The sequence below is a fragment of the Anditalea andensis genome, assembly GCF_000714815.1.
Lineage (GTDB): Bacteria > Bacteroidota > Bacteroidia > Cytophagales > Cyclobacteriaceae > Anditalea > Anditalea andensis.
Genome location: NZ_JMIH01000024.1, coordinates 288,358 through 403,700, shown reverse-complemented (window position 1 = coordinate 403,700; position 115,343 = coordinate 288,358). Strand labels below are relative to the sequence as shown.

Here is a 115,343-nt window from a genome sequence, read left to right as displayed (position 1 = left end):
TCAGTACGAAGCCTATCACCTAATCTTACAAGCCTATCAAAACACTTCTGATCTTCCAGCCGACCTACTGATACCAGAGTAAAGGTTTTTTTCTGAACCTCAAATTCCTCTCCCTTTTCCATAATTTCGGGTAATGGAATCAAATTATTCTGAACAAACTGGGGAATACCATTAACTTTAAATTTTTCATTAAAAGCACGCTGAGAATCCTTGCTCACGAATACTATCTTATCAAACTGTTTATAATACCAGGTTTCCTCGTTAGATGTTTTGAAATACTGCTTGGTATAATGGTTATTGACCAAATCTATATGTACCCAAGCTATACGCTTTGCATTCCCCTTATTTTTCCACGCCAGGTACTTTGTAGAAAGTCCTTCCATAAAAGCAATTTCCACATCATATTTCTCTTTAAAGAGAAAGTTATAATATAACTTGGGGATAAAATCTAATTTGAATTTTTGAGGCCATTGAAAAATCACTTTATTATATAACCTTAGCTTAAATTTTCCCTTTGGATAAAGAGCCCGAACCTTTACCTCTACGGGTAGATCGGAAAGATAAACCCCTACTGGGAATATTAAACCCAGCTCTACTTCATATTTGTTATAATCAAATCGCTTAAGAATATCCAACAAAACTTTTTCGGCACCCCCGCCACGGAGTGTACTCATCATAAAAAATATTTTCTTTTTATTTCCAGTCATTTGATAAATATTAAAAATGAGATAGTATTATGCTTTTAATAATTTTAAAATCTTTCCTTTAAACACATCCATCGAATATTTAAAACTTAAATACTCTAATGTACCCATCACGCTTTGAGCCTTTTTGGTAGCTTTATTGTCAAAAACTTTAAGTGCTAATGCATATTTAAATCTAAACAGATAGTATTTGTTCCAAAAACCAAACTTATAAAATGGCACATGGGGAATGATTAGCTGCTTATGTATCTCTACCAGTGAATGGGTGGATACAGGACTGTATAATGCCGTCTTAGAAAAGGATACACCAAAATTCACCCTATAATAAGTAGTAACTTTGGGTAGAAAATAAATCCTGTAATCCATCTGGGTAAGTTTAAGCCATAATGGTAAATCCTGGATAAAGAACCTGTCGTCATAGCCCCCCACCTCAATGATCGTCTTACGGTGCAAAAATGTAACGGGCGCTGCATTAAAACTATCTACCAAGAAATATTCATATTGCTTTTTAGCTGGTAAATCAAAGAATTTATAATGTCTGGGATAAGGATATTCTTGGGAAACATGATCTTCGTTATCTATCTGATTTACAAATGTTCTCATCTTTGAAAAGACGACTTTGCAATTCGGGTTATGAGAAACAAATTCTATGTTTGATTTTAAGCAATCATCAGCTAAAATATCATCTCCATCAATAAATTTTAACCATTCCCTAGAAGCTACTTTTAACCCTCTGTTATAATTGGCAGCTATCCCTCTTTTTTCATTTCCTGGATTACTTATGATTTTGTATGGATTTTTATCAGGATCCAGATTTTGCTTGCACCATTCAGTAACTATTTTTACTGTATTATCCTGAGAGCCATCATCTGCTATGATTAATTCATAATCCGTAAAAGTCTGCCTCTTGACACTTTCTAATGTAGGAATGATTACATTTTCTAAATTATAAGCTACTACTATTACCGAAATCATTGTTATTTGGTTTTGCCTATTAAATCTCCTGAAGAGAAACCATATTTTTAAAAATATTAGATTGCTGAGTCAGGTCATAAAAATTACCTATTCCTTTTACATACCCTTTCTGTAAAAGGACGATTTTGTCCGCATTCTTGATAGTAGATAGTCTATGTGCAACGATCAGGATGGTATATCTACCTTTTAGAGCATCTATATTTTTCTGAATGGCTTTTTCTGTCTCTGAATCCAGGGCAGATGTAGCTTCGTCCATTATTAAAATTTCAATATCCTTATACAATTCTCTAGCTATGGATAATCGCTGTTTTTGCCCCCCACTCACCATAATACCATTACTACCTAGTTCAGCATTTTCTTTTTCTTCCAATTCCCGGACAAATTCTGATATGGATGCTTTTTCTAATGCATCCCAAAATTTTGCTTTATTTTCTGGTGTAGGTTCATCCCAGAAGGTAATGTTATTAAACACTGTATCATCAAAAATCACGGGTTCCTGAGTAATATACCCTATTTTTTGAGAAAAAACCCTCATATCCAAGGAACTTCTGTCTACGTCATCTATGAAAATTTTGCCTTCGTCCGGGTTCATAAGACCTGTCAATACATTTACAAGAGTTGTTTTGCCGCTACCGCTTTCTCCCACAAATGCTATAGTTTCATTCTTGTTTAATTTAAGATTGATATCCTTTAAGATGGCGGTGTTACCATAGTTAAAACTCATGTTTTCTAATGTAATGGCATTCCTAAAGGTAAAATCCTTTACAGGTCCAAATTTTTCTTCACTCTTGGAAAGCTCACGCATAAATGAAGTCATATTTTCCAAAGATCCTGAAGTAGATATAAACTGGTTCCAACTGTTCTGTAATCCCATAATATAGGACAACGCCCTATAAAAAAACAACAAACTCAAAATGATAACACCCATAGAGGTTTCGAAAAAATTCACCTGTACGAGTATCACTACCGCCACGACTGTCACTACTAGGGGTTCTCTTGATCCACTTAAAATAGCACTCAATTTTCCCATTCTAATACCGATATCTTCCACGGTACGAATATTTTGTTTTAACTTATTCCCAAATCTGTATATTAAACCGGTAGCTTTTAAATATTTAAAAAATGCTACTTTCTGAATCAGTAGTCCCTGGTAAACATGAGCGCCTGCAGTGAGCTCCCTAGACAGTTTTTTGGTCAGTTTATAAATCTTACTGTAGATAAAATTAGTCAATGCGCCACCTAAAAGCACAAAAAATGCAAACTGTGCATTAGCAAAAAATGCCATTGCTGAATATACTACTACCATAATAAAAGACTGTATGGTATTAAAATAGTAAGTATATGCCTGCATTACTCTTGACACCTCGCCACTAAAGGTATTTTGAATCCGGCCAGTATCTGTTTGGACAAAGGATTTATATTTGAAATTGGACAGACGGTCGATATTATCAAACCTCATTTTGGTGACAAAGTATTTTTTAAGGAATACTGAGTAATAAGAAGAACCAAAATAGAAGATACCTTTCAGGCAGAAAAAGAAAATCAGCATAAATAATACTGCATTGATCCCGGTTCCAAGCCCTATCCATTCCATAAAATCAACCAAAAAGCCCATTCCGCCCATATCATCCGAAGAGGCCTGGCCATCTGTAGATTCTAATAAAGGCAAAAACATGGCTATACCAAAGCCATCCAATACACCTACTGTAAGGCTTAGGCCCAGTGCGATGAATAATCTATGGCGTAAATGAACATAGAAATAAGCAAAGGACGAAAAATATTTGATGATGAATTTTTTGATTAGATCAAGCATGATTGCTGGTAGTGATAGTAATTATTTTGTCTTAAACTATTTCTGTACTGACCGTATCAGAAGTAAGCATAGATATAGCTTTTATGATTTTATTAATATTGATAGAGACATCATCCTGGGTATTCATGTGCAGAGTATTGATCCCCAACTGCTCATAATATTCAGCCTTACTGGCATAATGATCCATAGATTTTTGCAGAAAGGCTACTGTTTTTCTTTCATCAGGTACTACAGCCCTTATATTATCTCTTTCTCTTTTAAGAATATTTTCCCGAAGTTGTGAAGGGTCACAAAAACAATGAACAATTAGATCTGCATCTACGTATTTGACTATGGACCTATCTTTTTTCACAAAAGGAGCATGCTGAGCAATAGACTCATCCATTAATACTGCTAAACTATCATCCGGATATAAAGATAGGTTCAAGCCATCTATTATCTGACGGAACAATCCAGCGATATAATAATATTTATTCAAGGTATTCCTATCAGACGAAATAGATTCATTCATTCTATCAGAAAGCCAATCGTTAATCAAAGGATAAGTATTAAAAAATTCAGTATCTCTTTTGGCATTTATTCTATTGGCAATTTCATTACTAATATCCTGGTCGGGAAAGAGTTTTATAAAAGTTGCAGCCAACTTATAAATTTTACTGTAACGTTTAGCATTTAGCTGAGCGACTAAATTTAGGCCTCTATTTCGAGATACAAATTTTTGATCTCCCTGGTATTTGAGCACTTCATCTATGATAAATGATTTACCAGTACCGGGAGATCCTAAAAAGTCTATTCTAAACATGTTTTTTTATAGTAATAAATTAATCCATTTGGTTTAAAACCTTATGGCCCGCATTAATCAAATCAATGTTTCTCTTAAACAAAACCACATCTGCCTGTACCATCTCTTCAATTAATTTAGGAAGATCATATTTAGGTACCCATTGTAATTTTTCTTTGGCCTTAGTAGGATCACCTATCAATAGATCTACTTCTGTAGGACGGAAATAAGCTGGATCGACCTTTACTAAGACATCTCCTATGGCTGCCTTTATAGGATTATCACCCAAAATTGATTTTGCTTTATCCGAATCAATTGAATCTAGAATACAAACCTCATCCAAGCCTTCGCCTTCGAACCTAACAGTAAACCCAACTTCTAAAAATGCCAGTTTTATAAAATCCCTAACGCTGGTAGTGACTCCAGTAGCGATAACATAATCCTCTGCTTTTTCCTGCTGAAGAATCCTCCACATGGCTTCTACATAATCTTTTGCATGGCCCCAGTCTCTTTTGGCATCCATATTACCCATGTAAAACTGATCCTGAAGGCCTAAGGCAATCTTAGCTACAGCACGAGTGATTTTTCTGGTCACAAAAGTTTCCCCTCTCAATGGAGATTCATGATTGAAAAGTATTCCATTACAAGCATACATATTATATGCTTCTCTGTAATTAACAGTGATCCAATAGCCATACAATTTAGCTACCGCATAGGGGGATCGGGGATAAAAAGGAGTAGTTTCTGACTGCGGAACTGCCTGGACCAGCCCATATAGTTCGGAAGTACTCGCCTGATAAATCTTAGTCTTTTTTTCCAAACCTAAAAGCCGTACCGCTTCCAAAATTCTTAATGTACCTATCCCATCTGCATTAGCAGTATATTCAGGAGTGTCAAAACTAACCTTGACATGGCTCATAGCAGCTAAATTATATATTTCATCAGGCTGTACCTTTTGAATAATGCCGGTCAGGTTCATGGAATCAGTCAAGTCTCCATAGTGTAAGATTAGTTTAGGATCTACTTCATGGGGATCTTGGTAGAGATGGTCTATTCTATCCGTATTGAGTAGAGATGATCTTCTTTTAATACCATGTACTGTATATCCTTTTTCCAGTAAAAGTTCAGCTAGATACGCTCCATCCTGACCGGTAATTCCTGTGATAAGTGCGGTTTTCATTCTTTAGTTTTAATAATTGCCCAAAAGCAGATGTATAAAATTGTAATATGATATTTTAATATCGATGCGGTGAAAGGCTAATAACCATTAGATTTTAACATTTTTCACGCTCTTTTCATTATCCAAAAACCATTGATAAGTTTGGCTAATACCATGCTCTAGAGAAATTTCATAATTCCATCCTGCTTGAGCTAACCTGGATACATCCATCAATTTCCTAGGTGTACCATCAGGTTTGGTATGGTCCCATTGAATAGTTCCTTCATGACCTACTATACGCTGGATAGTTGCGGCCAAATCCATAATGGAGAGATCTTCCCCACTTCCAACATTGTACAAATGATCCTCAAGCTTATTTTCCATAGCAAATACCACAGCTTTGGCCATGTCATCTACATGTAGAAATTCTCTTTTTGGTGTACCTGAACCCCATAAGACTACTTCGCTATGGTTATTTACCTTGGCTTCATGAAACTTACGGATCATTGCAGGTAATACATGAGAGGTATTTAAATCAAAATTGTCATGCGTACCATATAAATTGGTAGGCATCAAAGATACGAAATCCTTACCATATTGCTTTCTTATGGCTTCACAGGCTTTCACTCCTGAAATTTTAGCTATGGCATACCATTCATTGGTAGGCTCCAATTGCCCAGTTAAAAGGTATTCTTCTTTTAGAGGTTGAGGTGCCAGTTTAGGATATATGCAAGAGCTTCCCAAAAATATAAACTTTTTCACTTCATGCTCGTGGGCGCAGTTGATAAGATTATTCTGGATAAGCATATTATCCATAATAAATTGGTATGGATAAGAATTATTGGCCAGGATACCCCCTACTTTTGCAGCAGCATCTATAACAATATCAAGTTTCTCTTCTTCAAAAAAGCTAGATACCTCTCGCTGGTTTCTTAAATCAAGTTCGTTACTGGATTTCCCTATAAGATTAGTATATCCTAAGTTTTCCAAAAGTCGCCATATAGCTCCTCCTACCATACCCTTATGTCCAGCAATATATATTTTAGCGTTTAAATTTTTCATCTTTGATAAATAAATGGTATTTTAAATCTGATTTAAGAAAAATATAATCAAAATTATTAAATTATCTGTTATGATAGAAATCTATTATATTAAAAGATCATTATTATAATAAGTTAAAGTGATGATTTTAAAGCATATAATTTTTTATTCCCTTTTCCTTCTTTTTATATTAGATCAACTTGGACACAGCTTCGCCACGTAAGTCACATTGACATTTTCAATTATTAAATAATTATAGTTTATTCTAATTAATATTATATAAAACAGTACGAAAAGGATATACTTTTCATGTCACTTGGAAAAACCAAATGTTAAAATGCACAAAATTGTAGGAAACGATGGGTACATCGTCTCCCAGTTTTATTAAATTTTTACAGGTGAGGTTGCTTTTTTAGATGATTTGTCTTCTATCTCATCTCCATAATAGCCATAAGCATAGCCAGCCTTCACATCTTCAGAGTCATTATAAACTACATATAATGATTTAAAGCCAGTTTTACCCAGGATTTCTTTACTAGCCTCCAAGGCAGCCAAGCTGGTTTGATTCTGTCTGGTTACGAATAAGCCCACATCGGACATACCCATTATATCTAAGGTTTCAGAAACTACTCCCACAGGTGGGGTATCTAAAATAACAATGTCAAATTGTTCTTTTAAGGATGCGATAAATGTCTTAAACTTATTGGTAAGTATTAATTCTGCAGGGTTTGGAGGAATAGGCCCTGCTAATACTAAATGTAAATTATCATATTCTGTTTTGACCACTACTTCATCAAAGCTCTTTTGCCCGATAAGATAAGAAGTAAGACCTACTTTATTATCATAATCAAATGAGGTATGTAATTTTGGTTTTCTTAAATCCAGGCCGACCAAAACTGTCTTCTTGCCACTAAGTGCAAATATGGATGCTAGATTGATAGAGGTGAAAGTCTTACCATCCTGAGGCTGCGCCGATGTCACAAAGATGGTTTTCATACTTTGATCCGGAAATAAATACTTAAAATTTGCCCGTATGGACCTATAGGATTCCGTAACATGGGACTTAGGGAAATTATAAACAGCCAGATCCCCATACACTTTGCTTTTTGGTACATTTCCTATCACCGGCAGATCCAGGTATCGTTTTACATCACTCTGACTTTCTACATTCTTTCTAAAGAAGTCCTTTAAGAAAATGAATAACCCAGGTAATAAAAACCCTACCAATACACCAATCATCAGGTTGTTATCTTTCTTAGGAAATACGGAACCTACCACACGGGGTTCATCTAATATGTTATTTTGGGGACGTGTGGCTGCTTTTGAAATAGCAGATTCGGCCCTTCTTTGAAGTAGATAATTATAAATACCCTCATTGATGGTAAACTTTCTCTGGATAGATAGTAACCTTCTCTCAGTAGCAGGAAGTGCATTTACTTCTTGATTTATTCTACCGATCCTACTATCGAGCTCTCTTACCTGATTTCTGGTGTTGATCAGTAGCTGGCGAAGATTTTCATCTAAAGACCTCAGCATGATTCTAAAAGCCTCTTCTTGCCTGATCAGTTCTGGATTTGCTCTTGTCAGGGATAACCGCATAGATGAAAGTTTCCCCTGCTGTTCCAGCACCCGGCTTACCAACTGGTTCAATACCGGCTCAGATACCCCGGCTAAAGACGGTACCATAAGTTCCTCATATCGCTCCTCGTTTACATATGCTGCTAGGGTTTCATAGTACCGGAGACTGATTTCCAATATGGCTTTTTGTTCTTCTAAATCAGCTAATCTTCCGTAAATGGAAGCACCTTCGCTACTTAAATTAAAAATCTGGTTGCTTGTCCTGTAATTTTCGAGACGGTTTTCAATAAAATTGAGGGAATCGGTGATCCCATCCAGTTGCGAATCTATGAAATGTACGATATTTTCGGCCGTTTCATTTGCAGCAAGGAGTTCTTCTTCAAGATACTGGTTCATCAAAGCGTTCAAGTAAGTAGTGGCACGGGCCTTAGATGTGCTTTCCATAGATAGCTTAAGTATCGTACTCCAATTAGCAGGAACTTCATAAAGCACCGCCCCTACATAGCTTTTCACCAATTCTTCAGTAGGTTTAAAAGTAACATTGAGCTCTCCTCTGAATGATGGGTCAATAATGTTCAATGTAATAACTCCTAAAGCAGTTTGCTGGGCCGGACCTTCTTTTAATTTGACATTCAGCTCTCCTGTATTTGAGGAATAGGTATTTGTGACCGGGTTATAGATCTGATAAGTTTTACCACTTGCATTAATTTCCACGCCCTGATCGGTTACGGATAATAACATTTCTTTATTCGCAACAAATGGTTTATTGATATCTAAGGTCAGGCTTATTGGTGATTTCCCATAGAGATCCTGTACATGTCCCAAGATATTTTTTTCAGATATGTTCACATGGAAATCCAAATTGGCCAAGGTCCTCCTATGAAGCCCATATGAAGAGAGGATTCCGACTTCGTTTTCTAGGTTTGTACCTTTTTGAGGAACCAGGTTTTCGAAAAGCACAGATCCTACAGCCTGCCCATAATCAGCCGCCAATATGGTAGATTCTACTTTATACCGACTGTATAAAACACCGTTATAAGCATAGGCTATGGCAAATCCAATACCAGCAAAAATGATAAAAAGATACCACTTGGCCAGTAATTTTTGCAGCAAAGACTTAAAGTCATAGCCTGCTGAATCATCTCCAAATGGGTTGGAGTTGCTGTTTGTATTTTGGTTATTACTCATATTTTTTTCTAATTAATAAACAGTGCATATACAAATATACCTGCAGATAATAATGTCATTAATAATTGGAAACTTTGAACCCCCGTTTCACCTGTTCCCAATTCTCTGGCCCTGATAGGTTCAGCATAGAGCTGGTCATTTGGTTGGATAAAATAAAAAGGGGATTTGATAATATTACGATCCCTTAGATTTACCCTATGTAGTCTGGTTCCATCAGGATATTGTCTAAGTATCATGATTTCATCTCTTTTGGCATATATAGTAAGATCTCCAGAATTAGCTATAGCTTCAAAGATAGTCAATCTGTTCTGCAGCACTACATGTTTTCCCACCCCTCTGAATTCTCCAAAGGTAGCATATCTAATACCGCCCAATTTCACCTGAACAAATAACTCTTCCTGAAAGTATTTCATCAAGTTGAGTTGAACCTGTTCTTTGATTTCATCTATATTTTTACCGTCCACGTGCAGTTTGCCTACAAAGGGTAATTCAATCTCTCCATCTTTATTGACAGTATAACCTGTCATATAATAAATATCGCCGCCTCCGCCGCCCATACCCATCATTCTACCCCCTGCTCCACCTGCTCCTGCCCTACCACCACCAGTGGCCATGGCAAATATTTCGTTTACTTCCGGATTTAACGACCTTACCTGAACATCAATAATATCGTCTTTCTGTATCCTGTATACAGGTACATCATAGGTAATAAGTGTTTCTTCCTCTATACGTGGCGTACCAGGAAGATTTTGTAAATACATAATTTTTCTATTGGAAATACACCCAGATGCAAACACCATGAGAAATACCACACCTAAAGCATTGAATAAAAATCTTTTCATAAAATTATTAGACTATTGAATTAATGACGCAAGTTATAAATAATTATTTACATATACAATAATGCATTTCAAATATATATTTTTGAAGATCAATTCACATCCACCTTCTTTGTTTTTTATTCTAAACAATATATTTAGTTAAACTTCCCAAGTACCCTATCTCTCATAGTAAATGATGTATTTCTCGCCGGATATTATTCCTTTATATCCTAAAAGCGACGTATACGCAACATTAATAATTCGAAGGAAAGACATGGTTCTAAAGATAGGTATATAATGGTGGAGTACATTTATGAGGAAAACATTACTTTAAGAGATTTGTATTTTATATCTCTTTTTTTGTCAGAAAAAGTATACAAAAGGCTATTTAACATCATTTTAGATTCAGATTCGCTTGATAGTTTGGAGAGTGGCAAACAACTATTTTGCCAATTTTTATATTATCTCTCATAAAGGATGTAAAGCCTGGTAAAGATTTCTGATTTCCTGCTATTTAAATGGGTTAATATAGTATTTACTCCCATTTAAATTTAAGCGTTTTAGACCCAAAAGTCAGATAGACGATATATGAAAGAGGCTATTATCATTATTTAAAAAAATAATTAGCGGATAATGCAAGGATCTTTTTGCAGAGTTCATAATGAAATTTAATTTAGAGCTTGCAAAAATAGAGGATTAATAGTTAATAATGAATTAATTAACAAAACAAATTAGAATTTTCCTAGTTTCTCCTTACTTTATCCCTTTCATAAGTTTCCATATGCCGGGTTTTCTTAGTTTCATATATATCGGCAATGGTTATTAGTATACCAGTCTCTTCCACAGCCCCAAATTCATTGTTCATAGAAGTGCCGAAAGTTTTCATGGTAGAAGATAAATTCATATAGGTATTGATCAGGGGAGGTATGTTTTCACCCAGGGATCTTATCCTGCTGTTTAGTATTTTATAGCCTTCTTTGTATGTTAGCCCTTTGAATATGCCCCCAAAAGTGCTGGGGTTATGGTGATAAGACAAAGGATGTATAGGAGATACCAAATTTTCCGGATCTGGGAAATAGGTATTCATAAAATAAAGGAGTAGATCTCTCCCTTCGCGGTTATAGTGAGGGTACATGGTAACTTTTCCAAATAGGTACTCGATATCTGGATTCATCATCACTACAGCTCCGAGTCCATCCCAGAGGTTATCCAGTGAAAATAATCCTTTCCTGTTATCCTGGCTGGGCTGGTACTTGGGCTGAACAAATGATCTTCCCAATTCTATGGTGGTGGGCAGGTACTCCTCCCTGAACTTTTCAGAAAAATCAAAAAGATGGGCTGTTGACAGATTTATCTGTCCGTGGTGGTTTGTTCCTGCATGAGAACATTTAATAAGCCTATAACCAGCTATGATCTCTTCATCCTCAGCATTCCAGGCAATAAGTTGGTCATAACAGTTTTCGTTAATATCGTTTTCATCGATATCCATCGGCATTCCTGTACCTCCTCCTGCTTTTCTAAAAGTGAGCTCCCGCAATCTGCCTATCTCTTTTAAAACGTTTGGGGCATTGTGGTGATTTATCAAATAAATTTCATTGTTACCATTATTGGTATACCTAAGGAATCTGTCCTCAGACAATTCCCTTTTAATCAAATCTCTATCTATAGGTAATATTATATCTTGCATAAAGTTACTTTTCTGAAGCCATATCATACACCAGCTCCTTCATATATTCTGCCCATTCCTTTTCGCTTTTAGATTTGTCAAAACGGTCTGGATATACAGGTTTACCTACATGTATGGTAATCTTTTTACCCCGCTGTTTAAACATTTCATCAGCTAAATAAAACATTTCTATGTTGGCCTGTATGCCTATTTTTTTTCTAAACCTGGCCAAGTTGTAGAAAAAACCTGAATTTCTTCCTTCAATAAAAACAGGCACTATAATTTTGTTATATTTTTTGGCTTTACTAATAAAGCTCTTTTTCCATTCCAAATCTTTGATTCCACCAGAAAGTTTTCTTGAAACCAGACCCGCTGGAAATACCAAAAGAGCATCACTTCCTGCATAAGCTGCATCTATAGCTGCTATTCCGCCTCTTCCATGACCTCCATGCTTATTTATAGGCACAAAAAGCTCATCAAAGTTTTTAATATTGGTCAAAAGATCATTTACCAAAAATTTTATGTCTTTTCTATATTTACCTAATGCATACATAAAAGCTATTCCATCTAATCCGCCCAAGGGATGGTTTGCCGCAAAAATGACACCTGACTCCATATTGATGTTTTCAGAACCTTTTAAAGTAACCTCTACTCCAAAATCTTCTATGAGGGCAGAAACGAAGTCTAAACCATGCAGGTGACCATGTTTCCTCATGATATCATTGATGTCAGATTCATGGACTATTCTTTTGATATATTTTAATAAAAGACGGGGCATCCATTTCAATAAGGTTGGATTCTTGTCCTGTACAATCTTTTCTATATCTATAAATTTCTCCTGCATTTTCACTTTTACACTATACTATTTTATCTTCAGTTCCCCAATAAAATTCTGATTTACAGCCTTATGATGCTATAGATTATTCCAAAGGTTTCTAATTTTAGGATTATTATTGAAATCACATTCTTTAAAATTACAAAAAAAACTTTAATTGAAAGGAAATATAAAAAACTCAATGATCATTTCATCAGAATATATTTTTGCCAACGGGCGGATAAAATCCGGGCTGTTATCTCTCCGAAAGGTCTTGCTGTTATCTGGGCATCCCTCTGTATGATGTTTGTGTCCAGGTCGTCCCCATCTAAAATAATGCTCTGTAATACATATAATAGCAGGAATTTATGGTCTAATCTTCATCTATGGTTAAAGAGGCGTTTACTACAGTGGATGTCATAAAATATCCCAATACATCCCCCCCACCTGATATAACTTTTATATTCGAAGTAGGATTCTGTGGTGGGGGACTGAATAATCCTCCATCATTGAAAAGTAACCCCACAAGTTCATTTAAATAATCAAAGGCATCTCTATTCAACCTATACAACTCCAGCCTAACCCGATCATTTTTTTTGAAAGCATAACCGTTCAATTCAAAACCCCTATTCAGTATTTCTGTCCCAAATTCATCATCAAATAGAAAATAATCATTTCTTCTATTCAATAAGGTATCATTTCTCACTATTCGGATTCTATAGTTATTATCTGAAGTAAACGGTATGTCTCCATATATAGTCAGATAATACCCTTCCTCCCTAAATGGTCTTTCCTCTCTAAAATCTACTGCTATGCTATCTAATCTTGGAGGATGTAATGTGATCCCAACTGATTGGTAATGACAGGTATCATAAATTACATTTAATTGATAGCTGTTTCCAGGGCGTGCCACCCGGTTATTGATAGGCAAATAAGTCTGCGCTTGGGGCAAATATTGAAAATTAAATTTTTCTCCTGTATTTTGGTTTAAAATATATACTTCTGCATCAGTAACGATTTCAGCCTGCTCTGAATCGTAATATCCTTTACTCCTGGATACAGATACCTGATTTAAACCAGAGACATCTGTCCATATGGCTTCAATCACTACAGTAGATGGATTCTCTTTAAGCTCTAAAAACACTTCTTCTTGGCATGATACCAAAGGGAGCAATGCTATGATGATCAGGTATAGAAATTTTTCTTTCATTTAGAACTCAAAATTATAAGTGATAGAGGGTAGAAAGGTAAACAGGTAAGTTTTTACCACCCCAGGCCTACGAGTAACTATTGGCTGCTCAGGAGTTGGGGTAAAATTTATTTCTTCGTTGAGAATTTCTGTAAATTGATATGAAAATGGATTTTTTCTGCCATATATATTATATATGCTAAAATTCCAGCTGCCTCTCCACTTTCTACCTGCATCTGGTCGTTTATAGGTAACAGATGCATCTGCTCGGTGATAATCAGGAAACCTGTCTTCATTCCTCATAGGGCCATATAGTGGGACCCGCTGGGTATCTATATCATACACCCCTATGGGAAATGTCACTGCCTGTCCTGTAGTATATACAAATGTGAATGAGGTAGACCATACTGAATTAATCTGATGGTTTAAGACCAACGAAAGATCATGAGGTCTATCAAACCGAGGATTGAATGGCAGCCCCATACTAATCCCTTCTATCTGCCTATAAGTACGGGAATAGGTATATCCGAGCCATCCAGTGGTTTTACCTATATTTTTTCGTAACAAAAATTCCAGACCATACGCCCAGCCGCGCCCTGTGCGTATCTCCGTTTCAATATTATCAGTAAATATGATATTGGCCCCTTGCCTAAGATCTATGATATTATTGAAATCTTTATAATAGGATTCAATGCTGACCTCCCACATATTATTGCTTAAATTTTGAAAAAGGCCTATGGAATATTGGTCACTTCTGATCGGGCTGATATGGGGTCCTGCTGGCACCCATCTGTCAATAGGTAGTCCGGCAGAACTATTGGTGGCCACCTGTATATATTGGAAATTCCTATTATAAGCTGCTTTAAAAGACAGACTAGGACTAATCATGTACCTTAATGCTACTCTTGGTTCTAACCCATTATAGAATTTCATATTGGCAAAACTACTATATGTGATGGTATCAGTAATCGACTCGTTGCTTTGGGGAACACCACTTTCGTATATGTAACTTACGCCTTTGCCTACTTGATTATAAAGTCCTAACCGCAGACCTGCTTCTATGCTCAGCCCCTCACTGATATCGTATAGGGAAGAAATATAAAAATTATTCTGAATCCCATTCCTAGGGTTCGTTTCTATTGTAGATATAGCACTTCCTGGATCAGGCAATAAACTGATGGGTGCAAACCCATAATACTGTCCATGATAACCTGCATTGATTTTCCATTTGTCATTAGGTAGAAACATCAAGTCCACTTTTCCTCCTGTTTCCGCTAACTTATTGTCCCAAACAAATCCATTTTCTTCATCACTAAATGAAACTTCATAGTTATATTGGCTGTAATATAGATTTACATCCAAAAATAATATATCGCTGATACTTCGCTTCCAAACTCCAGAATTTACCCAATTACTCCAACCAAACCCAAAAAGCTCTGATAATCCTAGATAATCCGAACCGTAATAACTTGATATGGTGATTTTATCCTTTTCTGTAGGCCTGAACATTAACTTGCCGCTTAAATCATAAAAATGTAAAGCATTATTTCGGATATTGGGATCATTGGCCAGCCCTAAAAAGATATCAGCATAAGTCCGTCTACCAGAGATGACAAATGAGGACTTATCCGAAAAAAGTGGCCCATCCACCGTCAGCCTAGAACTGATAGTACCTATCCCTCCCTCTCCTCTTATACTTTGGGTATTCCCCTCCTTAAGAGATACATCTACTAGTGAAGATAATCTACCTCCATATTGAGCGGGAATGTTTCCTCTATATAACTCCACATTTTCTAATGCATCGGGATTAAATACAGAAAAAAAACCAAAAAAATGTGAGGGATTATATACCGGAGCACCATCTATTTGAATCAAATTCTGATCAGAAGACCCTCCTCTTACAAACAACCCTGTAGTACCTTCTCCTGCTGTCTGAATACCTGGCAGAAGCTGTAATGATCTCAGCAGGTCTACTTCTCCAAATAGTGCAGGAATGTTTTTTATGGTAGATATTGGAAGAATAGATTTACCCATTTCCATTCCCCTCACGTTTTCGTCGGCCCTCCTTTCAGTTACCACCACCTCTTCCAGTGATCTTTCCTCAGGCCTGAGTAAAATGCGTAAAGAACCTAGATTATCGGTTTCTGTAATGGTTTGGGAAATTTTTTCAAAACCAATATAAGTAATTATCAAGGTGGCGGGCAAAGTCACTTGAGGAACTGAAAAGAGGCCATCTACATTGCTGATGTCTCCTTTCTGCGGATCCATTTCCCAATAAACATTTGCTCCAGGAAGCGGCACATTGGTCCCGGCCTCTAGGATAATGCCTTTAACTGTAAGACTATTTTCCTGAGCATAAACACTTATACATAGAAATGAGAATAAAGAAATGGTAAGCAGGAAAAACTTCATTTATGACTCAATGAGAATTAAGACTAATTGGTGGTGGAAATTGATCCCCCTTTCAAAACTTGGTACAAAAGAATTGGTTTAATAGCACATGCGCAAATTTTAAGAAAAATTAAAACTTTCTGTTTATTAATAATTAATCCGCCCCTATGTCGTTTTCACTAAAAATAGCTAATTTCAGGCCATGATTTGGGCATATCCTAGTATTAACTCATTAATAATATTGTCGGCGGTCTTTTCGCTGCTATACGCTATCTACCTATACAGGTTTTGGAGGATCAACAGAAAACTGGAAGTCCAAAAAAACCGACTGTTCATAAAGTTGTCCCTTAGGACCATTTATTTCATTCTATTCCTTATAGCTTTTGCCGGTCCATCTATAGGCAGCAGTATGAAAGAGATAAAACAGGAAGGGAAAGATATTTTTATAGCCATTGATCTTTCACAATCCATGAATGCGGAAGACATAAAGCCATCTAGACTCCAAAGAGTAAAATTAGAACTAAAGAGACTAGTGAAAAATTTCAGTTCGGACCGGGTGGGTATTATCATATTTTCTTCCGAGGCTTTTATCCAGTGTCCATTGACTTTTGACCAAAACGTGCTTCAGTTGCATATAGATGGTCTAAGCACCCATTTAGTGCCAAACTATGGTACAGATATAGCTGCCCCCCTGGAACTGGCGCAGAGTAAATTCCTCCAAGAGGAATCCGGAGAACCTAAATCCAAATCCATTATTCTGATTAGTGATGGAGAAGATTTTGGCGAAAATTTAGCACCTGTATTATCAGACTTAAGTGCTAACGGCATCCGGATATTCAGTCTAGGCGTAGGTACAGAAGAAGGGGCTTCCATTCCCCAGGGCAACTCTGTGATTATGGATAAAAGGACAGGTACACCCGCTATTACAAGATTGGATGCGTCAAATTTAAAAACAGTAGCTACCCGCACTGATGGACAATATTTTGAACTAAGTGACCGGATCGTAGAAATACCTGATCTCATCGCTGCAATAGAAAGAGTGGAAGGTACTGTAATGGGGTCTAGGATGGTAGAAGCTTCTGCCAATAAGTATTTCTATTTCCTACTGGCAGGACTGGGGCTCGCACTACTAGATATGATCCTTCCAGTACGTACTATTTCTATGTAAAAAAAGATCACCTTTATTAAAGAATTGGTTACATGACTCAAGTTTATAGCATAGTATTTTTACTGATAATGTTCATACCAGCCTCCTGGCAAAGGATAGCCAATAAAAACAGCGCTATAGAAAGTGCAGAAAAAGCCTATAAATCCTCTGATTTTGAAAATTCTATAAGAGGGCACCTGTTGTTGATCAGCGATTATGACCTGAATACTGCTGAAGTTAACTTTAATTTAGGTTTAAGTTACCAGCTCAATGGTCAGGAGGATGAAGCCCAGCGAACTTTTGGGGAATTGGTCAGTTCAGCTGGAACCAATATAAGTTCTTATGCAGCTAATCAAAGTGGAACCATATCAGCAAGGGAGGAAAAGTATGATGCAGCCCTACAATCCTTTAGAGCTGCACTCATCAAAAACCCTGACAATGAAGCCGCACGGTATAATTATGAAATGCTGGCACGATGGCTGGAAAAAAACAAAGATCAACAAGAACAGGATCAGCAGGAACAGGATGATGACCAGTTACAACCTTCCAATTATGCCAAACGTATGAAGGCACAGGCCGATCAAATGGTGGACCGGTTTAATTTTAGTGAAGCACTTAATATCATGAACAGGGCTTTGGAGATAGATGAAACTGTTTCCTATTACCAGGAGTTTATCAATAACTTAACTGACGTGAATGAAATATCCAGCAATTAAAATACTCTTCTTCAGCTTTTACTTTCTAATTTTAGGAAGTACGCATACCCTAATGGCCCAAAATGCCGAAAATTATTTTAACAATGCTGCAAAACAGTATGTTAATAATGATAAGGCTGCTACCGGACAAACATTAGCGGAGGGCCTTTCCAAATATCCCAATGACCAAAAATTAAGAGCCTTATTGGACAAACTCCAAAAAGAAGAAGAAGAAGAAGAAAAACAGCAAAATCAAGATCAGCAGTCTCAGGACAAAGATCAACAGCAGGAATCCCAGGATCAGAAAAAAGGGGAAGGAGAAGAACAAACGCAGGATGAATCCGATGTGGATCCTGATAAAACTGACGAGCAGAGAGGAGAAAAATCCCAACAAGAACAACCATCAGAGGAACTTTCGGACCAAAAAAGTGACTTAAGTGAGAGAGAAAAGTCCATGCAGCAGATGAAAGAGCGGCTACAGGAAATGAACATCACACCTGAACAGGCAGCCCAGATCCTAGATGCTATGAATAATGCTGAACTCAGGCATATCCAACAAAACCGTAGAATTCCGACCAAAAAACCTGAAAGAGGGGCACCAGATTGGTAAACCATACATTTTTAACACTTATTAAACATAAACCCAAATGAAGGAAGTATATATAATAGCCGCAGCAAGAACACCCATCGGAAGTTTCGGTGGTAAACTCAGCTCCCTTACTGCTGTTGAATTAGGCAGTATTGCTATAAAAGGAGCTTTAGCCAAAGCTCAGGTGGATGCCAAACATGTCCAGGAAGTCATCATGGGCAATGTATTATCCGCTAACCTTGGCCAGGCACCTGCTAGACAGGCGTCTATAGGAGCAGGTATAGGTTACAATGTCCCATGTACCACGGTAAATAAAGTCTGTGCTTCAGGCATGAAAGCGGTCATGTTTGCCGCACAGAGCATCATGATCGGTCAGAACGATGTAGTCGTAGCGGGGGGAATGGAAAGCATGTCCAATGTCCCATATTATGTCCCAAAAGCCAGGTTTGGATATAAATATGGAAATGCCTCTCTTATAGATGGCCTTGCCCATGACGGTCTTCATGAGGTATACAATAATTTTGCGATGGGAAACTGTGCAGACCATACAGCACGCAAAATGAATATCTCACGTGAAGCACAGGATGAATTTGCTATACAGTCATATAACAGGAGCGCTGAGGCTTGGAAGAACGGGGCTTTCAAAGACGAAGTAATCCCTGTAGAAATCAAAGGAAAAAAAGGAGATTCTATCATCGTGGATGAAGATGAGGAGTATAAGAATGTCATGTTTGATAAGATCCCCTCATTAAGGCCTGTTTTTGATAAGGAAGGCAGTGTGACTGCGGCCAACGCCTCTACCATGAATGATGGTGCTTCTGCTCTGATATTGGTCAGTAAAGAAAAAGCTGAAGAGCTGGGATTAAAACCTATAGCTAAAATACTCGGATTTGCAGACGCAGCCCAAGATCCCATCTGGTTCACTACAGCCCCTGCATTAGCTATACCAAAAGCAATCAAGCACGCTGGACTAACAGCTGACAATATAGATTTTTATGAAATAAATGAAGCTTTTGCTGCTGTAGCTTTGGCCAATCAAAAAGAACTAAATCTGTCTTCAGAAAAATTAAACGTATATGGAGGTGCAGTGGCCTTAGGCCATCCGCTCGGAGCTTCAGGTGCCAGAATCATCACTACGTTAAATTCGGTGCTTCATCAGCAAAACGGAAAAATCGGTGTAGCCGGTATCTGTAACGGAGGCGGTGGCGCTTCAGCCATAGTGATAGAAAAAATGTAATAAGCAGCAATCCGGAACTTTCCGGATTGCTATTTTCTTATTGCATCAAACTTATTATAATTATGCGTGTACAATTTCTTATTTTCACTTTATCCCTGATAGCTTTATCCTCATATGGTCAGCAATCGGTGAAAACTTATTATGACCCCGGTAAAACGCAGATAAAAGAAGTATATGTAACTGTAAATAATCTTCCTGAAGGAAATTATACGCTATATTATGATGATGGAAGCCTGGCGCAAAAAGGAATTTTCACAAAGGGTAATAAAGAAGGAATTTTTGTAGATTATTATCCTTATACTAAAGATACTTTAAGGGTAACTACTTATAGAGAAAATAAAAAGGAAGGTGAAAGCATCTCTTACCATCCCAATGGTAGGGTTTCTCAAATAGCATTTTATACCAATGACATCATAGAGGGAAAGGTAGATTCCTTTTACGAATCGGGGGAATTGCGCACATCAACATTTTTCAGTAATAACCTGCCAAACGGAAAAAGCACTTCCTATTATGAAGATGGACAAATAGAGCAGGAGACCATCTATGAAAACGGAATCCTACAGGGAACCTTGACATCCTATTTTGATAATGGTGTAATAGAAGAAGTTGCCCATTACAAAAATGGAGAACTTGAGGGGAATATGGTGAATTATTACCCCACTGGATCTATTTCTTCATCCATTCAATATAAATCCGGTGTTAAAGACGGCAACTTTATTACTTATTTTCCTTCTGGTAGTATAGAAAAAGAAGGGAAATATCGCCGGGGACTTCCTAATGGTACTTTCATAGAATATCATGAAGATGGAAGAGTTGCCAGAAAATCAGTTTTTAACAAAGGAATAATTAAAGGAGATGCCATTACATTATATCCTTCAGGAGAAAAAATGGAAACCATTTCCCATGATAAAAATGGCAGACCTACATTGAAAACTACTTTCTACCCATCGGGAAAATTAATGTCCGAAATAGCTTATAGGTCAGGCGTGCCTCATGGCACCCAGACTACCTATCACGAAAATGGGATGGTCATTGAAGAAGTTACCTTTATCAACGGAAAGCGGGAAGGTCTTTCCCAAAGGCTAAACCTGAACGGTACAGTCATTATAGAAAGAAGATTTGTCAACGGCAGGCAGACAGGGGAGGAAAAAGAATTCTATGATGACGGGAAAATAAAAAGCATCACTCTATATACAGCAGACTGGAAAGAAGGTAAACACCAATCATTCCACCCCAACGGAAAACTGGCTGTAGAAGGCCAGTTCGGTGCCAATAAAAAAACAGGAACTTGGAAATTCTATGACCATAATGGAACACTATCCGGTGAAGAAAATTTTACGAAAGAATAAATATTATCAAAATAAAAACATATTGTATCCAGTTTCGCTAAGCTTTTTATAATTTTGTTTTGGTTGATATTTTTACCTTATTTAGGAACGGGATTTGTCAGGCCAGTCAAATTATAAATTAATCCAAATATATATTTTAGATGATAACTTCGATAAAAGAAACGGAATTTACTTTTCCAGGGCAAATAGGGTTTTATAAAGGAAAAGTAAGGGATGTTTATATTTTTGAGGACAAGATAGCCATGGTGGCCACAGACAGGATATCTGCTTTTGATGTGGTCCTTCCAAAACCAATCCCGTATAAAGGGCAGGTGCTCAACCAGATTGCAGCCAAGTTTTTAGCTGCCACCAAAGAAATTGTTCCCAACTGGGTTATAGACACTCCTCATCCCAATGTCACCATAGGAAAAAGGTGTGAGCCTTTTAAGGTCGAAATGGTCATTAGGGGTTATCTAGCAGGGCATGCCTGGAGAGAATATAATCAAGGAAAACGGGAAATATGTGGGGTATTACTCCCTAATGGACTTAAAGAAAATGATAAACTTCCTGAACCGATCATCACCCCCACCACTAAAGCTGACCAGGGCCATGATGAAGATATATCAAGGGAAGAAATAATCAACAGCAGGATAGTAAGTGAAGAAATTTATTTAAATCTGGAAAAACACACCCGTGCACTCTTTGAAAAAGGCACACAACTGGCTTTAGACAAAGGCCTAATCTTAGTAGACACTAAATACGAATTTGGAATGTATCATGGAGAAATACACCTCATCGACGAGATACACACCCCTGATTCATCACGTTATTTTTATGAAAAAGATTACGACCGTAACCAACAGGCAGGAATCCCACAAAAACAGCTCTCTAAAGAATTTGTAAGACAATGGCTTATTGCCCATGACTTCCAAGGCAGAGAAGGTGAGCAAATCCCAGAAATGACTGACAGCATCATAGACGATATATCCAAAAGATATATTGAGTTATATGAAAAAATTACCGGAGATACATTTCAGGAAATTGTAACTGTGAATCTTTCAGAGGACATCGAAAAGGCTATCCTTCAAACATTATAAACAAAAAGAGTTTAAAAATCATTATTTATCAGGACGTGTACATCTCAGGATAATGCACGCTATACTTACAAACCAATTTATATGAAATATTCAGTTGATAAAAAAGAGCAATACGTAATATTTACCCCTCATGAAGAAAAGCTTGACTCATCGCTGAGTCCTGTTCTTAAATCAGAACTTTTGACCGTTCACGCAGAAGGCTATAGAAACCTTATATTGGACATGAGCGAAGTTAAGTATGCAGATTCAAGTGGGTTAAGTGCTCTTCTGGTAGGAAACCGTACCTTTAATGAAGACGGAGGAATTTTTGTGATTTCATCGCCTCAAGAACATGTGACAAAACTTATCAAAATATCCATGCTGGATAAAGTATTAAATGTAGTAGATACGCACGAAGAAGCTGCAGAAGCTATATTCATCCATGAAATAAAAAACAACACGGATGAAGACGGAGAAGAAGAGGAAGAAATATAAATATTTTGGATTTTAGCGTCACCATTTTAGGATCAAATTCCGCAGCACCTGCTCATAACAGAAACCAGACGAGCCAGCTAGTTAATATAGGAAAATCTTCCATATTGGTAGATTGCGGAGAAGGTGCGCAAATCCAGTTAAGAAAATTTGGTATCAAAACGGGCAATCTGGATTATATCCTCATTTCTCATTTGCATGGAGATCACTACCTTGGATTAATGGGAGTGATCTCTACTTTTCATTTAAATAAGCGATCTAAACCGCTCACTATATATGGGCCAAAAGGATTAGATGAAATCATCACCATACAATTAAAGTACGGAAACTTAAAGCTCAACTTTCCTCTTCATTTTGTACAGACTGATCCATACCATAAAACATTGATCATAGACGAGAAATCATTTAAGATTTTCAGTTTTCCAACTAAACATAGAATCGCCTGCACAGGTTTTATCATTAGAGAAAAGCCTAAGCCCAGAAATCTGGTAAAAGATGAACTTCTAAAGCACAACATAGGAATAGAAGCTATAAATACCCTTAAAAGCGGTAAAAATGTCTTGGACCCTATCACCCATCAAGTGATTTATTCTTTGGAGAAATTTACTTATCCACCTCTGCCAGAGCGTACGTATGCTTACAGTGCAGATACTATTTATGATAGAGATCTGATAAATTATTTTACAGGTGCAGATCTTCTCTATCATGAATCCACCTTTATGGAAAAAGAAGCTGAAAGAGCTACGGAGACTTTTCACAGTACAGCTGCTCAGGCAGCTACCATAGCCAAAGAATCGGGTGTAAAAAAACTATTGCTCGGTCATTTTTCCATTAGGTATAAGGAACTGGATGAAATGCTTATAGAAGCCCGGGAGATATTTCCAAATGCAGAACTTAGTATAGAAGGTAAAACATTTTATATAGAAGAATGGCTTTAAAGGATCGGTCTGAAGATCAGATATTTCAGGCAAAAAAAACAAACCTATTTATCATCTTATCCGGAATTTTTCTGACCAATGCTATTTTGGCGGAAATCATAGGAGTTAAAATTTTCTCAGGAGAAAATACAGTAGGCCTAGAACCTGCCAACTGGACATTTTTGGGAGATTACAGGTTGGATTTTAATTTAACCGCAGGAGCTGTCATATGGCCTATCGTATTTCTTACCACTGACATCATCAATGAATATTATGGTAAATCTGGTGTTAAAAAGATTAGTTATATCACTGCCTTTTTTATAACCTATATATTTTTAGTGATAACAGTAGTCACCGGACTACCACCTGCACAGTTTTGGCTGGATGTCAATCAGACCGATGATGTAGGCAATCCATTCAATATAAATTATGCCTTTAACACCATATTCAGACAGGGGCTTGGTATCATAGCAGGTTCATTGATTGCATTTCTTTTTGGCCAGCTAGTAGACGTTTTTGTGTTCCAAAAACTCAGAAAACTTACCGGGTCTAAGATGATATGGCTAAGGGCTACCGGATCCACAGTAGTGGCCCAGTTTTTTGATTCATTCATAGTGCTTATAGTGGCCTTCTACCTATTTGGAAACTGGAGTTGGGAACAAGTAATCTCGGTCGGTTTGATCAATTACATATATAAATTTGTGGTAGCTATAATGATGACTCCACTACTCTATTTAGGACATAGTTTGATAGACAAATACTTAGGAAAACCGGGTGCAGACCGGATGACGGCAGACGCCTCAGTTGACACGTCTTTCTTCTAGATTTTTTGCAGCAAATCTTTCAGCTATAGCCGACCCCATTAAGAGCTGCAGAGAATGGTATATCATCAAAGGCAAAAGCACTATGCCAAATATTAAAGGATCTGGAAATAGTACCTTTCCCATCACAGCGCCCTGAACCAATGATTTCTTGGAACCACAGAAAAGTACAGTAATGGTATCTGCCTGAACGAAACCCATCCATTTTGATATTCCCCACATAATACCCATTATCAATATGAACAAACCTGCCATCGCTGCACTCATATATATAAAATCTGCTAAACTGTTTCCTTGGAACATATCTTTGGCAAATGACTCCGCGAAGGCCGTGAATACAATTAATAAAATAATCGCCTGATCAAAATTCTTCAGCTTTTTTTGGTTCTTTGCTACCAGATCCCCTAGCTTTTTATGAAATAAAAAACCAAGTGTTACAGGTAAGAGGATCTGTATACCCAATTTTATCACTGTAGAGGTCAAATCTATGCCCGCATCCGCTACATCCATAAACACACCCATCCATAGCGGTGTAATCAGGATACCTATCAAACTAGAAATGCTGGCATTAAAAATGGCTGCAGGCATATTACCACCAGCTATCGACACCATCACTACTGAAGATGAAACTGTAGAAGGAAGTGCTGCCAGATAGAATACTCCTATCCACATGTAAGAGTTACCTGCCCCTGACAAATAATGGATGGTCAATATCAAAAAAGGAAAAATCACGAAGGTACTTCCCTGGATTAAAAGATGGAGTTTATAGTTTGACAATCCTGCTTTAAGCTGGGCAGGACTAAGCTTTACCCCATAAAAAAAGAAAATAAAAAAAACGCCAATATCGGTGATTTCGCCCCATGGAAGTAACCCTTCCTCTTCACCCAAATATGGGAATAAATAGGCCAATAACACCATTAATATCAGTGCAAAGAAAAACCCATTAATCCCTACTTTTGCTAAGTTTGCTTTTATATTTCCCATGTGGACCTTCTAAAATTATCACAGATCACCGCAGTGGCTATAGCCACATTCAGAGATTCAGCAAGTCCTATCTGCGGAATGGTGATTTTATGTGTTATATAAGGAATAAGTTCTCGGGATATTCCCTTAGATTCATTCCCCATCAGGATAATCCCATTTTTAGACAGCTGCGAACGGTAAATATTATCGCCATCTAAAAATGCTCCATAGACCGGAGCCTTTACCGTACGAAGATATGGTCCTAAGTCCGTATAGAACAAAGCTACACGGGTAAAAGACCCCATACTGCTGTTCAGTACTTTAGGATTATACAGGTCCGCACATTGTTCTGACAGTATAAGCTTTTTTATCCCATACCAATCCGCCACCCTGATGATTGTTCCCAGATTACCGGGATCACGTACATCGTCTAAGGCAAGGGCCAATTCGTCTGGGTTCAAACGAAACACCGCATTTTCTTTGATTTTCGCTACAGCTATCGCAGCCTCATTGGTCTGAAATGTTCCAATGGCTCCAAGCTGATTAGGACTTACTTCATATTTCTCAGCACCGCATCTTTTGATCAGGCTCCACTGTTCACTTTTAAAAGTTTCCGTAAAAAGGAGATGGGTGATTTCATAATCCGAATTCAATAATTCCGTTACATTTTTGGCTCCTTCTACAAAAAAAGCGTTTTCCTGTCTACGGAATTTTTTCTGTTGCAAGGATTTAATAAACTTAACCGTATTTTTGCTGAGCATTAGGGAAAGAGAATACTGTGAATAATTTCAAATATATAAACTTTATAATAGTTCTGCTTTTATTTTCTGCCTGTAGTTTATCTAAAGGGCTAAAAGAGAACCAATATCTGGTTTATGATGTAGATGTCAGGGGGGTGGATAAAGCTGATGCTGAAGCCATAAGAAACCTGATTTCCCAAAAACCCAATACAAGGGTACCGATAGTTAATTTTGCCCCAGGCGTATTTCTCCATGACATCGGCAGCATCACATATGACAGTTCAAAAATAGCAGAAAGGAAAGCAGCACTTGAAGCAGAAAGGGAAATCCTAGAACAGCGTTTGATAGATAATCCAGGCCAAAGAAAAGAAAGAAGAAGGTATATTAAAACCAATTCACTAATATCCAGTCTGGAAAGAAATTTGGAATATGGTAATTGGTTCATGAGGACCGGGAACCAGAGGGTTGTATATGATAGTTTAAAAAAAATTGAATCCGAGAAGCAGATTGGCTTCTATCTGGTAAACAACGGCTTTTTTGATGCTCAAGTAGCGGCCGCAACCACTACTTCAGGCAAAAAAGCATATATTACTTATAACATTGTAGAAAATGATCCTTATCTGATAGATACCGCTTACACCCGATCAGATGATCCAAATATTTACCAGATTCTCAATATCAGGCAGGGAAGTTCAAATATATTACCAAATACCAGATATATTCAAGCTAACCTTTCCAGAGAAAGACAATGGGTGGAAGACATACTTAGGGAAAACGGATATTATACCTTTTCTAAATCATACATAGAATATAATGTATATAAAGATACCGTAGATAAAAAAGTAACCGTAGAGCAGCTGATCAGAAAACCTATTTATGCTGATCAGCATAGGGTATATACCATAGATTCGGTATCCTTCACTATCTCTAGTCCCAATGAGGTAATTTTGGACAGAGAACTTTCTTCTAGGTTTGACGAAAAAACATTTGTTTTTTACAGAGGCAATTATTCAGAGAAAATCATAAATTCCCGGATATTTATAAATCAGGGAGATCATTACAATCGGCGTGATATATTGGAAACCCAGAGGCAACTTGCAAATCTGGATATATTCCGATTTGTCAATATTGGATTTGACACTTTGGGCAATACCATACAGGCGCACATAACCACGAGTCCTAGTCAGAAATATCAGGTGATCAATCAACTTGGGGCAAGTGTTACTGAACAGCTCCCAGGACCTTTTTTCAGCCATTCTTTAAGGAACAGAAATTTCTTTGGTGGACTTGAAATATTTGAACTCAATTTCAGAGCAGGACTGGAAGGTGTGGCATCTGCTACAGCAGAGGGTGGTGTATACCGAAGCCGGGAACTGAACACTTCTGTATCGATTCTTTTTCCCCAGTTTATATTTCCTTTTAATACCTGGGCCCTGAATCAGTTTGGCAGGTATAACCCCCGTACCCGAGCCCTTTTGGGGTATAATTATGTCAATAGACCAGAGTATACCAGAGAAGCCCTAAACACCATTCTTTCTTATAACTGGGCTACCAGGGATTTAAGGCAACAGTTTACATTGAATTTCTTAGATGCCAACTTTATACGCTCATCTCTTAATCCTTCTTTTCAGGAAAGACTAGAGGAACTTCAAAACCAGGGTAACAATCTTATCAATTCATTTCTATCATCTTATGTGAGCAGTATTTCAGGCCAGGCCATCATCAATTTCAATGAATATGGTTTGTTCAGAAAAAGAAATGCCTCCTTATTACGGCTTTTTGTAGAAAGTGGAGGTACTTCTTATAATTTTGTCCGACCAGCGTTTTTTGAAGAGCGAACGCTGGCATACTTCCAGTTTCTCAAGTTTCAGGCAGACTGGAGGAGGTATATCCCTCTAGGTAATGTAAGTACATTTGCCTATCGTACCAATCTGGGACTGGCCCAGCCATATGGGATCAGTGATGGTGTGCTTCCGTATGAAAAGTACTTCTTTGCCGGCGGCAGTACCAGTAACCGTGCCTGGCAGCCAAGAAGACTTGGCCCAGGATCATTTACACCTATCACAAGAGAGGATGGCACATTTGATTACCGATTTGAACAGCCTGGAGAAATTGTATTTGAAACCATGTTTGAATATAGAAGAAAGTTATTCAGCTATTTTGATGGAGCATTCTTTGTAGATGCAGGTAATATTTGGACTTTCCTCCCCGATCCGACCAGAGAAGGGGCTAATTTTAGGTTTGACCGTTTCTACAAAGAAATTGCTGTGGGTACTGGATTGGGGTTAAGGATGGATTTTGACTTTCTCGTATTAAGATTAGATATGGGAGTAAAGGCATACGATCCTGCCAGAGAAGAGGGTGAACGTTTTGTTCTAGACCGCCTGAATTTCAGAAGACCTTTAGGAGACCCGGGACAGGCTGTTTTTAATATCGGGATAGGATATCCGTTCTGATGAACCACGAAATGAATATTGATATATGCAAATAACAAAAGAGCGAATCGCTGAAGATTTTAAAAAAATACAAGACCATATCTGTTCAGAATTGGAAAAGGAAGATGGCCTGGCCGTTTTTAAGGAAGATCCATGGACCAGACCAGAAGGTGGTGGAGGCCGTACCCGTATCATTCAAAAAGGTAGAGTTATAGAAAAGGGAGGAGTGGCATTTTCAGCTGTCGAAGGCCCTACACCGGCAAAAATACTACAAAAACTCCAGCTGGATAATGCAGATTTTTTTGCTACAGGGGTATCAATAGTCATACATCCTATCAATCCGATGGTGCCTATCATACATATGAACATCCGCTATTTTGAAATGTCCAATGGTACCTACTGGTTTGGAGGGGGGATAGACCTTACCCCGCACTATGTAAATGTAGAAGATGCCAAATATTTTCATCAGCAGCTTAAAGCGGTATGCGATGATTACCATCCCGCTTACTATGACAAATTTAAAACATGGGCTGATGACTATTTTTATATCAAACACCGTCAAGAAACAAGAGGGATTGGAGGAATATTTTTTGATAGATTAGTAGCTGATGATTCTATTTCATTTGCCCAACTGTTTGAATTTGTAAAAGCTGTAGGTGAAGCTTTTCCCAAAATTTACCGCCACTTTATGGCCAAAAATTCCTCTTTACCCTATAACGTAGACCATCAAAAATGGCAGGCACTCCGAAGAGGTAGGTATGTAGAATTTAACCTTGTATGGGATGCAGGGACCAAATTTGGGCTGGACACCAATGGAAGAACAGAAAGTATCCTCATGAGCATGCCACCCCTAGCGCAGTGGGAATATAACCACACCCCTGGCCCAGGCTCCGAAGAGGCCTTAACACTGGAGCATTTAAAAAAAGAAATTGACTGGATTAATTACTGATGTTGGATAAGCTAATCGAATGGGACGAGCGATTGTTCCTTCATTTAAATGCATACGGAATAGATTGGCTGGACCCGATCATGTTTGCCATCACAGGGACTGCTATCTGGATCCCGATGTATCTTTTTATCATTTATCTTACATTTAAAGCATATGGTAAAGCATCAATCTGGATACTGGTGGGTATAGGTTTAGCCATTTTATTAGCAGACCAGGGCACTTCTGGACTTATGAAACCTTATTTTGGTAGGTTAAGGCCATGCCATGATACTCGGTGGGAAGGACAGATTTTAAACTATAGGTACTGTGGTGGACTATATGGATTTGCATCCTCACATGCTTCCAATGCATTTGCGGTAGCGACCTATTTTTGCCTGGTCTTTTATAAAAAAATAAGGGGTTTTGGATGGTTATTTCTATGGGCGGCTATTTTTTCGTACACGCGCATTTATTTAGGAGTTCATTATCCTGGAGACGTGCTTATAGGAGCTTTAGTCGGAATTTTATCTGCATTGATAGGTTTTTACCTCGCTATTTATTTAAAAAATAAAATCAACCCAAAACTATATCCAAATTAAAAAGGAAACAAAGGATTATTCCGCATAGAAATACATAGGGAGGCAGTCAAAATCTGTTGATGGTCTCAATTACTTTGAAAACATCTTCCTGAGAAATTAAAGGGCTTATCGGAAGGCTTAATACCTCATTGTGTATGACTTCGGTTTTAGGAAAATTCAGGTGGTTCATTTGTTTATATGCCTCCTGTTTATGTGGAGGTATAGGATAATGGATCTGCGTCTGGATGTCATGGCTGTATAAATATGACTGTAATCTATCTCTTTCCTCCGACCTTATTACAAATAGGTGCCATACATGACCTAGCATACTCATCCCATAAACACTCACCTTGGGTAAAATGATATGCATATTTTTTATATTATGAATATAAGATTTTGCTATAATCCCCCTTTTCTTATTATCCTCATCCAGCCGAGCTAATTTCACCCTTAATACAGCTGCCTGCAGTTCATCTAATCTAGAATTTATCCCCTGATATCGGTTTACATTTTTCTGTATGCTCCCATAATTGGCCAGAGTCCTAATGGTATCTGCGAGTAGGTGGTCATTAGTAGTGACCGCTCCCCCATCCCCCATCGCACCTAAATTTTTACTGGGATAAAAACTATGGGCTGCGGCATGGCCTATGGCTCCAGTACGGATATCCCCATATAAGCCGCCTACGGCCTGAGCATTATCTTCTATCAAAATGAGACCATATTTCCCGATTAATCCTGCTATATGTTCATGCATGGCTACTTGGCCATATAGATGCACTATCATGATCGCTCTGGTCTTTTTAGAGATCTTACGCTCTATTTCCAAAGGATCGATATTATAGGATAACATTTCAGGTTCTACAGGCACGGGTATTAATCCGCTACTGGATATGGCCAAAAATGTAGCTATACAGGTATTGGCAGGCACTATGATTTCATCTCCTGTCCGCATGGCTCCTATCTGTATATAAGCCAAAAAAATCAACTTTAACGCATCCAAACCACTGCCTACAGCCACCGTATGTGTACAGCCTATATACTGACTGAACGCTTTCTCAAAAGCTGTTACTTCCTTTCCCAATAAATACCAGCCTGAATCCATCACACGCCTCAAGGCTTGGGATAATTGGGGTTCAAAACTTTTGTTTATGGCCTCTAGGTCTAAAAACTTAACCATATCCTTTGATGATCCTTTGGATATATTTACCGAGTATGTCAAATTCTAAATTTACTTTATCTCCTACCCTAAGTTGATGAAAGTTAGTATGCTCATATGTGTAAGGAATAATGGCTACTGAAAATCCGCCATCATGGGAATTAAAGCAGGTGAGGCTAGTCCCGTTTATAGTAATGGATCCCTTTTCTACTGTTATATTACCTAAAGAAGTATCAAAAGAAAAATCAAAAATCCAGCTGCCTGCTTCTTCGGTTATATTGTCCACCCACCCTACCTGATCCACATGGCCCTGTACAATGTGTCCGTCAAAGCGGCCGCTGGCCGGCATGCACCTTTCCACATTTACCTTCTTGCCCTCATGCCATTCCCCTAAATTAGTTTTTTTTAGGGTTTCATCCACAGCGGTAACCCTATATTGATCTCCTTCAATATGGACCACCGTAAGACATACACCATTGTGAGCGACTGACTGATCTATGCGTAGCTGAGAAGTGATGGCAGAATAGAGGTCAAAATGTACGTTATTTCCCTCATGAGTAACTTTTTTCACCTCTCCTAATGTTTCTATTATTCCTGTAAACATATTTATGTGTTCAAATTTTTATACCTTTAACATAACTCTTTAATCCTGTTACGTACAAAAGAATTCAAATTAAGCCATTTTATTCATGTAACTTTAGGGAATTAAAAATAAAAAAAGATTAATTTTTATCACAAATGCTTAAACTGGAAGACAGTTACCGTCATAAAGGACAACGAAGGGAACTGGTAAATGTGATCCGAAAAAAAGGAATTAAAAATGAGGCTGTCCTGAATGCCATTAACGCCATCCCCCGTCACTTCTTCTTTGACAGTGCCCTGCATTCACATGCTTATGAAGACAAAGCCTTTCCAATAGGAGAAGGTCAAACGATTAGCCAGCCTTATACGGTAGCCTTTCAAACCGAACTTCTCGAGGTCAACAAAGGGGACAAAATATTGGAAATCGGTACCGGATCAGGATACCAAGCGGCAGTCTTATACCTACTGGAAGCCCAGGTGCATACCATTGAATTCCAGCCAAAGCTATATGAACGGACTAAAAAGTTTTTACCTAGGATCGGCGTAAAGGTAAAATTTTACTTAGGAGATGGGTCTAAAGGACTTCCACAAAAAGCGCCATACGATAAAATAATCGTAACTGCAGGTGCGCCTGTAATACCAAATGACCTATTAAAGCAGCTGAAGGTAAATGGAATCCTAGTCATCCCTGTAGGAAACAGGGTTTCCCAAAAAATGATGAAGCTTACTAAAATTTCAGAAACCAAAATCCTTCAGGAAGAATATGATAATTTTGCATTCGTTCCTTTACTAGGAACAGGAGGATGGAGATAATCAAAATTTAATTTTGTACTTGCATTATATTAAATATTGCGGTAAAATAAAATTTTATTAATTTTGATATATAAATAGATAATATGCCTAAGAAAAAAATAGTAAAGGATTCAGAAGTAATTATGACCGAACTGGTCTTACCAAATGATACCAACCCTTTGAACAACCTCATGGGAGGTAGATTGATGCACTGGATGGACATAGTGGCGGCCATAGCTGCTCAGAAACATTCTAATCGGATCGTAGTGACAGCAGCGGCTGACAGTATATCTTTTCAGCATCCTATAGCATTGGGCAATGTGGTAACCCTTAAAGCGCGGGTCACGAGGGCATTTAATTCTTCTATGGAAGTTTTCATAGATGTAACTGCTGAAGATATACCTGCCAACAAGAAAATCAAAACACACCGTGCTTTCTTTACTTTTGTGGCAGTGGACCAAAATGGCAGACCAATAGAAGTGCCTGAAGTAGAGCCTAGCAATCCTGAAGAACAGGAACTATATGATGGCGCATTAAGACGAAGACAACTCAGGTTGGTATTGGCGAAAAGGATGAACCCACATGATGCCGTAGAACTTAAGTCTATATTTAACCTGGTAGACCCCCAGGAAGAAAAGAAATAAGATTGATAATGATAGACAGAAAATCCAATGCGTAAAACTGATAAAAATGATTGCATTGGTTACATTTTATGAGCAATTTAGCTGAATGGAAAATATGAATCTTGATAACCTGAGCCTATTTCTTACTGATGACCTTGTGGTGATTAGAGATGAAATGGCCCAGTTTCAATTAGCCCAAAGATTCAAAAACAATAACCTATTGGCTGTTAATGATAATGATTCTCAGGGTATAGATATAAGTAAAGAAGCAGGTACTTCCCAGCCCGATATAAATGAAATCATTGCCTCCTTAGCCGGTGGATATGAGAAGGGAATTGTCATTATATATGAAGGAGCTACTCTGGAAAAGGACGTTCAGGAATTCTTGATGAAAATCCTTGGTGCTGTCAATTGTTCACTCAAAGATATTCTTCTTATTGGAGCAGATCAATTTGAAAATATGGATGCGTCAGTACTGGAGCTGCTCAATCCTCAAAAGGTTATAATATTTGGCCTGGTCCATCACCCGGTAATGCAGTATAAAGTGGATCTGTATAAGATACGGGATGTAGGTTTCGAGGTACTCTTTGCCAATGATCTGATAGAAATTTCCATGAATGTACCTCTTAAAAAATTATTATGGACAAGTCTTCAAAACCTGTTCCATATCAATAAATAATGATCATGTCAACCATCGAAGAAAAAACACTACAGAGATTCAGAATCATCAGTATAGCAGAAGGAATTTCCTTTCTTGTCCTCTTGTTTATAGCAATGCCATTAAAATATACTATGGACATGCCATTAGCCGTAACATATGTAGGCTGGGCACATGGTGCTTTATTTGTGCTATATATTTACATCATCTTCCCTACCAGCAGAAAATTAAAATGGGGCTATATGAAAACATTTTGGGGATTGATAGTATCAGTACTTCCGTTTGGGCCATTTTTATTTGACCGTAAACTAAAACAGGAACAGAGAGCACTCCATAAAAGCCAGATCAAACCCTAATCATATGGCCCTGATCAGTAAAAAGAAGATAATCTATCCTATCAATGATACTCTTAGAAACTATCTGAAAAATTACGGCAGGGAAGTAGATATCCCTATACATTATAAAGAATTACTGCGCTATACTAATTCTATAGCCCTCTATGATTCTAAAAACAATGATACTCTATGGGAAACAGTATTTTTTGATGAGTCGGACCGCTCTGAAATCCACTATAATATTAAAAAAATCTATGCGCTCCTGAAGGCAGACGGGGACATGGGGGTAATGAGGCATTTGTATGTAGACCGTGTAGACCTTTGCGTCTACGGCAATACTCAGCCCTTTAGGATAAGAATAGTGAATAAAATAAATGATAATTTTGACTATTTTTATATAAAGCATGCTGATGCCAGTAGAGTGTATGGTTTGGAACTCGAACACCTATTATCACCTAATAGGATAAATTATCTGGTCTATAATGACACCCTGATAGAAGAACATATTGCGGGGATACCTGGGGAAATGTTTATGAGGCAATACATTCACGAAGGCTTGCTGAACCCTATACGCCTGGCCAAAGAGTTCGTTAAATTTAATGAAAGGTGCTTTGTGAGGTTATTGGGTGACATGCATTCCAGCAATTTTGTCATCGATGTAACACCAGATTTTGAAGAAATCCATTATAGGATAAGGGCCATTGATTTTGACCAACAATCCTATGAAGGCAAAAAGAGCATCTATCTTCCCCAATATTTCAAACAGAACAATGCATTGATCCAATTGGGTATTACCCATATCACTTCAGAATCTATGGTTCAATATCAAAAAGAAGAAAGAGCATTGATCTCCAACCGCCTTAAATCTTCACCTAAAGAAATCGCTGATATATTGAGGTGTATGGAAAATGACATCATTTCCACAGATGAAAACATTAATGCATTAAAAAACAGTCTGGCCATACATTATCAAAATCAGGATTTTTTACACTGTAAAAACATGGGTAATATACTGCGTATGAACCTACACCATGCAATAGCTAAATAGCATTATCAGCCGCCAAAATTATCTGATAAACATTAGGAGAGTATATGGGTTCATATCATGTCATAAATGCTATATCTGGCATAATTTATGGATAATAACAAATAACCAATATTAATAATTTTTACTCCTTAACCACCTGACACTATGTTTAAATTAGCCGATAATGAAATAAAATTTCTCTATAACAGTGAAAAAATTGGAGATAGAGAATCATATGCCTATATATCTGCAGCTCATGAGCATGTAATTAATGAACTGGATATAGCTAAAAATGATTTAACCCCCACTCAGATCTCTGAGTTGGCCCAAAAATTAGATGTAAGGATTATCGACCTTTTCGATAAAAAATCCGAATACTTTAAAAACAATATAGAGGGAAATGACCTCGAAGAGCAGGATTTATTGACTATTTTAATTCGAGAAAAATCTGCACTTAAAACTCCTATCGCTATCACTAAAGAAGGAGCTAAGGTGCTGGATAGCTCTTCAGAAACCATCAACATAGACATGATTTTTACAAAAAATCCACCTACTGATGATATTAAAGAATAAACCAAAAACATATAACAAAAATGAATAAGACTGATAAAAGAGTATTTAAAAAACTAGGTTACAAAGAAGAAGAGTCTGAAAAAATCGTTGAATCCTTAAATAAATTACTGGCCAATTATCATGTACATTATCAAAAATTGAGAAATTTTCATTGGAATGTAACCGGTGGCGATTTCTTTGATTTACATGATAAATTTGAAGAACTATACAATGAAGCTTTGGCCAATATAGATCTGGTAGCAGAGAGGATCAGGGTATTTGGAATGACTCCATATAGTTTAATTACTGATTACCTTCAGCATTCAGACATCAAGGAAGTGGGTACTACCCTGTCTTCTTCAGAGATGGTGGATGAAGTACTTAGGGATTTTGAAGTTTTGGCAGAAAATATGAACGACTGTGCCGAAAAAGTAGCAGACTTAGGTGACTCTGCCACTGAGGATATGCTGATTGCATTTATTAAGAGTATTGAACTGCATCACTGGATGCTTACTTCTTTTCAAAAATAAATATAAAACCTCCCAAATCTGGGAGGTTTTTTAATATATATTACAGATATCCTCACTTCTTTTTAAACAGCTTAGCAAGCGTTTTTCCCAAATCATCCAGCTTTTCTATATTATTTATCAGCGGATTAAATAAGGTACCTCCTACGTCAGCAAGCGATCCCCTATTATTTATATCTGACTGCATAGGATACACCAGTATATAATTATTTACTATAAAATATTTATCCAAATATTTCGGCATTTTGCCCATTACGTCATTGTAAGACAAACCAGATTTCCTGCTCATAATTATAATAAGGGCATCATTGGTTTTCATGTCTCTTGAAAGTATCAAAAAATCCTCCCAATCGTTGAATTCGACAAAATCTGCATCGATAGTATGTTTCTTATTTATATCTTTAATATAAGCCAAGGTATCAGGTGAAGCATAAAACACCAACTTGGCGCCCGTATTTCTGCCGATGTTCCAAGCCCTCAGCAGCCAGAACGGGAAACCAATTTCCTTTTCGGCATTTTCAGGGACTATAATAAGGTGCCTCTGAACTGTATTTATAGGCTGTATATTTCTATAAATCATCGTAGTGGCATTGCACCTGTTTAATATACCTTCGGTAAGCTGTCCCAAAAAAGAATCCGATATCCCCTGCTGTCTATGAAGTCCTAGAATAATATCAGACACTTTATTTTCTTTCACCACATTGGTGATCCCATTTACTATATTAGAATCATACCGAACCAGTTCGGTAAGGATATTATCCGTGGCTGCTGCCAGCACACTGGCTTTTTCTAGGACTTTTCTCGCATTTTTTTCCAATTGGTCATCAGTGGAATCCGAAGGCACTATATTTAGCGCTAACAAACTGTTTTTGGCAGCCTGAGATTTAACAGTCACACCCAAATTAATCAGTTCTTCTATACTTTCAGGATGATTGATAGGTATCAGGATTTTTTCCTTGGGTTCGGTATCTTCAGCATCTTCTTTTACATTGCCTTCCGTCTCCTCAAGTGCCAGTCTAGTGGCTCCTCTCTGTGCGACAAAGGAAGCTACAGTGCAGGTAACCAGTATCATTAATATAGTACCGTTAAGGACTGAATCATTTAATAACCGAATAGGATCACCATCTGGTCCCTCTCCCAAAATTATATTATATCCTACTAGAACTGCAGCAAGTGTGGCTGCAGCCTGGGCATTGCTCAAACCAAAAATAAGATCTCTCTGTGCTGAACTGAATTTAAATGACTTCTGGGTGATAAATGCAGCAAGATATTTTGAAAAAGTAGCCACTACAGTCATGGTAACTGCTACTATGATGGTCTGAAGATCACTGAAAAAAACTCGGTAATCTATCAGCATACCTACACCTATTAGAAAAAATGGTATAAATAGCGCATTTCCAACAAATTCTATTCTATTCATTAAAGGAGACGTATGGGGAATCAACCTATTCAAGGCCAATCCTGCTAAGAACGCTCCTATGATACCTTCTATACCAGCTATTTCTGCCAAAAGAGCACCTAAAAACACAAGTCCTAAAACAAATATATACTGGCTAATATTATCTTCATTCCTTTTAAAAAACCACCTTGCCACCAGTGGAAACAATAAAGTAACAATAAGGGCAAAAATAATTATAGAAATGCTCAATCTGATCCAAAATTCATTATTGAGCTCTCCGGTGGCCATACCAGCTACTACCGCCAGCACCAATAGAGCCAATGTATCAGTGATCATAGTACCACCTACAGTAATATTGACAGCCTTATTTTTAGCTACCCCCAGCTTACTTATCAACGGATAAGCAATCAATGTATGCGAAGCAAACATACTGGCCAGCAATACTGATGTCATCACCGTAAAACCTAATATATATACTCCACTTAAAATACCCAGCGCCATGGGGATCATAAAGGTATATAGTCCAAATATTATACTTTTGGAACTGTTTTTCTTAAAATCTGCCAGATCAATCTCCAGTCCGGCAAGAAACATTATATATAACAACCCTACCATTCCGAAAAGTTGAATACTGCTATCCCTTTCCAGTAAGTTAAATCCATTTGGGCCAATGATCGCACCGGCTATGATAAGGCCTATAAGCTGGGGTATACGCAGCTTATTTAATACTAAAGGGGCAAACAGTATTATAAATAAAAGAATAGCAAAAATGATAATCGGGCTACTCAGGGGCAAGGAAAAGTTTAAATCACTTAACAGAATCATACGATATGGTAGAAAGGTGGTTGACTTTTAAAACTGCAAAATACGATCAAATACGCTAACCTGCTAATAAAATGTAATGTTACAGGACAGATTCGTAAAAACGAAAAGCTCTGAAAATAAATTCCAGAGCCTTTCTTATAAAACGTATTTAATTTATTTTTAATAGTATCTCACATCACATTCAGGATTTGCTTTTTTAAAGTTATCAACCTGTCTTTTGTTTATTCTGGTATTAAAACATTTTAACTGCTCCAAATTGGATAAGTTTAAAATTGGTTTCAGTGATCTTGAGTTGGTATTAGCTATATCCAAATTTCTAAGGTCATATAAATTCTCTAAACCGTTCAATCTCTTTATATTAGTTCCTGATAAATTTAGCAAACTCAGTCTAGTAAGCGAAGATAATGGCCTGAGATCTTCTACGCCAGTATTGGACAAGTCCAATTCCTGTAGATCAGAAAGATTGGCTAAAGGGGTGACGGACATAATCGGTGCCTGTGTTATACTTAGCTTTTCAAGGCTTTCCAATAAGGCTATAGCACTAATATCCTGTAACGGCACATCACTTATTTCTACCTCTTTAAGATTGACAAAAGTGACTAGAGGTTCTAAATCTGTAATATTTATACCTTTCAACTTGATACTTCTACTGGATGTTGCCTTGTGCAGCTCTCTGGTATCCGGTTGGTCACTTAATTTATACTGAGAGGTAAATACATCCTTCCAGGTAGTATCTAGCTGGTTCCACCATCCTTTTAATGCTTCTGTCCTATATACGACATTAGCAGCCGGAATGATATTTAACAGATTCTGTACTTCCCATTTTGGCACTTCAGTACCGTCCATATCCAGGTAAACCAAATTAACCAGATAAGTCAGTGGCTTAATGTTCTTTATGGGCGTGTTTTTTAAATGTACTATCTCCAGGGATGTGAGGTTTTCAAGAGATTCTACATTCGTCACAGCGGTATTATTTGCATAGAGCTTTTCAAGTGTCCTCAATTCGCTTAAAGGACTTAAATCTTGAATTTTGCTATCGCTGATATTTAATTCTTCTATTTTCTTAAATTTGATTACAGGCCTAAGACTTGATATATTACTGTTTGATAAATCCAAGGACTCACTACCTACTAATATGGCCAATTCTTCCGAGTTAGGCGTTCCTGAAGACAAACTTTTATAGTTTTTATTAAGCACTTCTCTCCAGCCATCTGGTAGCGTATTCCACCAAGTCTGAAGGTTCTCAACGTTATGTATCAATAAGACCTTTCTGTTTTTCCTTGTAAAATCATCTGCTACCTGCTCGGGTATACTGGTCCTGTCTGCATATATCCTTTGTAAAGAGGGGTTATTGTTCAGTGGCTGCAGCGTGCTTACTTCTGTCTGGTTAATACTAACTGTCTTTAAAGATTCCAGGCTTTGAAGAGGGCTGAGATCAGTAATGTTGGTTTCGTCCAAACTGATAAACTCAAGTTTTTTCAGTTCTGAGATATGATCATAGTTAGTTAAATAGTTTCCGGAAAGATCTAATCTTTTTAGATTATGAAGTTCTTTTATGCTTTGAAGGTTATTAAATCCGCTTTCAGCCAAATCAAGTTCTTCTAGATTGGTTAGATCTTTCAATACACCAAACCCACGTATGGGTGCATTGGCAACTTTAAATACTTTAAGGTTCTTTAAACCTCCTAATTCGTCGATATTGAACACTTTGGTACCTGACAAATCAAGGTGGTTCAGGGTTTCAGAATACTTTAGGAACTGAATATCTTCTGTAGGTGTATTGGAAATATCCAAATAGGATAAATACGTCACATGACTGATCGGGCTTAGGTCGGCGATATTAGTATTACTGATATTGATATACTTCAAATCCCGAAGAGCCTGTATTGGAGAAAGGTCTTGAATAAGTCTTTTTCCTCCAAGGTTAAGGCTGTCTATGGCGCTCATTCTGCTGATCATATCAATATCCACAGAATCTCTACTATCTAAACTAAATTTCTCTTCAAAATAAGACCTCCATTCATAAGATAAGGTTTCCCACCATTCTGTAAGTTCTTTATCCCTACTTAACTTGGTGGTATACATACTGGCTATCTTTAGGTCATTTGACTTTGGATCCAGGTTGATTTCTATAAACCTTGGCTTTATATTTTGGATTTTTTCACCTTCTATACCTACTCCTGATAGTGTTCTGTCTATGGATACTAGAAATGAAAGTTCTCCATTGTCTCTCAGAAAGGGTTTAGTCTCTTTAACTTTAAAACTGAAATTAGCATCTCTAAAGAAGAAATCTACATCTTTGAGATAAGCCGTCACATCTTTATTGGTGATTACCTTACGGTCTAAGAGCAGATCATCCTCCACCTGTACTTTTCCATCTCTGAATATTTTGACATAGCTTTCCCTGATGATGACATCTTTGTCTCGTGCCGAAGTTTCTTTACTTCCTACCGTATTAAGGAAATATTCCAAAAATTTCACCTGATCTTCCGCTTTCTGCGAAAAGTCTTTTACTTCTTGTTTGGAATAAGAGCCCAATTCCTGAGCTTGTGCCAAAGTAAGGGTCAACCAAAAGGCAACAATCAGGTTTAAATATCTATTTTTGATCATAAATGTATTTTAAGACAGCTTCACGGTCCCCTTCGTTTAATTTAACCAAATTAGAAATGAGCCAGCCGGTATTGAAACCAGGCCTATTAAACTGGGCTAATTCAAAGTACCAGTTATCAATCTGAAAGAAGTGAAATTTTAGATCGGTGACATTTTCGAATTTAAAATTTCCCCTTTTTATTTCATAAAGAAATAAGGTGAGATAATCTGGTTCATAATCAGTAGCAGTGTATGATTCAGGTTTTGGATTCTCCTGAAAAGCCTTTCGAAGATTCATAAAATCAAGTTCATGGCTTAACGGATGAAGGAATTGCTTTTTAGTACCTGTGTCTTTATCAAAATAGGCTTTGAAAGGATCGAAAGAAACTTTGTCTATCACCCATTCATATCCCAATCCTTCAGGCTGAAGTTTCATAAATAAGGTTACATTTTCCTTCTTACCTCTATAAGTAAAGACCGTATTAACCTCAGCAAACCAATTTTGGCCATGAAAATTAAGAAACTGAGGATTATCTTCAGCTATTACATCAGAAGTAAAAGCTACTTTTAATTCCCGGGCTATACCTGAGGTCTCATTATCAAATAGGATATTGATAAAGCTCTTTCGAAGATCCCTATCTCTATATTGTGTATCGGTATCATAATACCTCTTCTTGCCATCTTGGCTTTCTTCGGCATTAAACCTTCTAAAAAATTGATTAACTTGTTTAGTGGATGCGGCAAATTTACCATCATCCGCAGGTGACCCTGGGCTATATAAACCTTGCCCAGGAGTCAACTGAATGGATGAAATTATTAATAGTATTAATAATGTTATTTTTCTCATGCGGAAGTTTCAGTCACTCTGATATCACCTAGCATTACGTCCCAGAATTCGATCGTTCTACCCGCTACCTGGGTAGATTTTCTTTCTACGTATATGGTGATATCTTTCTTTGTAGTATCTCTATAATTTAAACCTGCTTCTTGGGAGGTACCTTCGAATCTTTGATATACGGTCACTACACCTACATATCGGCCATCAGGCTGTCTTTCAAGATCACTGATGTAGTGTATATCATACCAGCTGATGTTTACCCGGTCATAGTTAAGTGCCATCAATCTTTCAAAATACCTACGTACTTTGTAATAAGCTACATCTCTGGTATTCACTGATGATACGCCCATTTCTGCAGCTGGTGCAAATAGCTCTTCAGCTCTATCCATTACCCTGTTAGCTTCAGAAAACTGGGTTTCCTTGCTACCGATAATACTTATATATTTACTTAAATCTTTAACTTTTTCTAAAGCCAAAGAATCTATGGCTTGCTTTCTCTGTGGACTGATATCGGCCGTCTGAGCTACCGATACGGCAGCGGTCAGGAAAAACATCAAAAGGAATGAAGGAAAATATTTTTTCATGATTTTTAAATTTTCAATAAAGGTTGGATAATTATCGTCTTCTGCGAAGTTCAAGTTCAGTCACTCTTCCACTACCGTCCACCCTAACATCGCTGATAAAATTAAGGTTCTTTTGAGTATCTTTCAGATAATTCAAGTATTTCTGGATGTCAGTAGGTTCATCATAATCTTTCATACCATTTTCTTCATGGATGACGATCAATACAGGCGTATTTTGATTAGAGAATAAACCCAACGCTTCTTGGATGGTAGCATTGGCACTCTGTACATTGGATGCATTGGCAATAGACGAAAAATAACCTTCCAACCTACTAACTGCTACTTCTTCAGCGCTGGGCTGTGCAGGTGCTGCTGGAGCAGGAGCTGGCTGTTCTACTGGGGCTGGCTCAGGTGCCGCTTCAGTAACTCTTTTTTTACTTTTACATGCACCCATGGCTAATAGGCAAAACAATGCTAACGTCAGTAGCTTGCTCAGTGGTGATTTGGCAGTTCTTTTTTTCATTTTTTGTTGAGGAATTGTTTGTGTTTTTTTGTTGCTTCCCTTCTTTACAAAAAGCATTCCAGTAAATAAGTTAAGGCTTATCATTGGGATGTTGATCTGAAAAGGCGGAGGAAATAAATAGTATTTATTTTTCGGTACAAACATGCAAGGAATTACATTAGAAAAAAAGGTGTGGACATAAATATTTTCTACCTTTTTAACATATTTTAAGTTTGGGCATAGTATCCTGATATTTAATGGAAAAAGCCTCTTATTTTTAGATAAGAGGCTTTTTCTTTAGATCTTAATTTAAACTTTAATCCAGTAACTCTCGCAACTTATCCTCCAGTCTGGATCCTCTTAAATCCTTTGCCAAAATATCTCCTTCTGGGCCTATTAGATAAGTGGCTGGTATAGCATTGATCTGGTAAGTTTCCGCAGCTGCAGAATTAAAATATTGCAGATCTGAAACCTGAGTCCACACCAGACCATCTTCCTCAATCCCTCTGATCCAAGCCTCTTTGGTCCGATCTAAAGAAACACCAAATACTTCAAACCCTTTATCCTTATAGGCATTATATAGCCTTACCACATTCGGGTTCTCTTCTCTACAAGGTTTGCACCAAGCCGCCCAAAAATCAATCAGCACATATTTTCCTCTCAGATCAGATAGATTTATGGTCTCACCCTCTGGGTTTGGCAAAGATATCTCTGGCGCAGGCTGACCAATAGACAAAGCTCTCATCTCATCGAGTTGCTGTTTTACTGTAATGATGGACTTTGTATTAGGATACCTATCATCAAGGACAGTCATGAGACTATCTAAAAACTGAAAATCATTCCTGGGATTTAACATCCCTATAGCAGCCAAAGAGGCGAAACTACCATCCATGTCCTCAATTACGGCCTTAACCTTTCCTGAATGCCCACTTTCCAGTCCCATCGCTCTTTCTTGGATATCTTTAATTTTATCCTGATCCTTATTATTCATGGCTTCATAATATTCAGAATTCAACTGGTTGATTTCATCCTGATATTCTGCCGCCAGCTGGTCTATTTTTTTCAGTTGATCAGTATCTTTCGAACCAGTAATAGTAGGCTGACTATCCTTCTTGAAGTTATATTTAACCTTAATATCTTCATCATAAAGCGCCAACCTTATCTGGATTTGATTCATCAGGCTCAAGTCAAAAAATCCCGGACCTTCCAATGATAATGAATATTCAAATTTACCATCATTTCCAACCTGGATGGTATCTATCACTTCTGTAGCATTTTCTTTATACCGTGATAGTATTACATACCCTTCAGGCTGGTTATCGAGGTCACCTTTAATTAGTACATTTCCATCAAAACCTCTCTCCTGTTGGGCACAGGCTACAGCCATTCCGCCTATAAAAACCAGGCTTATCCAAATCGTACTTTTTATCATTCTCATTATATTCATTCTAATCCCCTAATAATTCTGTTAATATTTTACTGGCCACTTTTGGATCAGCTTTACCTTGTGATTTTTTCATCACCTGACCCATAAACATACCTAGAAGCCCTTTTTTACCTGATTTGTATTCTTCTACTTTTGCTGCATTTTCTGCTATCACACTTTCTATGATAGGTTTGATAGATCCTTCATCACTTTCCTGGATGAGGTTTAAGTCTTGGGCAATCTGATATGGACGTTTATGTTTATCCCGCAGCAGTTCCGGATATATTTTTTGAGATGCTACAGAAAAGTTGACTTTGCCATCATCTATCAAGGCTATAAGTTCAGCCACCTGTTCAGGCTTTATTGGGAAATCAGAAATATGAAGAGTTAGTTCATTTAGGTAGGATTTCACCGGGCCCATCATCCAGTTGGATGCTGCCTTATAATTATCAGTTTTAGTACATAATTCTTCAAAAAAGAGCGCTATTTCTTTTGAATCCGTCAATACGCCTGCATCATAATCCGGCAATCCATACTGGTTCACAAATTTATCAAACAGTTCTCTGGGAAGCGCGGGCATTTCTGATTTGACAGCCTGAAGCCACTCTTCAGACACCACCACCGGACTCAAATCAGGCTCCGGAAAATACCTGTAATCATTTAAGTTTTCTTTGCTTCTCAAACTGGAAGTAGTACCGGTAGGCCCATCAAAATTTCTGGTTTCACTATCGATCTCAATCCCATCCTCCATCATCTGAACCTGCCGTTCAAATTCATGTTCAATAGCCCTTACCACATTACGGAATGAGTTCATATTTTTGACCTCGACCTTTTTTCCCAACTCGGTATCTCCTTTTTTTCTGATCGAGATATTGGCATCACATCGTAAGGAACCTTCTTCCATATTGCCGTCACAGATATCTAAATACCTGACCAGTTTTTTGATCTCTACCAGAAATGCATAAGCTTCTTCGGAAGATCTCAGATCCGGTTCTGACACGATCTCTATCAATGGTACACCTGCCCTGTTAAAATCCACTAAAGTATCTACCTCTCCGGCCAGGTGCATAGATTTCCCTGCATCTTCTTCCATATGGATCCTGGTAAGTGCTATGGACTTCTGTTCTCCATTGATAAAAATAGGCACATGTCCTCCCACACAGATAGGTCCTTTATCCTGGGTGATCTGATAACCTTTAGGCAGATCTGGGTAAAAATAATTCTTCCGGGCAAATATGTTATGTCTGGTGATCTCTCCGTTGCACGCAATCCCCATTTTGATGGCATATTCCACAGCCATCTTATTTACTTTTGGCAGAGTACCGGGGTGGCCTAGGGTTATCACCGAGACATTTGTATTGGGCATATTGCCATATTCCGTCGAATCAGCATTATACATTTTACTCACTGTCAGTAGTTGGGCATGGACCTCTAAGCCTATTACCAATTCATATTTTTCCTTTATATCTTCTGATAACATGTTTATCCTATATCTTAAATTAAATCTATTTTATCAAAAATGGTCGAGATAATCCCCGAAAGCAAATCAATTTACGACAAATATGTATTATAAGTTCGAAAACATAGTTTTGGCTTTTTCAATTACCAATGGAAGACCTGCGGCATTTTTACCACCTGCTGTGGCAAAAAACGCCTGTCCTCCACCACCACCCTGTATTTCTTTGGCAAGCTCTCTCACTATATCGCCCGCATTAAGATCCCTGGACTTCACTACATGTTCATCTATCATTACAGCAATCTGAGGCTTGTTTTCAATAGTAGCCGCTAGCACTAATAAGACATTGGACACCTCATTACGGATCTCATAGGCCAATTTTTTCATGCCTTCCGCTGAAGGAAGGTTTACCTGAGCCAAAATCATATGAATATCTCCTACCTGTACTGCAGACCTGATCAAGTCATCTTTTATAGACCCAGCTTTCTGAAGATGCAGGGCTTCAATTTCTTTTTTCAGTTCGTTCTTTTCTGATATTATCGCTTCCAAGGATTTTTTAAGGTCTCGCGGGTTTTTCAATATATCCGAAATCTCTTTGATAAGGTAAAGCTGTTCATTAATATAATTTTCGGCAACAGATGCAGTAATAGCCTCTATTCTCCTTACACCAGAAGCGATACTTCCTTCCGAAACTATTTTGAACAAACCTATTTTCCCGGTAGATGCCACATGGGTACCTCCACATAACTCTATGGAATAATCCCTGTCAAAAGCTATCACCCTTACAAATTCGCCATATTTCTCTCCAAATAGAGCCGTAGCACCCATTTGCTGTGCTTCTCCTATAGGCACATTCCTCCTTTCCTCCAGAGGAATATTTTCTCGTATCTTTTGATTTACGAGCTGTTCCACTTTAGACAGCTCCTCATCCGTCACTTTAGCAAAATGGGAAAAATCAAACCTTAAAAGCCGCTCAGTAACCAAAGATCCTTTTTGCTGTACATGATCTCCCAATACTTCCTTAAGTGCTGCCTGTAAGAGGTGCGTAGCCGTATGGTTATTCATGATATACTCACGGCGGCTTTTATCTACTTCTGCTTTAAATACTGCAGTAGGATCCACAGGAAGTTTATCCACCAAATGGATGGTAAGATCATTTTCTTTCTTAGTATCCGTTACTCTGATCCGTTCTTTATAGCTGACCAATAATCCCTGGTCTCCAATCTGTCCTCCACTTTCTGCATAAAACGGCGTACTGTCCAGCACTACCTGGTACCAGGTCCCTTTTTTATCCTTTACTTCCCTATATCGAATGATCGATGCCTGGGTTTCTAAATGATCATATCCCAAAAACTCTACACCACGGTCCTCCCCTACCATAACCCAATCCCCGGTTTCCTGCTCTGCAGCAGATCTAGACCTTGATTTTTGCTTGTCCATCTCTGAAGCAAAACCCACTTCATCTATGGATAATCCATTTTCCCTGGCTATCAACGAGGTCAGGTCCAACGGAAAGCCATAGGTATCGTAAAGCTCAAAGGCTGTTTTTCCATCAATTATATTTTCGCCTGTATATTGAAGCTGCTGCCTGATCTGCTCCAGCTTCTTGAGTCCATTTTCCAAAGTCTTCAAAAAAGATGCTTCCTCTTCGTAAATAACCTTGGCAATAAATTCCTGCTGCGCATCGATTTCAGGGAACATTTCACCAAAATTCTCTGCCAACAATGGTAATAGTTCATATAAAAACGGCTGTTGGAAATCCAGAAATGTATATCCGTACCTTACCGCTCTTCTTAAAATCCTGCGGATAACATATCCAGCTTTATTATTGGATGGAAGTTGGCCGTCAGCAATGGTAAAGGATATGGCCCGGATATGGTCTACTATTACCCTAAAAGCAATATCTGTCTTTTCATCATCACCATATTTTTTGGATGATTTTATTTCCAAGGCATGGATAAAAGGCAAAAACACATCTGTGTCATAATTTGAGGATTTTTTTTGGATGGCCCTAACCAGCCTTTCGAATCCCATGCCTGTATCCACATGTGTAGCAGGTAACCTGTTAAGCGAGCCATCCGCTTGCCTATTAAACTGCATAAAGACTAAATTCCAAATTTCAATAACCTGGGGGTGATCTTCATTCACGAGAGATTTGCCAGATACCTGCCGAATTTCATCATCTGTCCTAAGATCTATATGGATTTCTGAACAAGGACCACAGGGGCCTGTTTCTCCCATCTCCCAAAAGTTATCTTTTTTGGACCCGAAGATTATTTTTTCTTCAGATACGATTTTGCTCCATAAATTATAGGCTTCGCTATCTTTGTCCAGTCCATCTGCTTCATCTCCACCAAAAACACTTACATATAACCTATCTTCTGGAAGGTGATATACTTCAGTGAGTAATTCCCATGCCCATTCTATGGCTTCTTTCTTGAAATAATCACCAAATGACCAATTGCCCAGCATCTCAAACATGGTGTGGTGATAGGTATCCACCCCCACTTCTTCCAAATCATTATGTTTTCCTGAAACTCTTAGACATTTCTGACTGTTAGCTACCCTATTCACCTTTGGCACCTCGTTTCCGAGAAAATAATCCTTAAATTGATTCATGCCCGCATTAGTAAACATGAGTGTAGGGTCATTCTTGACTACTATGGGAGAAGATGGTACAAAATGATGTTGCTTGGATTTAAAAAACGTTATAAATGTATTTCTGATTTCTTTAGCTTGCATATACTTGAATTAATAGCATTATTCGGATGAAAGAATTGATCTTTATACCATAGTGTCCAGATCGCACGTTATATCTCCAGCTATGGTAGATAAGGCTACAAAATTATAAGAATTACCAATGAATTAATAATGAGTAGAATAAAATATTACTATGATCCAAAAAGTTGTAAATATGAACGCTATACCCGTAGTACATGGGATGTAACCATTAGTATACTTGGTCTCATATCATTATCTTCCATTATGGCCATCGCCGGAGTGATGATATTTCATCATTATTTTGACAGCCCCAAAGAACTTAGTCTTAAGAATGAAAACAAGGAGCTAATGCTTTATTATAAGCTTTTGGAGGAAGAAGTGAATACCATTGACGAAATGGTAGCTGACCTGCAGGAGCGGGATGATAATTTATACCGTGTGATTTTTGAATCTGAACCTATTCCCAGCACGGTAAGAAAGGCTGGATTTGGCGGAAATGAAAGGTATAAAAACATCATACAAAAAGGCCTTAAAAAAGAAAAAATGATTCTTTCTGTCATGGAAAAAGTGGATCAGTTAAAAAGAAAACTCTATGTACAATCAGTTTCTTATGATGAGCTATCTGAAACTGCCCTGAATAAAGAAGAATATTGGGCATCCATACCGGCCATTCAGCCTATCCATAATGAAGAACTTAATAACCTGGCATCCGGATTTGGGATACGGCTGCATCCTATATTAAAAGTAAGGAAGATGCATACTGGTATAGATTTCTCTGCCCCTAAAGGCACTCCAATTTACGCTACAGGGGATGGTGTTATAGATCTGATACAAACAGAATTTGGAGGTTATGGTAAAAACATAATCATCGACCATGGCTTTGGGTTTACTACCAGATATGCGCATATGAATGACTTTAATGTAAAAAAAGGTCAAAAGGTCAAAAGAGGGGATTGCATAGGATATGTAGGGAACACAGGAAGCTCTACAGCCCCACACGTACATTATGAAATAATCAAGGATGGTGTACATGTCAACCCCGTCCATTATTTCTTTAAGGATCTTGATCCTTTAGAATATGACCGTATTCTGGAACTTGCATCCAAAGAAAATCAATCCTTATCCTAAAGTAAAAATATATCTATTATAATCTATAATGGCACTGAAAATGTTATAATAATTCACATCATATATTCAGTTACTATTCGCAGCTTTGATTATGTCTATAAATTTATAGGGTCCTTCGCAGTAATTAATTGCGGAGGATTTTATTTTATGATCTTGCGAATAAAATCTTAAATATATAATTGCTATTTTTGGAAGTTAACAGTTTTCAGGTGCCGTATAAAGAAAAAGACATAGAGAAAAAATATTATTCCATCGGTGAAGTAGCGTCTATTTTCAAAGTAGCCACTTCATTAATTCGGTATTGGGAAGGGGAATTTGATATCATCAAGCCTAAAAAGGATAAAAAAGGCAACAGAAGATTTACCAAAGAAGATATAGAAAAGCTTGGCCTTATATATCATCTGGTAAAAGAAAAAGGATACACCCTTCAGGGAGCTCAGGAAATATTAAAAAATGACCTACACCAGGTAAATGATAAAGCTGCCATGATTGACAGGCTGCACAAGATTAAAAACTTTTTGATAGAAATTAGGGACAATCTAAATGTCAAACAGAACCAAGGATAACCTGATATACAGCATAGCACTGAGCCTGATACCCAAAGTAGGGCCTTCGGTCTATAAAAATATCATCAGTTACAGTGGATCAGCTGAAAACTTCTTCAATTTACCTATAGGTAAAGCCGGAAAAATCCCAAAGATAGGCCCTAAGCTACTTGAAGCTATAAAAAACAAGTCTGCCTATATCAAACAAGCAGAAAAATTAATAGAGGAAGCGGTGAAGAAAGATGTAAACATTCTTTCCTATCAAGATCCCAATTTTCCTATCCGACTTAAATCTTACGAAGATTCACCTGTCATATTATTTACAAAAGGCAACGTAGATTTAAATCCGAGCAGGTCTGTTGGCATAGTGGGAACCCGCAATGCCACCGCTTATGGTAAAAGCATCACCCGCCAGATCATAGAAGATCTTTCTCCTTATAAACCTACCATCATCAGTGGGCTGGCATATGGCATTGACATAGAAGCACACAGAGCTGCCCTTCATCAGGACCTGCCCACAGTCGCCATTCTAGGTTCACCAGTAGATGTAATATATCCTGCTATGCATAAAAGCACCAGTGACGCTATGATGAAGGCAGGTGGGGTGGTAAGTGAGTTTAAGCTGGGAAGTGAAATGGTGCCAGGTAATTTCCCTCAAAGAAACAGGGTGATCGCATCCCTGTCAGATGCCCTTATAGTAGTAGAAGCAGCTATAAAAGGTGGAGCACTCATTACTGCTGAAATAGCCTTTAGTTACAATAAAGAGGTATTTGCTGTGCCGGGTAATCTGCAATCTCCATACAGTGAAGGCTGTAACAGTCTCATACGTCGAATGAAAGCAAACATATATATGGGAAGCAGGGACCTTGAGGAAGCACTCTCATGGTCCAAGGAACATGAAAAACCTACCCCTCAGAAGCTGGATCGACGATTAGATGAGTTTGACGAAAATCTAAAACCTGTCATAAAGGCTTTTATTGATAACCAGGTCCAACAGATAGATGACCTTTCCTGGAAAACTCAGATTCCCATATCTACACTGGCATCTATTCTACTGCAACTTGAATTTCAGGGGATAATAAAATCCCTCCCGGGTAAGAAATATCAGCTGATTTTATAAGGACAGCTTTTAGTACACAAAGCATATAGTATAAAAGCCAATCCTCATTTTCATGTACTGTATCATTTAGAATTAAGCGATATAAAGCTCAATAATATTTTATGGAAAAATCACCTGTGCCAGTTTCATGGCTTCTTTCAATTCTTCTTCTTTGATAGTAAGGCTGTATCCCTTATTCTGCAGTACCTTAATCATTTTTTCTGTAGCAATATTACCTACCAGCTTATCATCTGCCATAGGGCAGCCTCCGTATCCTCTCAGCGCCCCATCAAACCTTTTACACCCACCCAAAAGTCCTGCTTCTATTTTATCATTTATCGTATCAGGAGTACTATGAAAGTGGGCACCGAATTCTATATGCGGATAATTAGATATATTGGTTTCAAATACACTTTTAATAATACCTGGATCAGCCACTCCTATAGTGTCAGAAAATGAAATGACCTTAATGCCGATTTCATCCAGTTTATCTACAAATTCAGCTACCAATCCAGCAGAAAACGCTTCTCCATAGGGATTGCCAAAACCCATGCTGATATAGATCACTAAAGTGCGGCCTTTGATTTCGCAAAGATTATGGATTTCAGCTACATCTTCCAGGGCATTCGCTATGGACTTATTGGTGTTTCTTTGCTGAAATACCTCAGAGAGGGATAGTGGGTAACCAAGATAATCTATTTCCTCAAAATTCAGGGCATCATTTGCTCCCCTTTGGTTAGCTATTATGGCCAGTAACTTAGTGTCGGTAGCAAACAGATCCAATAGCTCCAGCACCTGAGCTGTATCTCTCATTTGAGGCATTGACTTTGGACTGACAAAACTCCCAAAATCTATGGTATCAAAACCAACTTCCAATAACTGGTTAATATAAGCAGCTTTTATAGCGGTGTCTATAAAATCCGGCATCCCCTGCATGGCATCCCGTGGGCATTCTATAATTTTCATATTGGCAAAGATTGGTGTTTCCAATAGACAAGGTAATCAATAATATAGAAAAGAGGAACTGCCCCATCCTTTCTATATGAGCTATTATTACCCAGAGAGGTTTAAAATACTGCTTTTGCTATTTTATAAGTGGCATCGGCTTTACTCATAGTGTAATAATGAAGACAAGGCAATCCGTTAGCTACCAGTTCCTTGCTCTGCTGTATGGCCCATTCTATGCCTACTTGTTTTACTGCTTCATTGGTAGCGCATTTTTCCAGTTCATCTAAAAGATCATCGGGCATATCGAGGAAAAATGTCCTAGGGAGATTTACTATCTGCCCTAAGGTAGTAATAGGCTTTAACCCTGGAATAATGGGCACATTAATTCCAGCTGCACGGACATTCTCTACATATTGAAAAAACTTTTTATTGTCAAAAAACATCTGTGTAACGATATATTCTGCTCCCGCTTCCACTTTTGCTTTCAAATGCTTTAAATCAAATTTCATACTTGGGGCTTCAAAATGTTTTTCGGGATAACCTGCCACGCCTACACAAAAATCTGTCTGAAACCCCACCTCAGTCTCCTCATGTAAATAGTGACCTTTATTCATGCCTATAATTTGCTTAACCAGGTCACCGCTGTAATGATGACCATCTGGTTCCGGCACAAATTTGCCATCGGATTTTGGAGCGTCACCTCTTAGTGCCAACACATTCTGTACACCTATAAAATTAAGGTCTATCAGGGCATTTTCAGTTTCCTCTTTGGTAAATCCGCCACATAGCAGATGAGGGACTGCCTCTACGTGAAACCTGTTCATAATAGCGGCACAAATACCTACTGTTCCAGGTCTCTTTTTGGTACTCACCTTTTCCAGTAATCCGTTTGGATGCTTTTTATAAATAAATTCCTCTCGATGATACGTTACATCCACAAATGGAGGATTAAATTCCATCAGAGGAGATATTCCTTCCATGAGATGTTTGATACTCTGGCCTTTCAGAGGAGGCAAAATTTCGAAAGAAAAAAGCGGTTTTTCCGCATGGTTCAAATATTCTGTGATTTTCATCTGATTATAATGGATTTTTTTAAGGCAGGATAAAAACGTGCATAAGGTTTAAACATCCCAGTGCGAAGTTTCCTTTATGCTTGAGTTCATCTGATTAAAATTGTGTTTCAAAATTTATAACTTGTGCCTTACCGGAGGCAAGGATGGATTCTCGCATAAGGATGATCATATTCAGTGAAAGTTTTATTAATGATAGATTTCATCTGTTTATAATTTGTTTTTCAAAGGTCATAACTTGTCCCGTCCCGAAGGTCGCGATGGTATCTCTCCTGTTTAAAATCATCCCCATTTGTGACGCTCAACGTCATCCTCGATTTTATCTTATTGGATTACTGGAGTTTTGGTTGGTGTATAGGCTAAATTAGGGGATAGCCACCTTTCTGCCTGTTCTTTGGACACCCTTTTTCGCTTGGCATAATCTTCTACCTGGTCTTCTCCTATCTTGCCTAGCCCAAAGTATTTACTTTCTGGATGGCCGAAATAGAATCCGCTTACAGAAGAGGTAGGTAGCATGGCATAACTTTCAGTAAGTTCCATATCTGCGTCTTCAGCCCTTAACAGTTTGAATATTGTAACCTTCTCGGAGTGTTCCGGACAAGCCGGGTATCCGGGTGCGGGACGGATTCCTTTATAAGCCTCCCTGATCAGTTCATCATTGGCTAGCTTTTCATCGGGACTATAGCCCCAAAACTCTTTTCTCACTTTAGTATGTAAATATTCCGCACCCGCTTCTGCCAATCGATCTGCCAATGCTTTTAACATAATATCATTATAATCATCACCAACATCCTGAAACTCTCGCAGCTTGTTTTCAATGCCCAGCCCCGCTGTGACGGCAAAAGCCCCCAGATAGTCTTTTTCTTTTGGGTGGATATAATCGACCAGAGATCGATTGGGCACATTGTTTCCCTTTTTGCCCTGTTGTCTCAGAAAATGGAAAGTGTATTCCGTCGGCATACCATCCCCATTCAAGATATGGACATCCTCTCCATCCCGCAGCACCGGGTATATACCCAGCACAGCTTTGGCTTTAATCCATTTATGCGCTATTATTTGATCCAACATTCGGTTGGCATCATTGTATAATTTGGTAGCTTCCCCTCCTACTATTTTATCTTCTAAAATCTTAGGATATTTTCCTGTGAGCATCCATGTACTGAAGAAAGGCGTCCAATCTATATATTCCCGCAATAAAGCAAGGTCCAGGTCTTCTATTACCTGCCTTCCCTCCACATTTGGTTTGATAGGAGTATAATTAGTCCAATCTAAATCAGCTGGATTTTTCTTCGCATCCGCATAGGCTACCATTTGTTTCACCTGTTGCTTTGCTTCATGTCCTTCCCTTAATGCCTGATACGTCTCCTTTATTTTCTGTTTGTAACTATCCCTGGTCTCTTCACTGATGGACTCCCCTGCTATAGGAACCGATTTTGAAGCATCCTGCACATGCATGACGATACCACTATAAACAGGGTCTATTTTTACAGCTGTATGGATGCGAGAAGTAGTAGCACCACCGATCAATAGCGGAATCTGCAATCCATTTTTCTGCATTTCTTCTGCCACATAGACCATTTCATCGAGTGAAGGGGTGATTAGCCCGCTCAGACCTATGATATCCACCTGATTTTTTATGGCTTCATCTATGATTTTTTGGGCATCTACCATTACCCCCAGATCAATGATCTGGTAACTGTTACAGGCAAGTACCACTCCTACTATATTTTTACCTATATCATGAACATCTCCTTTGACAGTAGCCAATAAGATTTTCTTGATTTTACTCTGGCTTTCGTTATAGTTTAAATCTCCGGCTTTGGGCATAAACGGCTCCAGATAGGCTACTGCTTTTTTCATCACCCTAGCTGATTTGACCACCTGGGGCAAAAACATTTTTCCTTCACCAAATAAATCTCCCACTACATTCATCCCATCCATCAATGGGCCCTCGATTACTTTAAGCGGACTATTATATTTCTGCCGTGCTTCCTCTGTATCATCTATGATAAAGTCTATAATACCTTTTACCAGGGCATGTTCTATTCTTTTCTCTACAGGATCAGAACGCCAGGCTTCATTTATGACTTCTTTTTTACCTTTTGATTTTACAGTTTCGGCAAATTCCAGCATTCGCTCAGTGGCATCCTCTCTCCTATCAAAAAGAACATCTTCCACCCGCTCCAGAAGATCTTTAGGAATATCATCATACACTTCCAGCATGGTGGGGTTTACTATCCCCATATCCATCCCATGTTTGATGGCATGATATAAAAAAGAAGCATGCATGGCTTCTCTGACAGGATTATTTCCTCTAAACGAAAAACTCACATTACTCACCCCTCCACTGATCTTGGCCCCGGGCAGATTTTGTTTTATCCATGTAGTGGCATTGAAAAAATCAATTGCGTTTTTCCTATGCTCATCCATACCGGTGGCTACTGGAAAGATATTGGGATCAAATATGATGTCTCCTTTATTAAAACCTATTTTTTGGGTAAGCAGATCATAGCTTCTCTTGCATATATCTATACGTCTCTGATAAGTATCTGCCTGACCTTTTTCATCAAAAGCCATCACCACTACGGCTGCACCAAATCTTTTGATGATACGGGCCTGAGACAAAAATTCTTCTTCTCCATTTTTAAGACTAATGGAATTGACTATGCCTTTACCCTGGATGCATTTAAGGCCTGCCAGGATTATTTTCCACTTAGAGCTGTCGATCATAATGGGTATCCGACTGATCTCTGGTTCTGAAGCTATCAGGTTTAAATATTTAACCATCGCCGCTTCTCCATCAAGCATACCTTCATCCATGCAGACATCCAGGATCTGTGCCCCCCCCCTTACCTGGTCTAGAGCTACCTCTAAGGCCTCATCGAATTTCCCATCCAATATCAGCTTGGCAAACTTCTTGGAACCAGTGACATTGGTCCTTTCTCCAATATTCACAAAATTTATCTCCGGGGTGATGACCAGGGGTTCAAGCCCGGACAATTTTAATGTATGGTTTCCTTGTATCATTCCTCTATCAAATCTTTCTCTACGTACAATTTTCTGGGCGAATATTTTTCAGCAACCTTAGCTAAGGCCCTAATATGATCTGGAGTAGTCCCGCAGCATCCACCTAACACGTTGATCAGCCCTTCTTTCAAAAAGACCTCTACCTGACTTGCCATTTCCATGTCATCCTGATCATACTGTCCAAATTCATTAGGAAGGCCTGCATTAGGATAGGCACTGATATAAAATGGTGCTTTTTCCGAAAGTACTTTTAAATAAGGCCTTAGTTCTTTGGCTCCAAGAGCACAGTTAAGTCCGATGCTCAATAAGGGAGCATGAGACAAAGAGATCAGAAAAGCCTCTGTAGTCTGGCCTGATAGTGTTCGACCAGAAGCATCTGTGATGGTACCACTTATCATGATCGGGATACCTCCCTCCTCAGGAGCCAGGGGAAGCCCCCTTTCTTCATACACCTCCAATATAGCATAGATAGCTGCCTTTGCATTTAAGGTGTCAAATATGGTCTCTACTAGGAGTATATCTACACCTCCGTCCAGAAGGCCTTTTACCTGCTCTCTATAAGCCTCTGCCAACTGGTCAAAAGTAATGGCCCTAAACCCAGGGTCATTTACATCTGGAGATATGGATGCTGTCCTGTTGGTAGGCCCTATAGCACCGGCTATAAAACGGGGCTTGTCGGGGTTCTTTTGAGAATAGGCCATCGCCACCTTTTTAGCAATTTGGGCTGAGGCAATATTCAGTTCATAGGCCAGTCCAGCTAAATCATAATCTTCCTGCGCTATACTGGTACTACTGAAGGTATTAGTTTCTACAATATCAGCTCCAGCGTCAAAATAGGCGGCGTGGATCTGTTCGATTATATCAGGTCTGCTCAATGAAAGCAGGTCGTTGTTACCTTTAAGTGATTTGGGATGGTCTTTCAGGCTAGCGGTCCTGAAGTCTGCTTCTGTAAGTTTATGACGCTGTATCATAGTGCCCATGGCACCATCTAGAATCATAATCTTTTTCTTAAAAGTCTGCAGTAATAATGCTGTTCGGTTATTCATATAGGCTTGATTTTTTTAATCAATGGCTTATACGAGCATGAACCGATCTAAAAATTTAAATATTTAAAGCGGCTCATCTTTTTTCGGCTTTTCCGAAATGGGAGTTAGCACCTTGTAATAATTCAGGTTGCTAAGACGTCATAGGGCCCTTCCCTCGGTCTTTCTCGATAAGCAATTGTAAATTTAATCAATAAACTTGATATTAAACTACATTTCTACCAAGTTTCACAAGAATTAATGATTTATGGCCTGATTCCCAATCCAAATTGGATATATGGTCCAGCTATGTATTTTCTCATCCCTAAGTCTGCCAGGCGGTAACCCCCTACGGGCATCTCATATCCTGCAAAGATACTATAGATCAGATCAGTGGAATGATTTTGGCTTAAAGGCATGGCATATGCTACATATACTTCGGGTTTGATTATAAATCCCCAGGTGGTCAAATAGCCGTCATGATCTGGCTCTTCAAATAATAAAGGAAGATCAGGTTTACTATCGTCAAGTAAAGTATACCGAAGATTACCATATCCCACACCACCCAGCACGCCCATCTCTACGTTTTTCAGGTCATAAAGCTTTCTGCCTATATTACCATAGAGACGAAAACTATTAAGAGAATGGGTCTTTTGCTCATTGGCATCATTTGACATGGCAAGGTTATAAATATCTATGCCATATAAAAAACCCCTGTTTTCCCCCAATATCTTTAGACCCAGATTTGATGGTCTCCCCGATAAGGTATTATAGCCGAATGCATTTAAAAAATTATTGAACTGTTCGGGACGGGTATAATGGAGTCCATACAGTACATGCACGCCCAAAGAAGCATCCCTATAGAAAAAATTATGATCAGGTAGGGAGATCCCTGCACCCAATCTTAAGAAAGGTCCACTTTGAATATTATCAAAAGACATTCCTTTTTGGTTCCAGGAATCTTCGAATGGACTGAAAGAATATCCAAATTTAGCTATGATCTCTAAAGATTCTTCCATTACAGGTAGATCTATATCGTAACCTAACTGAAACCCGATTTCAGTTAAAAAACCTCCCAAATATCTGCTCCCCCTGTGGATATCATTTTGACGAAGAATAAATCCTGATGCTGGCTGGTTAAAAAAATCAGACAATGATGCTGGGTCTTCAGATTGGAGCATTTGAAAATTCATATAGCCTACCCCTAAGGACATATAATGTATCAAATGAAACTTTCCTTCCTCTGTAAATGAATACCCTACATTCAAATAAACCCGCGAAGATCTATATTCAATATCATAATCCCTGAAAACCGAACGTGGGCCACTGTTATGGTATGCTTCAAATCCTAATACAAAATCATTAAAACGGTGCTGATACCCAAGCCCTATATTGGAATATCCTCTTCTTAGTTCACCTATACCTTTGTTTTCCAGCATTTGATTAAACTCCCTGACATTGGCACCAGTAGTCCCGGAGATTAAATGTAAGCTGCTGCGCTGAGACCTTTGTGATTGTGCATGTATATTTATAGTTAGTAAACAGCAGATAAAAAAAAGACCTATACCCTTCATCGAAATTAGAATTTAACCATAAAAATAAGTTTAATCTTTAAAATAACATGAAGCAATAGGCATATTAAATACGAATATATTTAATAATTCTTGCATAAAGGTTATCCGGGTTAAAAGGTTTGGGTATATAATCATCCATTCCTACCTCCTCCAATTGGTCTTTGACATCAATAAGAGAGGAAGCCGTCAGAGCTATGATGGGCACATTTTTTTTAGATTCATCATGGTAACTTCGGATAAACCTGGCTACTTCAAACCCATCCATTTCAGGCATTTGGAGATCGAGTAATATCAGGTTAAAACGCTGCGCTTTAAATAGTTCAAGCGCCTCTAGGCCATCATTGGCAAAAGCTACATTTCCTACGTCCCATTTATTTAAAAATTTTCTGATCATGATCTGGTTTACCAGATTATCCTCAGCTACCAGGATGTTGGCATGAGCTAGGTTTTTAATAGCACTACCTCCATAATCCTTATTTTGAATAGATCGCTGTATGTATTTGCCAAACTTGATATCAAACATGAATAGCGTCCCATGGCCTTTCCTAGACTGAACCTTAATAGTAGAGTCAAATAGTTCAATCAGTTTTTTTACAATGGCCAGGCCTAACCCTGTACCTCCGAATTTCCTGGTCGTCTCAGTACTTGCCTGTGTAAAGGCTTCGAATATCAGGTCTTTCTTATCCTCTGCGATACCTATACCTGTATCTTCAAAAATAAACCTGACAATAATGTTATCGGCGGTTTCCCCTACATTGCTTAGACATATTTTCACATGACCCTTTTCGGTAAATTTTATGGCATTTGATAAAAGGTTATTGATAATCTGTCCCAATCTCACTGGATCACCATTGATTACTTCAGGAAGTTTTTTATCTATTTCTGTAAATATCTCTAGTGATTTTTCTCTCGCCTGAAATGTATGGGAATGAATGATCCTGTTCAGTACATTTCTAGGTTCAAAATCCACATGCTCCAGTTCTATCTTACCTGATTCTATTTTACTGTAATCGAGTATATCATTGATCAATCCCAAAAGATTCTCAGCAGAAAACTGAAGTGTCTTAAGGTTTTCCAACTGGTCCTTTCTGGGTTCATCTTCTAATAAGAGATGTGCCATCCCTATGACCGCATTCATAGGCGTCCTTATCTCATGACTCATGATAGACAGAAATTGTGATTTCACCATAGAAGCCTGCTCAGCTCTCTCTTTGGCATGATACAGTTCATTCTGTGCTTCTTTTAGTTTGGATATATCTCGGGCTATGCCAGTATAGTATTTGAAATTTCCCAGATGATCTTTGATCACTTTACCATTGGAGCTGAATATTTTATATTCTCCATTTTTATGGACCAATCTAAACTCCAAGTATTGGTTCTTGACAAAAAAAGCTTCCTTTTTATCTATATTGGATGTGAATACCTCGGTATCTTCGGGATGGAGAAAGTCCGTTATTTTCACACTGGTGACTTCATGGGGTTCATATCCCAGAAACTGTTTTACATTAGGAGAAATATAAGTGAGTTCCATATCCGAACCCAAAGAAAATATGATTTCTGTAGATTCCTCTACCAGGTTTCTATATTTTTCTTCACTTCGCTGCAGATCTTGCTTTATACTAAATTCTTCAGTGATATCTCTGATGATCCCTAGTATGTACTCTATTTCTCCTTTATAAATGATAGGTTTAGCTATAAGTTCATAATCTCTGTTAAGAAAATGTAGGATTTTTTGAACTGTTCTTCTTTTATTCAAAGCATTTTCTACCACCAGTTCTATCTGTTCCAACTGAGGGGTTTTAACCTCATATATAGTTTTACCTTCGAAAAAACCCGATTCCATACCCCAAAATTTAAAATTGGGTCCTTCCGCTACTATATATTTTAGGTTCTTATCTATCAAAAAAACGTTGGTATTGGGGATGTTGGAAGCCAATACACGGTATCTCTTTTCATTTTGCTCTATTTCAAGCCTGTGTTTTTTACGTTCTGTTACATCTTGAAATAAGCCTTCGTGCAATAAAATATGACCATTTTTATCCAGTATTTCCCGGGTTCTGTCCTCTACCCACCTGTACTCCCCTGCATAAGTCCGAAACCTATACTCTCCCGAAAAAGCCGGAACACCGGCATCAGTGGTTTTATTGATATGATATTCCAACATGGACTTGGCATCCTCAGGATGTATGAAATCCAGTATACTTACTTTGTTATTGATAATATCCTGGGCATTGTAACCAAATAAACTTATATTATCTGTAATAAACTTGATTTGAAAATCATTATTGGGATCTAGGGTAAACAATACTGCAGGGCTGTTCTCTATGATTAGACGTGATTTTTTAGCTATATCCTCACTGCTTTTCTGAAATGAAAGGTCTTTTGCCAAAAAAGAAAACCCAATTACATTCCCTTCATCATCTTTGAAAGGCTTGGAAGATAATTCATGAGGCAATAAATGTCGACTTTTGGTTTCGATTTCCACTTCACCTATCCAAGATCCATAATTTTTAATCTTCTCTATGATATCTTCCAACCTGATATTGTTTGGAAAATTAATGCTTACCAACTGGTCAAAGGTCGTGACATTGACCTTGTAATCCGAAGCACAATATCCATTGATAGCCGATTGATTCATATAGATAATCCTCATCGAGGTATCTGTGACAAATATCGCATCATTTACCTGTGCCAATATCTGAGACTGAAGCAACAGATGATGTTCAGCATCTTTTTTTGAGGTAATATCCCGGCAATAACCATATACCTCCAACTGAGAGTTACTGCTATTTTCCTTTACCTGTATGCTATATGTAATATACTTATGCTCGCCTTTCTTGGTGATGATGGAAAACTCTCCACTGGAGGATTTCCTGTTTTTTAAAGAACTTTTGACGTTAGCATTTATTTGGGACCTTTCTTTAGAAGATATCTGCTTATAAAATTCTGTAATTTTAGAATGGTCTAGGGCTTCATCCAGATCAAAAATCTTATTCAACCCTTTAGAAAAATATAAGCGTTTCTTTGTATTGCTAAACCTCCAAGAACCAGATTTGGCCAGCAACTCAGTGGAAGCCAATAGATTTTCATTTCTTTCGAGTTTAATCTTTATTGCCTTATTTATAAAATTTCCTGCAAAAACATCTCCAAGCTGCCTGAGTACATATTCATCTTTTGCATGCCAGTCCCTTGTTTCCCGGACAGCATCAAGTCCGAAAAATCCAATTAGCTGATGCTCCGAAAACATGGGTATAACCATGAGGGATTTTATTCCCTGCTGTTTATATATTTCCCTCTCATATCCATACTGCTCATCTAAATGTTCTATATCTGGAATTACGGTGATATCCCTTCTAAGTAAGCCCTGAATCATCAATTCTTCTTCAGAATAAGGCACATCTTTCAAAAAGCCAATTTGGGGATTAATACCGCTGGCAGTCCATTCATATACATTTTCCAAGGTCTTGAGGTCCTGATGTACTAAAAAAATATAAGACCTGTCTGCTTTCTCAAATTCACCGATTAATTTCAGTGATTCATTAAATACTTGATCTATAGACTTAACATCGGCATTGACAAATTTAGTAGAGATCCTGTTGATCAGTTGCTCCAATTCATAACGTTTCTTTAAAGATTTTTCGGATTTTTTAATAGCGGTAATATCCCTGGCACTGAACAACATCCCTTTTATTTCAGGATCATTCAAGAGGTTTTTACCGTAACTTTCTACAAATAATTTTCTTCCGTCCTTAGTTTTGATCCAAAAATCTACTTCTATTTCTTTTTCAGGATCATTAAAGGAAGAAAAATCCCCTTTTTCTAAAACGATTATTCCGTTTTCTATCAAACTTTTATAAGAAACACCCAAAATTTCATCAAGGCCATACCCGAGTGTTTTGACAGTAGATGGACTTGCGTATCTAAACATCCCCTGTTCATCTAATATGGCCACCATATCATGGCTGTTTCTTAAGATGCTGTGTACAAGGTTTATTTCACTATTGCCCCTTACCTCTTCTGTATAGTATGCATTGTCATGAAGGATGTCACTATACGAAAGTTGCTTTCTTCCCTTGGCCATGCACAGGCGATCCTTTCCATCATTTGGTACAGCTATAAAATGCCATTTATAATGTTGCACCCTGTTCAGATCCCGGCCAATAACTACATTTTTTGTCAGCTCTTGGCCCCTGAAAAATTGGTCTAATGTTCCAGTGACATATTTATCTTCAAAATAATCCCTCCAGGAAGTGGGGATTTCAGATGTGTTTTCTTTGAAATACCTGTTAAAGTATATGATTTCTTCTTGGTTAAATATAAACAAAGGATCATTGATTTCATCAAAAAATGAAGTGATTTCTATTCCAAGAAAAATTTTATTCTCCACAACAATATCAGTTTAGAACGTAAATATAGCTTAAGTACAAAGGATGATGCGATTATTATTTAAAATAATTTTATCCCATTTATGTAATATTATGTACGTTAATAATTCATTTATTATAATTTAAGCTTTATATTATTTTTACTAAAATGACACCAATGATCAAGAAAACAAAATTAAATTTAATCATAACGTTCTTTCTTTGCTCTTCTTTGGCAATTGCTCAAGAAAAAAGACCTGTTCAAATCAGTGATTTGACCAAAATAGTTACCACCTCCTCTCATAAAATCACACCCGACGGAAAAAAAATAATATATGTAAAAAATTTTACAGAAAAAGAAAAAGAGGGAAAATACAACTATAAAAATCAGGTTTGGATAGGAGATATAGATAATAGTGAAACCCACCGACCTATTACCAGTTCCGAACACAGTACTAGCAGTGCTGAACTTTCTCCCGACGGCAAGCACATAGCATTTGTTAGAAGTCATGAAAATAAACCCCAGATTCACCTCTTATCCCTAAATGGCGGAGAGGCACAGCGACTAACAGATCATAAATATGGGGCTACATCCCCTATCTGGTCCCCAGATGGTAAAAAAATCCTATATACCAGTACAATGCCCATATGGGCCATTGCTGGCAAACCTTCCTGGGAATACGAAAGACCCGGACGTGAATATGGGGATGAGCCTCACTACAAAGCCATCAAAGACGGTGCTCAAAAAGAAGAAATCAAACCGGATCCAGATGGGAACCTCAAAGAACTCCGAGCCTACTTAGCTAAAAATTCAGCAGACAATGATCCTAAAGTGATCAATAGACTCAATTTCCTTGGTGAAAAAAATTTATCTCCAGAACTTAATTTCACTCATCTGTCTATTATAGATATCGAAACTAAAGCATCGACAGAGATTACATCAGGCTTCCAAAATTTTTTTAACGCCACCTGGGCCCCAGACGGCAGCTATATACTTGCATCATCTGTGGCTTTTCAGAACCATCCTGATGAAACCAATTATACCGATATCTGGAAAATCCATCCTGGAAACAAAACTTCTGAACTGGTGCTTCATATAGAGGAACACCGGGTAGGAAACCCCCAGTTTTCACCTGACGGCAAAAGGGTCCTGATTTCCGGACAGAATATAGAAGAACCTAGCTATAACCAGAACATGCTGGGTGTAATGAAGCCAGACGGAACAGATTTTATGTGGATCACCGCGGATCTGGATAGAAGTGTATATTCCGGTACCTGGTCAGAAGACAGTAAATATGTATACTATACCGCCCCTAATTTGGGAGGATTCTCATTATTTCGTACTCAGGTATCCAATTTGAAGACACAGCCTTTGATCGAAGGCCCGGTAGGTGTCAGAGATTTTGATATACAGGCATCCAAAATAGTATACGCCTTAACTACAATAGAGAATCCAAGCGAGATATATACCTCAGACATCATGGGCAGAAACGCCAGACAGCTTACCACCTATAACGAAAGCTGGATATCTGAACGTTTGATCTCTAAACCAACTGCCCATCAAATAAGCAATGATGGTTTTGAAGTGGATTATTGGGTTATGGAACCAGTACATCGGATAGATGGAACACAATATCCCACTATTGTCAATATGCACGGAGGACCATCTGCCATGTGGGGCCCAGGAGAAATATCCATGTGGCATGAGTTTCAAGTGATGGCGGGCAAAGGGTATGGAGTGGTATATGGCAATCCCCGCGGATCAGGGGGATATGGCAAAACATTTCAAAAAGGTAATTTCCAGAATTGGGGTGATGGACCCGCCAGTGATGTATTGAATGCGCTCGAAAACGCTCAGTCCAGGTATGAATGGATTGATGGAGACCAGCTCTTTCTAACAGGCGGTTCCTATGCCGGCTATTTGACTGCCTGGATCGTAGGCCACGATCATCGGTTTAAAGCTGCCTTTTCCCAAAGAGGGGTATATGAACTGACCTTCTTCCTAGGAGAGGGGAATGCATGGAGACTTGTACCAAATCATTTTGGGTATCCATGGGAAGACGGCGTAAAAGAGATTATGGATTATAACTCTCCCCAAACATACGTAGCAAATATCCAAACGCCATTATTGATAAAGCATGGAGATGTGGATTATAGAACTGGTGTAAGACAGTCTGAACTCCTTTACAAAAGTTTGAAAATATTGGGCAAGCCTGTAGAATATGTCAGGTATCCAGATGAAGGACATGAGATGTCCAGATCCGGAGCGGTGCATAGAAGAATAGACCGGATAGGAAGGATTATTGAGTTTTTTGAAAGATATGTTCAACATCCTTAAAAACCACCTAGACGTGGATTATAAATAAGAAATTAAGGGAAGAGGTAAAAATAACATATTACTTCTTCCCTCTTTTTTAACTTTATACTTCTACCGTCCCTTTAATCACATTCCCAAATCTGTTATTTAGGAGAAGGGATATGAAACTTTATAATTATTGGATTTTCATCTAATTCAAATTTTGTGTATTCAAGATCTTTGAGCAAAGGATGATTTTCGACTGATTTACCTTTATTTTTGAGTTCGTTATACACCGTGGGAAATATATAACCATAAAAATACTTTGAATCAGCAGTTATTATCTTGACATTTATCTTTTCTTTTGCTCCACCTTTAGATATGATATTTTTCTTATTTGAATCGAATAGTAAATGGCGGCCCAGGCCATTTCTAAAACAGTTAAAGTAGATATATCCGCCTGTTTCCCGGATATTGGTAATATTTTTATAGTATTCAGAATAGATAAATTCAATTTCACTACCTAGAATGGGAGATAGATTAAAATCTCCATCCACAGGTATAGGATAAAAATTTTCATCCAGCGCAACTCCGTACTGATAAGGCAAGAAATACTCTATATCATCACCACTTTTTTTGATCAAATGATATCTATTGAACTCAGGTATTTTAATGAGATCCAACCTTTGGTTAGCAGGGATAGGCGTCCACAAATAATATATAGAATCTATGCTTATAAAATTTTCACAGTTAATATCATCTTCTATATCTATCAATGAAACTGTTTTTATATAGTTAAAATATTTAAACTGTAAACCTGTATTTTCCGATATTCTAAAATTTCTATCTTTTCAGATTGAAAATTTATACGAACATCGAGCATTTGCAAATACTCTTCGGGACCTGGTCCATGCTTATCAAAAAGCGCTATATTTTCTCCCGATTCATTAAACTGTATGACTCTTTTGGATTTGGTATCTATCACATAATAATATCCCCCCATCAGGTCATACTTCCATTTTATTCAGTGAAGCGCTCAGTGATTTTTCATCCGTCTGTAGATTAATTATTTTATAAACTATTAAGTCTGAGGGCCATTCAAAGGACCCGCTCTCGTCCACATCTATATGATAAATATCCATCTCTTAATGTAAAATGGATGATTGATTCGAATTAGACCCGCAGGAGATGATAAATAAATACCCTTAAACTGATTAGGTGATTTTGAAAATTTGTAAAAAAAATTAATTTTAAATTACAAAATATCATATAAATAAAGCCTATATGAAATCATCCTATAGGCTTAATTAAATTTTAACAATATCCAGGAACACATCCGCAAATTAGTATAACTACTATTTCATCATCAGCATATCTAAATAATGACCATGAATTATTTTAATGCCGTTACATCCATCAGAAGGTGCGATGGATTGGGCCTTGGTTTCCATCCCAACCATAATTAATCCTGTTAACAATAATACCACTAGCCCAATCTATAATTACTTTAAAAATCTTTTCCATATTGAATAATTTTAGCTATATAAAAATATATATATTAATTAAAATTTTTCAAAAAAAATATTTAACTATAAGGTATATTAAGGCGTTATTAGGACTTAAATTAATTAAACCTTTTAAATATTAAAGCTACTGCATCAAATTGACCTACCATTAGTTATTGACAACTTAAATCTACTCATTTCGAATCTATTTTAACCCATCTTTTACCTTCTCCAAAGTAGCTTTCTTAATCACATCATCCTTCATTACCACTATAGGGCCTGTTTTACAGAAATCCATGCACTTGGTTTTCACCAATCTATAATGTCCTTTATAGCCATTTTCGCGCATTAGATTTTTTATATCGCTTACCAGTCCTTTACAGCCATTGTCTTTACAATCTGATCCTGTACATACAAATATGAATTTCCGGTATTCGGCCATAAGAATTAATTAGTAGATACTAGCTGTAACAAGAGTCCGCACAAATAAGCTCCATAAGTACCCACTGCATAACCTAACACGGCTAATAATACCCCCACAGGAGCCAAGGAAGGGTTAAAGGCAGAAGCCACGATGGGAGCAGAAGCAGCACCCCCGACATTGGCCTGTGATCCCACTGCTACGAAGAAGAAGGGTGCCTTGATAAAATAGGCTACTATAAGCATAATCATGATATGCATCAGCATCCATACCATGCCTACCAGAAAAAGGGTAGGATTATCGAAAACAGCCATCAGATCCATCTGCATCCCTATGGTGGCCACAAGTACGTATAAAAGTACTGATCCCAAACGAGACGCTCCTGCTCCCTCTAGATTCCTGGCTTTAGTAAAAGAAAGAATCAATCCTCCGGTAGTAGCTACAATCACTATCCAAAAAAACGTCTTATCCAGAGAATACTGCTTTAATACGGGGTAATTCTCTCCTATAAAAGGTGCTAAATTATCCGCCACTAAATGGGCAAAACCAGTAATGGCAAAGCCAATTCCGAATATTTTCATCGTATCGGCCATTGTGGGGATTTTCATAATCCCCGCCCTGTATTTCTCTACTTTATCCTGTAGCTCATGTATCGAAGAGCTATCTGCTTTAAACAGTTTATCTATTACTTCAGGCTTAGCTGCCCAATATAATAGCACAGCCATCCAAACATTGGCTACCAATACATCCACGGCGATCATCTGGCTGAACAGCGCAGGACTGGCCCCAAAGGTCTCCAACATCGCTGCCTGATTGGCTCCCCCGCCTATCCAACTACCCGCTATGGTAGCTAAACCTCTCCATACCTCATCAGGTCCAGCTCCCCCTACTACTTCAGGAGCAAAGGTAGATATGATCAAAACGGCCAGGGGACCTCCTAATACTATCCCTAAAGTTCCTGCCAAAAACATGATAAGTGCTTTGGGTCCAAGTTTTAATATACCCTTAAAATCTATACTCAATGTCAATAGGACCAACGAGGTAGGCAATAAATACTGCGAGGCCATGGAATATAGCCTACTGTACTCACCCGATATCAAACCAAATGAATTTAGCAAAGCAGGAATAAAATAACAGAGTAAAATAGAAGGAACTACTCTGTAAAATTTGGTCCAGAATATAGACTTACTGGCAGAAGTTGAAAAAACAAGAGCCAATATGGCCAATAATATTCCTAAAACAACGGCGTCATTTGTAATCAAGGGGGTATGTTCTTGCATATTAATCTGATTAGATCACATAATTACTCTAAATGGGCCTAAAGCACAAGCCATTGAGATAAAAGGTTAGAGTGGGTATTTAAATCCTTTCCCAGATCGTCATTAATTCACTAAGCATCATGGCAGTAGCACCCCACACAATTTCCTGGTCTATATCAAAGTATGGGACATCCATTTTAGGAACATTTCGGGCTTCCATCATTTTGCGCTTTCTGATATTTTTATCTATCAGGTAGCTAAAGTCACACTCTATGATCCGTGTGACCTCCCGTGGATCTGGCTGAAAATCAGGGATTTCTTCCATAAACCCAAGGTAAGGTGATACCAAAAAATTACTGGGTTCAATAAATAAATCTGAAAGTTCACCAAATACCTGAATTTTAGATTTATCTATCCCAATTTCTTCCTCTGTTTCACGTATCGCAGTATACTCCAGACCGGGATCGCTTTCTTCCCATTTACCTCCGGGAAATGAAACCTGCCCGCTGTGAGCACCTGTATATACCGGCCTTTTGATAAAAGGGACAGCACTTCCTCCCTCTCTTGGGTAAAATAATATCAAAACAGCGCCTTTCCTAGCCCCATCCTTTTTCTCATATGAAAACCGGGCATGGTCAAGCGGCCTGGGAGCCATGATCAACTGACCTTCTTTTCCCGGAAGAGGCTGTTGCAGATTTCTTTCCAGCCTTTTAATAACATCGGCTAATTTCATTCATTAAAAGAAAGGTTCGTCATTTTTTTCCGAAGATAGCTTTCAGGTTTATATTCCGAGGTTTCAAATGGATTTTTGTATTGAATATAGACGTTTTTATCCGGGATCACCAACCAAAGTTTAGGTGTGAATTTTTCATCATCCTGAAAATGGCCTGCTACCAATAAGTGTTCTCCTGTAATCCATACAGCATCTTCAAACACTCCTGCAGGTCCTATAAAAAGTAACCTCTCCTTCATACCATTAGACCTGAAATAAGAAACTTCTCCGTCAGGGTTAAGGTCTACTTTACCTGCAGAGTCTATCTCTACTTTATAATCATATATGTCTATGACCCCTCTGTCTTCCGGGTGCAAGATTTGGTATTTCTTAAGAGGATACCCACTTCCCATGCTATTTTCTTCAGGAAGTTCCAGTGGTTCATACTGGACTTCCTGCTCTATTTCAAAACCGGTTTTAGTGAACTCCCTTCCCTGCATTTCCCAGTGGTCTATCCATTGGGGAAGTTTCTGAATGCCCATCTGCATGATCTGCATCTGTGAGGGAGAATTATCAGTCACTTCCTCAACAGTACCGGCTTCTGGATCTGCTCCACAGGCTGACAATAGGTATAGACTAATAAGCAACACATTTAAATATTTCCTATTCGAATGAATCATAGACTTTTAGATATATCAGCATCTATTAAAGTGCTGAAAATACGAAAAAAGCTTAGTAGATTATATTATCATTTGTTTTTTTCTGGAAATCATTTTTCATAATAAACCAATAAAAATGCTTTTTGAGATAACTTTAGAACGAAAAGGACTATTTCATAAATGATAAAACAGCCCTATACCAGAATCAAAAAAAATTGTCACATCAATCATATTACCAATTATTCACCGGCTTTATAGTAAAAATAACTTATGATAAATTTACTTTGACGAGATAAAAAAAGGTCCGAACATCGTCCTGACCTTTTTTGATTTCTATCAAACCTATTAAACCTATTGTCATTTATCCAATCGATTGAATAACTGGGCAGAAAGGTAAAGATTATTTCTTTAAGCTCAAACAATCGATTGCAAAGAATTTTATCTCTTTATAAAATGAGTAAAAATTTCAAATCAAAATCAGCACAAAATGCCTATTTGATATTAGTATTTAGACTATAAAAACACATAACAAAATCCAAAAGGTGTCTTAATATCAACCACTTAAACACATGTGATTATATAAGTACTATTTATTTGATACCCCCTTTTCCGCATTGCTCTATAATACTATATATTGCAAAAAATTATTGGCATGGACACCACACAGCTGAAGCAAACAGTAAATCTGATATTGGAGGGCTATATTACTTACATTGATCAATTCAATGCTTTGACAGGCCTGGCACCTAAGCTTTTCAGAGACCGGGACTGGGACAGTGTTCAAAACAACCACCGCCAAAGGTTACGGCTTTATAAAGATGTAGTAAATGATACCGTATTTAAATGTAAGACTACCCTAGGAGAAATGGTCTATAGCCACAATGCGTGGCATAAGATAAAAAAAGAATTTTCTAAACAGGTCTGTAATAGAAAGGACATAGAACTGGCCGAATCTTTTTTTAACAGCACCATCAGAAAGACGATCCGCCAGTTTTCTGTAGACGATTCGTTAATGTTTGTTCACGAGGGGTATACTGCATGTGAATTACATTCAAATGACAACCTCTTTTATAACTATCCTGCCACATGGGGTTTGCAGAAAATCATCAGGCAGATTATAGATGATTTTGATTTTAATGTCCCTTATTATGAAAAAGAAAAAGACATACAGTTCTTGGTACAGTCTGTCCGTAAAGTGATTCTCAGCAGGTATACAGCTACTGAGGAAACCACTACCCAGGTGATAAAAAGCGTGTTTTATCGTAACAAAGCAGCTTACCTTATAGGGAGAACTTATTTGGGTGGTAAGTGGATGCCCTTTATCATTCCATTTATGCATGATGAGATGGGTATCTATGTAGACACATTGATATTTGACCCCAATTTGATGAGTGCGATATTCAGTTATACCAGATCCTATTTTATGGTGCAGACAGACATTCCTGCACAGGTAGTGGCTTTTCTGAATTCAGTGATCACACATAAACGGGTCTATGAACTATACAATGCCATAGGGTTCAATAAGCATGGCAAGACTGAGTTTTACCGTGACTATCTGGACCATCTTAATCAGAGTAAAGACCAATTTGTTGCTGCAGAAGGGATTAAAGGTATGGTAATGACTGTATTTACTTTACCTTCTTACAATATTGTATTTAAAATGATAAAAGATCATTTTGAGCCACCAAAAAATATGACCAAAGCGGAAGTAAAAGAAAAATACAAACTCGTATCTCTTCACGACCGGGTAGGTAGAATGGCGGATACGCATGAATTTGAAAACTTTCTTTTTCCTCTCAATAGAATCCACCCTGATCTATTAAAAGAATTAAAGCATTATTGTAATTCACTATTGGTCTTTACAGAAAAACATCTTCTAATAAAGCATCTTTATACGGAAAGGAGACTGATCCCGCTGAACTTGTACCTGGAAAGGTGTACTTTCGAAGAAGCCAAAATTGCTGTAGAAGAATACGGTGAAGCAATTATCCAGCTGGCAAAAGCCAATATTTTTCCTGGAGACATGATGACCAAAAATTTTGGGGTGACACGTCAGCAAAGGGTCATCTTCTATGACTATGACGAAATAGAATTTATTACAGATATGAATTTTCGGGAAAAACCAAAAGCGGAGACATATGAACAAATATACGCTTCCCAACCTTGGTATGATATAGCCAAAAATGATGTATTTCCAGAAGATTTCAAAAAATTTATGATAGGCCGAAAAGACGTGAAAACTTACTTTCAGGAATATCATAAAGATCTATTTGACCCATCATTTTGGCAGAGCATTCAGGCCAAAATCAAAGGCGGCCAATTAATCCACGCCTTTCCATATCCACAGGCGATGCGTTTCAGGCCAGATAAGGAAGGCTAACCTCAGGCATTTCTATAGTCATTTCTAGAAGATTCTGTAAATATACCTTCAAATATGATAGAGATCACCTGATCATATATCTCGGCTGGCTTGGCCACAAAACCTTCCATCATCTGATGGGGAAACTGGGCCAAAAACCTGGGATCAATGATATATTGTATGGCAGAGGCATATACGAGTACTACCATTGTTTTATTAACATTAGGGGCTATAAAACCATTTTCTATCCCCTCTTCTATCAATTTCTGAAAACGCAAAAAAGCGGATTCCCTTATATATACCTGCATTTCCTCCCAAATTTCTGGAGCATGTATTCTTAAATCGGCCAAAAGTTCCGCATTAATGGGCGCAAGATGGCTGGCTATGGTAGCCAAAAATGATTTTAATTTTAAAGCAAATGGCTTATGCTGGTCTCCGATAACAGTATCAACTTGTATAGAAAGCCTGGTTTTCAGTAGGTCAAATGCTGCAGATAGTAACTCGAATTTACCTGGAAAATATTTATATAATGTCTTCTTACTCATCGTTAGCTTTTGGGCTATATCATCCATAGTAGTATTTTTATAGCCTTTGGCTAAAAACAGCTGATATGCTTCTTCCAATATTTTCCTTTCTATATCTGCTTTTTTATTCATAGTTTTAATTTGGGAGGGCAAATATATCAAACTATTGCCAGCTAGGAACAAAATTAAACAAGAATCAGCCCCTCGGGTCCATATTTATTCCAAATGGAGTAAATTTGGGTTTTCAGAAAGAAGATATGACACCAGCATTTAAGGATCACCACGAAGCAAAGCTACGTATCGCCATGCTTACCGAACAGATCAATTATTATAACCATCTGTATTATCAAGAGGATCAAAGTGAAATTTCCGATTTGGAGTTCGATCAGTTAATGGAAGAACTGATTGCTCTCGAAACAGCTTTCCCTGACCTTTTAGATCCGGACAGCCCCAGTCAGCGGGTAGGCGGTACAGTTACCAAAAATTTTGAAACCGTTGCCCATAATACACGAATGCTTTCTTTAGGCAATACATATTCTGAAGACGAATTGATAGCGTTCGACGAGCGTGTCGCCAAGGGATTGGGCCATAGGGACTATACCTATTTTTGTGAAATGAAATTTGACGGTGTTGCCATCAGTCTGGTATACAAAGGCGGAAAACTGGTCAGAGCAGTGACCCGTGGAGATGGCTATAAAGGAGACAATGTCACAGAAAACATCCGTACTATCCGCAACATACCACTATCAGTTACCGGAGAAGATGTACCGGATTCATTTGAAGTAAGGGGGGAAATATTCCTTCCCCGTAAGGAATTTGTGAAACTGAATATGGCTCGGGAAAAACTCGGAGAACCGCTTTTGGCAAACCCTCGCAATGCAGCATCTGGCACCATCAAAATGCAGGACAGCGGGATTGTGGCCAAAAGAAGGCTTAACTGCTATTTTTATCAGCTGCTAACAGATGCCCCCGGAGTAGAAAGGCACGATCTTGCCATATCTTTGCTGGAAAAATGGGGCTTTAATGTGTCTCCTTCCTATCAAAACTGTTCAGACATCCAGTCTGTACTCAGATATATAGAAGCATGGCGTGATAAAAGACATGAACTCCCACTCGATACTGATGGAGTGGTATTGAAGATCAATGATTACAATCAAAGAGAAGAATTGGGATTTACAGCCAAAATCCCGCGCTGGGCCATCGCCTATAAATACCAGGCGGAAAGTGCAGTCAGCAAATTACTGTCTGTCAGCTATCAGGTAGGGCGGACAGGGGCCATTACACCTGTAGCAAACCTGACACCAGTTTCTCTCGCCGGGACTACTGTAAAGAGAGCATCTCTGCACAATGCCAATGAAATCCTCAGACTCGACCTTCATGAAGGTGATGCTGTACATGTCGAAAAGGGAGGGGAAATCATCCCAAAGATCACCGGGATAGATTTAAAGCAAAGAAACCCAGCAGCAAAACCAATTTCCTATATAACAGAATGCCCTGAATGTGGTACCACATTGGTCAGAAACGAGGGAGAAGCCAAGCACTTTTGCCCCAATTCAGAAACATGTCCCCCACAGCTGCTGGGAAGGATGGAGCATTTTGTCCATAAAAGGGCTATGGATATCGATAGTATGGGTACCGAAAGAATAAGAGCCCTTATCGAACAGCATTTTATCATAAGCCCAGCAGATATTTATGAATTGCCTTCCAAAAAAGCACAGCTTTTGGGACTGGAAGTGAACAATGACCAATATTACAAAGACAGTGACGGGCACCTGTATGTATCCGTCAAAAAAGCACTTTATGCCATTATTAAAGGTATACCGTTAAATGATATCGCCACTTTCCTGTCTGAAAACGAAGGAGTGGAACAAAATGAAAGATTGGCAAAATTCAGCCAATATTTGAAAGGAGTGGGTAAGAATTCAGCTGTGAATAAAAAAGCATTATCTCTCCTACTAAGTTTGCTTAGCCAGCATTTATATGACCCTATTGAGGATTTCATTCCCTTACCTATAGTCCTAGCTGTAATTTTTGAAACAGAAAACGTAAAAGAATTTTCAGACATCTCGCTGAAACAAAACTCTGTCCATGAAGTAATGCTGAAATATCCTGAAGAAATTCCTACTTACGTGGAAGAAAAAATCAAAAGACTAAAAGGTAATACATTTCAGGAAGGCGTCGTCAATAATATGCTGGAAGGTATAGAGGCCTCTAAACAACAGCCGTTTGAAAAAGTGTTATTTGCATTGGGCATCAGAAACATTGGAGAAAACACAGCCCAACTTCTTGCAGAAAACTTTAAAAACATAGATCATCTGATGGCCGCCTCATCTGAAGCTCTGTTGGAAATAAATGGTGTAGGAGAAACACTTGTGAGCAGCCTAAAAGAATTTTTTACAAATGACAAAAACGTAGAAACCATCCATAAATTAAAAGCACATGGATTGAAATTTGAAATTCAGGAAACAGATAAAGAACTGGTCAGCTATCGGTTAGCAGGGAAAAAAATATTGGCATCCGGTAAACTTCATCATTTCAAGCGCGACGAGATCATTACCTTTATAGAATCCCACGGGGGCATATATTCCAAATCTGTGTCTAAAGGATTAGATTTCATCATAGAAGGTGAAGATATGGGTCCAAGCAAAAAAGAAAAAGCACAAAAATTGAATATTACTTTAATCTCAGAAGAGGCGTTTCTAAATATGGTAGAATAAACTATGGATTTTATTGCAATAGACTTCGAAACAGCAAACAGGTGTCGCGAAAGTGCATGCGCCATAGGATTAACCTATGTAGAAAACATGAAGATAGTGGACCAGGAGTATCACCTCATTAAGCCTACCCCATTTTATTTTGATGCTATCAATCAATGCGTTCATGGCATTACTGAAGCTCAGGTAGAAGACGCAGCCACATTTGATCAAGTATGGTCAAGGATAAAAGATAAGATCCATGGGAAACAAATGGTGGCACACAATGCATCATTTGACTTTTCGGTCCTAAGGTATGCTTTATCTGCTTACCAGCTGCCCTTTCCTGAAATCACCTACGGATGTACCCTTCAGATCTTCCGTAAGGTGGGGCTCCCTTTAAAAAACTATAAGTTAAGCTCTCTGGCCAGATATTATGATCTGAAACTAGATCATCACCATGCATTGAGCGACTCTGTAGTATGTGCTCAAATTGCCCTGGCGCTAATGAATGATTTTCAGCTATCCGGCCTATCAAATTTGGTAGACCATTTTGGCTTTAAAATGGGAAGCATTTCTCAGACTGGTGTCACTCCATTTATGCATTCATCGAAACACATGCCGGCTAACGCTGTATTTCCTAAGAGCTTAGCTAATAGGAACTTCACCTATCTTAATGATCGCACTTTATTTTTAAACCATAAAACTAATTTGGTAGTAGATAGAAAAATCATACTCTCTGGATCATTTCAGCAATTGGATAGAGATGACTTGGCCATATACATACACCGTAATGGAGGAAAGCTACAAACCAGTGTTTCTTCAAAAACAGACTTTATCATATTCGGAAAAAATATGGGGCCCAGTAAAAAAAATAAAGCCCACCTCTTAAATATACCTATGATTTCAGAAGAAGCGTTTATCAAGATGTTAGATAGGTGATGGATATAGTATAAATGAACCACTGGATGGTGTACACCATACCTTTATTTTGTATACAGACTGGTGCGATTTGAAATGGATCAGGAACTTATGCTTACACCCATTGGTTTTTTGGAATGATAGCGGTCAACCTCATAGTTGATATTAACCTTTTCACCAATATTTATATTAATTTAGAGGTATGAAATGGGTTAAGGATTTCTTCATCTTACTAAAACTTTCGAAAAGAAAGAATAATAAAAGCAAAAAGCTAGTGCCCTATCATCAATTATGCAACATAACTATACTGTCTGAAAATGAAGAAATTTCATCACTGTCCACACAAACCATAATCGGGATTTGTGAATTCACTATCAATATAACCTATATTTATAGGGAAAATAACCCGGCATATGAGTGTTATGACTACAGTGATTTCAACTTACTGGGCCGCCCTAAATCCAAAATCAAAACCATTTTGGAGAAACCGGTTGATTTAATAGTAGTTACCCATAACTGGATAGATCCTCTTACAGCTCATTTTTTGAAGATGATGGATGGGGTAGCTAGGATTGGTTTCTATCATGAAGACCATGAAAAAATCCTTGACCTTATGATGGAAAGGGAAGCTTTACCATTGGCGCAGAACATAGAGCATCTCATAAAATACTATAAAAAACTACACTGAACATGCCCCTACTTTTTGGTGGTAAAAGAAAGTTCTAGATATTTGCTACAATAAAATTCAAAACAAACATAATGAGTAGATTTAAAGGTACAGGTGTGGCATTAATCACTCCTTTTAAAGAAGACTTTACGATAGATTATCCAGCATCTGAGCATCTCATCAACTATCTCATAGAGGGAGGGGTGGACTATCTGGTAATACAGGGTACTACTGGCGAAACCGCTACACTTTCCAAAGTTGAAAAACGGAAAGTGCTGGCCCATGTATTAGCAGTCAACAATGGAAGACTACCGGTGGTATATGGTATAGGAGGAAATAATACCCAATCGATTTTGGATGAACTTAAGGACACTGACTTTGAAGGGGTAGATGCTATACTTTCAGTTAGCCCATATTATAGTAAACCTTCACAAAAGGGGATTATCACTCACTATGAAAAAATAGCGGATCATTCCCCTGTGCCGTTGATCTTGTATAATATACCAGGCAGGACCATGTCAAATCTTACTGCTGCCACTACCCTTGCCCTATCCAAGCATCCCAATATAATCGGAATAAAGGAAGCCAGTGGCAACTTGGAACAGTGCATGCAAATTTTAGCTAACAAGGATAATGATTTTTTGGTAATCTCGGGAGATGATCTGCTCACCACCGCACTTATCTCCCTGGGAGGAGATGGGATTATATCAGTCTTAGCCAATGCCTTTCCGAACACCTTCAGACAAATAAGCCATGGAGATGTCGAAACATCCAGGAAGGCAACCTATAGTCTACTAGATATAAACCCGCTTATGTACGCCGAAAGTAATCCTGTAGGTATAAAGAATTTATTGAGGCATTTAGATATATGCGGAGACCAAGTTAGATTACCATTGTTAAGGGCTTCTGAGGAACTTTCCAGTCAGATAGAACAAGCATTGATAAAATTCAAAAAACCCTCCTAGGAAGGTTTTAGATAAGATTTTCCTTAAGTCAAATTAAAAGAGGTGACCAAACCGATCACCTCTTTTATATTTTTTAGCCTTCAGTATTTTTGATATCCTGAACTTCTTTACGAATATCCTGAGCTAAATTCTTAAGATCCTGCATACCTTTTCTTACTCTTGTACCTGCAGCCTGATTTTTTTTGTCATAAAATTTCTCAAAATCAGATTCCATTCCAAGTACTAGATCTTTGATTTCACTAAATCTGTTCATAATAAAAATTAATTTTTGGTTGATGATATGTTTAATTTTTCGTTCAATATAGGTAAAATGTTTATAAAACAACAGTATAGGCGAATTTTTTGATCATATTTATTCGCCAAAAGACATTGCCAATGCTGATTTTTTATAATATCCGCTAGATAATTTTTCCTTTACTGCCTCAAAAGCCGAGATAGTTTCAGCCACATCTTCTAGCGTATGGACAGCTGTAGGAATCAGTCTTAAGATGATCATACCTTTGGGTACTACCGGGTAAATAACCACAGAACAGAATATATTATAATGTTCTCTTAAGTCTTTACTCAGAGTAGCTGCCTCACCTACAGTCCCATTTAATACTACCGGAGTGACAGGGGAATTGGTATTGCCTATACTAAAACCCTTATCTTTTAGACCATTTTGTAGGGCATTAACCACTTTCCAGAGATTTGCTTTCAATTCCGGTCTATATCTCAACAGCTCCAGCCTTTTGAGCCCCCCCTCCACTAATAACATCGGAAGCGATTTTGCAAAAATCTGACTCCTCATATTATATTTCAGATAATGGATGACTTTAGTATCTCCTGCAATAAAAGCACCAATACTTGCCATAGACTTCGCAAATGTAGAAAAATATAAATCTATTTTGTCTTGGCAGCCCTGGGCTTCACCTGCTCCAGCACCAGTTTCACCCATAGTCCCAAAACCGTGGGCATCATCTACCAATAATCTAAACTCATAGTCTGATTTCAAAGCTACAATATCTGCCAGCCTCCCCATATCACCGGTCATGCCAAATACGCCTTCGGTGATGACAAGAATTCCTCCTCCGGTTTCATTGGTAAGCTTGGTAGCCCTTTGAAGTTGCTTTTCAAAGCTAATGATATCGTTATGAGGAAAAACAAACCTTTTACCAATATGCATTCTTAAGGCATCTATGATACAGGCGTGGCATTCACTATCATAAACTACCACATCTTTGCGGTCGATTAATGCATCTATTACCGACATGATGCCCTGATAGCCGTAATTTAATAAATAAGCCTTCTCTTTGCCTACAAAATCAGCCAGCTCACTTTCCAACTGCTCATGAAGGTCTGTATTACCGGACATCATCCTGGCGCCCATAGGATATGCTGCACCCCATCTGGCAGCTGCTGTTTCATCTGCTTTTCTTATCTCAGGATGATTACCTAATCCTAAATAATTATTTAAGCTCCAGGTCAGGACTTCTTTACCTTTAAATTTCATTCTAGGTGCTATTTCCCCTTCCAGCTTAGGAAACATAAAATAACCTTCTGACAATTCCGAATGCTTGCCCAAAGGGCCAAGATTGGTATTTAATTTCTCAAATATATCCAAAGCGATAATAAGGTTTGGTGTTACAAGTGTACAAAGCTTTCAGCTTCATTAAAACCCTCAAAACTAATACAATTACCTTACACTGCAAAAAAAAGCTTACAATTCAAATAATCTTTCCATAGTTCGATATATTTTCTTTAATTCGTGTAATTCATCAAGTATGCTAATTTTTACCTTCTATAAATGAACAAAATCAATAAAATTTTAATAGCCAATCGGGGCGAAATCAGTCTGAGGGTAATGAGAACGGCACGCGAAATGGGCATCCAGACAGTGGCTGTGTACAGTGAAGCAGATAGAAACAGTCTACATGTCAGATACGCTGATGAAGCTGTATGCTTAGGCCCTCCTCCTTCTGCCCAATCCTATCTTTTAGGTGATAAAATCATATCCCTATGTAAGGAAATGGGTGTGGATGCGATTCATCCCGGATATGGGTTTTTGTCCGAAAATGCAGGATTTGCGCAAAAGGTCTCAGAAGCCGGATTGATATTCATAGGGCCCTCACCTCAGGCCATAGAAATCATGGGCAACAAACTGGCTGCCAAGCAGGCAGTCTCAAAATATAACATACCCATGGTGCCGGGTACAGAAGAGGCTATAACAGATATCGCTGAAGCTAAAAAAACAGCAGCAGCTATAGGCTACCCCATTCTGATCAAAGCCAGTGCTGGAGGGGGCGGAAAAGGGATGCGTATAGTGGAAAATGAAGAAGAATTTGAAGAACAAATGCAAAGGGCAATCAGTGAAGCGGTATCTGCATTTGGTGATGGGGCCGTCTTTATAGAAAAATACATTACTTCTCCCCGGCATATAGAGATACAGGTACTCGGTGACCAGCATGGAAATATTGTCCATTTATTTGAAAGAGAATGCTCGGTACAAAGAAGGCATCAAAAAGTCATAGAGGAAGCACCTTCTTCTGTCATCACAGAAGAAAAACGAAATGAAATGGGACAGGCTGCTATAGCTGTAGCCAAAGCCTGTAACTATTATGGGGCAGGTACGGTGGAATTTATAGTAGATGAAAATCTTGATTTTTATTTCTTGGAAATGAATACCCGGCTTCAGGTGGAGCATCCAGTTACAGAAATGATTACAGGTAAAGACCTCGTGATGGAACAGATCCTGATAGCTGAAGGGAAGCCACTTTCTTTTAGGCAGGAAGACCTCCATATTCATGGACATTCGGTAGAAGTAAGGGTGTATGCTGAAGATCCCAGAAATAATTTCCTGCCAGATATCGGTAAACTTATTACTTACCAAAGACCGCAAGGACCAGGAATAAGGGTAGATGATGGCTTTGAAGAAAATATGGACATCCCCATTTATTATGATCCTATGATAGCCAAGCTGGTCACCCATGCAGAAACCAGACAGAGTGCCATCGATAGGATGGTCCGGGCCATAAATGATTACAGGATCACAGGAATAGAAACCACCCTGCCCTTTTGTAAATTTGTATTAAAGCACGATGCTTTTGTAAAAGGAGATTTTGACACCAAATTTGTAGAAAAATACTTTACTCCTGATATGCTGGACGAAGCGTTTTCAGCAGACGAATTGCATATCTTGGCAGCAGCAGGAGTATTCCTATCTGAAACAAATAACCCAAAATCAAAACAAGTAGAATCGATGGAATACAAAGCCACTACTAATTGGACCAAAAGACTTAACAATGGCTGAAATATTACCTATCAAGGCCTGGAGGTATAATGCAGCTTTGAATGAACAAATAGAAGATCTCACATCTCCCCTCTTTGATGTGGTCTCTACCAAACAAAGAGAAGCTTTATATAGAAATCCAAAAAACAGCATTCATTTATCCGTACCGAAAGGAGAAAATCCAGCTCAGGAAGCAAAAAAAACGCTGAAATCCTGGAAGGAAGATAAGGTCATCCTTCAGGATCCTATACCCGGTATATATGTCTACTACCAATACTTCAGACTTCCCGGACTGGATGAAGAGCATTGCAGAAAAGGATTTATCATCAATATTAAAGCATACGACTGGAGTGAAAAAATAATTCTCAGGCATGAAAACACCATAGCTAAAGCGGTAAATGACCGGATCAATCTTTTAAAAGAGACAGGCTTTCAGTCCAGTCCTACACATGGTCTGTATACCGATATTGATTTTGATCTGGAGCAATACATGGATGAAGCCATCTCTGCTCCCATTTATGATATAGAAGATTACCAAGGCATACGGGAAAAACTGGGCGTCATCCATGATGCAAAGATCATCGCCAAATTCATCAAAAAAATAGCCGGTAATACTATAATCCTGGCAGATGGCCACCACCGGTATGAAGGAGCGCTCGCTTACCAAAAAGAAATGTCTGAGCAGAATCCATCCCATACCGGAGAGGAATCATATAATTATCATATGATGTACCTTACCAATACAGAGGCAAAGGACCTAAGAATACTGCCTACTCACCGGCTTTTTCAGTATATAGCGTTGTCAGAAGAAGAAATCATCACTAAGCTTGATGAAGACTTTATCATCAGACCGTTGGACGATCCTCAGGAGATAGGTGAACTGATCATTCATAAAAAGTGGGCGTTTGGACTGGTATTTAAAAATAGTGCCTATAAAATCAGACTCAAACCTGAGAAGATAAACAACTATGGCCACGATCTTCCTGATGCCATCAAAAATCTGGACCTCACCGTATTACATTACTTCTTCATAGAAAAGATTCTTGGAATACCACTTGCCGAACAAAGATTTTCTGACAGCCTGGACTATGAAAGAAATCTGAGCAGATGCCATTTTAAAATTTCTACAGGTCAGGCAGATTTTGGGATCATTACCAAAGAAATATCTATGAGAGAAGTCATATCAGTCTGTGAAAGCGGATATTTAATGCCGCAAAAATCTACCTACTTTTACCCCAAAGCACTTTCCGGTTTGATATTCGGATCAGTACTCCCTGAAGATTTTGATTTCCCCTATGGAATATTCTCTACCAAGAAAAAAACAGCTGCCAAATGATTTCCCTGAAAAATAACATTATACTGGGTTCCAAATCACCGCGCCGTCAAGATCTGCTTAAAGGTCTGGATATCGATTTTGAAGTATTGGTAAAAGATACTGATGAAAGTTATCCTCCTGATTTGGATCATACTAAAATAGCCATATACCTGGCGGAAAAAAAGGCGGATGCATTTTCGTTATCAAAAAACGATCTATTAATTACCGCTGATACGGTGGTGCTGATCGGAAACAGCATACTCGAAAAACCGATCAATACCCATGAAGCTCATCTAATGCTTAAAGCATTGTCAGGCCAAAAACATACCGTCATCACAGGCGTTTGCATGAGAGACCTGACCAAAAAAATAAGTTTTGATGATATCACAGAAGTACACTTTGCCCACCTTTCGGATGCCGAGATAGAATATTATATCAATCGTTATCACCCTTTTGACAAAGCAGGGTCTTATGGGGTGCAAGAATGGATAGGTTATGTAGCGGTGAATAAAATGGAGGGTTCATTCTATACCGTGATGGGACTGCCTGTGCACAAGGTTTACGAAAAACTGAAAAACTGGTAAACATCTATCGTTGGAATGGTATAACTGCCATTCCAATTAATAATTACAATGTTAAATAAAAAGTCCTTAAACTTAAAAAGATAATCAAAATACCTACGAATGCCAAAAGAATACGCGGGTTTAGCTTTTTACAAATGTAGGCAGCAAATGGAGCGGCAATCACCCCCCCCAATATCAAGCCTAAAACGGGTGCTAAACTCAACTCTTTAATAAAAAACAAGAAAGTACTGGCACTTGCCAGTGAAACAAAGATCTCTACGAAATTACCTGTCCCTATAGCAAAACGTGGCAGCTGCCCTTTGCTTAACAAAGTAGAATTTACTATAGGGCCCCAGCCCCCACCTCCTACCGCATCAGCAAATCCCCCAAGGCTAGCCAGGTATGGCAAACTTTTACTGTCTGCCTTAAATATTTTCTTTTTATTCTTGATCACCTTTAAAAGAATAATGATGCCCATAATCATCAGGTAAACCGCTATAAAAGGTTTTATAACATTGCCATCTACATTGGATAAAAAGTAGGCACCTACTATGGCACCCAGCACACCGGGTATGAGCAGGCGCTTGGCTAGGGACCATTGTACATTACCAAGTTTCCAGTGGGAAAGGCCTGAAGCCAGACTGGTAAAAACCTGAGCAAAATGCACCCATGCACTGGCTACAGCAGGCGGAATACCTATTCCCAAAAGTATGGAATTTGAACTCACACCATAAGCCATCCCCAATGCTCCATCTATCGTTTGTGCTACAAAACCCACTAATAAAAACCATAAAAACATCTCATGATCCATATTGGAAAGGGCAGCAATACCCAATGTATAAAAATTATTCACTAAAAACACCAGTAATAATCCTACAAGGGACAATACTACCCACCCAGGGACCTGCTTTAATTTCAGAGTATATTTTTCCATCAAACTAATAAAGAATAGTATCTATCGGTTTCAAATGTAAATGAAAAATCAATACCAACCAATAAACCCTACCAAATTTATAGAGTAAAATACATGCACCTATCTCATTTGAATTTATTCTCTCTCCATTTTTTGATAAGGCTAAGTGGTTAAGCAATAATTGTCAGTATGATATGAATCAAATGCAGATATAATACTATCATACCGTGTTAGACTAAAAATCCATATTAGTTCTAAAATTGCATTTTAAAAAATTTTACAATTAAATAATTAAAATATAACTATACCTATATTAAATGAAACGTATTTTTTGTTATTTTAGTAAAACTAAATGGACCTGTATGAAAAATTTATTGAGCCTGATAATAGTAGTTTTCCTGTTCACTTCTTTAGCTGAAGCCCAGAAATACCATATGGGCCAGGTAATTAAACCAGTACCCCCATTTGAAATCGGAGACACCATACCTGTATACGGCATGAAGCTTACCAATTCAAAAAAGCTCCAATATTATGTGCCTGGGACAGAAGGAGACAGATATATATCGGAGGATAGGATCCAGCTAGTCCCCAAACCTTATAAATTCTGGGAGCAGATTTGGTTTGAGTACAGGGGAGCGGACTTTAAAAAATCCGGATGGGAAAGAGAAAACAGGCAAATTTTACATGGCGATGCACTGGATTATTTCCAGCATGCCAAAAGCAGTCAATTAATATTTGAAGATGATCTGCTCATAGATTACCTCTATCAGTTGGTGTTTAGGATTTTTCCTGAAAATCTAATAAAAGATAAGGCGTCCAATTTCAGTATTATTGTCTTAAAATCATTGGATGCCAATTCTTTTGCATTTGATAATGGAATGATCATACTTACCACAGCCCAGATAGCCGAAACCAATTCCGAAAAAGACTTGATTGAAATTCTTGCAAACAGAGTTGCCAATGTGGTGCTGGATCATAATTTATTGAACCTAAGACAGCAGCAACGTGCAGAACGAAGGGCAATGATGTGGGGAAACCTGGTCACCATAGCCTCTACTGCTGCGATGGCACATAGCAATATCAAATATGGGACTACCTTTGAGTATTATGATGCACTGGACCTGGGACTATCTGCACAGTTTATCTCAGGTGCGATCCTGGACAACATCGGGGCCAAATATACCATGGAGCAAAACAATGATGCTTTCGATATTACACAGCGTTATCTATCTTCTCAATTTATAGGCGAAGAAAACAGTCCAGAAGAATATCTGGCCACCATCTCAAGCACCATAAGCTATAATGCCTGGCAGGAATATCACCTTAAAAATTATGATTATTCCCTATCATTGGTAGACAAATTATATAAACAAAATCTTGCTACAGAAGAAGACTACCTTTTACTTTCCCATATTTTCAGAAAAACCTCCAATACAAGAGAGTCTAATCTGCTCGCACTGGATTTCCTGAAGAAGGCCGAAAAATTATCTGTATCTAAAATGACCCTGCTCGATAAAGAAGCAGGAATGCTATATCTAAGATTAAAGGATCGTCCAAATGCTATAGCTTCCTTTTCCCGCTATAGAAATAACCTTATAGAATTAGAAAAGGCAGGCAATGATGTCTCTAAAGAACTTAAGGATATCAACCATCTGATATATAAACATAGGTTTAAAGAAGAAGTACTAAGTTTAGGGATGGATTGAAAAGTATACTAAAACACAGCATAGGAGAGCCTACTTATCGCAAGTTCCAGCTCGGCTTCATCTTTGGCAAAGCAAAACCTTAAAACTTTAAGATCTGATTTATCCTTATAAAACGCAGTATTAGGGATACAGGCTACTTTTGCTTTTTTGGTTAACCTGACAGCTAGATCAAAATCATTTTCAGTAGAAAGATGCCTATAGCTCACTGTCTGGAAAAAACTTCCTTCCGCAGGGGTAAATTTAAAAGGTGTGTAAGCTTTTAAACCCTCACAAAATATATCTCGCTTTTTCTGATAAAAAGCAGAAAGTTCTAAATATTTACTATCGTCATCAAGGTATGCAGCTATAGCATATTGGAGCGGGGTGGCCGTACTAAAGGCTATATATTGGTGTATTTTTCTGAATTCTTTACTCATCTTTTCAGGGGCCAGGCAATAACCTATTTTCCATCCTGTTACGTGAAGGGTTTTACCAAACGAGCTGCAAATAAATGTTTTATCCCTAAGTATCGGATTTCTCATTAAAGAATAGTGCTCCTTTTTATCAAATACAATATGCTCATATACTTCATCACTGATAACAAATATAGGTTTATCACTAATGATCTTGGCTAAATGGTCCACGTCGTCTTTTTTCCATACATATCCGGAAGGATTATGGGGAGTATTTACTATAATCAATGTGGTCTTTTCATTTATGACTCCTTCTAATCTATCCCAATCGATAGAAAAATCATTTTCATCCAATGGGACATATACAGGAACGCCCCCATTAAGCCTTACCGATGGACCATACGCGTCGTAAGCGGGCTCCATGATGATCACCTCATCACCGGTCTTTACCACAGCAGTAATGGCTACATATAATGCTTCCGTAGCGCCTGATGTTATAGTAATCTCCGTTTCTGGTTTATAAAATACCCCATGCATTAGTTCAGCCATTTGGGATATTCTTTTTCTTAGCACAGGTATTCCGATGCTCGGGGCATATTGGTTATTCCCTTCTTTTATATAATGGGCTGCTAAATCAGTTAGATGGGGATCACACGGAAATCCAGGAAATCCCTGTGCTAAATTTATAGCATTATGCTCTTCAGCCAGATGGGTCATGATGGTAAATATTGAAGTGCCCTGGGCGGGAAGTTTTGAAATCAAAGACATAACAGATAGTGGGTAATTAAGATTATATCATGCCTACAGGCTTTAAACTTATATATGTAATGATGGAATAATGTACACATTTGGGTACTTAATATATAGCTAAAAGTAATCTATTGCACATAAATTGATCTTTGGCAATCAATAAATTGGTCTATGCACCTATCTTTCCGAAAAACTGAAACTGAATAATAAGTCAAAAAGAAATAAACATCCCATCCTTAATAAACTTATAGGACAATAATCATTATAAGATAGCCTCCAACTGACATATAAATAATAGAAAGAAGTAAGAACCAAAAGCAGTCAATCTATAACTGAAATCGGGTCCTTACTTCTAATCGGAAAAGAAATTAACCATTCAGGCCTATCTTTAACGCTTGAGCTATTTGTACTGTTCGTTTAGCCTGATGAATCACGGCTGGCTCCAGGTTTTCGGTCTTGATCTGTCCATCCATACTTACAGTAGCTGTACATCCGTATGGGTTACCTCCAGCCCCAAATACTGTGTTGTCTGTATAGCCCACTGGTGCTAAAACAGCCCCCCAGTGACACATATTCTTATATATGGCCAAAACGGTGGATTCTTGACCTCCATGAGGATTTTGTGCAGAACTCATGGCACTTACTACTTTATTTACCAGTTTGCCTTGGGCCCACAGGCCACCGGTCTGATCAAAAAATGACTGAAACTGTGAAGAGATGCTGCCATATCTTGTAGGTGCACTAAAAATGATGGCATCAGCCCATTCAAGATCATCCATACTGGCTTCAGGTTCATTTTTGAGGCGTTCATAAGTAGTTTTCCAGGCTTCATTGCTTTCAATGGCTTGCATAGGTGCTGTCTCTTTAACCTTTAGAACTTTTACTTCCGCACCGGCTGCTTCTGCACCCGCCTTGGCCCATAAGGCCATTTGGTAATTTGCACCTGTACTGGTATAATAAATAATTGCTACTTTTAAATTCGACATGATTATTTGTTTTTTAGATTAAAACTTTCTTCTCTAACTACAAAAAAGCGATATTGTTAATTTAATAATCCGAATTCTTATCAAAAACAAGTAATGATGGAGGCTAGCTTGTAGCCTGCTATATCATAGTTGATATTAGGAAGTCTTTACAAACCCTATAAATATTATAGGGTTGTTAGGATAATAAATTATTTCCTTTTACTTTTGAAAAAGCATTAGCTACATCCTTTATTATTCACTATTAAAAGTTAGTATTATGTCTATTCAATCCATACCTTCAGCTCAGGATAATTTTGCTTTTCAAAGCATATCCAAGAATTCAGATCTATCGATCGGCAGTTTATCAGTGCTAGAAATTATGGATAGCTGTGAATTTATAGATCTACGTACAACTAAGACATTTGATTTTGTCGGTCATCCTGAAGCGGGTAAGCAATATACAGTTATCGGATTTAGTCTTTCAGGGAAAGCAGCGGCATTAAAAGGACTATTCAATGGCATCATCAGTCTGGGAAATCCCAAAGAGGTGGGCCTGACCTACCAAGCGGATCTGGATACTTACGTTTTCAAATACTACCAAAAAGACCAACATATTGCCATTGGATATTTACAAAAAATCATTAAAATGATCGAAAGTGAAATACGATTCAAAGCTGTTCTCAAAAAAGTAATAGAAAATATTAAAGCTTTTGATTTCAGTCAGCAGTTTCTAAGAAATGAAATATTTAATTAATTAGAACCATCATCTATATTTATAAAAGGCTGTCTTATAAAACAGTTCAAGGGCCTGAAACTTAACTGTATCAAAATTGACTCAGATACCGACCCGAAAAAACAGAGGCTGTCCCTACTTATGAGACAGCCTCTTTTTCATTTTATAATAGTTAACCTACACGTGAAAATTATATTAGCACGGAGCCATCAAAAAAACTACAATACCTATTAATCCCGATAGCTAAAACATCAACTATCGGGATTATAATATTAAAAAATAGTAGTACAAAGATTCTATTTTTTCTACATGACATGCCTGATCGTGATACCAAAGGTTCTCTGATCCCCGAGCACACCGGCATAATGTCCTGCGTTGCCCGCACCTGGTAGGAGCATCTCAAAATAATTTACATCAAACAGATTGCGTACCCAAAATATAAAGGAAGTACCTTCTGTTGCCCTAAAACCAGCCCTCATATTGGTTAAAGCATATCCATTTATCATTAAATACTGTGACGGAGAAGGACTGGAAGAGTAGGATGACCGATAGTATACATCATACGCAAAAAATGTTTTTCCTTTCTTCTCAAATAATGTACCTGACCGTGAAATTTCACCACCAATAGACCCCGCAAATTTCGATATACCCGGAAGATCCTCGCCAGATATATCTTTAAAAGCTACGTCTCCACCAGTTTCTTCGAGCGGTACAGGAGCATTGGCAAAAGAAACATAAATACCATCCGTATAGGCCAGACCTCCATAGAAAGAGATGTTTTTGTTAATCTTGATATTGGCGTCCAGCTCCGCTCCCATTACCCTGACACGCTCAGCATTGGAAAGGTACCCACGATTTACCCCCAGTTCGGCCGTTTGAACGATGGTCTGATAATCTTTAATATCAGTATTATAGACGGTAAAATTCAAAGTAGAATTTGTAGTGGGATTTGATTTGATTCCAAGCTCAAAATGCTGAACAGCTTCAGGTCTGATTACTGCTAGTTCTAATAGCGGGCTTCCGCCTGCTGAAGGCAAACCTCCTAAATTTAATCCTACAGGCTTATAACCGGTCGAATAGGTAGCAAAGGTATTGATATTATACCTAGCCTGATAAGACAAGGTTATTTGACCGGATAAATTAAAATCATCAACACTTACATCAAATGCCTGATCATTATAAACTGCCCGTTGTAGGGCAATCAGCGCTGGATCTTCCGTTTGAAGTCCGCCGTAAGTCTGGCGGAGATAATTTACCTTTTTGTCATCATAATTATATCTCAAACCTGGTAATAAATGAAGCCGGTCTGTAATGGCCCAATCCAACTGACCAAACACAGCCCCACTGAAAGACTCAAGTCTATTGGTGGTCCTAATACCATAGCCTTCAAAAAGACCTGGTGTCTGCCATAAAGGACTGGTAGTATTTTGGGAAAACCTCCACTGTGCAGATCCAGACTCTTCAGAATGATATGGATCTGACCATAGATCCTGACCTAAAGCAAATATTCCTACCACACCAGATACTCCCGGTAGAAAACTCCCTGCATACCTAATTTCCTGCGACCATTGTCTATGTTTGGAAGGGGCCTGTGATAAGCTTAAAACCGGCAACCCAGTAAAATCACGGTCATTGGATGGATCCCAATCCCAGTATCTCCAGGCCGACGTAGAGGTCAGTGTACCAGAACCTATTTCAAAGTCAACGTTTAAAGATATACCTCCCAAGTTTTGGTTGGAGCGCCATGGCGTATCATGATCTATGACCCGGTCAAATGCGTTTCTGCTTGGCAAAGAATAGCCTAGGTCTGCTATAATCTGATCAAACTGGCGGTATTCAGGTCTTAATGTGGGTGCTACACCTGCTACCACCTGGGCATACCCATCCGGACGTTGGCTGGATGCATCCATAGAAAGGGTAATAGTGGCTTTATCCGTTGGTATGAATAATATCTGCCCCCTCACACCCAGATTGTTCAGATCATTTACACTTCTACCTGTAACCACGTTTTCAATTAACCCATTTCTCTGCGTTCCTGAAAAAGAAAGTCTAGCGGCTACGGTTTTACTGAGAGGACCGGTTATCGAACTTTTTGCCTGTATAAATCCATAATTGCCATAGCTCAGCTCAAAATTAGCACCCGGAGTAAAGCTTGCTTGTCTGGTGGTAATATTAAATGCTCCTGCCGTAGTATTTTTTCCAAACAAGGTTCCTTGGGGACCTCTCAAAACTTCTATCTGGTCCACATCTATAAAATCCAGGGTGGTCGCGGCAGGACGGGCATAGTAAACACCATCTACATAAAAGCCGACCCCAGGATCTATCCCATCATTGGTAAGGCCAAATGTAGATCCTAATCCGCGTATGTTTAAAGTGGTATTTCGCGGATTGGAAGAGTATAGCTGAACAGATGGTACCAGCTCCTTCACTCGGTTTACATTAAAAGCTCCAGCATCTGCTATCAGAGGACCCCCAACTACTGTGATCGGGATAGGTACGTTTTGAGCCGTTTCTGTACGTCTCCTGGAAGTCACCAAAATTTCTTCCAGTAAAGCATCCTCTTCCAATTGTATGGATATTTCTGAATCAGGTACTTTGGATAATTGTATTTCTTTGAGTTTATAGCCCACATAGTTTACCTGAAGGATAAGAGATGGATGGGCAGAGTAGAGATTAAACTTTCCATCACCATCCGTAATCACAAAATTCTCGGTACCCTTTATCACTACTGTAGCGCCTGGTAGCGGCAAGGCATCTGAATCTATGACCAAGCCCTTTATCATGGTTTGAGCATCCAAATTATTTATTTGGCATAGCGCGAACACTAACCACAAAATATTATACTGTAACAGTGATTTCATAAAGATATAATTAGCATTAAATAGGAACTGATAATAAAAATGTAAATATACTACTTAAGTTCATTTACCCTATAGTTTTTGTAGGGTTTTAAAAAATAATTTTTTATCCCAATTTTATCTCATGGCTTATGCTACAAGTAAAATCAAATAAATGTGAAATCCATTATAGATAAATAGGCTAAAAATTCACGAAAGTAAAATAAAGGCACGTATGCGCATACATAAAATCTACAAATAGAAGGACGTGTTTCATATCCTCTGCACAAAAAACTGATGAATTCAGAAGCGAGAGTTAATTAATATGGTAATTAATCCCTACCCCTATAACCAGATTATTGTTATTCTGTGGCTGAAATTTAATTTGAGCATCCAGGGAAAATTCCTCTGAAATCCGGTAATTGTAGCCACCCCCAACATTTAACCCAGGACTCTGAATCAGATTATCATTTTCACCAGCAAATTCCAGTCTCCTTCGATAATAGTTAAATCCCAGTAAACCATATAACTGGGAAGTACCCTCATTGAAATAATAACGGGCATCTACATGTAAATTAGTAGCTTTACCCGTTTCAGGTAATAAAACCATAATACTGGGTACAACTGAAAGCCTATCGATTATAAAATATTCACTCAGCAACCCCATACCAAACAGATTGGTACCTGTACCATATTCAGTGGCCAGTTGGGCTCTCCATTCACCCTGATATTGGGCATATGATATGTGGCTTCCTATAAATAATACCCAGATGAGCAAAATCTTTTTCATACTAAATTTTATTATTATTATCACCTTACCAAAGCCCTTCTTACATTTCTGCTATCTCTGAAATCCAGGGTGTACATGACATTCAGTCTGATTATATGCCTTTGCCTGTACTCCGCTGGTATGGCCGAAGGGCCATAGGTCCACATATGACCACCAAAAAACATAAAATTGTTATGGGTATACCCTATCGCAGTATAAATTCTGTTTTCCTCTAATATATCGGTAATATGAGATCCGGTTTCAAAGAAAATTTCATTTGAAGGGGAAATAAAGAAGGTATGATTTTCCATTCTAGGCTTATTTATAGGAATGTAGGCATATACCTTATACCTAAATCTATCTGTATAATTATAGGGAGCCCCTACATTATTGTCCCTTTTAAACCTGTGCTCAAACCTGAATTGATGAAATAGTTTAACGCGTCCCATTGGTTGTACTAATAACCACTGATGCCAAAATCTTGGCTCTAAAGTGCTAGTGACAAATTCAGGATTTCCTGGATCAGGTGTAAAATTCCACACCAAAGTAGGTCCGAAAGTTATTTCAAAATTATCACGAGCTAGATAAGTAAATCCAAATCGGTTATAAATCTGACTCATCCTACCTATAAAGTCTCCTCTGTTATCTACACTACTCCTTCTTCTGTAGTGATTTTCCTGATACCAGAGCCATCTATCTCCTAATCTAAATTTTAAATATAATCCGTTCCATGATTCTGTAGTAGCTAGGAGGTTAGTTCTTTCTGAGGGTATAAATTGTTGTGGTGCATCCCCTTGCCCGAAAGCTGAAATAGTCCAAAAACAAATACCTAAGGCCAATAAATTTTGTTTGGCAAATTTACTTAAATACATTTTTATTTAATTATAAATCCAGGGCTGATTCTATTCTGTTAATAGATGTTCTTCTTCCCAGCCTTCTTTCTATTCTTCTGGTGTCTACATCTCTGAGTTCATATAATCTTTCCTGAAGGGCTTCTATCCTATCCAGATGTTCTTTTATCATAGTGTAATCTTCTTCGTTTCTAATTTGACTGACATAATGATTGAAAAGGACCATACCACCATTATCAAATAGACGTTCTTTTACCCTTACATTATATCTTGAATATGTAAATGGATTAAAAGTTTCTTCCTGATATGTTTCGTCTAAGTCATCCATAGTAGGAAATACAGCTGCCAGTCTATTAAACTGTTCCCTCATTTCTGATATCAGGTCCAATATCACCTCCCCTTGCTCTACTCTTTCCATATAGGTGTCCATTTCTGAATACCTCCTGCTAAGTTCATTAAAGTTGCGCTGAAGTATATTTTCATATACTGAAGCAAACATTTCAAGGTCTCTATTAGAGATGGTCTCATGACTTAAATATACAGAATCCACTAATGCTTTATTTTGCAATATTCTAGCTTCCATTGTTGCCAAGTCATCAGTCTGCTCCAACTGCTCGAGTTCTTGGGTGATATAAGCTGTGAACACATCTACTAGAGACTGTTCGCGCCTGATATAAGCCAGTACATTATCTGTCAATGATCTATCGGCACCCAGATCATCTTCATAATCTAAATGCCTAGTTCTTACCTCTTCACCAAATTCATACCGTATGGTATCAAATGCAGATAAGAAATCAATACCTTCTCTTACAAAGACATCCTGATCTATATACCTGATCTCATCAGAAGTCAGAATCTGAACCAATGTGTCTACCTGATCCAATCTATGCTGCTTTCTTTGAAAATATTCATAAGCAAAAGCCAATGAATCATCCCTATACCGGTTGATGGCCAGCGCATTCATTTCTGCAAATCGGTTAACCTCTGATTGTAGCACTTCAAAGGTTTCTTCTATTTCATCGATATTTCGCTGATCTTCACGCGATATGGGATATTCAAATCTTCGGGTATGAATGGGATACTGGGATAGACTCCCATCATCATCTACATATTCATCCTCATACTGAAGGATACGGCCAAGAACATGCCGTAAAAATTCATTTCCCCTTTGCTGTACTTGCAATTCTTCAAAAGACTGCCGATATCCTACATTGAAAGTAAGTGGAAACCTGGCTTCAGCTATACCAAAACCTACATCTTCTCCCTGGTTTAACCTATCCAGATTTTGAATGACTTCGTGAAAAATCACTTCGTTAATTACTTCCCGTGTTTCGTCATCCACTACCCTAAGTCCGAGCAAAAATCCATTCTCATATCTTCTTGTTTCTCTTACGAAGATGGTATCCCTCATATAGGTGAAAACCCATTCTCCTACCATGACACCCTGTGGATCTAATCTTCCTGTAATGTTATAGGTAAGGTAGTCCCCAAATTGCTCAAATGATATGTCACCTACCATTTTTCCCGCTGAAAAATTAATGGGAGCAGATCTGAATAATGGCTCTACCCTTCCTCTTTCAAATTTATTCTCCCTATACTCCCATACACCTTCTAGCTGACCCTGGTTATAAGTAGCACTTAGTTCATAATCCTCACTTTCAAGATCGGTAACAACTTCAAAATCAACTACATCCCGTAACTCTACCCTATGTTCTTCTTGATCATATCTCCACCTGCCATGTTTCTTATTTTCTCTATAAACTCCATTGACATTTAACTTACTCAGCAATGTTCTGTCCAGTGTATCTATTGATCTTCTCACAAAAGAAAAGTTACCATCAATAACTATCTCACCGTCCCTATTCTCATAGAAAGTAAAGGTGGCAGTTCCATCGTGATTATTAAAGGTATATTCCCCTTCATACCTTTCTCTTTGCTGAGCAAAGGTGTAACTGTTCAAAATAAATAATAAGAGGCCAATAGCAAATCCACTATACTTTTGTAACCGGACATCAATCATTGCAGGAGATATTTTATATGAATTTAAGATTTACACCAAATTTTACACTTAAATTCTATTAATTATTATAATAAATTTCAAAGGAATAATTCAATAATACGCAAAATTAGTAGGATTGGAAAGGTAAATTTATAAAAAATGGTGCAACTCAACAGTAGCACCATTATTATAAACACTTAGTAACCAAGGGTTTTTAGCATTGATTCGCTGGATTGTTCTCCGGCAAATAATTTATGGGTGACCTTACCTTCACTGTCCTTATCTATCAGCACATGTTTAGGAGCCGGTATCAAGCAATGCTGAATACCTCCATATCCCCCCAAAGATTCCTGATAGGCTCCAGTATGGAAAAAACCAATGTACTGTTTCCTATTCTCCTCCTGTTTTGGCAGATAGAGGTTAAACTGGTGGGCTTCTGAATTATAGTAATCCATACTATCACAGGTAAGACCTCCTAAAGATACATTATGATATTCTTCATTCCAGTTATTGATAGCGAGCATGATGTATTTTTGATCTAGTCCCCAGCTGTCTGGTAGCTGTGTGATAAAAGAGCCATCTATCATATACCAAAGCTCCTTATCATTTTGTAGTTTTTCATCTAAAATGGAATAGAGAACCGCACCACTTTCGCCTACAGTATAGCTACCAAATTCTGTAAAAATATTAGGCTCCACCGTATTGTTTTTGGCACACATCCACTTGATGTTTTTGACAATCTGCTCTGCCATATATTGGTAGTCGTAATCAAAAAACACGTTGGTTTTAATGGGAAACCCACCCCCGATATCCATGGTGTCTAATTCTGGGCAAGATTTTTTCAGATCTACATACTTTTGTATAAATCGGGTAAGCTCGGACCAATAGTATGCTGTGTCCTTTATCCCCGAATTGATGAAAAAATGCAACATTTTCAAGCTGACTTTAGGATTATCTTTTATCTTATCTTCATACAGTTTAATGATGTCATTATACCTCACCCCCAATCGGGATGTATAAAAGCCGAATTTTGGTTCTTCATCCGATGCTATTCTGATCCCTACTTGAAAAGGGACTTTCACATGCTCCAAATAATAATCAATCTCCGTCAGATTATCCAGTATCGGAACGCAGTTTTTAAATCCATCATTGAGCAGTTCGGTGATGTATTTTTTATATAAATCTCTTTTGAATCCGTTACAAACTATATAGGTGTCTTTCGTGATTTTTCCTCTTTCGTATAAATTTCTTACTATAGGTATATCAAATGAAGAAGATGTCTCTATGTGTATGTCGTTTTTCAAAGCCTCATCCATCACAAAACTAAAATGCGATGATTTGGTACAATAGCAGTAAGTATAATTCCCCTTATAATCATGGGATTTTATTGCATTGTTAAAAATGGTTTTGGCATTTTGGATATTTTCACTGATTTTGGGTAGATAAGTTAGCTTGAGGGGGGTTCCATATTCCTCTATTATATTCATCAAATCCACTCCGTTAAAGTGAAGTTTATTGTCTTCAACATGAAATTCTTTGGTAGGGAAATCAAAAGTCTGTTGAATCAAATCTGCATATTTATTCATTTCTGATGGTTAAGGTGGAAAGAAAAGGTAAGTGGACCTTAATTTATTAATCCATTACTTGTTCAAATACTGTACTGAAAAAAAGTTTTCAATAGCATAAGTATTAAAAGTAATTTATTATCAATTTGGTTTACAAGAAACGGACAAAATAAAGGATAAATAACGGAAAATGAAAATACCAGGAACATCTGAAACTCAGGTAACAGCCATAATTCAAAATAGGCCTCATCAATAACTACAACACAAATAATTTTTGCAGAGGCATTTTAAATATTGGAAATAAACACAGATTTATCCTAACCGGCTTAACTACAGCATGAAAGGTAAATGGAATAACATTTATTTGCGCAAATGCTGTATTGAATGAAACTTCCCGCCTGGTAACCCGTATTTTCCCCTTTTTTAGCTAATTTTGCACCTATATATTAAGGAGATCAAATTTTATCCCCGTACTGTATACAAACCCATATAATTAAATGCGTAACATAAAACTAGTAGAAGTCAGATCAGAATTAGCAGCCGGCACTAGAGGAGCCAGTATGGGTATTGATGCCCTTAAAGTGGCCAGTTTAGATAAAAAGTCAACGTTTTTCACCAAATTTGACCCTATAAATGTTCCTGATGCAAACCAGTATCTTTGGAAGGGAAATAGATTCCCACACGCCAAATATATAGACGGTGTGCACCAGGTAATAGAAAATGTTTATACCGCTATAAAATCATTAAGAGTGGAAAAGAAATTTCCAATAGTACTGGCAGGAGACCATTCCACAGCAGCTGGGACCATCATGGGAATCAAAGCTGCTGATCCAGAAAAACGTCTTGGTGTGATATGGATAGATGCGCATGCTGACCTCCACACCCCGTATACCACACCTTCCGGCAATATGCATGGAATGCCTCTGGCCATGTGCCTTTCTACGGATAATTTGGAGGCTAAAGTCAACGAACCCTCCGAGGAAGAAATTTCTTACTGGGAAAGAATAAAAAATACAGGTGGAGAAGATCCGAAAATCTTGCCTCAGGACATCGTATTTATTTCCCTTAGAGATACTGAAAACCCTGAGGACCACCTCATCAAAAAACACAATATAATGACGATCACCACGGATGAGGTACATGCTACCGGAGTAAAAGAAGTGGCCAAGAAAGCTTTAAATAGGCTTAGTGACTGTGAGCAGATTTATATATCCTTTGATGTAGACAGCATGGACAGCGCCATCTCTATGGGCACAGGGACACCGGTAGCCAATGGCATCACTGTGGAAGAAGCCATCTCTCTAAATGTGGAACTCATTAAAGATAAAAGGGTATGCTGCTGGGAAATCGTAGAAGTAAATCCGACATTGGATACAGAAAACCTCATGGCAGAAAATGCTTTTGATGTACTCGAAGCTACCACCCAATCACTTGTCCATAATTTTTAACGCATACATACTTACTAGTCAACTGCATAAAATATGACGATTCAAGAACAAATCCTTTTAGATATTCAAAAAGCATTTAAAGTACTTTTTGACCATGAACTATCACAAGTAGACCTGGCACTTCAACCCACCAGAAAAGACTTTGCCGGTACTTATACTTTTGTATTGTTTCCCTATCTCAAAATCATTAAGTCAGGACCTGAAGAAGGGGGGCGTAAGATCGGTGAATACTTAAAAGAACATTCCACTGCAGTGAGGGACTTTAATGTGGTTAAAGGTTTTCTGAATCTAGAGGTGAATGAATCACTCTGGTTACAGATTTTCCAAAACCTATACAATAAGGAACATATAGGCCAGTTTCCATCCAATGGCCAAAAAGTAATGGTCGAATACAGTTCACCAAATACTAATAAACCATTGCACTTAGGCCATTTAAGAAATAATTTTTTGGGTTTTTCCATATCTGAAATTTTGGCTGCTAACGGCTATGAAGTCATAAAAGCTAACCTTGTCAATGACCGCGGAATCCACATCTGTAAATCCATGGTAGCCTATCAGCGAATTGCCAATGGGGAAACACCAGACTCCAGCGGGCTGAAAGGGGATCATCTGGCAGGTAAATATTATGTGGCTTTTGACCGCGAATACAAAAAACAAGTGGCAGAACTGATGGCCGATGGTCAGACGGAAGCCCGGGCGAAACAAATGGCTCCTTGGATGCTCGCTGCCCAGGACATGCTCAGAAAATGGGAAACCGGGGACAAAGAGGTAGTCGATCTGTGGACACGGATGAACCAGTGGGTTTACCAGGGGTTCAACGAAACCTATAAGCGTATGGGTGTTTTATTTGACAAGTTTTACTATGAATCAGAAACTTATCTTTTAGGCAAAAATATAGTGGAAGAAGGGCTAGAAAAAGGAGTATTTTATAAAAAAGATGATGGGTCCGTATGGGTAGATTTGAGTGAAGAAGGGCTCGATGAAAAGTTAGTATTACGGGCTGACGGGACATCTGTCTATATCACCCAGGATCTTGGAACAGCTGACCTTAAGTACAGGGATTTTGGCTTTGATAAATCAGTATATGTAGTCGGAAATGAACAGGATTATCACTTTGATGTCTTATTTAAGATCATAAAAAAATTAGAAAGACCTTTTGGTGAAGGCCTCCATCATCTTTCTTATGGAATGGTAGATCTACCTACAGGTAAAATGAAATCCCGGGAAGGCACGGTGGTGGATGCTGATGACCTTATGCAGGAAATGATAGATACGGCAGCATCCCATACAAAAGAACTTGGTAAAATAGATGGTTTCAGTGACGAGCAGGCAACGGAACTCTATGAAACCTTAGGAATGGGAGCATTAAAGTATTTTCTCCTTAAAGTAGACCCTAAGAAAAGAATGCTGTTCAATCCACAGGAATCGATAGAGTTTCAGGGAAACACAGGTCCCTTTATCCAGTATTCACATGCCAGAATAGCCTCCATTATCAGAAAAGCCGATCAGATAGGAGTAGATTATAAAAATGCAGATTATACCAAGGTTGATAAATTAGAGATAGCAGAACAGGAACTTATTATAGTTTTAAATGATTTTGAGAAAAAGATAAAAACAGCTGGAGAAGAATTGTCCCCATCGGTTATAGCCCAATATCTTTTTGACTTATCCAAAGAATATAACCGTTTCTATGCCGAATTACCTATATTTAATGAGGATAATTTATTGGTCCAACAGTTTAGGGTGGCTTTGTCGCTACAAGTAGCTAAAACAATAAAAAGGGGAATGGCGTTATTAGGCGTAAAAGTACCGGATAGGATGTAACCTTGCTAGCAGTAAAGCTTTTAATTATCAACATTTAGTATCATAGTTTATGTATAAAAACATATTATTCCTGGCTTTGCTGGCAATATCCTGCAATGTAGAAAACAAGGTAACCGATGAGTCAATGACTGCCTCCATCCAAACGATAGAAGATATGAGCATGCCAAAAAATTTCCATGAATTCAAACTCAAGAATATCGATGGTGAAGAAGTGGATTTTTCACAGTACAGAGGAAGAAAAGTAATGCTGGTCAATGTAGCTTCTAAATGCGGCTATACCTCCCAGTATGCAGAACTTCAGGAACTTCACGAGAAATACGGCGATAAACTTGCCGTGTTGGGTTTTCCTGCCAATAATTTTGGAGGCCAGGAACCTGGAACAGAAGAAGAAATCAAAACTTTTTGTAGTGAAAACTTCGGTGTGACATTTCCAATGTTTGAAAAGATTTCGGTAAAAGGGGTAGATAAGCACCCCTTATACAGATGGCTATCTGATAAGGACATGAACGGCTGGAATGACAAAGAGCCGGCCTGGAATTTTAGTAAATACCTGATAGATGAACAGGGGAAATTGGTAGATTTCTTTCCAAGTGCTGTAAGCCCTATGGATGAAAAAATTTTACAGCATTTAAGCATCTAAGCTTTAGCGAAAGCGGCGTATTTAATAAATTTGTCCCTATCATACTGAAAAATAATGCAGGTTTTATTGACTTGCAATATTGGTCAGCATTTACAAGAATATATTAAAGTGGAAGTAAAATTAGCAGGCAAAAAAGAGGCTTGGATTCATGCCATAAGATTAAGAACTTTACCTTTAGCACTGGCAAGTATACTGATGGCTAGCTTTTTGGCTTATTACTATCAGTCTTTTAAGTGGGAAATCTTAGTTTTGGCAGCCAGTACCACTACCCTATTGCAGATACTGTCTAACCTCGCAAACGACTATGGCGACAGTATTCACGGGGCAGATAGTGAAAATAGAGAAGGTCCCATAAGAGCGGTACAGTCCGGCATCATTCCACTGCATGAAATGAAAATTGCTATGGTAATATTTGCCGTTTTATCACTGTTCAGCGGGATTTTATTGTTATATGTAGCGGTGAGCAGCTGGCTGATGTTCTGGGGTTTTATAGCTTTGGGATTATTCGCTATAGCAGCAGCGGTGACTTACACCTCAGGAACCAAGCCCTATGGCTATATGGGTCTTGGAGACATATCTGTATTTTTATTTTTTGGATTGACGGGAGTATTGGGTACCCTTTTTCTTCACATGCTTGACTTCCAATCTGCTGTCATATGGCCTGCCATATCCTTGGGCCTGTTCAGTACAGCAGTGTTAAATATCAATAATATCAGAGATATCAAGGCAGATACCCAAGCAGGTAAGAAATCTATTCCAGTAAGAATAGGTAAACTTGCTGCTATAAAGTATAACTGGGCATTGATTATAGGAGGCAATCTATTTATGTTGATTTTCATATTTCAGGAGAAAGCGTGGGGAGGTTTCCTAGCCTTCCTGCTACTGCCACTAATGGTAAGGGTAGGCGCTGGAGTTCAGAAGGGAAAGAATTCCCAACAGATCGACCCCTTTCTTAAGAAGATGGCTATTGCTACTTTGATGTGGGTCTTGGCTTTTGGAGTGGGGTTAATATTAAGCCAGCGCCTGTTGGTTTGAACCAGCAGATAAAAATTTCCCTATCAATAGTTAAATGAAATTTCTTTTTTCATCAGTTTAGGATAGTAGGGACAGTTCAAATGCCTTAAATTAGTTAAGAGTAGGTACTCAGGTCATTGTGCAGCAGAATTTTGACCTCGTCTGGTGTAGCTGCCCAGACCGGCGATTCAATATCCATGGTATAAATATTGCAATGCTATTCCTTTTTTGTAATTTAAAACCAAATTTTCCACTTAAGCCATTAGAGCTATCTGGAACATTGATTTTTAAATGCTCACTATACTTCGGTAATATAAACTAACCTCATATGAAAACCATTTTAGTACCATTTGATTTTTCAAAAGAAGCCAATAATGCTTTCGAATTTGCAAAAGATCTTGCTATCAAAGCCAAAGCAAAGCTTAAAATGATCCATATAGTCGAGCTTCCTACATCCCAGAGTTTCAATACTATGGGTGAGGTAAATCTGGCAGATAACGAAATGAACCAGGTCTTTATGATCGAGCTGGTTGAAAAAAGGAAACAACAAATGGAAACAATAAAGAATCAGTATAAAAATGCTGAATTCGAGTTCTCATCCAGAATAGTATTCGGTAATCCATATGCAGGTATCAGTGCAGAAGTTACTGATATCAAAGCGGACCTGATTGTAATGGGATCCAAAGGCTCCAGCGGGATGGAAGAATTCCTGATTGGTAGCAATACAGAAAAGGTAGTCCGTCATTCTAAATGCCCCGTCATTACAGTTAAGCATCCTGTTAAGGCGGACGATATAAGAAAAATAGTTTTCGCCAGTGATTTTGAAGATGAAAATGAAGAGATCATCGGTGAATTGAAAATAATTCAAAATATATTGGCAGCAGAAGTAACCCTGGTAAAGATCAATACACCCAGCTTGTTTGAGAACAGTAAAGATTCAAAAGCAAGGATCGGAAAATTTGTAGAAAAACAGGGTCTTAGCAACATCAATGTTGAAATTTATAACAGTTCTTCTGAGGAAGAAGGGATCATCGAATATGCAGAGGAGATCAATGCAGATATGATAGCGATGGCTACCCACGGGCGTACCGGGTTTATGCACCTGATCAGCGGAAGTATAGCAGAAGATGTAGTCAACCATGCCAAAAGACCGGTGTGGACAATGAGGAAAAAATGATTTAGGATATTAATTCCAAAATTATAAATCATCTTTCATGAATAAGATTATGGGAAAGAAAAAAAAGAACGACTGGAAGAATCGGGACGGTGTAGTATATTCGACCAGTGATGAGTTTGAGTATGATCACAGTGGATATGAAGATATAGTAACCCTCCCACCCCAACAGCAAAAACTCAAAGTAATGCTGGACAAAAAAGCAAGAGGTGGAAAACAGGTTACCCTTATAGAAGGCTTTATAGGTACGGATGATGATCTAAAAGAATTGGGAAAAATGCTCAAAAACAAATGTGGTGTAGGAGGATCTGCCAAGGATGGAGAAATACTCTTGCAAGGAGATCACAGAGATAAGGCTGTCGAGGAACTTACTAAGGCTGGCTATAAAGCCAAAAAATCAGGAGGGTAAAACAGAACATTAATATAAACTTTAAGCTTAAAGTTTTTTTATAAATTGATCCTATTATCTAAGACCATCAGGAAATGGAGCATCTTCATTAGCAAATATAATAACCGTGCCACCTTCATTATAAGTATTTACCCATTCGATGGTAAGCTGGGTGCTGGATGAACTGAGTACCGTCATAGAATAAGAGTCACCATATTTATCTGTACCGGAGATACTGAGCGCCCCACAAGCATCATTGAGTACAACAGCTCCTGTGCCCCAGTCATCATTTATACAGCCCCAGTACCCAAATGTCCCATCAGATACTTCATAGGAAATCCCGTCTTCTCTCGGAATGAACGTAATTTCTCCTGGTACATTTGCCGGACATGCACCAATAGGACCTGATGCTTGCACCACTGTAGTTCTATATGTTCCACCGAGATCTGAAGGACAGACTACGCCAACATTATATTGGAATGGTGAAGCATAAAACAAACCTCCTTCTACATCTGCACTCCGATTATGATTGGAAAAAACCCTTCCCATCCTATCAGTAAGAACCAATCTAAATTCAAAAGTATCACCACCTTCAATATCTTCGGAAGTAAGGCCAAGGGCTTCCATAGCCACACTTGCCGGAATATCAAAAGAAGCCCTTAAGAATCTCGATTCAGTATTTGGAGCAAAATCAGCCGCTGTTAGTGTATGAATCAATATATCTGTCCATTCTCCTCCCGAAGGTTGCACTGGCACATAGGCTAACCCTACACCAGGAATAAGCCTTCTATGCCTTACTCTAATTTCTACAGTTTCTACTGTAGCCCCATTTTCAGCATCAACAGCTTCCAATGTCAGGGCGAATCTAGCTCCAGTTAGGTCAAAGAAATTAAAAGAAGTAGAAGTCCTGGCTATGGTCCTTAAATACGCCCCGGTATTGAAATCCTTATAAGGTATATTTGGTTCTACAAAATCTACACAAGAAACCAAAAAAACCATCCACATTAATAATGCCCCCTGTATGTATTTATAATTTTTCATATGTTTCATAAGTTAAATTAATATATAAATCCTTCAGGGTTATTATCCCAAAATACTCTGACTCTTTGACTGCTTTTCTGAATCGCAGTATTATTGGTTACCATATAGTTATTTGGATAAAAGAAAGATCGCGGATACTCACCAAAAGAAGCCAACAAACCTGGTTGCATATTAGCAGGCTTTCCTGTTCTTCTATGCAGATTGTAAGCTTCATTGCCATTTCCGAATAATGACAACCAATATTCTCTACCAATCACGTTCAGTCTAGCATCATTAGATCCAGCCTGTGTATATTGGTTATCTACATAGGCTATATATGCAGCTATTGCTTCTGACCACTCTTCGTCAGGGTAAAATTCTCTGATATTAGCAGCATCCGCTGTAGAAAGTGCATAGTTCCTCACATAATCCATGTGCTTGTTTATAGCCCTTAAAGTATAAACTTTAGCATCTCCAGTAGTTCCAAGTGTGAGCGCGGCTTCTGCTAACATAAAATCAACAAATGCTGCTAACATAATGGGCTGTACTCCAGCACCCTGCCCTCCAAGGTTAGCCCCTGATGCACCACCTACATCTTGACCTGCATCATTATCGAACTTACCTCCTGCTGGATAAATTCCATAGACTGACTGTTCAAGTCCATCGGGCGGGATACCTTCATTATTTAAATGGTCTCTTCCCCAGTAACCCCGGTTTCCTGGTAAGCAAAACGGCCATCCTCCAGCCAAGTAATGGGAAGGTGCTATTTCATTGATACACCTTAATTTATCAGGATCTGTAGGATTGACCAATACCTGTCTATAGATATAGTATCTCGCTCTTGGATCATCAAACCCTTTAGCTTCGGTTAAATTCCACATGTACCATGTAGATTGATAATCGCCACCACCAGAACCATACTGGCTGAAGCGTGGATGCCTTGAGTCGGGATTGGATTGAGAAGTACCATATCTAAATACAAAATCATCTCCTGCTGATATGAAATTATTTGTAGTAACCAGTGCATTAATGGCACTAGTGCTACCTGCTTCATCAATTAATCTCCTATTTAAATGATATTTTAATTCCAGAGAATTAATGAGTTTTATCCAACGCGCCACATCATTGTTATAATAAAAGTCGACCGGTAAGTTAGGCGTATCCATAGCTAAAGACAGCTTTGCCTCTTGCAAAGCTTGATAAGCTGCTGCATAAACACTTTCACCTCCATCCAATGCAGGATTTAGATTATTTGGATCCAATGCCTGAGAGAAAGGAATATCATTAAAATAATCTACCAAAGTCATCAAAACCATAGACTTGAACACTTTAGCTATTCCAATATGTCTTGGCACCGGAGAAGATTCATTTAAATTTTCCAGAAACTTGATGTCATTTAAAATATTAGCATAGGAATTAACCCAAATAGTGTTATATTCTACAGAAACATAAGCCAGCTCATAAAGACTATTAGGCTGGCTCATCATTCTTGTTAATCTCATACCATTCGTACTGGTAGTATTAAACAAGGCTGCGTAATCTATTTGAATTTTATTTAAAAGAAATGTGGGCGAAGCTGTCTCAGCTGTAACCACATTGGGGCTGTCCAATAAATCTAAATCACAAGAGCTCACTAGTAGCGTACTCAAGGCGAATATAAAACTGTATATCTTCTTTTTCATAGTGTTTTCTTTATAAAATATTAGAAAGTAAGAACCAAAGTACCACCAAACCTTCTAGAACTTGGGCCAGTTACAAAGTCAAAACCTAAACCATTCCCTACACCAAGACCTAAGACATCGGTATCAAAGTTCATGTTTGGTGGAAAGTTCAAAGCCCTGAACCATAAATTAGTGCCACTAATAGCCACGGAAGCCCTCTTGAAAGGTGTCCTGCCCACCAAACTCTGCGGTACATCATAACCTAAGGATATTTCTCTCAACCTTATCGTGCTACCGTCAAATACATTACTCTCATCTGCAGCTCCGTGATAATTATTGAAGAAATAATTAGAAGCAGTTACCTGAATATCGTTTGGAACATATCGAGGAGTACCATCTTCATTGACCCCCTGCTGTTTTACACCTGGAAGGATAAAAGTCAGCTCTCGGTCAGCTTCAGGGTCTGCTGTTACTCCTCGTGCCAGCGAAGCTGTAACGGTATTGGAAAAAATGGCTCCTTTATGACGGTATTCCATCATTACAGAAAGGTTAAACCCTTTGTAACGGAAAGTATTAATCCATGATCCAGTCCATGCAGGGTTTGGATCTCCTAATTCCACTGCATCAGGAGTAGGCATATAATCGCCGTTTGCAAGGACAATTTTCTGCCCATCAGGGGCTCGGTTTATACCTAGTCCTTTGATTATGTTAAACGGTCGTCCTTCCACCGCAAAGTTCCCAAGATCTGTAAATCCTTCGATCACAATTTCATCCAGTCCGCCCCCAAGCTCAGATACAACTGATCTATAAAGGCCAAAATTGACTATAGATTCCCAATTAAAGGCGGAAGTAGCTACAGGAACTACTGTTGCTTGGAATTCTATTCCTCTGACACGCATGTTACCAATATTAACAGCTGTGAGGTCATATCCTGTAGAGGGGTCTATTGGGGCTTCAGTAATCAAGTCCCTAGTATTTCGCTCATATAAAGAGAGTTCATACCTAAACTTATTATTAAACATAGCGGACTCTATACCGACTTCAAATTCTTGCTGGAGTTCTGGTTTCAAGTTTGGATTACCTAAAATCGGATTAACTGAATGTGTTTGATATATGGTCCCCCCACGCTCAAAGGCACGGGCAGATTGATTCAGGAAATTTCGAGTTCTATAGGGAGAGGGAAAACCTGCTGAAGTTCCAAATGCCAATCTTAACTTCAAAGAATTTAAAGTGGGTGAAGTAATATTAAAAGCGTCTGTCGGAATAAAGGATACAGAAGCACCTGGGTAAAGTATCCTTCGGTTTTCAGCTTCTACAGTGGAAGTCCAGTCATTTCTTGCAGACAGGGTCAAGAACAGATAATCATCATAATCTAATGTAACTTGTGAATATAAACCCATTCTTCTCTGTTCTTCCGTAAAGTTCAAATCTCCATTTCTCCTATTATTTATAGTAAGGGGATCAGTATTGGCATTTACTTCAAAGTTCGAATGACGGAAAAGGCCGAATGCGAGCTGATTATTAGAAGATAATCCATTTTGCGTATAAAAATCATATCGAGTATTACCCCCTAATAAAGCACTGAACCCTAGCCTTTCTGATAGATATGGCCGCCAGTTGATAACTAAATCCTGGTTCCAAATATCATTTCTAATATTGACAGTTCTATAGTACCCTTGATTTACTAATAAACTTACACCATTTCCGCCACCCCTATTATACATGGCTTCCTGAGTTTCACTATAAGTATCAAGACCTAGTCTATACGTAACAGATAGATTATCATTGAAGTCATAATTCAATGAGGTAGAGTTAAAAAATCTGTTTACCATACTTGTATTTTTATAGTATTTCGCAGCCCATATAGGATTTACCTGATCATTATTTCCCCTGTAATAAACTGAAGAACGATCTATAGGATTCTCATAAGGCAAATTCGCTAAATCTACCGTTCGAGGCGTATAAAGTACATTGGCAAAAATGGATGGTATCCCACCGTCAGGCCCAGATCCATAAGCCGCATTCACCGGAGGAGATTCAAGATCTGTTCTGGCAAATGTAAAGGAAGAATTTACTGAGAATTTATCTGAAATGGCCGCATTAAAGCCTAATCCAAAATTAAATTTCTCCATAGCATTGCCAGGTGTAAACCCTTCTTCATTAGTATAACCAAAAGAAGCGCTTATACTGGCGCGGTCAGTAGAGCCGGATACTTGTAATGAGGTGTTGCTGATCAAACCCGTTCTAAAAAAAGCGGTGCTGATATCCTCATAAGCTTTGAATTCATACGGGATAGCCCCATATGGATTAGAGGCAGTAATGAGACTGGGGTCTCTGAATTCTGGAAAAGCATTTCTGATACTGGCTACACCAGAACTACCTATGGGATGGTTCAACATGATACCCTGATCCATTCTTGGGCCAAAGTTGGAAAAAAAAGCTCCTGGCTGCTGCTGGAAGCCATTTCCATATATTTGCCCGAATTTAGGTAGGGAGGCCGCCTGATTACCAAAGACTGACTGATTAATGGTAACTTCAGTGGGCCTTCTTTGGGTAGAACCTGACTTAGTTGTAATCAATATTACACCATTTCGTCCTTGATCGCCATATAATACAGTGGCTGAAAGGCCTTTAAGCACGTTTACACTTTCTATGTTATTAGGATCTATATCTAAAAACCTAGATGAAGTAGTCGCCCCTCCTGTAGCAAATCCACCCTGAGCATTAGTGCCTGAACTGAATGGCACTCCATCCACAATAAATAATGGTTGGTTAGAGCCTGTAGCGGAAGAGTAACCTCTGATTACAATATTAGTACCTGATCCCGTCATCCCGTTGGTAGCAGTGATATTAACACCGGCTACTTTGCCCTGAAGTACTCTAGAGACATCTGCTTCTGGACGGTTGGCAAGTAATTCATCCCCTACTGTAGAAACTGCATAACCTAAGGCTTTCTTGTCCCGTTCTATCCCTATAGCTGTCACTACTACTTCGTTTAATTGAGCTGCATCAGGAGACAAGGTAATGCTTATATTATTTCTATTGCCCACCGGTATTTCTTGTGTAGTCAACCCCACAAAAGAAATAATAAGAGAATTATTCCCACCGGGTACATTGATGGTAAAATTACCATCAATATCAGTCACAGAACCGATAGTAGTTCCTTTAACCTGAACAGTTGCCCCAGGCAATGGTTGCCCATCTTCGTCGGAAATTACAGTTCCAGTAACTAACCGTTGCTGAGCCATCACCTGAGCATTCCAAGCTATTGTACATAACATGCACGCTAATAGTAAAATTTTTCCCATAAGTATATTCTTGTTAAGTTAAATTGAAAAATAAATTACCGAAAAAATCAAAAAAGTTAATTTTTGAACAATAATAGTATATAAAAATAAAATTTTATTTTTTGTCCAATTACGGACATATAATTATTAGAAAAATATTATAATTAATATTAATAACAATATAAACACCTGTAATTATTGATATACGGTTACAGATATCGATAAATGTGATAAAATATAAGTTATATTCGGCAAATCAAACATTTACATTCAAATAAATAGATTTGGATTATTAGATAATTATTATCCAAAATATTCTATGGAAAATATAATTCTCAAAATAGACCAAAAAAAATTAAAAAAAAATTTCTAATAACAACAATTAAAACCATTATTAATTTTAAATTAATAACAAATAACAATAATAAATTTCAAAAAAATTTTTAAAACATTTCAAAAAATTAAATAAATTTAAAAAAACAAAATTTTATAAAATAAAAAATTATATTTTTATAATATTATAAAAAACATTTAAACAAACCTATATTTTTGAAAATAACGTAATTTTTTAATTTAGTCCTTATAATTTAAACCGTTAAATATATTAAAAACAAAAATAATTCATAAAACCCTATTAAATAAAACCTACAAAAATTAAAGGTTAATCATAAAATACAAATTCCATAATTGCTCATCAAAAGTTATATGAGTTAAAATGGCATGGTATCTTATGTGAATGATCCTGATGAACTCCCTGATACTTAAACTTTATTTTTTAGGGCTTAAAACTTATATCCTATAGCTGTTGGTTCTTAAAATGACCTATAGTCTCACCTGATATTTAAACCCTTTCAAACTTATTTATTGCCTGCGAACTACGTTATGTATATGATTTTTAAAGTCATAATTCTTCATTTAATCTTGCAATTTATCATAACTACCTTATCTTTGTAACCTAAGATGAATACTTTAACCAGTCATATCTCCCAGGTTTATACTTTTATAGCGGCAAATGCCCCTGTTCATCATTTCCATCATTCCTCGTAAAGAGGAAAAACATTATCATATCGCCCCTAGTTGGCTGTATTGTATTCTTTACAGCCCGGTCTTGGATAAGACCCTTAACCAATATTTATACCTATTTTAATCCAACATGGAACCCATCATCAGAATAGCTGTCCAAAAAAGCGGCAGATTAAGTGAAGACTCATTAAGCCTCATGAAAGAATGTGGCATCAAATATAACAACGGCGGAGGGAAACTGAAGGCCACCTCTACCAACTTCCCCATAGAGTTTCTTTTTTTAAGAGATGACGATATACCTGGGTATGTGGCAGACGGTGTGGCAGATTTGGGTATAGTCGGAGAAAATGAAATAGTTGAAAAAAACAAGCAGGTACAGACCATCAGAAAACTTGGTTTTTCCAAGTGCAGGTTATCTTTGGCCATACCAAAAGGAGAAAATTATACGGATCTTTCTTATTTTCAACATAAGAATATAGCTACTTCTTACCCTAGGATACTGGGAGATTTTTTGAGGGAAAATAACATCAACGCTGAAATCCACGAAATCAGCGGTTCGGTAGAAATAGCACCGAGTATAGGTTTGGCAGAAGGTATTTGCGATATAGTAAGTTCCGGCTCCACCCTGATGATGAACGGGCTTAAAGAAGTAGAAAAAATATTTTCGTCTGAAGCAGTACTTATCAGTGGTGGAAATCTCCCTGTAGAAAAGCAAGCCATAGTAGACAAACTCCTTTTTAGGATAAATGCTGTCCAAAAAGGAAAGAGCAATAAATATGTTTTATTGAATGCCCCCAATGATTCCCTTGATAAAATCATTACCTTAATACCCGGTATGAAAAGCCCGACCATTCTCCCCCTTGCCCAGGAAGGCTGGTCCTCGGTCCATTCTGTACTGAGTGAAGACCAGTTTTGGGAAAATATAGAAGAACTTAAAGCTGCGGGTGCACAGGGGATATTGGTGGTACCAATAGAAAAAATGGTCATATAAACATTTTCTTATGAAAGTTTTAAACAACCCTTCCAAAAGTGAATGGAAGAGCCAACTAGCCAGGCCAGCCCTGGAAATAAAGGAAATAGAAAAGCTGGTAAAACCTATCATGCGAAAAGTCAAGCGTCAAGGTGATAAAGCGCTTATAAAATTTGCCCTAGAATACGACCATGTTGAAATCAAAGATCTATTGGTAAGCCGGACCGAAATCAAGAATGCCTCAGCACAGGTAGCACCAGAACTGAAAGAGGCCATCCTTAAGGCAAAAGAAAACATTGAGAAATTTCACGAGGCACAGTCTACACCTGACTTAGAAATGGAAGTGATGGAAGGTGTCACCTGTATGCGTCGCAGTGTACCTATCCAAAAAGTAGGGCTATATATACCTGGCGGTACTGCTCCGCTCTTCTCTACTGTACTGATGTTAGGCATACCTGCTAATATAGCGGGCTGTGAACAAGTGGTGCTTTGCAGCCCTCCAAACAAAGAAGGCAGCATACACCCTGCTATTTTGTATACAGCGGATTTGATAGGCATAGATAAAATCATAAAAGCCGGGGGCGCTCAGGCTATAGCGGCCATGACCTATGGTACAGAGTCGGTACCCAAAGTGGATAAAATATTCGGTCCCGGAAATCAGTATGTCACTGCTGCCAAACAACTGGCCACTAAAAAGGGCACCGCTATAGATATGCCAGCAGGGCCATCTGAAGTCTTGGTCTATGCAGATGATAGTAGTATTCCTTCTTTTGTCGCATCAGATCTTCTGTCCCAGGCAGAGCATGGCATAGACAGCCAGGTAATACTGGTAGTGGATAGTGAAAAACTGAGCACTAAAATATCCAGAGAAATAGAAAAACAGTTGGAAAAACTTCCACGAAAACTTATCGCTGCCAAAGCCCTGGAAAACAGCGTCTCAATAGTGATGCCCAATCAGGACAAAGCCATAGACCTGATCAACGAGTATGCCCCTGAACACTTGATCATAGTGGTGCATAATGAAGACGAGGTAGCTAAAAGAATCATCAATGCAGGTTCTGTATTCTTGGGCAACTTTACCCCAGAGTCTGCCGGGGATTATGCATCAGGAACCAACCACACCTTACCGACATATGGTTATGCTAAAAATTATAGCGGTGTATCACTGGACAGTTTTGTGAAAAAGATAACGTATCAAAAAATAACAGCTGCAGGTATCAAAAACCTCGGCCCCACTGTGGAGACTATGGCTGCCAATGAATTATTGGATGCCCATAGAAATGCCGTTACCATTAGACTGGAGTATTTAAAAGAAAATGGATTATGAGTTTCTCCTTAGACAAAATTCTACGCCCACATATCGCCTACCTACAGCCCTACTCCTCTGCCAGAGATGAATATTCAGGAAAGGAAGGTGTTTTTTTAGATGCCAATGAAAACCCTTATGGATCTTTAACAGAAGATGCTTTTAACAGGTATCCTGACCCCTATCAGTTAGAAATCAAGCAAAAATTATCCCTAATCAAGAACATTCCATCTGATCAGATCTTTCTGGGCAATGGAAGCGATGAAGCGATCGATTTATTATTCAGGGCTTTTTGCATTCCGGGGAAGGACAATGTCATCATCTTACCTCCTACCTATGGCATGTATGAAGTCAGCGCAGGTATCAATGATGTAATGGTAAAAAAAGTAAACCTTACGGCAGACTTCCACCTTAGGCCAAAGGAAATAGTGGAAGCCATAGATGATCATACCAAAATCATCTTCATCTGCTCTCCCAATAATCCAAGCGGGAACAGTCTTAAAAAAGATGATATAGATTATATTATACATCATTTCAATGGACTGGTGGTACTGGATGAAGCTTATATTGATTTCACCACTGAAGCCAGCTATATAGGAAAGTTGGACAAATTAAAAAACCTTATGATCATACAGACATTTTCTAAAGCTTGGGGACTGGCTTCACTGCGTATAGGAATGGCCTTCGCTTCTAAAGAAATCATCAGGATCATCAATCGCATCAAACCACCCTATAACATCAGCGGCCTTACCCAAGTCAAGGTTTTGGAAGCCCTCGCACAGGCAGATAAGAAAGATGAAATGGTCAGCAGGATACTTAAGGAAAAAATATTTCTGGAAGAACAGCTTGCTCAGCTACCCATCGTCCTTCACATCTACCCATCAGATGCCAATTTCCTATTAATGAAAGTTACAGATGCCAAAAAAATTTATGGATTCCTGATAGAAGACCAAATCATCATAAGAGACCGCTCGAAAGTCGTCCTATGCGAACAATGTCTCAGGATCACGGTGGGTACCCGGGAGGAAAACACTACATTATTGACATCCCTTTCCAAATATTCAAACCTTAATGAGCGACCATAATTATAATCTAAAATGAAAAAAGTATTGTTTATAGATAGGGACGGCACTATCATTACCGAACCGCCCATTACCTTCCAGGTAGATAGTCTGGAGCTTTTGGACTTTTATCCAAAAGCCATATCTAACCTTCGAAAAATAGCGGAAGAAACAGACTATGAACTGGTGATGGTGACCAATCAGGATGGGTTGGGCACAGTTTCCTTTCCCGAGGATACTTTTTGGCCTGCCCACAATAAGATGCTTCAGATACTGGATTCCGAAGGAATCATTTTTTCTGAGATACTTATAGACAGGTCTTTTGAACATGAAAACCTACCTACACGCAAGCCTGGTATTGGGATGATGGGCCGGTATTTGGAAGGAGATTATGATCTGGAGAATTCTTACGTCATCGGAGACAGGGTGACCGACATTCAGCTTGCCAAAAATTTAGGCACTAAAGCTATTTTTATAGGAGATCAAAATGAAGGAGCTCACCTGAGTACCAGATCATGGGACGAAATCTACAGTTATCTGAGATTTCCAGCCCGCTCGGCGACCATAGAAAGGAACACACTGGAAACTAAGATAAAGATAAGTGTAAACCTAGACGGAACTGGTAAATGCCATATCAATACTGGCATCCCGTTTTTTGACCATATGCTGGAACAGTTGGGCAAGCATGGCGGAACAGACCTGGATATACATGTCAATGGAGATCTACATATCGATGAGCACCATACCATAGAAGATACCGCGCTTGCTTTGGGCGAAGCCTATCATAAGGCAGTCGGGGACAAAAAAGGTATTTATAGATATGGTTTTCTCCTACCGATGGATGATGTGCTGGCCCAGGTGGCCATTGATTTTGGCGGAAGGCCATGGATCATGTGGGAGGCGGATTTTAAAAGGGAAAAAATCGGCGATATGCCTACCGAGATGTTTTATCACTTCTTCAAATCATTTAGCGATACAGCTAAATGTAACCTGAATATCAAAGCAGAGGGCAATAATGAGCACCATAAGATTGAAGCCATCTTTAAAGGACTGGCACGGGCCATTAAAATGGCGGTCGCCAGAGATTATGCAGCGATCAATCAGTTACCCAGTACGAAAGGAGTTTTATAAAATAAATGATCCATCATTCACATCTCATAGCCCTGTTTTAGGACTATGAGATGTGAACTTCTTAAACATTCGTTCGGATAAACAAAAAATTTATGGTCAATTATTCATATGTGGATCATAAGTTTCATCTACTATAAAGAAACCTGTTAAAATATATGAAAAATAAAATTTCAGGTAGCTAAACTGAAAGTATCTATTATTTTTACGAAATGCTTGAAATCCACCATTTCCTAAAAAAATATCCGACCGGATTTCATTTAGAAATCGAATTTCTGAAATTGGAAAAAGGAATACATTTGATCCAGGGAGAAAATGGTGCGGGAAAATCAACGCTGTTTAAGGCGATCGCAGGAATTCAAACATATAGCGGAAACA

94 protein-coding genes and 1 riboswitch (2 of these 95 only partly in view) are annotated in these 115,343 nt (G+C 38.1%); of the genes, 44 read left to right on the top strand and 50 right to left on the bottom strand.

Features of this window, described 5'->3' with window-relative positions; genetic code table 11:
* From EL17_RS18080 to EL17_RS18025, 12 genes are all read right to left on the bottom strand, one after another.
* On the bottom strand, positions 1-677 hold the 5' portion of the coding sequence (locus EL17_RS18080; protein ID WP_164675145.1) for a glycosyltransferase. The gene continues 436 nt to the left of window position 1, outside the view; only the first 677 of its 1,113 coding nucleotides appear in the window; it begins with the start codon at positions 675-677; its stop codon lies off the left edge, out of view.
* 57 nt (positions 678-734) lie between these two features.
* The gene (locus EL17_RS22765) at positions 735-1,679 is read right to left on the bottom strand and encodes a glycosyltransferase family 2 protein (protein WP_051720104.1); all 945 of its coding nucleotides are present in this window, start codon (positions 1,677-1,679) and stop codon (positions 735-737) included.
* A gap of 19 nt (positions 1,680-1,698) precedes the next feature.
* Entirely contained in the window at positions 1,699-3,492 is a 1,794-nt protein-coding gene (locus tag EL17_RS18070; RefSeq protein ID WP_035077234.1) for an ABC transporter ATP-binding protein, read from the bottom strand.
* A gap of 31 nt (positions 3,493-3,523) precedes the next feature.
* A complete protein-coding gene (locus EL17_RS18065; RefSeq protein ID WP_035077225.1) occupies positions 3,524-4,294 on the bottom strand; it encodes a hypothetical protein in 771 nt (256 codons plus the stop codon).
* A 19-nt stretch (positions 4,295-4,313) separates the two neighbouring features.
* Positions 4,314-5,453, bottom strand: coding sequence for a GDP-mannose 4,6-dehydratase (gene gmd, locus EL17_RS18060; protein WP_035077223.1), 1,140 nt, complete (start codon positions 5,451-5,453; stop codon positions 4,314-4,316).
* 87 nt (positions 5,454-5,540) lie between these two features.
* A complete protein-coding gene (locus tag EL17_RS18055; protein WP_035077221.1) occupies positions 5,541-6,494 on the bottom strand; it encodes a GDP-L-fucose synthase family protein in 954 nt (317 codons plus the stop codon).
* A 363-nt stretch (positions 6,495-6,857) separates the two neighbouring features.
* On the bottom strand, positions 6,858-9,239 hold the full coding sequence (locus EL17_RS18050) for a GumC family protein (RefSeq protein ID WP_035077219.1): 2,382 nt from the start codon (positions 9,237-9,239) through the stop codon (positions 6,858-6,860).
* An 8-nt stretch (positions 9,240-9,247) separates the two neighbouring features.
* The gene (locus EL17_RS18045) at positions 9,248-10,081 is read right to left on the bottom strand and encodes a polysaccharide biosynthesis/export family protein (RefSeq protein ID WP_035077217.1); all 834 of its coding nucleotides are present in this window, start codon (positions 10,079-10,081) and stop codon (positions 9,248-9,250) included.
* Between the two features lie 721 nt (positions 10,082-10,802).
* On the bottom strand, positions 10,803-11,747 hold the full coding sequence (locus EL17_RS18040) for a GNAT family N-acetyltransferase (protein WP_035077711.1): 945 nt from the start codon (positions 11,745-11,747) through the stop codon (positions 10,803-10,805).
* Between the two features lie 4 nt (positions 11,748-11,751).
* Positions 11,752-12,570, bottom strand: a complete 819-nt coding sequence (locus EL17_RS18035) for a 1-acyl-sn-glycerol-3-phosphate acyltransferase (RefSeq protein WP_035077708.1) — start codon at positions 12,568-12,570, stop codon at positions 11,752-11,754.
* A 343-nt stretch (positions 12,571-12,913) separates the two neighbouring features.
* Positions 12,914-13,750 (bottom strand): DUF4249 family protein, encoded by an 837-nt coding sequence (locus tag EL17_RS18030; RefSeq protein WP_035077214.1) that lies wholly within the window; start codon positions 13,748-13,750, stop codon positions 12,914-12,916.
* The gene (locus tag EL17_RS18025) at positions 13,751-16,141 is read right to left on the bottom strand and encodes a TonB-dependent receptor (RefSeq protein WP_035077212.1); all 2,391 of its coding nucleotides are present in this window, start codon (positions 16,139-16,141) and stop codon (positions 13,751-13,753) included.
* A gap of 181 nt (positions 16,142-16,322) precedes the next feature.
* Here EL17_RS18025 and EL17_RS18020 point away from each other — a divergent pair, with 181 nt between their 5' ends.
* The 9 genes from EL17_RS18020 (at position 16,323) to EL17_RS17980 (ending at position 24,425) form a co-directional block, all read left to right on the top strand.
* Complete coding sequence (locus EL17_RS18020; RefSeq protein ID WP_035077210.1) at positions 16,323-17,288, top strand: VWA domain-containing protein; 966 nt, start codon at positions 16,323-16,325, stop codon at positions 17,286-17,288.
* Positions 17,289-17,320: 32 nt separating this feature from the next.
* Positions 17,321-17,983 (top strand): tetratricopeptide repeat protein, encoded by a 663-nt coding sequence (locus EL17_RS18015; RefSeq protein ID WP_035077208.1) that lies wholly within the window; start codon positions 17,321-17,323, stop codon positions 17,981-17,983.
* Complete coding sequence (locus EL17_RS18010) at positions 17,964-18,572, top strand: hypothetical protein (RefSeq protein ID WP_035077206.1); 609 nt, start codon at positions 17,964-17,966, stop codon at positions 18,570-18,572. The genes EL17_RS18015 and EL17_RS18010 overlap by 20 nt, the downstream gene beginning before the upstream one ends.
* Positions 18,573-18,609: 37 nt before the next feature.
* A complete protein-coding gene (locus EL17_RS18005; protein WP_035077204.1) occupies positions 18,610-19,788 on the top strand; it encodes an acetyl-CoA C-acyltransferase in 1,179 nt (392 codons plus the stop codon).
* Positions 19,789-19,850: 62 nt separating this feature from the next.
* Complete coding sequence (locus EL17_RS18000; RefSeq protein ID WP_035077202.1) at positions 19,851-21,137, top strand: toxin-antitoxin system YwqK family antitoxin; 1,287 nt, start codon at positions 19,851-19,853, stop codon at positions 21,135-21,137.
* Positions 21,138-21,277: 140 nt separating this feature from the next.
* Positions 21,278-22,213, top strand: a complete 936-nt coding sequence (locus tag EL17_RS17995; RefSeq protein WP_035077200.1) for a phosphoribosylaminoimidazolesuccinocarboxamide synthase — start codon at positions 21,278-21,280, stop codon at positions 22,211-22,213.
* An 81-nt stretch (positions 22,214-22,294) separates the two neighbouring features.
* Positions 22,295-22,687 (top strand): STAS domain-containing protein, encoded by a 393-nt coding sequence (locus EL17_RS17990; RefSeq protein WP_035077198.1) that lies wholly within the window; start codon positions 22,295-22,297, stop codon positions 22,685-22,687.
* A 5-nt stretch (positions 22,688-22,692) separates the two neighbouring features.
* Positions 22,693-23,622, top strand: coding sequence for a ribonuclease Z (locus EL17_RS17985; RefSeq protein WP_035077196.1), 930 nt, complete (start codon positions 22,693-22,695; stop codon positions 23,620-23,622).
* Complete coding sequence (locus tag EL17_RS17980; protein ID WP_035077193.1) at positions 23,613-24,425, top strand: queuosine precursor transporter; 813 nt, start codon at positions 23,613-23,615, stop codon at positions 24,423-24,425. The genes EL17_RS17985 and EL17_RS17980 overlap by 10 nt, the downstream gene beginning before the upstream one ends.
* Here the strand turns inward: EL17_RS17980 and EL17_RS17975 are convergent.
* Both EL17_RS17975 and EL17_RS17970 read right to left on the bottom strand, forming a co-directional pair.
* Positions 24,402-25,406: a bile acid:sodium symporter family protein gene (locus EL17_RS17975; RefSeq protein WP_035077191.1), complete on the bottom strand. Its 1,005-nt coding sequence runs from the start codon at positions 25,404-25,406 to the stop codon at positions 24,402-24,404. The genes EL17_RS17980 and EL17_RS17975 overlap by 24 nt on opposite strands.
* Complete coding sequence (locus EL17_RS17970) at positions 25,394-26,146, bottom strand: TrmH family RNA methyltransferase (protein WP_035077189.1); 753 nt, start codon at positions 26,144-26,146, stop codon at positions 25,394-25,396. Before EL17_RS17970 ends, EL17_RS17975 begins: the two co-directional genes overlap by 13 nt.
* A 17-nt stretch (positions 26,147-26,163) precedes the next feature.
* Here EL17_RS17970 and tamL point away from each other — a divergent pair, with 17 nt between their 5' ends.
* The 3 genes from tamL to EL17_RS17955 are packed head-to-tail and all read left to right on the top strand — an operon-like array spanning position 26,164 to position 30,087.
* A complete protein-coding gene (tamL, locus tag EL17_RS17965; RefSeq protein WP_035077187.1) occupies positions 26,164-28,581 on the top strand; it encodes a translocation and assembly module lipoprotein TamL in 2,418 nt (805 codons plus the stop codon).
* Positions 28,582-28,606: 25 nt separating this feature from the next.
* The gene (gene hemF / locus EL17_RS17960) at positions 28,607-29,509 is read left to right on the top strand and encodes an oxygen-dependent coproporphyrinogen oxidase (protein WP_035077185.1); all 903 of its coding nucleotides are present in this window, start codon (positions 28,607-28,609) and stop codon (positions 29,507-29,509) included.
* On the top strand, positions 29,509-30,087 hold the full coding sequence (locus EL17_RS17955) for a phosphatase PAP2 family protein (RefSeq protein WP_035077183.1): 579 nt from the start codon (positions 29,509-29,511) through the stop codon (positions 30,085-30,087). The genes hemF and EL17_RS17955 overlap by 1 nt, the downstream gene beginning before the upstream one ends.
* A 46-nt stretch (positions 30,088-30,133) precedes the next feature.
* Here EL17_RS17955 and EL17_RS17950 read toward each other — a convergent pair whose 3' ends face one another.
* Both EL17_RS17950 and EL17_RS17945 read right to left on the bottom strand, forming a co-directional pair.
* Positions 30,134-31,243, bottom strand: coding sequence for a DegT/DnrJ/EryC1/StrS family aminotransferase (locus EL17_RS17950; RefSeq protein ID WP_035077181.1), 1,110 nt, complete (start codon positions 31,241-31,243; stop codon positions 30,134-30,136).
* Positions 31,236-31,826 (bottom strand): riboflavin synthase, encoded by a 591-nt coding sequence (locus EL17_RS17945; protein ID WP_035077171.1) that lies wholly within the window; start codon positions 31,824-31,826, stop codon positions 31,236-31,238. The genes EL17_RS17950 and EL17_RS17945 overlap by 8 nt, the downstream gene beginning before the upstream one ends.
* Positions 31,827-31,960: 134 nt before the next feature.
* On the opposite strand from EL17_RS17945, the gene EL17_RS17940 reads away from it, so the two are divergent.
* The 7 genes from EL17_RS17940 (at position 31,961) to EL17_RS17910 (ending at position 36,321) form a co-directional block, all read left to right on the top strand.
* Positions 31,961-32,617 carry a protein-L-isoaspartate(D-aspartate) O-methyltransferase gene (locus EL17_RS17940; protein WP_035077169.1) on the top strand — a complete coding sequence of 219 codons (657 nt, stop codon included), beginning with the start codon at positions 31,961-31,963 and terminating at the stop codon, positions 32,615-32,617.
* Between the two features lie 83 nt (positions 32,618-32,700).
* Positions 32,701-33,240, top strand: a complete 540-nt coding sequence (locus EL17_RS17935) for an acyl-CoA thioesterase (RefSeq protein WP_035077167.1) — start codon at positions 32,701-32,703, stop codon at positions 33,238-33,240.
* A gap of 94 nt (positions 33,241-33,334) precedes the next feature.
* Positions 33,335-33,898: a hypothetical protein gene (locus tag EL17_RS17930; protein WP_164675144.1), complete on the top strand. Its 564-nt coding sequence runs from the start codon at positions 33,335-33,337 to the stop codon at positions 33,896-33,898.
* Positions 33,899-33,903: 5 nt separating this feature from the next.
* On the top strand, positions 33,904-34,233 hold the full coding sequence (locus EL17_RS17925; protein WP_084166275.1) for a DUF3817 domain-containing protein: 330 nt from the start codon (positions 33,904-33,906) through the stop codon (positions 34,231-34,233).
* 4 nt (positions 34,234-34,237) lie between these two features.
* On the top strand, positions 34,238-35,260 hold the full coding sequence (locus EL17_RS17920; protein WP_035077161.1) for a hypothetical protein: 1,023 nt from the start codon (positions 34,238-34,240) through the stop codon (positions 35,258-35,260).
* A 144-nt stretch (positions 35,261-35,404) separates the two neighbouring features.
* Positions 35,405-35,812 (top strand): thioredoxin domain-containing protein, encoded by a 408-nt coding sequence (locus EL17_RS17915; protein WP_035077159.1) that lies wholly within the window; start codon positions 35,405-35,407, stop codon positions 35,810-35,812.
* Positions 35,813-35,832: 20 nt separating this feature from the next.
* Positions 35,833-36,321: a Dps family protein gene (locus tag EL17_RS17910; RefSeq protein WP_035077158.1), complete on the top strand. Its 489-nt coding sequence runs from the start codon at positions 35,833-35,835 to the stop codon at positions 36,319-36,321.
* A gap of 52 nt (positions 36,322-36,373) precedes the next feature.
* Here the strand turns inward: EL17_RS17910 and EL17_RS17905 are convergent, their stop codons facing one another.
* From EL17_RS17905 to alaS, 8 genes are all read right to left on the bottom strand, one after another.
* On the bottom strand, positions 36,374-38,542 hold the full coding sequence (locus EL17_RS17905) for a cation:proton antiporter (protein ID WP_035077155.1): 2,169 nt from the start codon (positions 38,540-38,542) through the stop codon (positions 36,374-36,376).
* A gap of 159 nt (positions 38,543-38,701) precedes the next feature.
* Positions 38,702-41,152 (bottom strand): leucine-rich repeat domain-containing protein, encoded by a 2,451-nt coding sequence (locus EL17_RS17900; RefSeq protein ID WP_035077153.1) that lies wholly within the window; start codon positions 41,150-41,152, stop codon positions 38,702-38,704.
* Complete coding sequence (locus tag EL17_RS17895) at positions 41,139-41,978, bottom strand: hypothetical protein (RefSeq protein ID WP_035077151.1); 840 nt, start codon at positions 41,976-41,978, stop codon at positions 41,139-41,141. The genes EL17_RS17900 and EL17_RS17895 overlap by 14 nt, the downstream gene beginning before the upstream one ends.
* Positions 41,975-42,553 carry a hypothetical protein gene (locus EL17_RS17890; protein ID WP_035077149.1) on the bottom strand — a complete coding sequence of 193 codons (579 nt, stop codon included), beginning with the start codon at positions 42,551-42,553 and terminating at the stop codon, positions 41,975-41,977. Before EL17_RS17890 ends, EL17_RS17895 begins: the two co-directional genes overlap by 4 nt.
* Before the next feature lie 31 nt (positions 42,554-42,584).
* A complete protein-coding gene (locus tag EL17_RS17885; protein WP_035077705.1) occupies positions 42,585-43,055 on the bottom strand; it encodes a hypothetical protein in 471 nt (156 codons plus the stop codon).
* Between the two features lie 295 nt (positions 43,056-43,350).
* Entirely contained in the window at positions 43,351-44,472 is a 1,122-nt protein-coding gene (locus tag EL17_RS17880) for a TlpA disulfide reductase family protein (RefSeq protein WP_164675143.1), read from the bottom strand.
* 10 nt (positions 44,473-44,482) lie between these two features.
* A complete protein-coding gene (gene gatB / locus EL17_RS17875) occupies positions 44,483-45,940 on the bottom strand; it encodes an Asp-tRNA(Asn)/Glu-tRNA(Gln) amidotransferase subunit GatB (RefSeq protein ID WP_035077147.1) in 1,458 nt (485 codons plus the stop codon).
* Positions 45,941-46,027: 87 nt separating this feature from the next.
* Positions 46,028-48,658: an alanine--tRNA ligase gene (alaS, locus tag EL17_RS17870; RefSeq protein WP_035077145.1), complete on the bottom strand. Its 2,631-nt coding sequence runs from the start codon at positions 48,656-48,658 to the stop codon at positions 46,028-46,030.
* 129 nt (positions 48,659-48,787) lie between these two features.
* Between alaS and EL17_RS17865 the strand changes: the two genes are divergently transcribed.
* The 3 genes from EL17_RS17865 to dprA all read left to right on the top strand — a co-directional run bounded on the left by EL17_RS17865 (position 48,788) and on the right by dprA (position 51,430).
* Positions 48,788-49,765 carry a M23 family metallopeptidase gene (locus EL17_RS17865; RefSeq protein WP_035077143.1) on the top strand — a complete coding sequence of 326 codons (978 nt, stop codon included), beginning with the start codon at positions 48,788-48,790 and terminating at the stop codon, positions 49,763-49,765.
* A gap of 209 nt (positions 49,766-49,974) precedes the next feature.
* Positions 49,975-50,331, top strand: coding sequence for a MerR family transcriptional regulator (locus EL17_RS17860; RefSeq protein WP_035077698.1), 357 nt, complete (start codon positions 49,975-49,977; stop codon positions 50,329-50,331).
* Positions 50,309-51,430 carry a DNA-processing protein DprA gene (gene dprA, locus EL17_RS17855; RefSeq protein ID WP_035077141.1) on the top strand — a complete coding sequence of 374 codons (1,122 nt, stop codon included), beginning with the start codon at positions 50,309-50,311 and terminating at the stop codon, positions 51,428-51,430. The genes EL17_RS17860 and dprA overlap by 23 nt, the downstream gene beginning before the upstream one ends.
* A 99-nt stretch (positions 51,431-51,529) precedes the next feature.
* Here the strand turns inward: dprA and EL17_RS17850 are convergent, their stop codons facing one another.
* The 6 genes from EL17_RS17850 to EL17_RS17825 all read right to left on the bottom strand — a co-directional run bounded on the left by EL17_RS17850 (position 51,530) and on the right by EL17_RS17825 (position 63,437).
* On the bottom strand, positions 51,530-52,375 hold the full coding sequence (locus EL17_RS17850) for a beta/alpha barrel domain-containing protein (RefSeq protein WP_035077140.1): 846 nt from the start codon (positions 52,373-52,375) through the stop codon (positions 51,530-51,532).
* A 101-nt stretch (positions 52,376-52,476) separates the two neighbouring features.
* The gene (gene metF, locus EL17_RS17845) at positions 52,477-53,430 is read right to left on the bottom strand and encodes a methylenetetrahydrofolate reductase [NAD(P)H] (RefSeq protein ID WP_035077139.1); all 954 of its coding nucleotides are present in this window, start codon (positions 53,428-53,430) and stop codon (positions 52,477-52,479) included.
* 321 nt (positions 53,431-53,751) lie between these two features.
* Positions 53,752-56,454 carry a methionine synthase gene (metH, locus tag EL17_RS17840; RefSeq protein ID WP_035077134.1) on the bottom strand — a complete coding sequence of 901 codons (2,703 nt, stop codon included), beginning with the start codon at positions 56,452-56,454 and terminating at the stop codon, positions 53,752-53,754.
* The gene (locus EL17_RS17835; protein WP_035077131.1) at positions 56,451-57,500 is read right to left on the bottom strand and encodes a homocysteine S-methyltransferase family protein; all 1,050 of its coding nucleotides are present in this window, start codon (positions 57,498-57,500) and stop codon (positions 56,451-56,453) included. Before EL17_RS17835 ends, metH begins: the two co-directional genes overlap by 4 nt.
* Positions 57,501-57,570: 70 nt before the next feature.
* A riboswitch (SAM riboswitch) is annotated at positions 57,571-57,674 on the bottom strand.
* A gap of 68 nt (positions 57,675-57,742) precedes the next feature.
* Complete coding sequence (locus EL17_RS17830) at positions 57,743-59,050, bottom strand: outer membrane protein (protein WP_035077129.1); 1,308 nt, start codon at positions 59,048-59,050, stop codon at positions 57,743-57,745.
* Positions 59,051-59,114: 64 nt separating this feature from the next.
* The gene (locus EL17_RS17825) at positions 59,115-63,437 is read right to left on the bottom strand and encodes a PAS domain S-box protein (RefSeq protein WP_240486017.1); all 4,323 of its coding nucleotides are present in this window, start codon (positions 63,435-63,437) and stop codon (positions 59,115-59,117) included.
* A gap of 155 nt (positions 63,438-63,592) precedes the next feature.
* Here EL17_RS17825 and EL17_RS17820 point away from each other — a divergent pair, with 155 nt between their 5' ends.
* The gene (locus EL17_RS17820; RefSeq protein ID WP_035077127.1) at positions 63,593-65,752 is read left to right on the top strand and encodes a S9 family peptidase; all 2,160 of its coding nucleotides are present in this window, start codon (positions 63,593-63,595) and stop codon (positions 65,750-65,752) included.
* A 122-nt stretch (positions 65,753-65,874) separates the two neighbouring features.
* Here EL17_RS17820 and EL17_RS17815 read toward each other — a convergent pair whose 3' ends face one another.
* The 6 genes from EL17_RS17815 to EL17_RS17790 form a co-directional block, all read right to left on the bottom strand.
* Positions 65,875-66,486 (bottom strand): hypothetical protein, encoded by a 612-nt coding sequence (locus EL17_RS17815; protein ID WP_035077126.1) that lies wholly within the window; start codon positions 66,484-66,486, stop codon positions 65,875-65,877.
* A gap of 11 nt (positions 66,487-66,497) precedes the next feature.
* Entirely contained in the window at positions 66,498-66,713 is a 216-nt protein-coding gene (locus tag EL17_RS24380) for a 6-bladed beta-propeller (RefSeq protein WP_035077124.1), read from the bottom strand.
* Positions 66,714-67,420: 707 nt separating this feature from the next.
* Positions 67,421-67,657 (bottom strand): (2Fe-2S) ferredoxin domain-containing protein, encoded by a 237-nt coding sequence (locus EL17_RS17805; protein WP_035077122.1) that lies wholly within the window; start codon positions 67,655-67,657, stop codon positions 67,421-67,423.
* Positions 67,658-67,662: 5 nt separating this feature from the next.
* On the bottom strand, positions 67,663-68,916 hold the full coding sequence (locus EL17_RS17800) for a DUF819 family protein (protein ID WP_035077120.1): 1,254 nt from the start codon (positions 68,914-68,916) through the stop codon (positions 67,663-67,665).
* Positions 68,917-68,995: 79 nt separating this feature from the next.
* Positions 68,996-69,628, bottom strand: a complete 633-nt coding sequence (locus EL17_RS17795; RefSeq protein WP_035077111.1) for an NUDIX hydrolase — start codon at positions 69,626-69,628, stop codon at positions 68,996-68,998.
* The gene (locus EL17_RS17790; protein ID WP_164675142.1) at positions 69,625-70,287 is read right to left on the bottom strand and encodes a bifunctional isocitrate dehydrogenase kinase/phosphatase; all 663 of its coding nucleotides are present in this window, start codon (positions 70,285-70,287) and stop codon (positions 69,625-69,627) included. Before EL17_RS17790 ends, EL17_RS17795 begins: the two co-directional genes overlap by 4 nt.
* Positions 70,288-70,918: 631 nt before the next feature.
* On the opposite strand from EL17_RS17790, the gene aceK reads away from it, so the two are divergent.
* Positions 70,919-72,646 (top strand): bifunctional isocitrate dehydrogenase kinase/phosphatase, encoded by a 1,728-nt coding sequence (aceK, locus tag EL17_RS17785; protein ID WP_035077109.1) that lies wholly within the window; start codon positions 70,919-70,921, stop codon positions 72,644-72,646.
* Between the two features lie 2 nt (positions 72,647-72,648).
* On the opposite strand, the gene EL17_RS17780 is transcribed toward aceK, so the two are convergent.
* On the bottom strand, positions 72,649-73,281 hold the full coding sequence (locus EL17_RS17780; protein ID WP_035077108.1) for a TetR/AcrR family transcriptional regulator: 633 nt from the start codon (positions 73,279-73,281) through the stop codon (positions 72,649-72,651).
* Between the two features lie 125 nt (positions 73,282-73,406).
* On the opposite strand from EL17_RS17780, the gene ligA reads away from it, so the two are divergent.
* The 4 genes from ligA (at position 73,407) to dapA (ending at position 78,395) form a co-directional block, all read left to right on the top strand.
* Positions 73,407-75,866 carry an NAD-dependent DNA ligase LigA gene (ligA, locus tag EL17_RS17775; RefSeq protein ID WP_035077689.1) on the top strand — a complete coding sequence of 820 codons (2,460 nt, stop codon included), beginning with the start codon at positions 73,407-73,409 and terminating at the stop codon, positions 75,864-75,866.
* A 3-nt stretch (positions 75,867-75,869) separates the two neighbouring features.
* Positions 75,870-76,784: an exonuclease domain-containing protein gene (locus tag EL17_RS22760; protein ID WP_051720099.1), complete on the top strand. Its 915-nt coding sequence runs from the start codon at positions 75,870-75,872 to the stop codon at positions 76,782-76,784.
* A gap of 181 nt (positions 76,785-76,965) precedes the next feature.
* Positions 76,966-77,451 carry a DUF6913 domain-containing protein gene (locus EL17_RS17765; protein ID WP_035077106.1) on the top strand — a complete coding sequence of 162 codons (486 nt, stop codon included), beginning with the start codon at positions 76,966-76,968 and terminating at the stop codon, positions 77,449-77,451.
* Between the two features lie 71 nt (positions 77,452-77,522).
* Entirely contained in the window at positions 77,523-78,395 is an 873-nt protein-coding gene (gene dapA, locus EL17_RS17760) for a 4-hydroxy-tetrahydrodipicolinate synthase (protein WP_035077104.1), read from the top strand.
* A gap of 73 nt (positions 78,396-78,468) precedes the next feature.
* Here dapA and EL17_RS17755 read toward each other — a convergent pair whose 3' ends face one another.
* Together EL17_RS17755 and EL17_RS17750 are read right to left on the bottom strand one after the other, a co-directional pair.
* A complete protein-coding gene (locus EL17_RS17755; RefSeq protein ID WP_035077683.1) occupies positions 78,469-78,648 on the bottom strand; it encodes a histone H1 in 180 nt (59 codons plus the stop codon).
* Between the two features lie 99 nt (positions 78,649-78,747).
* Positions 78,748-79,998, bottom strand: coding sequence for an aminotransferase class I/II-fold pyridoxal phosphate-dependent enzyme (locus EL17_RS17750; RefSeq protein WP_035077103.1), 1,251 nt, complete (start codon positions 79,996-79,998; stop codon positions 78,748-78,750).
* Positions 79,999-80,181: 183 nt separating this feature from the next.
* Between EL17_RS17750 and accC the strand changes: the two genes are divergently transcribed.
* Genes accC through EL17_RS17735 form a run of 3 tightly spaced genes read left to right on the top strand, consistent with a single transcriptional unit; the run spans position 80,182 to position 83,562 of the window.
* Entirely contained in the window at positions 80,182-81,684 is a 1,503-nt protein-coding gene (gene accC / locus EL17_RS17745) for an acetyl-CoA carboxylase biotin carboxylase subunit (protein ID WP_035077101.1), read from the top strand.
* On the top strand, positions 81,677-82,999 hold the full coding sequence (locus EL17_RS17740) for a DUF1015 domain-containing protein (RefSeq protein ID WP_035077099.1): 1,323 nt from the start codon (positions 81,677-81,679) through the stop codon (positions 82,997-82,999). Before accC ends, EL17_RS17740 begins: the two co-directional genes overlap by 8 nt.
* Positions 82,996-83,562, top strand: a complete 567-nt coding sequence (locus EL17_RS17735) for a Maf family nucleotide pyrophosphatase (RefSeq protein ID WP_035077097.1) — start codon at positions 82,996-82,998, stop codon at positions 83,560-83,562. The genes EL17_RS17740 and EL17_RS17735 overlap by 4 nt, the downstream gene beginning before the upstream one ends.
* A 43-nt stretch (positions 83,563-83,605) precedes the next feature.
* On the opposite strand, the gene EL17_RS17730 is transcribed toward EL17_RS17735, so the two are convergent.
* On the bottom strand, positions 83,606-84,475 hold the full coding sequence (locus EL17_RS17730; protein WP_035077095.1) for a sulfite exporter TauE/SafE family protein: 870 nt from the start codon (positions 84,473-84,475) through the stop codon (positions 83,606-83,608).
* 341 nt (positions 84,476-84,816) lie between these two features.
* On the opposite strand from EL17_RS17730, the gene EL17_RS17725 reads away from it, so the two are divergent.
* Positions 84,817-86,160 carry a hypothetical protein gene (locus tag EL17_RS17725; protein ID WP_035077093.1) on the top strand — a complete coding sequence of 448 codons (1,344 nt, stop codon included), beginning with the start codon at positions 84,817-84,819 and terminating at the stop codon, positions 86,158-86,160.
* Between the two features lie 8 nt (positions 86,161-86,168).
* Here the strand turns inward: EL17_RS17725 and EL17_RS17720 are convergent, their stop codons facing one another.
* Positions 86,169-87,320, bottom strand: coding sequence for a methionine aminotransferase (locus EL17_RS17720; protein WP_035077092.1), 1,152 nt, complete (start codon positions 87,318-87,320; stop codon positions 86,169-86,171).
* A gap of 350 nt (positions 87,321-87,670) precedes the next feature.
* The gene (gene wrbA / locus EL17_RS17715) at positions 87,671-88,288 is read right to left on the bottom strand and encodes an NAD(P)H:quinone oxidoreductase (protein WP_035077090.1); all 618 of its coding nucleotides are present in this window, start codon (positions 88,286-88,288) and stop codon (positions 87,671-87,673) included.
* A gap of 256 nt (positions 88,289-88,544) precedes the next feature.
* On the opposite strand from wrbA, the gene EL17_RS17710 reads away from it, so the two are divergent.
* Positions 88,545-89,021, top strand: a complete 477-nt coding sequence (locus EL17_RS17710; RefSeq protein ID WP_035077088.1) for a hypothetical protein — start codon at positions 88,545-88,547, stop codon at positions 89,019-89,021.
* A gap of 284 nt (positions 89,022-89,305) precedes the next feature.
* Here the strand turns inward: EL17_RS17710 and EL17_RS17705 are convergent, their stop codons facing one another.
* From EL17_RS17705 to EL17_RS17685, 5 genes are all read right to left on the bottom strand, one after another.
* Positions 89,306-91,783: a TonB-dependent receptor gene (locus tag EL17_RS17705; protein WP_240486016.1), complete on the bottom strand. Its 2,478-nt coding sequence runs from the start codon at positions 91,781-91,783 to the stop codon at positions 89,306-89,308.
* Positions 91,784-92,153: 370 nt separating this feature from the next.
* On the bottom strand, positions 92,154-92,627 hold the full coding sequence (locus EL17_RS22755) for a porin family protein (RefSeq protein WP_051720097.1): 474 nt from the start codon (positions 92,625-92,627) through the stop codon (positions 92,154-92,156).
* 20 nt (positions 92,628-92,647) lie between these two features.
* The gene (locus tag EL17_RS17695) at positions 92,648-93,478 is read right to left on the bottom strand and encodes a DUF2490 domain-containing protein (protein ID WP_084166258.1); all 831 of its coding nucleotides are present in this window, start codon (positions 93,476-93,478) and stop codon (positions 92,648-92,650) included.
* Between the two features lie 10 nt (positions 93,479-93,488).
* A complete protein-coding gene (locus EL17_RS17690) occupies positions 93,489-95,477 on the bottom strand; it encodes a hypothetical protein (RefSeq protein WP_164675141.1) in 1,989 nt (662 codons plus the stop codon).
* Between the two features lie 176 nt (positions 95,478-95,653).
* Positions 95,654-97,042, bottom strand: a complete 1,389-nt coding sequence (locus EL17_RS17685) for an arginine decarboxylase (protein ID WP_035077082.1) — start codon at positions 97,040-97,042, stop codon at positions 95,654-95,656.
* Between the two features lie 476 nt (positions 97,043-97,518).
* Between EL17_RS17685 and EL17_RS17680 the strand changes: the two genes are divergently transcribed.
* The 6 genes from EL17_RS17680 to EL17_RS17655 all read left to right on the top strand — a co-directional run bounded on the left by EL17_RS17680 (position 97,519) and on the right by EL17_RS17655 (position 103,530).
* The gene (locus EL17_RS17680; protein WP_035077080.1) at positions 97,519-98,469 is read left to right on the top strand and encodes an arginase; all 951 of its coding nucleotides are present in this window, start codon (positions 97,519-97,521) and stop codon (positions 98,467-98,469) included.
* 33 nt (positions 98,470-98,502) lie between these two features.
* Complete coding sequence (gene argS / locus EL17_RS17675) at positions 98,503-100,293, top strand: arginine--tRNA ligase (protein WP_035077078.1); 1,791 nt, start codon at positions 98,503-98,505, stop codon at positions 100,291-100,293.
* 49 nt (positions 100,294-100,342) lie between these two features.
* Positions 100,343-100,933 (top strand): glutathione peroxidase, encoded by a 591-nt coding sequence (locus tag EL17_RS17670; RefSeq protein WP_035077076.1) that lies wholly within the window; start codon positions 100,343-100,345, stop codon positions 100,931-100,933.
* Between the two features lie 108 nt (positions 100,934-101,041).
* A complete protein-coding gene (locus EL17_RS17665) occupies positions 101,042-101,968 on the top strand; it encodes a 1,4-dihydroxy-2-naphthoate polyprenyltransferase (protein ID WP_035077676.1) in 927 nt (308 codons plus the stop codon).
* A 307-nt stretch (positions 101,969-102,275) separates the two neighbouring features.
* On the top strand, positions 102,276-103,124 hold the full coding sequence (locus tag EL17_RS17660) for a universal stress protein (protein ID WP_035077074.1): 849 nt from the start codon (positions 102,276-102,278) through the stop codon (positions 103,122-103,124).
* Between the two features lie 49 nt (positions 103,125-103,173).
* Entirely contained in the window at positions 103,174-103,530 is a 357-nt protein-coding gene (locus EL17_RS17655) for a translation initiation factor (protein ID WP_035077674.1), read from the top strand.
* A 54-nt stretch (positions 103,531-103,584) separates the two neighbouring features.
* On the opposite strand, the gene EL17_RS17650 is transcribed toward EL17_RS17655, so the two are convergent.
* Genes EL17_RS17650 through EL17_RS17640 form a run of 3 tightly spaced genes read right to left on the bottom strand, consistent with a single transcriptional unit; the run spans position 103,585 to position 109,498 of the window.
* The gene (locus EL17_RS17650) at positions 103,585-104,550 is read right to left on the bottom strand and encodes a hypothetical protein (protein ID WP_035077072.1); all 966 of its coding nucleotides are present in this window, start codon (positions 104,548-104,550) and stop codon (positions 103,585-103,587) included.
* 17 nt (positions 104,551-104,567) lie between these two features.
* On the bottom strand, positions 104,568-106,211 hold the full coding sequence (locus tag EL17_RS17645) for a SusD/RagB family nutrient-binding outer membrane lipoprotein (protein WP_035077070.1): 1,644 nt from the start codon (positions 106,209-106,211) through the stop codon (positions 104,568-104,570).
* A 20-nt stretch (positions 106,212-106,231) separates the two neighbouring features.
* Positions 106,232-109,498, bottom strand: a complete 3,267-nt coding sequence (locus EL17_RS17640) for a SusC/RagA family TonB-linked outer membrane protein (RefSeq protein WP_035077068.1) — start codon at positions 109,496-109,498, stop codon at positions 106,232-106,234.
* 1,132 nt (positions 109,499-110,630) lie between these two features.
* Between EL17_RS17640 and hisG the strand changes: the two genes are divergently transcribed.
* The 5 genes from hisG to EL17_RS17615 form a co-directional block, all read left to right on the top strand.
* Positions 110,631-111,491 carry an ATP phosphoribosyltransferase gene (gene hisG / locus EL17_RS17635; RefSeq protein ID WP_035077066.1) on the top strand — a complete coding sequence of 287 codons (861 nt, stop codon included), beginning with the start codon at positions 110,631-110,633 and terminating at the stop codon, positions 111,489-111,491.
* A 10-nt stretch (positions 111,492-111,501) separates the two neighbouring features.
* Positions 111,502-112,797 carry a histidinol dehydrogenase gene (gene hisD / locus EL17_RS17630; RefSeq protein ID WP_035077064.1) on the top strand — a complete coding sequence of 432 codons (1,296 nt, stop codon included), beginning with the start codon at positions 111,502-111,504 and terminating at the stop codon, positions 112,795-112,797.
* Positions 112,794-113,861, top strand: a complete 1,068-nt coding sequence (gene hisC / locus EL17_RS17625; protein ID WP_035077062.1) for a histidinol-phosphate transaminase — start codon at positions 112,794-112,796, stop codon at positions 113,859-113,861. The genes hisD and hisC overlap by 4 nt, the downstream gene beginning before the upstream one ends.
* 12 nt (positions 113,862-113,873) lie before the next feature.
* Positions 113,874-114,968: a bifunctional histidinol-phosphatase/imidazoleglycerol-phosphate dehydratase HisB gene (gene hisB / locus EL17_RS17620; protein WP_035077060.1), complete on the top strand. Its 1,095-nt coding sequence runs from the start codon at positions 113,874-113,876 to the stop codon at positions 114,966-114,968.
* 209 nt (positions 114,969-115,177) lie between these two features.
* Positions 115,178-115,343: the beginning of an ABC transporter ATP-binding protein gene (locus EL17_RS17615; protein ID WP_035077058.1), read on the top strand. It continues 464 nt past the right edge of the window; only the first 166 of its 630 coding nucleotides appear in the window; its start codon is at positions 115,178-115,180; its stop codon lies beyond the right edge, outside the window.

Bases quoted from the DNA above. Each gene is read 5' to 3' on its own strand.
- EL17_RS22765 (WP_051720104.1), bottom strand. From the start codon at position 1,679: ATGATTTCGGTAATAGTAGTAGCTTATAATTTAGAAAATGTAATCATT.
- EL17_RS17925 (WP_084166275.1), top strand. From the start codon at position 33,904: ATGTCAACCATCGAAGAAAAAACACTACAGAGATTCAGAATCATCAGT.
- EL17_RS18055 (WP_035077221.1), bottom strand. From the start codon at position 6,494: ATGAAAAATTTAAACGCTAAAATATATATTGCTGGACATAAGGGTATG.
- EL17_RS17645 (WP_035077070.1), bottom strand. From the start codon at position 106,211: ATGAAAAAGAAGATATACAGTTTTATATTCGCCTTGAGTACGCTACTA.
- EL17_RS17880 (WP_164675143.1), bottom strand. From the start codon at position 44,472: ATGAGAATGATAAAAAGTACGATTTGGATAAGCCTGGTTTTTATAGGC.
- EL17_RS17975 (WP_035077191.1), bottom strand. From the start codon at position 25,406: ATGGGAAATATAAAAGCAAACTTAGCAAAAGTAGGGATTAATGGGTTT.
- EL17_RS18010 (WP_035077206.1), top strand. From the start codon at position 17,964: ATGAAATATCCAGCAATTAAAATACTCTTCTTCAGCTTTTACTTTCTA.
- EL17_RS17805 (WP_035077122.1), bottom strand. From the start codon at position 67,657: ATGGCCGAATACCGGAAATTCATATTTGTATGTACAGGATCAGATTGT.
- EL17_RS22760 (WP_051720099.1), top strand. From the start codon at position 75,870: ATGGATTTTATTGCAATAGACTTCGAAACAGCAAACAGGTGTCGCGAA.
- EL17_RS18025 (WP_035077212.1), bottom strand. From the start codon at position 16,141: ATGAAGTTTTTCCTGCTTACCATTTCTTTATTCTCATTTCTATGTATA.
- EL17_RS17910 (WP_035077158.1), top strand. From the start codon at position 35,833: ATGAATAAGACTGATAAAAGAGTATTTAAAAAACTAGGTTACAAAGAA.
- EL17_RS17850 (WP_035077140.1), bottom strand. From the start codon at position 52,375: ATGAAAATTATAGAATGCCCACGGGATGCCATGCAGGGGATGCCGGAT.
- EL17_RS17795 (WP_035077111.1), bottom strand. From the start codon at position 69,628: ATGAAATTAGCCGATGTTATTAAAAGGCTGGAAAGAAATCTGCAACAG.
- EL17_RS17990 (WP_035077198.1), top strand. From the start codon at position 22,295: ATGAAATATTCAGTTGATAAAAAAGAGCAATACGTAATATTTACCCCT.
- EL17_RS17940 (WP_035077169.1), top strand. From the start codon at position 31,961: ATGCTTAAACTGGAAGACAGTTACCGTCATAAAGGACAACGAAGGGAA.
- EL17_RS17790 (WP_164675142.1), bottom strand. From the start codon at position 70,287: ATGATTCATTCGAATAGGAAATATTTAAATGTGTTGCTTATTAGTCTA.
- EL17_RS17670 (WP_035077076.1), top strand. From the start codon at position 100,343: ATGTATAAAAACATATTATTCCTGGCTTTGCTGGCAATATCCTGCAAT.
- EL17_RS17690 (WP_164675141.1), bottom strand. From the start codon at position 95,477: ATGATTGATGTCCGGTTACAAAAGTATAGTGGATTTGCTATTGGCCTC.
- EL17_RS17660 (WP_035077074.1), top strand. From the start codon at position 102,276: ATGAAAACCATTTTAGTACCATTTGATTTTTCAAAAGAAGCCAATAAT.
- EL17_RS17685 (WP_035077082.1), bottom strand. From the start codon at position 97,042: ATGAATAAATATGCAGATTTGATTCAACAGACTTTTGATTTCCCTACC.
- EL17_RS17730 (WP_035077095.1), bottom strand. From the start codon at position 84,475: ATGGAAAAATATACTCTGAAATTAAAGCAGGTCCCTGGGTGGGTAGTA.
- EL17_RS18000 (WP_035077202.1), top strand. From the start codon at position 19,851: ATGCGTGTACAATTTCTTATTTTCACTTTATCCCTGATAGCTTTATCC.
- EL17_RS17755 (WP_035077683.1), bottom strand. From the start codon at position 78,648: ATGAACAGATTTAGTGAAATCAAAGATCTAGTACTTGGAATGGAATCT.
- argS (WP_035077078.1), top strand. From the start codon at position 98,503: ATGACGATTCAAGAACAAATCCTTTTAGATATTCAAAAAGCATTTAAA.
- EL17_RS17695 (WP_084166258.1), bottom strand. From the start codon at position 93,478: ATGTATTTAAGTAAATTTGCCAAACAAAATTTATTGGCCTTAGGTATT.
- EL17_RS18070 (WP_035077234.1), bottom strand. From the start codon at position 3,492: ATGCTTGATCTAATCAAAAAATTCATCATCAAATATTTTTCGTCCTTT.
- EL17_RS17905 (WP_035077155.1), bottom strand. From the start codon at position 38,542: ATGATTCTGTTAAGTGATTTAAACTTTTCCTTGCCCCTGAGTAGCCCG.
- EL17_RS18030 (WP_035077214.1), bottom strand. From the start codon at position 13,750: ATGAAAGAAAAATTTCTATACCTGATCATCATAGCATTGCTCCCTTTG.
- EL17_RS17830 (WP_035077129.1), bottom strand. From the start codon at position 59,050: ATGAAGGGTATAGGTCTTTTTTTTATCTGCTGTTTACTAACTATAAAT.
- metH (WP_035077134.1), bottom strand. From the start codon at position 56,454: ATGATACAAGGAAACCATACATTAAAATTGTCCGGGCTTGAACCCCTG.
- EL17_RS18040 (WP_035077711.1), bottom strand. From the start codon at position 11,747: ATGCAAGATATAATATTACCTATAGATAGAGATTTGATTAAAAGGGAA.
- EL17_RS17950 (WP_035077181.1), bottom strand. From the start codon at position 31,243: ATGGTTAAGTTTTTAGACCTAGAGGCCATAAACAAAAGTTTTGAACCC.
- aceK (WP_035077109.1), top strand. From the start codon at position 70,919: ATGGACACCACACAGCTGAAGCAAACAGTAAATCTGATATTGGAGGGC.
- EL17_RS18015 (WP_035077208.1), top strand. From the start codon at position 17,321: ATGACTCAAGTTTATAGCATAGTATTTTTACTGATAATGTTCATACCA.
- EL17_RS17995 (WP_035077200.1), top strand. From the start codon at position 21,278: ATGATAACTTCGATAAAAGAAACGGAATTTACTTTTCCAGGGCAAATA.
- EL17_RS17640 (WP_035077068.1), bottom strand. From the start codon at position 109,498: ATGGGAAAAATTTTACTATTAGCGTGCATGTTATGTACAATAGCTTGG.
- EL17_RS17725 (WP_035077093.1), top strand. From the start codon at position 84,817: ATGAAAAATTTATTGAGCCTGATAATAGTAGTTTTCCTGTTCACTTCT.
- EL17_RS17915 (WP_035077159.1), top strand. From the start codon at position 35,405: ATGTTTAAATTAGCCGATAATGAAATAAAATTTCTCTATAACAGTGAA.
- EL17_RS17945 (WP_035077171.1), bottom strand. From the start codon at position 31,826: ATGTTTACAGGAATAATAGAAACATTAGGAGAGGTGAAAAAAGTTACT.
- EL17_RS17835 (WP_035077131.1), bottom strand. From the start codon at position 57,500: ATGAATAACCGAACAGCATTATTACTGCAGACTTTTAAGAAAAAGATT.
- EL17_RS17890 (WP_035077149.1), bottom strand. From the start codon at position 42,553: ATGAAAAAATATTTTCCTTCATTCCTTTTGATGTTTTTCCTGACCGCT.
- EL17_RS17735 (WP_035077097.1), top strand. From the start codon at position 82,996: ATGATTTCCCTGAAAAATAACATTATACTGGGTTCCAAATCACCGCGC.
- accC (WP_035077101.1), top strand. From the start codon at position 80,182: ATGAACAAAATCAATAAAATTTTAATAGCCAATCGGGGCGAAATCAGT.
- EL17_RS17740 (WP_035077099.1), top strand. From the start codon at position 81,677: ATGGCTGAAATATTACCTATCAAGGCCTGGAGGTATAATGCAGCTTTG.
- EL17_RS17885 (WP_035077705.1), bottom strand. From the start codon at position 43,055: ATGAAAAAAAGAACTGCCAAATCACCACTGAGCAAGCTACTGACGTTA.
- hisD (WP_035077064.1), top strand. From the start codon at position 111,502: ATGAAAGTTTTAAACAACCCTTCCAAAAGTGAATGGAAGAGCCAACTA.
- EL17_RS18065 (WP_035077225.1), bottom strand. From the start codon at position 4,294: ATGTTTAGAATAGACTTTTTAGGATCTCCCGGTACTGGTAAATCATTT.
- EL17_RS17705 (WP_240486016.1), bottom strand. From the start codon at position 91,783: ATGATAAAGGGCTTGGTCATAGATTCAGATGCCTTGCCGCTACCAGGC.
- hisC (WP_035077062.1), top strand. From the start codon at position 112,794: ATGAGTTTCTCCTTAGACAAAATTCTACGCCCACATATCGCCTACCTA.
- EL17_RS24380 (WP_035077124.1), bottom strand. From the start codon at position 66,713: ATGGGGGGATATTATTATGTGATAGATACCAAATCCAAAAGAGTCATA.
- wrbA (WP_035077090.1), bottom strand. From the start codon at position 88,288: ATGTCGAATTTAAAAGTAGCAATTATTTATTATACCAGTACAGGTGCA.
- EL17_RS22755 (WP_051720097.1), bottom strand. From the start codon at position 92,627: ATGAAAAAGATTTTGCTCATCTGGGTATTATTTATAGGAAGCCACATA.
- EL17_RS17865 (WP_035077143.1), top strand. From the start codon at position 48,788: ATGAGTAGAATAAAATATTACTATGATCCAAAAAGTTGTAAATATGAA.
- EL17_RS17800 (WP_035077120.1), bottom strand. From the start codon at position 68,916: ATGCAAGAACATACCCCCTTGATTACAAATGACGCCGTTGTTTTAGGA.
- EL17_RS18050 (WP_035077219.1), bottom strand. From the start codon at position 9,239: ATGAGTAATAACCAAAATACAAACAGCAACTCCAACCCATTTGGAGAT.
- EL17_RS17930 (WP_164675144.1), top strand. From the start codon at position 33,335: ATGAATCTTGATAACCTGAGCCTATTTCTTACTGATGACCTTGTGGTG.
- EL17_RS17680 (WP_035077080.1), top strand. From the start codon at position 97,519: ATGCGTAACATAAAACTAGTAGAAGTCAGATCAGAATTAGCAGCCGGC.
- EL17_RS17655 (WP_035077674.1), top strand. From the start codon at position 103,174: ATGGGAAAGAAAAAAAAGAACGACTGGAAGAATCGGGACGGTGTAGTA.
- gmd (WP_035077223.1), bottom strand. From the start codon at position 5,453: ATGAAAACCGCACTTATCACAGGAATTACCGGTCAGGATGGAGCGTAT.
- EL17_RS17935 (WP_035077167.1), top strand. From the start codon at position 32,701: ATGCCTAAGAAAAAAATAGTAAAGGATTCAGAAGTAATTATGACCGAA.
- dapA (WP_035077104.1), top strand. From the start codon at position 77,523: ATGAGTAGATTTAAAGGTACAGGTGTGGCATTAATCACTCCTTTTAAA.
- EL17_RS17980 (WP_035077193.1), top strand. From the start codon at position 23,613: ATGGCTTTAAAGGATCGGTCTGAAGATCAGATATTTCAGGCAAAAAAA.
- dprA (WP_035077141.1), top strand. From the start codon at position 50,309: ATGTCAAACAGAACCAAGGATAACCTGATATACAGCATAGCACTGAGC.
- EL17_RS17720 (WP_035077092.1), bottom strand. From the start codon at position 87,320: ATGTCTTTGATTTCAAAACTTCCCGCCCAGGGCACTTCAATATTTACC.
- EL17_RS17895 (WP_035077151.1), bottom strand. From the start codon at position 41,978: ATGAGAAAAATAACATTATTAATACTATTAATAATTTCATCCATTCAG.
- EL17_RS17650 (WP_035077072.1), bottom strand. From the start codon at position 104,550: ATGAAAAATTATAAATACATACAGGGGGCATTATTAATGTGGATGGTT.
- EL17_RS17820 (WP_035077127.1), top strand. From the start codon at position 63,593: ATGATCAAGAAAACAAAATTAAATTTAATCATAACGTTCTTTCTTTGC.
- hemF (WP_035077185.1), top strand. From the start codon at position 28,607: ATGCAAATAACAAAAGAGCGAATCGCTGAAGATTTTAAAAAAATACAA.
- EL17_RS17710 (WP_035077088.1), top strand. From the start codon at position 88,545: ATGTCTATTCAATCCATACCTTCAGCTCAGGATAATTTTGCTTTTCAA.
- EL17_RS18020 (WP_035077210.1), top strand. From the start codon at position 16,323: ATGATTTGGGCATATCCTAGTATTAACTCATTAATAATATTGTCGGCG.
- hisB (WP_035077060.1), top strand. From the start codon at position 113,874: ATGAAAAAAGTATTGTTTATAGATAGGGACGGCACTATCATTACCGAA.
- alaS (WP_035077145.1), bottom strand. From the start codon at position 48,658: ATGCAAGCTAAAGAAATCAGAAATACATTTATAACGTTTTTTAAATCC.
- ligA (WP_035077689.1), top strand. From the start codon at position 73,407: ATGACACCAGCATTTAAGGATCACCACGAAGCAAAGCTACGTATCGCC.
- gatB (WP_035077147.1), bottom strand. From the start codon at position 45,940: ATGTTATCAGAAGATATAAAGGAAAAATATGAATTGGTAATAGGCTTA.
- EL17_RS17900 (WP_035077153.1), bottom strand. From the start codon at position 41,152: ATGATCAAAAATAGATATTTAAACCTGATTGTTGCCTTTTGGTTGACC.
- EL17_RS17920 (WP_035077161.1), top strand. From the start codon at position 34,238: ATGGCCCTGATCAGTAAAAAGAAGATAATCTATCCTATCAATGATACT.
- EL17_RS18005 (WP_035077204.1), top strand. From the start codon at position 18,610: ATGAAGGAAGTATATATAATAGCCGCAGCAAGAACACCCATCGGAAGT.
- EL17_RS17955 (WP_035077183.1), top strand. From the start codon at position 29,509: ATGTTGGATAAGCTAATCGAATGGGACGAGCGATTGTTCCTTCATTTA.
- hisG (WP_035077066.1), top strand. From the start codon at position 110,631: ATGGAACCCATCATCAGAATAGCTGTCCAAAAAAGCGGCAGATTAAGT.
- EL17_RS18045 (WP_035077217.1), bottom strand. From the start codon at position 10,081: ATGAAAAGATTTTTATTCAATGCTTTAGGTGTGGTATTTCTCATGGTG.
- EL17_RS18035 (WP_035077708.1), bottom strand. From the start codon at position 12,570: ATGCAGGAGAAATTTATAGATATAGAAAAGATTGTACAGGACAAGAAT.
- EL17_RS17765 (WP_035077106.1), top strand. From the start codon at position 76,966: ATGAAATGGGTTAAGGATTTCTTCATCTTACTAAAACTTTCGAAAAGA.
- metF (WP_035077139.1), bottom strand. From the start codon at position 53,430: ATGAAAATCACAGAATATTTGAACCATGCGGAAAAACCGCTTTTTTCT.
- EL17_RS17780 (WP_035077108.1), bottom strand. From the start codon at position 73,281: ATGAATAAAAAAGCAGATATAGAAAGGAAAATATTGGAAGAAGCATAT.
- EL17_RS17970 (WP_035077189.1), bottom strand. From the start codon at position 26,146: ATGCTCAGCAAAAATACGGTTAAGTTTATTAAATCCTTGCAACAGAAA.